This window comes from Shewanella sp. KJ2020 (assembly GCF_024197625.1).
Lineage (GTDB): Bacteria > Pseudomonadota > Gammaproteobacteria > Enterobacterales > Shewanellaceae > Shewanella.
In genome coordinates this window covers 230,687-329,668 of record NZ_JAKUKD010000030.1, presented here as the reverse complement: position 1 = coordinate 329,668, position 98,982 = coordinate 230,687, and the positions used below count along the sequence as shown (strand labels likewise).

Sequence of the window (98,982 nt, the reverse complement as noted above, 5' to 3'; positions counted from 1 at the left end):
ACCTGTTGATGAGTGATTCGTGTTCCCGGCACAGTGAACTCCTCCGTTCTGCTGTACCGAACCTTATCAGATCAACCGGCCAAGATAATTGTCGCTAGACCGGCCACCGTAATTGTCGCTTAATAGGACGGGACAGCTAGGAGAAAAAAGGCAAAAAAAAAAGCCTGCTCAATGAGCAGGCAAAGACATATTTCAAGCGTCCCTTTCGGGGAAGTACATTACCGCGCTAGCGGGAAAAACCTGGCATACCCATGCAAAAACACCGATATGCTACTTGAGTCTAAACACGCCAAAAAAGGCGATACAAAGGTTGATGGATGATGGAAACTCAAACTTTAAGGAGGGTTAGGCCTTAAAGCTCATGGCGAATAAACCGCCACGCAAAACATCAGTGTTAAACCAAGTGTTCTGCCAATAAAAATGGTTGTTGCCTGTATAAGACATAGTCAATACTCCTAAATTAGTTGTGATTAAGTGCTCTAGTGAAGCTTGGCTCGGTTCCTTGGAACTAGAGATTCTCAAATCCGTTGAGACGACTTGTCACTCGGGTCCTTGGAGAAAAATATCCATCCTGGATAGACTAGAGAGGAAAGGCATAGTGCCTAATCCACGAAAGCAATTATATGGTTTTGTAGTTTTATTACAACCTTTATTTGTGTTTTTTTTGATTAAGGCTTTTTAATGTAATTAAATTACGCAATTATAGTGGGGTTAATGGCGATCTGCTTCACATAAAAACAGAAATAACCCTGCAAACATCTAATAAATAAGATATTACAGAATTATTTCTATTTGTTGCGATCCGTTAGCGATTGATCAGGTATTGATACAAGCCCACCAGTGGGCTGGCCGTAGGTTTGCCATACAGCGGATCACCTTCAGTCGCACTGCCGGCAATATCTAAGTGGGTATAAGCTAAGGGAATGGGGGCATTGAGCCCATGGTCAAATAGCCCTGACGCCTTCAGTAAAAACGCCGCAGGATATTGATGCCCACGGGCAGTCACCGATGACGGCGCATTATTTGAGGATAATATTTCAGCAGCGCCAGACACATCGCGGATCTTGGCAAAATCTTCACGGCGCAGGCTCGACACTTCAAAGGGTTCGCCCCATTGGCTCGCCTGCTGTTGTAAAGTGACAGCGCATTGCTGTGCACTCGCGACCGAGTTTTCCACCGCCGCAGGATAACCGCCATAGCAGCGCACAACATGCCCAGTCAGTGTTGCCACCGAAAATAGTTCTGGCTTCACCGCCGACACGGCTTTAATGCGTAAATGACTCAGTAAATCCGCTAGCACTAAGCGCCCTTCGGCATCCGTATTACCAATGCGAACCCGCACACCCGCATGGCTAGTGATAATTTCATCGGTGACGAAGGCTTCGCTGCCTATGCTATTACGCACTAAGCCTAATTCGGCAATCACGCGAATTCCCTTAGGTTTGAGCATGGATAGGGTTTTAAATAACCCCGCCACGGCAGAAGCGCCGCCCTTATCGCGGCTCATACCCGCCATAGCACCGCCCACTTTTAGATCGGCGCCGCCGGTGTCGTAAATCACGCCCTTACCCGCAAACAGGAAAGTGCGAGTCACCTCTCCCTCTGGCAGATACTCTAATTTCACCACGCGGGGCTGATGACGGCCGACGGCAAAAGACGAACGCGCCACGGCGCTGAGCAGCGGATAATCTCGCTCTAAAATATCTCTGTCTTCCACCACAGCGGTTTTGATCACGCTGCCCTTAAAGGATTGCAGACAATAATCGGTAAAAGCTTTAGCCGACATGCGCTCGGGTTCAGTACCACATAAATCCCGCGCTAGTACCCGCCCCGCTTCTAAGGCATTGAGTAAATTGCTGTTATGGGTTGCTAAAGATAATAACCCTATGGCTTCAAATGCAGGTGCGAGATCCGTCGCTTCACGCAGCTCTAAGGTTTGCCACAGTTCTTGACCGCAGGCTAACGCCGCGACTTCAGAGGCAAAACCAAAACGCGCGTCCTTCGATGGCACTACATATAGGAGTGGGCGTTTTGCGCCCGCCTCTTTGGCAATGGCAATCGCCGCCCTTGCGGCATCGGCGTACACTCGCACGTCTACATACTCATCGTTCACTTGGGTGACAGGCGCGATAATCAAGCGCCCTCCCGCAAGACCCGGAGCAAATAGTAATGTCGGGCTCTTACCGACACGCTTATCTACGTGGGCACCGTGCTTGGCCAATAAGCCTATCTCATCAAAACCGATGGCATCCAGATCGGGCGTCACCACCACAATCGCATCCCAACCTTCACCATCAAAAATGGCATTTTCTGCTTTTACATCAACGAAGTTAACTTGAAACATGACCCATCCTTTTTCATTATTGTGTCTGCATTATTCCCGCTCTATCGCCTAATTACCAATCTAAAATCGGCATGAGTTCCATCGAAAACAATCGAACTGGAAACTTTGGCTGCCAGCTCAGCAAAAGCCTGTGACGCTGTGATTATTTGGCTGCCCAGAATGTGCTAGAATGACCGCAAATTTGCCCTATACCCACAAGACCTTATGAGGGACACATCCGTGACAGCGTTAAGTCAGTTATACCCACAGCCTTTATGGCAATGGTTTGAACAAATTTGTGCTATTCCCCACCCTTCCAAACACGAGCAAGCCTTAAGCCAGCACATCCAAGCATGGGCCAAAGATAAGCAACTCGCCGTAGTCGAAGATGCCGTTGGCAACTTAATCATCCGTAAACCTGCTACGCCGGGAATGGAAGATCGTAAAACTGTGGTGATCCAAGCTCACATCGATATGGTGCCACAGAAGAATGCCGATAAAGTCCATGATTTTACGAAAGATCCTATCGAAGCCTATGTAGATGGCGATTGGGTTAAAGCCAAAGGTACAACCTTAGGTTCTGATAACGGTATCGGCATGGCATCGGCGCTGGCCATTTTAGGCTCAGATGATATCAAGCACGGCCCATTAGAAGTGCTGCTGACCATAGATGAAGAAGCGGGCATGACAGGCGCCTTCGGTTTACAGGCGGGCATGTTAGATGCAGAGATCCTCATCAATACCGACTCAGAGCAAGAAGGTGAAATTTACATGGGCTGCGCCGGTGGCGTCGATGCCCAAATCACCCTGCCTATGGTGTGGCAAGCCTCTGAGCAAAGTTACTCGGCCTTTAGTCTGCATTTATCTGGCTTAAAGGGCGGTCACTCTGGGGTAAATATTCACTTAGGTCGCGGCAATGCCAATAAACTATTGGCGCGTTTCCTGTTTGAAAATGCCGATGAGTTAGCGTTAGAGCTGACCCAATTTACTGGCGGTTCACTGCGTAATGCGATCCCACGGGAAGCCAATATCAGCTTTATGTTGCCCGCCGAAAATGTCGATGCGCTTAATGAAAAAGTCAGCGCCTTCGAAGCCTTAGTACGCACAGAACTTGCTATTGTCGATCCCGATATGCGTTTAGTGTTGAGTGAAATCCCAACGCCAAAACGGGTGATGAGTGAGAACAGCCAAAATACCCTGATCGATTTGCTGCATGTGTGCCCAAATGGCGTTATTCGCATGAGCGATGAAGTCGAAGGGGTCACTGAAACCTCACTCAACGTAGGCGTTATCAGCACAGACGATGAGCAAGTCACTATCCTATGCCTTATCCGTTCGCTAATTGATTCTGGTCGCAGTCAAGTCGAAGGCATGTTAACTGCGTTAACTAACTTAGCCGGAGCCGAAATTGATTTAAGCGGCGCTTATCCGGGCTGGAAACCCGATAACAGCTCGCCCGTGATGGCGATAGTGCGTGAAACCTATCAAGACATTTACCACAAAGAGCCAGTGATCATGGTGATCCATGCGGGTCTCGAATGTGGTCTATTCAAGAAACCCTATCCAGAGATGGATATGGTCTCGATTGGCCCCACCATCCGCTATCCCCACGGTCCAGATGAAATGGTCAATATCACCACTGTTGGCCAATACTGGGATCTACTATTAGCCGTGCTAGAACGCATTCCCGCTAAAGGTGAATAGTCGCTAAGCCGACTTAGATTAAAAGGCCGCAGAGGATATACCAATGCGGCTTTTTTATTTCTTCTATTTACGTAATGCGTAAGGCTTGTTATCGCGTCAACTACGTCAGGTTCGATTGGCACTAAAACACAAAATCCAGTTGCTTATTTTCGCGTGCCATTAACGGCTTAAGAGTGTCTTTGCTCTCGGCGAGTCCGACGGAAACCCCTAATAGCCGAATTCCCCGCCCTTCTTGCCTTACCATGGCTTGACTGAGTAATTCATAAAACATCACCACGGAAACCTCATCACTGCGATGCTCGATTGTGGTCTGTTTAAAATCATTAAATTTAAGTTTGATCACCTGCTTATGGATCTGTCTGCCCTTAGCGCTGCGGCTTAAACGTAGGGCTAATTCTTGGATCAATCCCGGCATCACCTGTTGGCACTGCTCTAGGGTATAAATATCCTTCGCCAGCGTGGTTTCAACCCCGACGGATTTACGCTCTTGACCGATAGAAATACCCCGTTCATCGATTCCTTGGGCACGTTCAATCAAGACAGCACCAAACTTACCGAATCGCGCCAATAACTCGGGTTTAGAATAGGCTTGCACATCGCCGCAGGTATTGAGCCCGAGCAAGGAGAGCTTTTCGGCGGTGACTTTGCCGACACCGGGAATTTTACGTAGCGATAGTGTTTTAACAAACTCGGGAAGCGTCTCTGGGGTAATCACATATTGGCCGTTTGGTTTATTCAGATCCGAGGCGACCTTAGCTAAAAACTTCACTGGGGCTATGCCCGCCGAAGCGGTTAACCCTGTTTCGGCTAAAATATCGCGGCGAATGGCCTTAGCAATCAAAGTCGCAGAGCCCTTATATTGTTGGCACTCACTCACATCTAAATAGGCTTCATCTAAGGAAAGCGGTTCAATCAATGGGGTATAGCGGGAGAAAATTTCACGAATTTGCAGGGACACTTCTTTGTAAACCTGCATCCGCCCTGGCACCAAAATAAGATCGGGACACAACTTCAAGGCATAGGCGGTCGCCATCGCCGAACGTACACCGAATTTACGCGCCTCGTAGCTGCAAGTGCTGATCACTCCACGGCGATCGCTGCTGCCACCCACGGCTAACGGCTTGCCACGGTACTCGGGAAAGTCGCGCATTTCCACTGCGGCAAAATAGCAGTCCATATCGATGTGAATAATTTTTCGCACGTTGAATTCCTCCAACGCCAAAATACTGTATATAAAAACAGTAATCAAGTACCCACTAACCGATTTACATGGAATAAGGCGAAAAATAAAAGGAGCCTAGGCTCCTTTTATGGGGGAATAATACGTTAATGCATGGGCGATGTTAGCAAGCCGTCAGCATATTGGTGAACACGCTACCTCACTCAGGTTTAGATCTTGAATTGGCCGATATTGCGGCTGAGTTCACGGGTCATATGTTCAAAACCCTGCAGGCTTAGGGACAAATCCTGGCTCGATAACAGAGACTGATCCGACAGCCCGCGCACATTCTCGACATTTTGCGCCACTTCCTCGGCCACCACAGCTTGCTGACCGATAGCAACGGTAATTTCTACCGTCTGCTGCTGGATAGACATGATCGCCGTGGCAATGTCATTCAACGCCGCTTCAACCTGAGTCGTTAACACTTGACCCGCTTTCGCCTGCTCGACGCCCGACTCCATCACTTGCTCCGCTTGCAGGGCGCTCTGTTGCAGCGTTTGGATAATCCCTTGAATATTGGCGGTAGAATCTTGGGTACGGGACGCCAAAGTACGCACTTCATCGGCCACTACGGCAAAGCCACGGCCCTGCTCCCCCGCCCGCGCCGCTTCAATCGCCGCATTCAATGCGAGTAGATTGGTTTGCTCGGCAATATTACGGATAACACTCAGGACCTCACCGATTTGCTCTGAGCTGCTGCGTAGGTGTTTAATCACTTTCGCCGCTTCAATCACCTGCTGGGATAGGGCCTTCATGCCTTCGGTCGCGCGGGAAACGATTTGCGTACCATCGCTGGCCTGAGTTTGCGCCTTTTCGGCAAAATCATTCGCCCGCTGGGCACTTACCGCCATTTCTTGGCTGGTTTGCGCCATTTGAGTTGCGGCAGTGGCAACCGAATCTATTTGTTGCTTCTGCGATGAGACCGAAGATACGGCTAAGTCACAGATCTGCCGCGCATCGACAACACCCGTCCCCACCTCTTGGGTTAAACTTCGGGTATCCAACAGCATGTGCTGCACTTTCTCAGCGAAGCGATTAAAAGCATCACCCAGCTTACCTAACTCATCTTCCCGCTGCATAAGAATACGTTGGGATAAATCGCTATCTCCTTCGGCAATGTCTTCCATCGCATCGAGCAGCTTAGACAGCTGACGCCTAAAGGGCAGTAACATCAACCAAACCGTCATCCCCACTAAAATCATAATGCCGATGGCAACAAAACAGGCATTCCAAAATGCCGCCGTAACGGGTGCTTCAATCACTTCGTGGGGCAACATAAAGGCTAAGTGCCATTTTTGTTTTGGATAATCGCCACCGACGGACACAAATACTACCCGCTGGGAAATGCCATTGAAGGTGACTTCAGCAAACCCCTCGGGCTCACGCTGCATCTGCTGTCTTAGGGCGGTAAAACCAGTTGTGTCCTTAAATTGACTATCAATTTGATTGGCTAAGGACCCCGGAGGAAAACGCTCGGAGAAACCAGGAAAATACACCAACTTACCTTCATCCGTCATCAAGAAAGCTTGACCGAAATTACGGTATTTGATGGGTGCCAAAAGGTTTTTGCCTATGGTGTCGATCAAGATATCCATACCACCAATACCGATAAGCTCACCATTGGCCCCATAGACAGGGGTTTTAACCGTAGCAGAAATAGAACCATCGTTGGCATCGACTGCGGGATCACCAACAAACAAGCCGCGCTGGTCAATCGCCTCCTGCCACCAAGGGCGTTTATTGGTGTAATAGTTAGCATCGCCATCGAAACGGCCATTTAAATCAAAATATTCAAAGGTATTGGCCGAGCCAAAGAACACCGATTTCACATCGCTATCACGCTCAGAGAACGATTTAAAATAACGAATAATATCTTGGTACTGCGCATCCGTAGCGAGGTTACTGCCGCGGGCATGGTACTGACTAAACTAACTAACTAACCCGGGCTCGGCAAACACTGAATGGATCACTTGCCCCTTGGCAATAAAGTAACCACTGATCTCGTTGGCTTTTAAGGCTACCAGCGCCGAAATATCCGCATCCACTTGCTTACGGGTATTGTTACTTTCTTTATTAACAAGCAAAGCAGCAACTAAAGTGAGGAGTACAGCAAGTGCACCAACGATAGTCACCACCAACTGTAAACTGAGAGAGCGTTTTATATATTCCATTAATCTTCCCGTCTGGCTGAGCTATAACTGACAAAAGGCGTACAAAAACAGTTTCACACGGTAACAATTTTTACCGACTAACAACAGATGAAATGCTCAGAAAATACGTAAACAAGTATTTGTAAAGACACAAGAATAGTCATTTAACACTATTTGCTAAATTTGACATAGATCACAGAGGATGAGTTGGTGAAATACCTATTTGGCAGTCAATTAGGCTATATACTCTAATTAAGCGGGAGCCGTACTCGGCCAAACCTGCTCAAGGCAAGCTTTATCTCTTAAGTGGGCTTGATAACATAAGGCCAGTTAAATGACTTAACTGGCCTTAATTTGAGGTACGACTTTAACTACATTTTCGTTTGCAGATAATTTTGTAAACCAATTCGGTCAATCAGTCCGAGTTGTTTTTCAAGCCAATACATATGGTCAGACTCAGTATCGTCGAGTAATACTTCGAGAATTTCACGGGTCTGGTAATCTTGCTTCTGCTCACACAGGGCGATGACTTTACGCAAATCATCGGCAACCTTGTATTCGTAGGCGAGATCGTTACGCAGCATCTGTTCCACATTTGAGCCGATATTTAATGCCTCACGGGCCGCCACATTAGGCACGCCTTCGAGGAATAAAATACGTTGTACCAGTTTTGCCGCATGACCTTTTTCATCATCCGACTCATGGGCGATCCGCTCATAGAGTTCGTTTAGTCCCCAATCTTCGTACATATGGGCATGGACAAAATACTGATCCATCGCCGAGAGTTCTCCCGTTAGGAGCCGATTTAATGCATCGATAACGTCTTTATCGCCTTTCATATTTCGCTCCTATGACTCACTCATTTGTGATTGCAGATAATTTTGAATGCCCGTTAATGTGATGAGCTCCTGCTGTGACTCGAGCCAATCTAAGTGCTCTTCTTCATCTTCAAGAATATCTTCTAGCAGATCGCGGCTGACATAATCCTGCTCGGCTTCACACAGGCTGATCGCATCGCGCAGCAGTGTTAGCTGCTCTTGCACCATGGCCAGATCGCAGTCGAGCATTTCTTGGCTATGTTCACCAATGCGTAACTTTTCAAGTTGTTGCAGATTCGGCAGTCCTTCCAAAAACAGCACCCGCTCGATAAGCTTATCGGCGTGTTTCATATCTTGAATGGATTTTTTGTATTCGACGTGATTGAGCTTTTCTAGGCCCCAATGTTTAAACATCCGAGCATGGAGAAAATATTGATTGATGGCCGTCAACTCACAGGTAAGCACCCGATTCAGTTGCCCAACCACTTTTGGATGACCTTTCATAAGTTACGATCCTTGTTAAAGGGAAAAAGATTGATCTAAATCAAGCTTCTAGCCTAGTACAATTTATCGACTAACTCAAATTTTCTTTATTTTTCACAAACTTAAACATAAAAAGCATTCTCATTTTCACTTAGATTAGCGCGCTATCTACCTCATATCCCAAGGATAAATTTAAGTGAATCGTCTAGGCTGGTAAGTTTCAGGCAAAAAATAGCCTCCTAGGTAGGAGGCTATTGTCGATTAAGCTGATTTAAATAATTCTGTCTTTGGTTAGCTTCTCACGGCGCGCTTCTTCTGCGGCCATACGACGCTTACGCTTGTCGCAGGGATCATCACAATCGCAGGCTTTTTCAATCCCTAGTACACCCAAACCGCCACAGCTTCCTTCAACGGCTTTGCGCTTAATGAGATAACCTATCGACATCAGCAAAAAGAACAATAACAAAATCACAAATGCCGCGATAAAAGTGCTCATGTTTACTCCAACTACTTAAGGAAAGGCTTGAAGGCGTCACTGTAATAGACTTTAAATCCTTCACCTTGCTTTTCTATTAGCATTATCGCCAAGTGTTCCTTCTTGGCAAGCTCCAATGATGCTTCTGTGCCTAAAACCATCATCGCCGTCGCAAAACCGTCGGCCGTCATGCACTCTTTATGCAGCACGGTCACAGAGGCTAGCTTATGGTTTACAGGTAAACCAGTACGCGGATCGATTATATGGGTAAAACGTTGGCCGTCTTCTTCATAATAATTGCGATAATCCCCTGACGTGGCCATAGCCATAGTGCCCGGCTCAATCACCTGTTGCACCGCCATACCATCATCGGTCGGTTTTTCTATCGCCACGCGCCAGGAACTGCCATCGCCCTTAGTACCTTTAATGCTTAGCTCGCCGCCAATTTCCACTAAGTAACCCGTTGCCTGGTACTTATCTAAAATAGAGGCCACCTTATCGACACCAAAGCCCTTGGCAATTGATGATAAATCCACATACAAATGGGCGTTATGCTTACTTAAACGATTGCCTTCGATAGAAAGTTCGTGGATACCGGTTTTCGCTTTAGCCGCATCAATATCGGCCTGTGACGGCACTTGAGTTGGACGCTTATCAGGCCCAAATCCCCATAGATTCACTAATGGCCCAAGGGTGATATCCAACGCTTTATCGGTAACGTCATAGAGACGTATGCCTTCCTGCACCACTTTTATGGTATCGGCTGAGACTTCAACACTCTGCTCTAATGGCAGTTGGTTAAAACGGGATAATTCTGAATGAGGGCGATACGTCGACATTTGATCATTGACCAGCTCAAGGGCTAAATCAATTTCTGCCTGTAGTAACTGCGCCGTCGGCATCTGTTTATTTGAAACGACTTTGATATGGTAAGTCGTGCCCATAGTGCTACCGGCTAAGGAAATCACTTCATCCGGTTTTGTACAGCCCGAAATAAAAAAGGCCAGCCCAAGGAGGACTAGCCAGTTCACTGAATGCTTTAACATTGAGGTTTTTAACATTGCGGTTTTTAACGCTAAGGTCTTAGACATAATGACCAACAACTCTTTATTGTGCCCTTAAATGCAAAAGTTGCAGATGAGAGATGGTCCTCAACATCTGCAACTTTTTTCATCTCAGGCTAATGAACATTAGCCGCCGAAGTCATCCAGTAGGATGTTTTCATCTTCGACACCAAGATTTTTCAACATACCAATTACGGCAGCGTTCATCATTGGAGGTCCACACATGTAGAACTCGCAATCTTCTGGAGCATCGTGGTTTTTCAGGTAGTTTTCATACAATACGTTATGAATAAAACCTGTGTAACCGTCCCAGTTGTCCTCTGGTTGAGGATCGGACAGCGCCACATGCCATACGAAGTTCTCATTCTCAGCCGCTAAGCCGTCGAAGTCTTCCACGTAGAACATTTCACGCTTAGAACGCGCACCGTACCAGAAACTCATCTTACGCTTAGACTTAAGGCGCTTGAGTTGGTCGAAAATGTGCGAACGCATTGGTGCCATACCCGCACCGCCGCCAATAAATACCATTTCTGCATCGGTATCCTTCGCGAAGAACTCACCGAATGGACCAGAAATCGTCACTTTATCGCCAGCTTTTAAACTCCAAATGTAAGATGACATCTTACCGCAAGGCAGTGTCAAATTACGTGGTGGAGGCGTAGCAATACGCACGTTTAGCATGATGATGCCAAACTCTTCTGGGTAGTTAGCCATGGAGTAGGCACGAATCGTTTCTTCATCAACCTTTGACTCAAGATTGAAGAAACCAAAGTGTTCCCAGTCACCGCGGTATTTTGCAGGCACATCGAAGTCTGCATATTTAACATGGTGAGCTGGCGCTTCAATTTGGATATAACCGCCTGCGCGGAATGGAACTGATTCGCCATCAGGAATTTGTAGCTTCAGTTCTTTAATGAAAGTGGCTTTGTTATCGTTAGAGATAACAGTACATTCCCATTTTTTGATACCGAAGATTTCTTCGTCAAGCTCGATTTCCATATCGTTCTTAACGTTAACCTGACAAGAAAGACGACAACCTTTACGGGCATCACCTTTGCTGATGTGGTCAAGTTCAGTTGGCAGAATATCACCACCACCAGACTTAATCACCACGCGACATTGGCCACATGAGCCACCGCCACCACAGGCACTCGATACGAAGATACCGCTATTGGCTAAAACGCCTAACAGCTTACCGCCCGCACCGGTTGTAATCGCTTTTTCAGGATCGTCGTTGATGCCGATCGTGATGTCACCGCTAGACACTAGCTTAGATTTAGCGAATAAAATCACTAACACTAAGACGAGGACGATAGCAGTAAACATACTCACACCGAGGTAAACCTCGAGCGGAGTAGATTTAAAAATACCAAGAATATCCATTAACTTATCCTTAGAAGGTCCAATTCAAGAAGCCGTTTGGTGTCCCTTACAGCGACACGCCAGAAAACGACATGAAACCTAAGGCCATTAAACCAGCGGTAATAAAGGTAATACCTAAACCACGCAGGCCGTTCGGCACGTCGGCATACTTCAGCTTCTCACGGATACCGGCCATCAATACGATAGCTAATGCCCAACCTACTCCAGAGCCGAAACCAAACACCACACTCTCACCGAGCTTGTAGTCACGCTCAACCATGAATGATACCGCACCGAAAATCGCGCAGTTCACAGTGATCAAAGGTAAGAAGATACCTAAGGCGTTGTACAAAGGTGGAAAGTACTTGTCTAATGCCATTTCCAGAATTTGAACTAAAGCCGCAATCACACCGATAAAGGTAATGAATTTCAAGAAGCTTAAATCGGCTTCAGGTGCGCCAGCCCAAGCGAGAGCACCAGGAGCGAGCAGCCCTTGATAGATAACTTGGTTAGCAGGAACAGAGATAGTTAACACTACAACTACCGCAATCCCTAGGCCCATGGCGGTGGTCACTTTCTTAGACACAGCCAAGAAAGTACACATACCAAGGAAGAAGGCCAGTGCCATGTTTTCAATGAAAACAGAGCGAATTAACAGGCTAATATAATGTTCCATCGCACTTACCCTTTTGCTTCAACTTGCTCTGGCTTATAGGTACGAATAATCCAAATCAGAACACCGATCAGGAAGAACGCACTCGGAGGCAGTAGTAGCAGACCGTTTGGTTGATACCAGCCACCATCAGAGATCTTGTGCAGGATTTCAACACCGAACAGAGAACCGTTACCAAACAGTTCACGTACGAAGCCAACGGCTAACAGAATTGCACCGTAACCTAAACCGTTACCGATACCATCCATAAAGCTCATCATTGGCGGTGTTTTCATCGCGTAGGCTTCGGCGCGTCCCATTACGATACAGTTCGTAATAATAAGGCCGACGAATACCGATAATTGCTTAGAAATCTGATAAGCATAAGCCTGCAGCAATTGGTCAACCACGATTACCAAAGAGGCAATAATGGTCATCTGTACGATAATACGCACACTGCTTGGAATATGATTACGGATCATTGAGATAAACAGGTTCGAAAACGCAGTTACCGCAGTTAATGCCAACGCCATGACCAATGCAGTTTCGAGTTTACTCGTTACCGCTAACGCACTACATACACCAAGAACTTGTAATGCAATCGGGTTGTTGTTGACTATAGGTCCTGTCAGAACCTGTTTCAGTTCTTTAGCGTCAGACATTAGCTGAGACCTCCATTGCGTGCTTTTTCAATGAAACTCGCAAAACCTTCTTTACCTAACCAGAATGTCAGTGAATGTTGTACACCGTTACTGGTCAGTGTCGCACCAGATAATGCGTCTACACCGTATTCAGAGCTAGCCACAGCAGGGTTTTTAGTTACGCTGATAGCAATATTACCTTGCTCATCAAATAACTTTTTGCCATGCCATTTTGCTTTCCACTGGGCATTTTGTACTTCACCACCTAAGCCTGGGGTTTCACCATGCTCGTAGTAAACTAGGCTTTGAATCGTGTTGAGATCAGCATCTAACGCGAGGAAGGCATACATAGTCGACCACAAACCATAACCATGAACGGGCAGGATCACGCTAGTCAATTTACCTTGTTCATCACGAACCAAATAAACCACTGCATCCTCTGCAACACGCTTCACCGAAGCAATGTCGTTCTCAGGGATAAATGAGGTTTTCACATCGCGAGAGGCTTTGCGTTGATCGAAAGTATCAGCATTCACACCCTCAACCCAATCACCGGTTTTCAAGTTAACCAGTTTAGCTTCGATGTGTTTGCCGTAAGTTTCCAAAATTTGCGCTTTGGTCACTTTGCCCGCTTTAGTATCGATAAGACCAGCGGCTTCCAGAATGTACTTTTGCTTATCAAGCAGTTTATTTTCCGCTTGAGTTGGGCGCAGTAACACTGCTGCAGTAGACACAAATATCGCACAAATTAGACATAAGCCAACGACGATAAATAACGTTCTGCCGAACGAATCTTTATTACTAGCCACGGGCAATCCTCCGCTTGATATTTGCCTGAACCACGAAGTGGTCGAACAATGGCGCGAACAGGTTAGCAAACAGAATCGCTAACATCATGCCTTCTGGGAATGCAGGGTTAATCACGCGGATAAACACAGCCATTGCACCGATCAAGATACCGTATGCCCATTTAGCTTGATTCGTAAATGACGCTGACACTGGATCTGTCGCCATAAACATCATGCCAAACGCAAAACCACCTAACACTAAGTGCCAGTACCAAGGCATTGCAAACATTGGGTTAGTGTCACTACCGACAAAGTTAAGCAGCGTAGAAATGGCAATCATACCCACCATCACACCACCAACAATGCGCCATGAAGCAATACGGGTATAGATGATGACCAAACCACCTAACAGAATCGCTAATGTAGACACTTCACCGACTGAACCAGGAATGAAACCGAAGAAGGCATCCCACCAGTTTTGGTTGAACGCATAATCTAAGGTGCCAGATGCCGCTTGGCTCAGTGCAGTAGCACCTGAGTAACCGTCTGCCACAACCCATGAGGTATCACCTGACATGTTCAGCGGATAAGCGAAGAACAGGAAGGCACGACCCGCGAGTGCTGGGTTTAAGAAGTTACGCCCAGTACCACCAAACACTTCTTTCGCCACGACCACACCGAAGGTGATACCCAGCGCCACCATCCATAATGGGATAGTTGCTGGCAGTGTTAAAGCGAACAGGATAGAGGTAACGAAGAAACCTTCGTTGACTTCATGACCGCGGATAGAGGCAAACAGCACTTCCCAGATACCACCGACGGCAAACGTCACCGCGTAGATAGGTAGGAAGAAACAGGCGCCATACCACATTAGCGCTGGCCAGCCGGAGTTTGCCGTCAGTTCGGTACCGAACAGGCTAAACAAGCTCACTTGCCATACGTCAGGGGTAGCAAAACCAGCCACGAGCGCTAATTGAGCTTGTAAACCTACGTTGTACATACCCACGAACATCGCGGGGAAAGCACAGGCCCAAACCGTAATCATCATACGTTTTAGGTCGAGGTTATCGCGAACATGGGTTTTGCCCTTGTTCACTTTACCCGGGGTATAAAAAATGGTGTATGCCGCTTCGAATAGGGCATAAAACTTTTCGTATTTACCGCCTTTTTCAAAGTCGGGTTCAATACGTTCGAAAAAATCTTTCAAGCTCATTAGCCTTCCCTCTCGATCGTATCTAGACAGTCACGCAGGTATGAACCGTAGTCATACTTGCCTGGGCATACGAACGTACACAGTGCGAGATCTTCTTCATCTAACTCTAATGCGCCCAAGGTAGCAGCACCGTCGAAATCACCTGAAATCAGGTCACGCAACAACATAGTAGGAAGAATGTCCAGAGGCATAACACGCTCATAGTTACCAATTGGCACCATAGCGCGGTCTGAACCACCTGTACTGGTCGTCATACTGAACAAACGAGAAGGAGCAAGATGTCCTAAGAATGCACGAGTAATTGAATATTTATTTGAGCCTGGTAATACCCAGCCTAAAAATTCTTTTTCTGTGCCTTCTTCTAACAGACTCACTTGAACATGGTAACGACCTAAATACCCCTGCGGGCCAACGGCGGTACGACCGTTCAGAACAGAACCTGAAACAACACGTACATTACCATCTAAGGCTTCGCCAGCAGTCAATTCAGCCATGCTTGCACCCAATACTGTACGAACCAGTCTTGGTTTCGCCGCTTTAGGGCCGGCAATCGCAACCACACGTTCGGTATTGAGCTCACCCGTCGTAAATAGCTGACCAATGGCTATTACATCTTGGTAACCAATATGCCAAACAGTACGTTTTGCAGAGGCAGACAATAAGAAGTGAATGTGAGTACCGACTAATCCTGCAGGGTGCACACCGGCAAATTCTTCAACTTGGGCGTTTGCGGCAGGGATATCGGCGCCAGGCGCTTTACAAAGGTAGACTTTACCTTCAGTGAGTCTTGCTAAGACTTTAAGACCATTAGCAAAATCTTCTTTATGCTCGCGGATCACCACAACGGGATCGGCAGCATGGGGTTGAGTATCAATCGCGGTTACAAAAATACCAGCGGCAGATGAATCTACAGCAGGAACTTTGCTGAAAGGACGTGTACGCAATGCAGTCCATAAACCTGATTCGATCAGATTGTCACGGACCAGTTGCGAGTCGAGCGTATCGAGTGCAGTGGCGTCATACTTAGCAAAGGTAACGCTTTCGTTGCCTTCCACTTGAATAACGACAGACTGCAGCACACGCTGGGCGCCCCGGTTAATGTCTAATATAGTACCACTGGCTAAAGCCGTATATTTAACGCCTAAATTCTTCTTATCTTCAAAAAGAACCTGACCTTTTTGTACTTTATCGCCCACTTTGATCTTCATCGTAGGACGTAAGCCAATATACTCTTCACCCAAAGTAGCTACATGTTTAATGGCTGGGCCATTATGGATAACTTGCTCTGGTCCGCCTGCTATAGGCAGTTCCAATCCTTTCTTAATTGTAATCATATCCACAAGCACTACGTTTTGAAGGAAAGACAATGCGCCGCGTTCCTGCTAAATACTGAGGTTTTAAACAAAACCTACTGCATTGAGCTAGCGCAGATTTATCACAGAAATGCGATCGCAATCACGCTGGTCGCGCGCATTTTACCCCAATTGACTTGGCATCGCCACGAAAATTATAGGTGTTTTCAAACCTAAAATACGGATTTAAAAGAATCATGCGCTACGGCGTTCACCTTCCAACCTAGTGACGGATCAGAAAGAGAGAATATTACGGTCAGCAAATACTATAACATTAATTTCTAAAGATTTAATTTAGCAAAAAGTAGAGTGTCCCCATAAAACTCCCCAATAGTATTTTTCTTATCGATCACCGAATAAAATTCAAACAATATTTACACTAAGCTTAGAAACGCCATTGGTAACCTAAATAGCTGATCCGTCCATTTTCTGATCGAATTCCGCTATTTGATGCTGTTGTGACCAGTGACTCATCTAAGAGATTTTCGATACGAAAATACAGTTCATGGTGACGGTCAAATTGATAACTGGCCGCTAAATCGACCCGCCATTGACTCGAAACCGTTTGCAGCTCAGAGCCAAATTGCGTTAATTCCCGCTCAGACTGATAAAAGGCATTTAAATTAACACCATATTCGGCATAGTTAACCCCGGCACTGAATTGCAATTGCTGCTCGGGTAACCAAGCCAATTTATCCCCCGCTGAGACACAACCTTGAATAGCTGTACAGGTATTGGTTTGATATTCAGAACTCAGATATTGATAATTCAGCCCCAAAGGTAACTGCACTTCACCGAGTTCCCAGCGATAACCTAGGCTGAGTTCGATACCATAAGTGAGCACATCTGGCACATTTTCTTGGGTTAACAAGCGTGCATCTGAGCACATTGAATAGGCATCACAGCCCACATGCAGATTATCAAACTCTTGAACATAGGCTTTAATATCGGCGCTCATGCCTTCACTGGCGTATTGGGCACTGACCTGATAATGGAGCGAAACCTGCGCTTCTTGTTCACTATTGCCCGCACTTGCCGCACTCCAGGCTCGGCGTATATCAGTGCTAAAACGCCAATCTCCCGCATCGTATAACACCCCTAATTGGGGCATCCAATCACTATCGGAAAACTCCACCGCCTCGAGCCCAGCATAATCTAGGTTAACTTCGCGGCTCACATCCACATGCTCATAAGTAAGTGCTAACTTGATTTGCAGCCCCTGCCAGTTGAACAATGAATCAATGGCGGAAGTGAGAGCGGTCGCATCATCGGTGTAAGCCAAGATATCCGTAGTGGCGCCACCTACAATGCTTCTGTCTGCCAGCCATTGTTCCTGCTGCTCAGCAAAACGCATTTCGGCTTTGTCGGTATGATAACGGGCACTATAAATCACTTGATGCTCACCGTACTGAGTGATCGATTGGGTTTGAGTGCCAAAAGAGCTGTATTCATTATCCTGCATTAGGGCGGTGAGCTCTGCGCCATCGGCTGTAGGCTGTCGATCAAATGCGGCAATAGCTGTAAGGCTCTGGGTATCAATGTCCTGACCATTGAATTGGCTTAATTGATTTAATTGCTGTGAATAGGATTGGTAATAAAAGTCGGTAACCACTTTACTGCTACCTAGGGACACTTGATGTGAAAGCTGGTATTTATGGTGTCGCCCTTGGTGCTTATCCTCTGCGCTCGCAGAGTAAAGCATTAGAGGATCCTTGAGCCAGTCGGTCTCGGTCAATCCCAATTGTGAGCGGTAACTATCATCATCGATAAATTGATAGGTAAATTCTGTCACCTGTGGGCTGCGGGCACCGAGCAGACTAGAGGCATTTATTTTGAAGAGAATATCTGTGGTTCGCCTGTCGGCATCACTGTCATTGAGAAAGTATCCATCACCTTGATTTTGGCTGTAATTTGCCGCCAGAACCATACCATATTCTTTTTGTTTAACGCCCCAGTTCATACCCGCATTAAAATCCGAGTCGGTCGTGCCTTCGACCATTAGACTGGCATTCTGCGCGTTATCAGCAATGGCTAGACTCTGGTAGTTCACCACCCCAAACGCACCTTGTCCGCCAACGGCCATATCCGCAAGAGGGGTAACGGTAACACTCTGTTGCTGCAAAAGATGCGGCAGTAGCTGTAACTGTGGTGCACTGTAGGGTGCAGGAGAGAAATACACCCTGTCTTGCATCACCGCCACGCCTTGGCTGGCCGAACGCATACCGACATTGGCCGTATTACCACTGTGATCGGCGGGCAGTAAGGTTAATGAGTTTAAGTGACTGAGCGTCATCACATCATCACTGCTGTGATAGTTATCATGGAGTTCGCTGAGTTCTAGAGTTTGATAATAAAGCGGGTTAGCAGAGAGAACATTTGAGCAAACGAGCGAAACCGCAGCCGCGGTAAGCGATACTGCAAAATAGCGACTAGACATACCAAGCTCCCAAAAGTGTTTGTTAGCGTACGGTGTTTTTGTTATTAAGTTGTAAAATAGCTGAATTTATTCCAAAAAAAAAGCGACATTGTCGCTTTCTTCTATCTGTAGCTATAACGCTAAACTGCCACTTTCAGTATTAAGAGTGGCGAAGACTTAGAGTTTGCCGAGGATCTCATCGCTTAATTTCAGATCATCGTTGCGATTCACACTCACGCCCGCCGCAATAATATTACGCGCGATATCCTGCGCCTGCTCTAATGAATGCATTTCATAGGTACCACACTGGTATTCGTTCAGCTCAGGGATCTCTGATTGCTCAACGACTTTGAGTACATCTTCCATCGAAGCCAACCATGCATCGGCCACTTGGCGCTCAGTCGGCTCACCAATCAAACTCATATAAAAACCAGTGCGACAACCCATGGGTGAAATATCAATAATTTCAACGTCATTGCCATTTAAGTGATCACGCATAAAGCCTGCAAATAAATGCTCCAGAGTGTGAATACCACGCTCGCTGAGGATCTCTTTATTCGGCGCACAAAAACGCAGATCAAATACCGTAATCGCATCGCCCTTTGGCGTGCTCATATGCTTAGCGACTCGGACTGCGGGTGCATTCATTCGAGTATGGTCAACGGTAAAGCTATCAAGTAATGGCATAGGGATCTCCAAATTCTCAGGGCGACATCAACGCCACTGTCACTGTCTATATAGATTGCCAGCATATCATCAAATGAATTAGGTCGATAACAAGATAAGGTAAGATGAAATCATCTCATATAAATCCGCCGCTAATATGACCATTTAATAACAACGCTGGCGATTATTGTTGCCTTTGTTGGCTGTAGGCATCCTCGGCTATTTTATGATACTGACGTACACCCTGTTCGTAGACGTGGTATGCATCGTAAACTTTACGCATTAAAGGGTCTTGATTAGCTTGTTCTTCAATCACTCTCAAGGAAATCTGCTCAAGTTCTGTTAGCACTTTGGCGGGAAACTCCCTTAACTCAACCCCCTCATCTTTGACTAAGATATCAAGGGCTGTCACATTACGGGTCGTATATTCATCGAGCATATCTTGATTGATCGCCCTAGCCGCGACCTTCACAATGGCCTGCAAATCCTTAGGAAGTGCCTCGAAGGCGGCTTTATTAATTAAAAACTCCATATTAGAACCCGGCTCATGCCAACCGGGGTAATAGTAGTACTTAGCCACCTTATGCAAACCAAAGGCAAGATCGTTTAATGGCCCGACCCATTCAGCCGCATCAATCGACCCCGTTTGCAGCGCGCCATAGAGTTCACGACCCGCCATATTCACGGGGACGGCACCGACTCGTTTTAACACTTCGCCGCCTAAACCCGGCATACGGATCTTCAAACCTTTAAAATCGGCAATAGTGTTTATGGGCTTATTGAACCAGCCGCCCATCTGCATCCCAGTATTACCGCCCGCCAGCGGTATAACCCCAAAGGGGCGATATACTTCTTCCCAAAGCGCCATGCCACCGCCGTAGTGCAGCCAACCATTCATTTCTTGGGCCGTCATACCAAAGGGAATAGAGGAAAAGAACTGCGCCGCGGGTGTCTTACCCTTCCAGTAATAAGAAGCGGCATGGGCCATCTGAATTTTGCCTTGACTGACACCATCAAATACCGCAAAAGCGGGCATTAATTCACCCGCGCCATGGACCTGGATCTTTAAGCGGCCATTGGACATCTCATCGACAAGGCGGGCAAAACGCTCGGGGGCCATACCTAAACCGGGGAAGTTTTTAGGCCAAGAAGTAGCAAGATGCCATTCGATAATTTGAGGGCTAGATGAGAGAGTACTGCCAGGCTCTCCTGATGCATTTCCCGCATTGCCTGCCGGCGGCTTGCAACCGCTAAGCACCACAAGCAACAGAGTCAAAAGCAGGGGCCCAAACCTATACATCTTATACACTCCCTAGTTTCAATCGCCCCTCTTTGTTAAACCTGAGTCAGCGTTCTGTACGAGAAGTATTAAGCACCTTGATACGCGCTAAATACCCACAAAATAGAACATATTGTTAACACATAAAATTCAGCAGGGAAACTAAAGAATGCCCCTATGCGACCTAATACCAATCGTATTAAATATCTGTTCATTCAGCGGGAGTTCAACGCGCTTTAGACAAGGCGAAGGCTTGAAGGCATAGTGGTGCTCTGTCGAAAGCCTTGAACGCAGTATAAAGCGCGTTGAAACCCGCCCTTCGGGAGCCACACAGGCACCCCACTCCCGTGTTGCATTGACTTAAAAGGGAATGACCATTTCTGCGTCAATGCGCCTTGGATTGAGATGCCTGTGAGGCTCTGAACTGATTAGATATTTAATGTGATTGGTATAATAACAAAAAGCCACTTCCGAGGAAGTGGCTTAGTCGTAAATACCCGTTAACGCTTAACCGCGGCAATTGGGGGTACGGGGAACTTCCACAGTCGCATCCCACTCACTTGGGGTAAAAGTATGAATAGAAAGCGCATGCACACCTGTGGCTAACTCATGGGCTAAACAGTTATTGATTAAACGATGACGTGCCAATAGGCGCAGCCCATCGAACTCTTCACTCACTAATACGACTTTAAAATGAGTCTCTGAATTAGGCGGAACATGGTGACGATGGCTTTCGTTGAGAACCTCTAAGTGAATTGGCGAGAAGCTATCCGTTAACTTCTGTGTAATGGTCTCGGTCACTGTAACCTGCGTGTGCATATTGGACATATTCGAATCTCAGAATGGGAAAATCCAGTGGCCGCAGAGTACTGCTTCAAGTTAAAAAGATCAAATTCACTGGGCTAATTTTGTTAATGATGACTCACTCTATTGCAACATTAATCGCAATATCAACGCCATATATTAAGGTAATAATTAACCGTGAAAATTTACTATCAGTTGCCTAAAAGTGTAGTTCCAACGGGGGTCTTTCACCTTTAATCGCTTAGGCACACTGTGCAGCCAATCGCGCTGCATCGGCCAATGCATGATCAGCAAATCACCACTGTGCAAACTGATGCTGTATTTTACTTGGCTATGTTTATGTTTAATCACAAAATCCCGGGTAGCACCAAGGTTGATAGAGGCAATATCACTGCCATGGGCGATTTCTGGCTCATCATCGCTGTGGGCGCCCATACACTCGTGACCATCGGCGTAACGATTCACTAATACACCATTGCTCGCTAAGCCAAAATCCCGGGCAAGTTTTTCCCTCAATTTATAGGCATACTTAGGCCAAGGTAAGGCGCGGATAAAAAGGCCTGAATATAAATAGTCACAGCCCAAATCACCAAACCACACTTGTTGGCGAGGGATAGGATGAAACTGACCGAAGACTTGGATTTCGGGGCGACTCAAGGGATAAGTTTGCGCTTCTTGCAATAAAGCTGCTTGCTGCTCAGCATTAAGATAACTGCGTACTAAGGTAATGGGCGGCTTAATTTCAGCCTCACCCTCTGTATCAAACCCTAACTTACCTTGCTGCATTGACGTCCTCCATGCGAGCCGTCGCACTGAGCCATGAAATCTGCGATAATCTGCGCCTTAAATTTATTGGCGCAGTGTGGCACATGACAACACAATTTTCAGTAGCGGGTGTTGAACTCGAACTTTTACGGTATCCAGCACAGCAGGAATCTAATCTTCAAGCTTGGGATGCCGCCGACGAGCACTTACTCAAGAGCCTTGTTGAGTCAGGACAAGCCGCAGTGCCGACCGCCATTATTAACGACAGCTTTGGCGCCTTAAGCTGTGCGCTATCGAAACGAAATCCAAGTTGGCCGCTATTTGTTGAAACCGATGCCAGAACCAGCTTTTTAGGCACAGAGCAAAATCATGGCCGCAATCAGTTGCCGATGGATAATCTGCAATGGTTTACCAGCCGCGATACTTTGCCAGAAAACTTAGCCTTAGTATTGATGAAGTTGCCTAAGAACTTAAGCTACTTTGCCCACCAGCTAATACGCTTATCGCACGTGTTACCCGCTGGCACTCGTGTATTAGTGGCCGCCAAAGCCAAATCGATCAATAGCGCCCTGCTCGATATCTTTGCAAAACATTTAGGCCCAGCAAGCGCCAGTTTAGCCTGGAAAAACACCCGAGTGATCACCTGTCTTTGCGATGGTAAACCAAGAGCCTTACCTAAAGAGGTGACTTGGGCCGTACCTGAATATCAACTTGAGATCAGCAATTTAAGTAATGTATTCGCCGCCAATAAACTCGATATTGGCGCACGTATCATGCTAGATAATCTGCCCAAAGGGGATTTTAAAACCATTGTCGACCTCGGCTGTGGCAATGGCGTGTTAGGGTTACGCACGGCTCAGTTATTCCCAGAGGCCGATATCCATTTTATCGATGATTCTGAAATGGCAGTCGCTTCGGCCAAGGCAAACTGGGCACGCAATCAGTTGCCCAGAGATAAAGGCCACTTCTATTGGGACGATTGCATGACACATCTACCCGATGATGTGCAGCCGGATCTAGTACTGTGTAATCCGCCGTTCCATCAAGGTGAAGCCATTACCGATCATATAGCCTGGCAGATGTTTTTAGATGCTCGCCGCCGCTTAAAAGACGGTGGGATCTTACATATCGTCGGCAACCGCCATCTGGCTTACCATGTAAAATTACAGCGCTTATTTAAAAACTGCACCACAGCGGCTTCTAACGGTAAATTTGTGATCCTGCAGGCGAAAAAGTAATCCTGCAGGATTAATATGCCTTTGCGCACTAAAAAGCCGCCATCGAATAATCTATGGCGGCTTTTAGGTTTTCACTATGAATGATGGACTAAATACTATTGGCTCACTAATGCCTTATCGAGCGCCTGGGCCACGTCGGCAATAATGTCATCGATATGCTCAATCCCAACTGAGATACGAATAAGATCCTCAGACACGCCCGCCCTCGCCAGTTCATCGGCATCGAGCTGTCTGTGCGTAGTGCTCGCAGGGTGGCAGGCCAAGGATTTCGCATCGCCAATGTTCACTAAACGCAGGATCATCTGCAGTGCATCGATAAAACGTCCACCGGCAAGCTTACCTTCTTCAGGGGTTGCCGCTTTAATCCCAAAGCTGATGATCCCAGAGGCTTTTCCGCCAGTGATCTTGTGGCAATTATCCTGATAAGGGCTGCTCGGCAAGGCGCCGTAGTTCACCCAACTCACCGCCGGATGCAGCACCAGATATTCCGCTAATGCCAAGGCGTTCGAGCAATGGCGCTCCATTCTAAGGCTTAAGGTTTCAAGGCCTTGCAACAGTAAAAATGCACTGTGCGGTGAAAGCGCGGCGCCGGTATTACGCAGCGGTACCACACGGCAACGACCAATAAATGCAGCAGGGCCAAAGGCTTCGGTGTAAACCACGCCGTGGTAGGAAGGATCTGCTTGGTTGAGTAAGGCAAATCTTTCCTTATTCGCCACCCAATCGAACTTGCCAGAATCGATAATCACCCCACCGATTGTCGTGCCGTGGCCACCAATGTATTTAGTTAAAGAATGAATAACGATATCGGCGCCATGCTCAAAGGGGCGGCATAGCACTGGAGTCGCGACCGTATTATCGACAATTAAAGGCACGCCATGCCTATGGGCAATCTCGGCTAAACGCTGTAAATCGACAATATTGCCCGCAGGATTACCAATAGATTCGCAGAACAAGGCCTTGGTTTTATCGTCGATCAGCTCATTTAAGCCTTCAAAATCATCGAAGGCCGCCATGCGCACTTCAACGCCTTGGCGCGGCAGCGTATGAGCAAACAGATTATAGGTGCCGCCATAGAGCTGGCTGGTGCTGACAATATTATCGCCAACTTGAGTCAGGGCTTGAATTGCATAGGTAATCGCCGCCATACCCGATGCTACGGCCAGCGCACCTATGCCACCTTCAATGGCCGCGAGGCGCTGCTCTAGCACGCTAGTGGTAGGATTCATTATCCGCGTATAAATATTGCCAGCGACTTTTAAATCAAATAAATCAGCACCATGCTGGGTATCATCGAAGGTATAAGAGGTCGTTTGATAGATAGGTACCGCGGCCGCCTTAGTGGTCGCCTCTGACTCATAACCGTGGTGTAATGCCAGTGATTCAAGCTTCATTTTGCCTTCCTTATCCGTAGCAGCCCAGTATTCAATCGACATTGAAAATTGCACAGGATTTGTGCATGTTCAACAAAGCTAACAGATAGACATCTAGAAGTCTAAAAAATTTTAATCCCGAATTAAAAACTGCGACCGAGGGCGAAAATGGGCTTTTCCGAAATAATTTTTTGGACTATTCGATATCAGAGGTTAATAAATATCACAAAACTATTTTTCAAAGGATTCAATTATTCAAAGGATTCAATATTTTCAGACTTGCTTTATTTTTTTACTTGGCCTATGGTATGGACAACTTATTTAAAATTGATCATCTAGATATTTAATGATTAATTTTACCTTAATTAAAAATGGAGATGTAACACTATGTTTAGCACTGCATTTTCATCACTATTTTCCCATGTAATAGCTAGCGTATCTAGTGTCATAAGCTTAATTCGCCTCTCGCTCAAATTCCCAGTCTAAGCCGAGCGTCACTCGCGCTCGGCAGAATTATAACTTTTTTGAAATAAGCGCAGATTAAAACTAATACTCTTTTAAACTTCTATGCTTATATTTTAACTTTGTTATTTCAGAGGCGGCAATGGCATATTCATTTTTTAGCGGTCTTTTCCAGAATTTTATTCTAAAAACTGAAATCTATTATTTACAAAACAGTTTTAATGCCTCACTGCGCCCAATGGCATTGGCAGGCGTAATTAGTAAGCTTGAACAGCTAAAGCATGATACTACTAGTGATAAAGTGACTGTGGGACGGGAAATTCACTTAGTTAATCTACAGGATCAGCAAGAGTACCAAATTGAGTTAGTGTATCCACCAAGGCATAAACCCAGTGCAGGACGTTTCTCTGTTATCTCCGATTTGGGCGTCAGCTTACTTGGGCTGTCAAAGGGTGAAATGGCAAAAGTGAGCATTTTAGGTAAACCAGTGCTGTTTATGATTAAAGATGTCCGTTTAGCCCAAAAACAACCGAAGAAAACGAAGTAGTTTAAAAAACAAGCATGTTCAATTCAGTGGCAACATGCTTTTTACTCGCTATTTGCGGCGGCATTTAGCACAGGCAAACCAATATATTGGAGGAAGATATTTTGAAGTTATTTACTGGCCGCGAAATACATTGAAGCAAGTGAACCTAAATTTAACCTTCTTAAAAATTGACTAAAGTATGGCAGCGCTTAACCATAAACTAAGAAGGTTATTTAAAGGACTCGCTCTTCCTATGTAATATCTCAAGATTATTAACTGAAAACTTGAGCTTAGCTATCAGTGAGATCCGCGGCGCTACACTCGATAGCCTCACTTCACTTGGGAGTATTTTCCATGAGTAAAGAAAAAGCGAAAAAAACGCCGATGAAAACCTTAAAAGAGAAACGTCAGGATAAACGGAACCGCCAAAAAGCTTCCGATTAACTCCTGTTATTAAAATCCCTTAAATCCTCTCTTTTACTCACAAATAGGGTACAGCAATTGCTGTACCCTATTTTATGCCAGCTGGCGCCGGTATTGTTCTGGGGAATATTGAGCATATTTTTTAAACATCACTATATAGGGCGATGTCTGGTTGTAGCCTAAGGTCAGCGCAACTTCCTTAATAGATAAGCCTTCACGTAAAAGTTGTAGCGAATAAATAAACTTATATCGCTGTCGTAATTCAGTAAAACTCATTCCAAGGCTATCCTGGCAGCGCCGAGCAAGGGTACGTTCTGTGGTATGCAGTTCACTCGCCCAAATGTTAAGACTCTTGTGGCTGGCGGGATCGAGTTCAAGCTGCTGTAAAATCGGCTGTAACAACTTATCGCGACTCGAAGGTAAAAATTGCGGCTGCGCCTGCCCCAAAACTAACTGGTCGATTAACACCTCCACCAAACGTTTATCCGCATCGCTCTCGGCGACGCTTATCTGCCGCGCCCAGAGATCATTCACTATCGTCTTTGCAATTGGGGTTACTGTGAGTAAACAAGTCTCACGGGGAAAGACAAGCGAGCGACTTGCGGCGATATTCATCGAATAATAATGAATACTGCGGCGGGTGTAGCTCTCATGTTCTATACCTGCGGGTACCCAGATCGCATATTGAGACGGCGCTAACAATCGCTGCCCCGCTGCATGCAACTCCATAATGCCGCCGCTGCTCAACTGCACTTGCCCCCAAGTATGTTGATGCTTAGGCGTAATGGTATTAGGCAGAAAGGCTTCATAGTAAAAGAAAATATCTGCAACTGGCGCTTGTTCAGCCCCTAGAGGATGGTAAACAGGGCGCATCTGTACTCCTATGAATGTATTTCCAAACAATTCTAGGCATAGACATAAGAATTTATTGTCCGCCGGGGAACTGACATTGTCTTTTAAGCGATATTTATATCACAAAAGACCATGGATAATAGCACTTAACCTTTGACACCTGTTTATGCCGCCCGGTATAAGCCCGTCTTCACCTGAATAAAGACTTACCTATGCTGTATTTATTTCCCTTGCTCGCCGTAGTGATCTGGGCGGGCAACGCCATTGTAAACAAGCTTTCTTTCGGGATTATCGCCCCCGAAGCCATTGCCTTTTATCGCTGGTTTTTTGCCATGCTAGTGTTAACGCCTTTTATGCTAAAACCCGTATGGAAAAATCGCCGCACTATCATTCCTCTACTGCCGAAACTCGCCACCTTAGCCGCCTTAGGCATGGTGCTAAACCAAAGCCTTGCCTACTTTGCCGCGGCAACAACAACCGCCACCAATATGGCATTGATCAACTCGCTGGTGCCTATGGTCAGTCTGTTTTTGGCTGTGCCTCTACTCAAACAAAAACTTACGCCCTTAGTCTTTGGCGGCACCTTAATTTCGCTGCTGGGTTTAGTGTTTATGTTAAGTCATGGGGATATGGCCAATTTGGCCATTGGCGTAACCGAGGGTGATTTACTATTACTGATTAGCGCCTTTGTGTACGCGCTTTATGGGGTACTGCTCAAACGCTGGCAGCTACCGATATCGACTTGGGAATCGGTTTATATTCAAGGAATTATTGCCGTGTTGATGTTAACCCCACTACTTTTTAGTGCATCGAGTGTCACCATCAGCACTCAAGCAGCGCCGCTCATTTTGTATGCAGCCGTTGGCGCTTCACTCATCGCCCCTTGGGCTTGGATCAACGGCATAAGCAAACTAGGGGCCGAACGCACTAGCGTCTTTTTTAATCTCATGCCAATTCTTGCGGCGATACTGGCGGCGATTATCCTAGATGAAACCTTAGCGATTTATCATTATCTTGGTGGCTCTATGGTGATTATGGGCGTGATGCTAGTACAGATAAAACCTAAGCCTAAAGCCATCACAACCTTAGCTTGTACCGAATAAATGGCAAAATTGACTCGCCTCATGGGTGAAATAGAGGCGGGTCAAATCTCTTCAATCTGTTAATGTGGCTTCGCAAGCTCCGGGCAAATTCCTAAATAACTACTAAGCTATTTAGTAAGTTATTAATGGAGATGCCCCTATGTTCAGTAGTATTCGAGTTAAATTTTCGCTGATGCTTATCGTTATGGCGATGGCCCTTATTGTGATGGCAATAACCGATGCCATGCAAAGTCGCGCGACGATTAAGCAAATGCAGGAATTTAGTCAGCTCTTTAACCCGGCAATTTCGGCGATACTCAATGCTGATCGCGATCTTTATCAAGCACAGCTTAGTGAAACAGTGCTACTCAGGGAAGGATTGAACAGCGATGAGCGCAATAGCGAGATAAATGATTGGCAGGAAAATGCCGACCAAGCCCGTGATCGTATGGCGGAATTTAAAAAAATTCTCAAGGATCATCTACAAGTGCTGCAATCCACCAACGGCTTTGAAGCCCAATTCTCCCTCTGGTATCAAGCCTCATCCGAGGTGATTAACGCGGTTAAAAATAATGATTTTGAACGAGCTAGACAACTGCATGAAAGTAAATCAAAAAAAGAGTTTAAAGCCTTAAGAAACATCTACAATGCTGCGGGCGAAGCCGCCGATAACCGCGTCAAGGAGCTGGATTTACAGGCATCGGAACAGGCCACCACCCAAACCCAAATATCGGTTAGCATCGCCAGCTTAGTGGCGATTGTCGCCCTGTTGATCGCCTATTTTGGCCCCAAAATCATAGTCGATGCCATTCAAGATATTACTCATAGGATCAATGATATTGTCGATGGTGATGGCAACTTAACCCAGCGGATCCCCATCACCCGTCAGGATGAAATTGGCGAACTCGCCAACGCCTTTAACTTGTTTGTGGCGCAGCTACAACAGATGATTATCGCAATTATTAGTCAAACCAAAGATGTGAGCCAAACCGTTGAAAGTCTTGCGACTAAGTCTGCTACCACAATCAGCATCAGCCATGAACAGGAGCAGTTCGTCGACACCATTGTCACCGCAGTCAATCAAATGAGCGCGGCTGTAAGGGAAGTCGCCAGCAATGCCCTGCACACGGCGAGCGAAATTACTAAGGTGAATGATCAAACTGTGGAAGGTAAAAAAATCCTTACCCAGTCGGTTAATCATATTCAGCAACTATCTGAATCGGTTAAAAATGCCGTCACTGTGATTGAAAAGCTCTCAGTCAACTCGGCCAATATTGCCTCAGTACTCGATGTGATCCGCTCTATTGCTGAACAAACCAACCTGCTCGCACTTAACGCGGCTATTGAAGCGGCGCGGGCGGGCGAACAGGGCCGCGGTTTTGCTGTGGTCGCCGATGAAGTGCGTACGCTGGCGAGCCGCACCGAAACCTCGACCCAAGATATTCAGCGCATGATTGAAGAGTTGCAGCGCGGTGTAAATGATGCGGTAAAGAGTATTGAATCCGGTGCTAGCCTGACTACCTCGACGGTCACCCTCGCCAGTCAGACCCAAGATGCATTAGATGAAATTCTTAACTCCACCTCTAAGGTCAGCGAGATGTCCACGCAAACGGCAACGGCGACCGAAGAACAAACCCATGTAACCGAAGAAATCAATCGTAACTTGACTGAACTGTCTGATAAAACAAGATATTGTAATATGGTTATCCAAGAAACCCAGCAAGTCGTCGTCAACACTAAAGCCATTTGCAGCAATCTACAAAAAGAAGTGGCCCGATTTAAAGTCGCTTAAGCCTGCCCCTATCACAGTCCAAGGGAAACCTTGGACTGTTTTCAATGCAACCACATATAACCCACTCCAATTTCGGCGCGTTGGGAATATATGCATTAATCGTTTGATTTAAAATAATAATGCTAAAAATTGACGGTCAAACTAGGTGCTTTATTACTCACCTGAGCAAATGGAAGTAAAAACATCTAGACGTCTAAATTGACAGAAGAGAGGGGATCAAATATGCTTCGCCACACGTTGCTAGGATATGATGCCGAAGCAGCATGAAATTTAAGCGAGTTTGACTGCCAAGGATCCCGCGGATAAAACTCTAAGTAAAAGAGAGACAACATTGAGTCATTCAGCACAAACATCTTCACAGAGCAGTCCGGCATCCTTCATTGCCCTGTTGCCATTATTGGTTTTTCTAGGTCTATTTATTGGCGCGGGCGTGTATTTCCAAAGCCAGGGCGTCGACTTTGCCTTCTATCAATTACCCAGTGTTATCGCCATTTTACCTGCGATTATTCTGGCGCTGATACTATCAAAACAGAAATTAAATCAATCGATTGATACTTTTATTGGCGGTATCGGTCACAGCAATATTATTGCTATGTGTTTGATTTACTTACTTGCAGGCGCCTTCGCTGCGGTCGCTAAAGCCACTGGAGGTGTCGATGCCACCGTGGCCTTAGGTTTATCCTTGATCCCATCAAACCTGCTGTTGCCCGGCTTCTTCGTGATTGCCGCTTTTATCGCCACGGCCATGGGAACCTCAATGGGCACTATCGCCGCCGTTGCGCCCATTGCTCTAGGTGTTGCCGACCAAGCGCAAATCGATTACGCCCTGATGGCGGGCGCTGTAATGTCGGGCGCCCTCTTTGGTGACAACCTGTCGATTATTTCCGATACCACCATTGCAGCCACTCGTACTCAAGGCTGTGATATGAAAGATAAATTCCGTGAAAACTTAATATTTGCGATTCCCGCTTCTGTACTCACCTTTATCGCCTTTGTCGTTGCTGGCCAAGGTCAAGCCGAGCTAGCACCGCAGAATATCGATCTGATTAAGGTTATTCCTTACCTGACCATTTTGGTTTTAGCGGTTGCTGGTTTAAACGTATTTGTCGTCTTAACCTTAGGCATCTTACTAGCGGGCGCAACAGGCTTGTTGACTATGGATTACGGCGTGATCCAGTTTGGTAAGGATATCTACGCCGGTTTTAGCAATATGCAGGAGATTTTTATCCTGTCTATGTTGGTGGGTGGTTTAGCCGCCCTGATGCAGCAACAAGGTGGTTTAGCCTTTGTGAGTAAGCAGATTGAAAAGCTGATCACTCGCTTCTCAAAGGCCCAAGGTGAAGCCTCATGCCGCGCCGCCGAATTAGGGATGGCGGGGATTGTGGCTGTGACCAATAGCTGCGTTGCTAACAACACAGTTTCTATCGTAGTGACGGGGGAGATTGCGAAGGATTTAGCTGAAAAGCACGGCGTAAGCCCAAAACGTGCGGCCAGCATACTCGATATTTTCGCTTGTATTATCCAAGGGTTAATTCCCTATGGCGCCCAGGCGTTGCTCATCGCATCAACCTTTAGCATCACACCGCTAGCCGCAGTGTCCTATGCTTGGTACTGCATGATCCTCGCTGCCGTGGCGATTGCGATTGTGATTTTCCGCAAGCGTCACTGATTTCTGTAAGCGTCACTAGGTTTTATCGCTATTATTCACAACACTAATATTATTCACATCACTAAGGGAGCAATTAGCTCCCTTAGTTTTTAATCGCTTTTCAGCATATGCCACTATCCTAGACTTGCCATCATTCAGGGATTGAGGCAAGTTACACCCGATTATTCGACCTTGATTCACCCGATAACACTATGAACCCAAGACACCAAGAACCCAGTTATTATGATTTACATCGCCTGATCACTTGGTTGATTGTGGGTGCAGCCTTTCTCAGTGCTGCGGGGGTTAGTATTGCCATATATGCTGAATATCAAACCATTGGCATTCAAGCCCTATCTATGCGGGCAGACTTTTTGGGTGACTATATCAACTCCCCCCTTGCCTATGTTTTTAACCTAGGTTTATTGGCGGCGGGGATTTGTATGTTGATCTCAATGGCAGGGCTTTACTTACTCAAGCTCGATACTTTTAGCCAATATATTGCCCTTACAGGCGTTTGGGTGGGTACTTCGGTGATTTTGATGGGCATTTTCCCGATTAACTTTTTAAGCATGCACAGACTGGTTTCAACAAGTTACCTATTGAGTACATTAAGCTTGCATTTTTTAGTGATTATTGCGGGCATAGTACCTAAACTAATTTGTCCAAGACCGTTGTTTTACCTGAGTTTAATTAGTTTTATAAGCGCTGTTAGCTTAAGCCTACAGTTAGATTGGACTCTATTAGATTTTCCCCCTGCGAGCCCCAAACACACTTTTGCAGTGTTTCAGTCAATATGTGGCTGCAAACCAATCTCAACATTATTTGGTGTTTAAGCCTCGCATTTGCCATGCGCCGCTTATCCAAAATCCTGTATTATCGCGCTCAAATCCATCATTTGTCTTAACTTAATCTATGCGCTTAGCCAAATACCTCGCCCAATGTGGAATTGGCTCACGCCGTGAAGCCTGCCGTTTGATTGAAGCTAGGCGTATTACACTTAATGGCAAGATTGCCAAGCACACAGATCCTATTCGTTTGGACGGCTCATTAAACTGTCTCGACCATATTGAGCTTGATGGCGCACCTATCACTCAAACCGAAACGCTCGCCTATTGGATCTTCAATAAAGCCGCAGGTACGGATTGCCGTTTACTTGAGCAGGATGAAACGAGCCTTATACACCTACTTCCCAAAGCACCAAGACTCTATCCCGTCGGCAGGCTCGATAAGGACTCCCGCGGCCTGTTGCTGTTAACTAACGATGGTGAGTTGACCCATAAACTCATGCACCCCAGTTTTGCCCACAGCAAAACCTACCATGTGCTCCTCGATAGGCCATTCACTGATGATTTTGTTGAACAAATGGCCAGTGGAGTGAATTATAAAGATGTGCAAACCCTGCCCTGCCAAGCCCGCCGTCTCAGTCCGGACAGCTTTGAAATCGTACTGACTCAAGGGCTGAATCGACAAATTCGGCGGATGTCCAGCGCCTTAGGCTATAAGGTGATTGACTTACAGCGCGTCGCATTAATGACATTAACGCTAGAATCCTTAGCCGAAGGAGCGATGCGGCCACTCACCCCACAGGAAGTTGTAGTGCTTAAAGCCGCAGTAACGATTTAGTGGAAGACAAATCGCGAATGCCCTCAAGCAGCTAGCCTCAATTTGAGACAAATGCCTGCGCGAACAATATCTGCCAATAAACTCCAATGAAGATAGAAACGTCTGAGACAAACAATGAGGACAGCCACATCTTTTTGTGTTTTTCAGCACCTTCAACTAGGCTTTAAATTACCCTGATTTTGTCTGTGTGGAGTTTGCTATGACTTCGGCCAGAAGACAGTTAATTGATGCCAATGCGACGCCTTTCTATCATGTGATAAATCGCTGTGTTCGTAGGGCTTTTTTATGTGGTGAAGATAAACTCACAGGTCGCAGTTACGAGCATAGACGTGGCTGGATTGTGGATAAAATCAAAGCATTATCTGCGATTTTCTGTATTGATATCTGTGCCTATGCGGTGATGAACAATCACTATCATCTAGTGCTTAAAATTGATCTCGACAAGGCAAAATCCTTAAGTCAAAAAGATATTATTAGCCGCTGGTGTCAAATCACTAAGGGCCATGCTGTCGCGACTAAGTATATGAATGGTGATGCTTTAATCGACGGTGAAATGATGTTGCTTGATAACTTACTTGCCGAGTGGCATGAGCGCTTATCCAGCATATCTTGGTTTATGCGCTGTTTAAATGAAGAAATTGCCCGTAAGGCTAATCGTGAAGATGAGTGTAAAGGTGCCTTTTGGGAAGGTCGTTTTAAGTCGCAAGCGCTGTTAGATGAACAAGCACTACTGGCCTGCATGATGTATGTGGATTTAAATCCTATTCGAGCAGGTATTGCCGACTCTTTGCAATCCTCTGATTTTACATCGATTCAGGAGCGAATTAACTCGCTATCTCCGCAAGATAACGCTTTCCCCTCAGTTAACACACTGGCTCAATCCGCAAATAAACGACCGCAAACAACACACCAATCCCTCGCTAAATTTGATGGTTCAACACATCTGAATCAGCAAATGGACATTCCGTTTCATTTTGCTGATTATCTTGAGTTGATAGATTGGACTGGCCGAGCGATTCGCCTTGATAAGAAAGGTTATATCGATAATCAGCAACCAAAGCTGCTCAATGAATTAGGCATTGCGCCCGATGCTTGGCTTACTTCTGCTAAAGAGTTTCGCCGTCAATACAGTGGTATAAGTGGTCGATGGGATAGCATGTGCGAGTTTAAGAAGCAGCACAACAGCGGCAAATGGTGTAAAGGTAAAGTCTCAAGCCAAGCGTTACATCCTTAAGCTCATCACTGCTCACAGTCCAGCTACTAGGATTATTTTTGTTTATCCGAAATGCAGATAATGCCGCGCAAAACGCAGCGAGCCTTTGTCCCAAAGCGCGCAGCGTAAGGCTATTAAATCCACAGGTTACGCTAATGCTCAAAAGGTGAGTAATGCCTTGGCACACCTATCAAGACTGCTATCTCAACAGCTATCAACAGCCATTACTTTCACACAAAAAAAGCGATAAACCCAGTGAGTTTATCGCTATTTTATTATCTTGTTATGGCAGCATTCAAAGAGCACTAAGTCACACTTGAATGCTGATAATCCAAATTCACTATGCCACTATAGGCCGCACCATTGCTGGTGCGGCAATAGATTACTTAACGATTTCCATCTCAGCTAATAGGTTGTCGGCATGATCTAAATACTTCATTACCCACAGCATATAACGGCTGTCGACATGAATAGAACGGTTAATCTCGTTATCAAATGCCCAACCGCCGATAATGCTTTCATACACACCGTCGAACAAAAGGCCCACTAATTCAGCGCGGCCGTTTAAGGTCGGTGAGCCAGAATTTCCGCCAGTAGTATCTAAGGTTGATAAAAAGTTTACTGGTACAGAGTCTATTGATTTCATGTAGAAATCACCGTATTGCTTCTGCTTGATCAGCTCTAACTCTTTCTTCGGCGCATCGAATGGATCAACACCCGTGTCCTTTTGCACTATGCCTTCAAGGCGAGTAAATGGCACGGCCACTAAACCGTCTTTTGGCGAATAGCCTTTCACATGGCCGACCGTAACACGCAGGCTAGAGTTCGCATCGGCGTAAACCGGCTTACCTTGCTCTAGGTTGTAGGCAATGATGGCATCCATATACTGTGGGCGCACCTTCATTAGCTCCCCCGCTAATTGTTTTTCTTTCTTTTCTTCTGCCATATCTGTGTCATACATAGCGACGGCGAATTGAATGAAAGGATCTTTAGAGGCTTTGAAATCGGCTACGGATTTATCCATCCATGCCAGGCGTACGTCTTTATTACCTAACTCAGTATTGGCGTACATTTTATCTAAGGTTTTCGAAAGCTTAGCTTCACTAAACTTTTTATCGATCCCAAAGGCTTTATCCAATGCAGGCAGGCGCTGCTCAGCTGGCAATGCGGCGTAGCGTTTTAGCATGTCGAACAACACCGCTTTATCAACGCTTGGTGCATAACGACGATCGATACGCTCCATGCTGGCTTTTAGACGTGTCATATCACGCTCTTGAAAGCCCGGTTCACGCTGCATATCTGGCAGTTGCTTCTCGTTCGCGAGGCGATACAAGCTGCGCGCCGTCGGCAACATAGTCGTACTACCAATGTAGCTTAGGATCATGTCACGCTCTTGATGCGCTTTAGCTTTAGCAATCAAAGCATCTAATTCCGCTAAGGTTTTGCCGTATTTCGCTTCACGGCTGCTGTCTTTGGCGATCCACTCAGCAAGTTTAGCTTCGAGGACTTTACGGTCGGCCAACATAGTGGATTTGCCGTAAAACTCGATCATCGAAGTGAAGTTTTTCGCGTAATTTGCAAGGCCAGCAATTTGGCTCTCATATTTAATACGCTCATCACTGCCCTCGGGCGCGGTTTCTTTAATGATTTCAATAAAGCGCTCACGTAGCATTTTGCCTTCGGGATAAGCCCACTCAAACTCATTTTGAACTTCAGTGGCGGTGCGATATCTGTTGGTGCGACCTGGGTAGCCAGCCACCATCACAAAATCGCCCTCGCTCACACCTTTAGCCGATACTTTTAAGAAGCTCTTTGGCTCATATGGCACGTTATCGCTGCTAAAATCGGCAGGCTTGCCCGCTTTAGAGACATAGGCGCGATAGAAAGAAAAGTCGCCGGTGTGACGCGGCCACATCCAGTTATCGATATCGCCGCCGTATTTACCGACGCTGCCCGCTGGGTTATAGACTAAGCGCACGTCGCGGATTTCCAGTTGTTTGACCAGGTAGTATTCGAGGCCACCGTGGAAGCTATACACTTGACAGCGGTAACCTTCGTCTTTTTCACATTCGGCTACTAGGGCTTTTTCTTGTGCTTCAATGCCTTGATAGAAGTCGCTACCCACTTTTCCGTCGAGCCCAGCTTTAACGCGCTCGGTCACATTGGTCACATCTTCGGTCACATACACTCGTGAGCCCGGTGTCGCTGGCAATTCATCGGCGAAGGTCTTAGCTAAAAAACCATCCTGTAACAGGTTTTTCTCTGGGGTGGAGTTGTATTGAATCGCCCCATAGGCACAGTGATGGTTAGTCACGACTAGGCCCTTTGGCGATACGAATGATGCGGTACAACCGCCGAGGCTTATTACGGCATTCATGGGGAATTCAGTGAGTTTTGAAATCGATTTAGCATCAATTTCTAACCCTTTTGCCTTTAACTCATCGGCCATAGACGGCAGCTGATGGGGCTGCCACATACCTTCGTCAGCCTGAGCACCAAAGCTGGCGGCCACGGCAACTGCGAGTAACCATTTTTTCATTGTGTTAAGTCCATTTGATGTGAATAAAGCCATGCGCAAGCTGGGCTATGTTCTTGTTTTAATCGTTAAGCTTAAATAACAGTGCTAAACCTAGTGCCCACTCGCTTTAAACCCTAAAAAGCAAAAAGTCAGGCACAGGGCCTGACTTTATCACATGGGACACACTCTATAACAGGTTCAGAAAAATTCGCTTACAAAGCAAATACATTTCCCAGAGACTACCCTGCTTCGTTCGCTAAAATAGCGCCATGCAATTACGCATTACAGCGCTACCGCAAGCTGGGCTCCAATAATAATGACACCTAAAACACCCGCGGCAAGTAACGCAATAGAACCGCCAGAGACTTGATATCCTTCCGCTTGTGGTTGTCGTTGGCGCAGAGCCATTGCAATCGGCAAAAATATAATCATCACCACCAAAGGCACAGCCGCGAATCCAAGCACAGCGACAAAGCCTTCCGGCAGATACAAGGCACATAGCAAGGGCGGCACAAAGGTGAGTGCCCAGGTCTGAATGCGGCCAATAACGGTATTTTTCGCGCGAGTGAGTTCGGCAACAAAATCATATAGGCTTAAGGTCACCCCTAGAAATGAAGTCACTAGCGCTAGGTCTGCAAATAACGAGATACATTTGCTGATCCAAGGCGTATGTGCAATCTCCTGCAATGCGGTCACCAGTAATGGTAAAGAACCGTTAAAGCCATTGATCTCAGCCCCACCAACTGTCCCTAAGGTCACCAATAGCCAAAAAATGTAGCACGCCAAAGGAATTGTCGAACCAATCAACAACACCTTACGCAGGGATACCGCATCACCATCGAGGTAACGCACTAAAGTCGCGATACAAACATGGAAACCAAAGGAGGTAAACACCACGGGAATCGCCGCCATCCAACTGCTAGTCATAGACTCGGCAATCGCCCCCGTTGCCATGCTAGCAAGACTGACTTCGGGCAGTAAAAAGAGCACGACAACCACTAACAGTAGGATCATTAACGAAAACAAAAAGCGGGAGACTTTGTCGACCCAAGCCACACCAAGCGCCGCAAACCCGCCGAGCACTAAGGTAAATAACACGACAGCGAGTTGATTATCCAGCACTATATCGAACATGTTCTTGGCTTTAAGCACTAATAATGAAGAGCCGCCGGTAAGATAAGCTGCGGTCAAGGCAAATAATAAACTCAAGAAGGAAGCCCCTTGAATTATTTGGCCTTTTTTACCTAGAAGCTTGCCTGTGATGGCGTGCACATTATCACCCACCCCTGAGCGTAAATTAATTTCGAGCATCAATAGCGAGGTATAGGCAGAAACACCCCAAATGACCACCAGCAGTAAAATTGCCGGGATAATCCCCAAAGCGGCTGTCGCTAAAGGTAAGGCCAACATCCCGGCACCAATTGCAGTTCCGGCAACGATAGCAATCGAGCCTAACATTTTTGAATTCACACAATAGTCCTGTTCAATAATTATTATTTTATTTGAGTAAGATCTGAACCGATAAAGCCTTGCGTCTTAAATAGAAATAAGCGATATCTCACTTAAAGCAGCTTCAAAAAGCATCCAATCGGATCTCCACCTAGCAGATCAATTGGCCCCAATAGCTTTTGAATATTTCAACCCAGTAGCCATTGAGGCTAACTAAATCGACGACTTAAAAACGGCATGACTTTCAATTGTGATTGCCCAAATTAACGTACTGGCTAAATAGATAGTTTGGGACATTAACAGAGCCAAACCCAGTGGGCAAGCCAGTTGTGAACAAAGATGAGTTGCGGGTTGTACGGTAACAACTTAATAGCGCTGTGGTAAACGAAAATACACAAGCGAACAAAGTCACTACCTTAGTCAAAAATACACGGGATGCGGTATTAGACTTGAATCGAAGTAACCGAGGTCTTTTCACCATAGTGAGCGAACAGAATATGGGCTTAAATACCGCCAACATATTTAAGCCCAAACGGCCTTAGGATGCAGGATTCACATCTTCAGGTAGCTTAGCTATACCAATCACAACATATTGAGGATCGGTTAACTCAGCATGTTAATTTACAGCTCAGTCCAGGCCATTGCCCAAGCAGCGCCGACACCCGGCTCAAAACCATTGGCTGAAGCCGACCACTGAATGCAATAGCCACTATAGGGGAATGGCTTACATTGATACACTTTGCCATTTTTAGGCTGTAATACTGTGGTGCCCGCAACATAACCTTTAAGCCCTTCAGGGAATACAAAGTCCGCCTCCGGTGCAGGAGCTTGATCCTTTAAGAAGACGTCAAAGTTCTGCTGAATAACATCACCTTGTTTTGGCTCACCTTTAACCTGCAAGTGATAATGCCCAACTTTAGGGTCAACCACGTCTAACACTAAACTGGCGCTAGTCTTGTTTACCGCTTGGCTAACAAAGCCTGCAGCCGTGCCATTGTGACTAAACAAATAGGCTGACACTAACATATCAGTGTTACTCGTCACATCGAAACGAACCTGAGCTGCACCGTCAATGATTTGATAATCATCGGCAAGTGAGGTGACTTCTAAACTATTACCCGGCGCAGGTGCGAGATCGAATCCCACTTCGACACGTTCAATGCCTGAGTTTTCCGCAGTAAAAATATCGTTCTTACCGTAGACCGGCACTATCTCAGCAGCATTTTTTTGCCCAGCTTTAAGATCTGAGTGTTGTGCATTAATCGCACTCGCTAACAGGAAAGGCCAATTTTGTTTATCGCCTTGAGTCGCATCGCTAATGGTAATGACGGTTTGCTTAGCCGTATGCTCACCATTGGCATCGAACACTCGGGTCAACACTTTATCGCCAGCTTTTAGATCGAGTGACGGATTGATATCCCCCACATCTTGCCATTCACCCGGCACAACAGGACCCGAGCCTAAGTTCACATCGATAGCATTGTAGAAACTATTGGTGGTATCGCCCACTTCCCACACGGCTAGAATCACTTGATAACCGCTACGACCTTCTGGCACATAGCAGTCATGGGTCACTAACTTAGGCGGCTGCACCATACCACCATCAACTACGCAAAAGGGTGCTAAATCAAAGCTCGCTCGGCTTAAAGCTTGGTTTTGATTCCAATCTGGGCGGGTTAAATAATAACGCCAATTGCGGGTGACATGGTTGGCAGTGAACTGCCAACTGAACTTATTCCAGCCCGCTTTAATATCCGTTTTTGACCAACGGCTGGGGCTCTGCTCATCTAAAGGTGAAAATGCACCATTGCTTGCACTCGCCAGTTTGCCATCGGCAGGACCGGATTCAGGAAAACCCGATGGCCCCTCTACGCTTTGCGGCTCCCATTGCACTGCGCCACAATTGGCATTTTTGCCGGTTTTACAGGCATAGGAACGTGACTCAGGCGCTACCACATAGCCGTGTGCCTGTGCAGAGATACTCACAAACGTATTCGCCGCCATCACTGCAACGGCTAATAAACTCAATTTAGAAACAGGGGAAAAAACAGTAGGATTTGCCACTTTAATGCACTCCATTGGCAGCCATATTCACCAGTACTGGCTTAGGCTTAGATATAAAAGTGGTATTTGGGCAAACAACGGCATTAAACAGCAGTCATTTATCTTTCACAGAAATCGCGTTCTGCGGCAACTCCGCTATCTTAGTTCACTAAAAAATCCCTTTACAACCTTAGACCGGAAGCTTTACGTCCTAACTTTTCAATTAGTTTGCCAAATACGGTAGGTGCCATCGAATCACCACAAGTTAACAATATGTAATCGTGCAGCAATGACCGTGCTAAATTAACAACAAAAGACAACGCTGTCAAAAAATATCTTATTTAAATTCAATTGATTATAGAACGATGGGCGGTATTTCTTTGACACCTGTCAAATATTATTCAGCGCCTGCTGCCATAAACTCACGCTTGAAAGCTCGTTGTACTTAGGTATAATGCCCACCTCGCTTCGGGGGAGTAGCTAACGGAATTTCGAGCCATCGTCATTCTGGGTGAATATCAACATACTTGGCCGCATGCCATGGTGTTCACAGCAAATCATCGATTTGCCCGGCAAGACCTGAGCACAATAACCGCACCTAGGGGTGGACGGTATATTGTGCTTATGTCTTAACCACCCCTAAAGGATCACACTTGGAAGCCCTACTAGCCTCAACCTTTACGGTTGCAATTGCCGAAATTGGCGATAAAACTCAATTACTTGCACTGATTCTCGCCGCAAGATTTAAAAATAAAACCGCCATTATTCTCGGTATTTTACTGTCGACGTTATTCAACCATTTTGCCGCTGCTTGGATTGGCCAATGGGCGATTAACTGGGTCAGCCCAGATCTTGCCCGCTATTTAGTTGCCGCGTCCTTCTTCGCGATTGCCCTGTGGGTGTTAATCCCCGATAAAGTCGATGCCGAGGAGAGCCGTTTCTACAAAATGGGCCCCTTTCTCGCCACCTTTATCCTGTTCTTTATTGCCGAAATGGGGGATAAAACCCAGATAGCAACAGTGGTACTCGCCGCAAAATACGATTCGTTGACTATGGTGGTTGCGGGTACGACCTTAGGTATGCTGCTTGCTAACGTGCCCGTGGTAATCGCCGGTCATTTCAGCGCAGACAAACTCCCCATGCACTGGATCCACCGAGGCTGCGCCGTACTGTTCGCTCTGTTAGGTGTGGCAACGCTATTGTTCTAGGGGATTCGATTAATCAATTAGGCCAGCAAATGCATTACTGGCCTTTTATGCTGCCAATGCTTGGCACAAATGTGCCCAGGTTTTAGCGCGATAACCCGCCTTAAAATTAAACGGTTATTTAGTTAGGTTTGGAGAGCAGACTTAGATAGTCAGTATGTGATAGCCAGAGCGAGATCGTAAGAATGAGAGCATCTTGCACTAATTAGCGGGTAGCTCAGGTTCGCGATATAGCTTAACCAGATAATAAGCATCTATGAGTACAATAAAAAAGTTAACTAAGGCAACAGGATAAGCACCAATAGCCATTCCATAGGCCACAAATAAAGCGGCACCGATAAGATTCCACCAGCGCAGTTTTTTGATGTTTGACATCATCAGTGATATTGCGACGACCACAGAGGCTAAATAACCAACCCATTCCCACATTATTGCGCTATCCATATCTAATCCTTGTTAATATATTATTTAAATCAACCAATTGATACGCTTTACACAACAGAAAATCGTTTGGGCTGGTCCGTCACATTTAGCATTTAGCGTTTAGCGTTTAACGACAGCCGCCGTCATCCGTGAAATACAAGTCAGTTCACCGGCGCTGTTATGGATTAAAATTTCCCATACCGAGCTACGTTTTCCTAAATGGATAGGTTTAGCCGTGGCGATTAATACCCCATTACGGGAAGCCCTTAAGTGGTTGGCATTAATCTCTTGCCCTACACAATAGTACTGCTCAAAATCCACCGCAAAATTTGCCGCATAACTGGCAACGGTCTCGGCAAGGGCAACATTCGCACCGCCATGAACTATGCCCAATGGGTTATGCACCGCAGGGCTGGCGGGCATAGTGGCCTTCATATAATCGTCGCCAATCTCACTAATCTCTATCCCTAAGGTCTGCATTAATGTGCCTTTGCAACCCATTCCGGCATCTAAACGTGCACAATCTTCTAAGGTTACAGGTCTAAACCAAATACTCATTTCAACATCCTAGTAATTAAAACCAATAAGCAGTTTACTGGGAACTGGATGAAGTTCAATAGATTAACCAGCACTAAATAAGCTCAAATCCATTTAAGTTAACCACTGTTTGGTGATACTAAAATGACTAAACCAGACGAGAAAAATCCCCCACAGGCTCACGGCACTCGGTAAAATAAGACTGCCAGCTCCTAGGGCAACGGCGGCATTTTGGATACCAAACACATAACCCATTTGCACTAACACTGCGACAAGCGATACCAATAACACTTTATAAGATATGGCTTTTTTCAATATCAACAACAAACAACCTAGCACCCCTGATACCACAGCAAAGCCAAAGACAAATTCGACCCATACTGGCGTAGATTCATAGAGCTTGACTTGCTCAGGACTCATATGAGTCATCGCTTCCGGCGTTATTGTCATTTCCATAACAAACGACAAGAATCCCATGATATTCCACAATAAACTAAAGGTTGCGACAAAATAAAACCACATGGGTGCTTTCACACCCTGAATGGGATAAGCAGCCGTAGCGATCATATATTCCCCCGTCCCCGTTAAGCACAAAGCATAAAAAAGGGATGGTTAACCATCCCTTTGCTCTCAGTTTAGTTCACAAATTTTCTTTGTGATGATCAAACTGCTGAATTAACGGCGACGACGTTGTAAACCAAACAAGGACATCAGTGCTAAGCCTAAATAGCCCAAGGCACCACCATCATCTTTAGGCTTTGGCTCAGGTTTTGGAGGCTCGACTGGCGCTGGGTAGCTTAAAGCGACAATCACAGGATCATGATCTGATGCAGAAAACGCATTTTCAGATTTAGCTAGATCACCAGAGAATTTCTTACCGTATTCAAACAGGTTCGATTCCACTGAGTTGATATGCCAATCTTCAATATCCACTAAGCGTTTAGCTAGGCTAGCATTGGCTAAAGCGTGGTCTAAATTACCTAACTCGCCGTTATAGCTGTAAGAATAAGTACCTGCACCGTGGGCCTTAGTGTTCAAGTTGATCAGGCCATAACCCTTCTCAATCTTGCTGCCTTGGCGTTCAAACACTTTGCCATCGAGTGTCGTCCAAGAGGCGGTCATGATGTCACGATCTGATTTGCTTGCATCGAAGTCGGTTAATACACGGATAGGATCTTCCATACCATAGGCATTCATATCACCGATAACCAGTAAATCACCCTTCACATCTTTTAGCGTTTCACCTAAGACTTTGGCTGCAGATACACGGAAAGCATTACACTTGCCCTGTTGATCGGCTGGATCGACCGACTCTTCGAAGTTAGCCCAATCCTCTAAACAGCCTGAGCCCTTAGATTTCAGATGGTTAACAACAACAGTCAGGGATTCGTCATGGATCTTAAAGGTTTGTGCGAGACTGTGACGTTGGTAAGCATCATTACCTGGGTTAGTTTCCGTCTTGCCATCTTTAGTCCGAGTCACACTACCAGCACTGGCGTGTTGCTCTGGTGTCTCAATCGTCTGAGCAGCGCCCGCTAAGGTCACTTTGCCGCCACGGTATAACATGCCCACAGTAATAGCATCGGAGCCAAAGTATTTGCCGTCATACTTGTCGGCATCGGCGATCTCAACAAAGCTATAGGCGTTTTCAGGGGTTTGCTTCTCGTTCAGTGCATCGACTAAGTTTTTAATCGCGCTCTTTTCACCAAAACCATTGTTAGCGATTTCCATTAAGCCCACGATATCGGCATTCATCGCGGTAATGGCACTGACAATTTTAGTGCGTTGTAACAGCATTTCCTCTTCGGTCAACGCACCACGGTTGCTGCCTGAAGGGTTAGTATCGCCACCAACGACATCGTTGAAGAAGTTCAATACGTTAAAGCTAGCGACCCGTAGATCGCCCTTAGTCGCTACGCTTGGCGCATCGGTTCTATCATCACCACGAATAAAATCACCGGCAGTAATAGTGTTAGTCGCCACTAAACGATAGGCACCGTAGCTATAACCAATCACACCTTGCAGGTTAGTTAGTTGATCGCCCACACGGATATAACCCGTTTCCACATTGAAATCAGGGAAGTATGGAATAACACCATCTGCTGGTTTGTAATCGGATTCGATAAAGAGTTGGTTTTCGAGGTTAAATTTAACTAACGCCATCGCTTCGGCAGAAAGCGCGGGATACAGCTGTGTCGACTTCATTAACGGTTCTTTGTAAGACACCAGCATGTTATTACGACGGCCAGCATAATCATAGCTGAAGGTACGGCTGATCTTAAGATCGCTGCCCGCATCTAAGGCGACATTCATACCTTCATAACGTTCTAACGCTTGGGCTAAGGTTTCGCCATCGGCGACATAGAAAGGCGCGGCAACTGGGACTTCTCCCTTAGTGCCAACATCAATTTTTTTGTCGGTTTTAATATCAATTTGGGTTAAGCCGAAGTATTCCTTCACCTTACCTTGTACGCAGACTTCAACCCCAGGTTGAATCGCTTCGGGCGCCGCTTCACCGAGGAAAACAAACACGCCATCTGAGGTGTAAGGAGAGTTATCCCCTTTAATTTCTTGTAGATAGAAACCTTTAAACAAACTTTCACCACGGGCAGTGACCACACCGCGCACTGTCACTTCGCTTTCAGACTCAAATGCACCTGCAGGAACGAAAGGACTAGACTCACCAGCGCCTTGTACTTGATAAATAGGGACTATTTTAGCGCCGCTGCAGCTAAAGACTGGTACTTCAGGCTCAGCAGGCGTGTCTAACGAACCTAAACCAGAAAAAGTATCCTTAGGCAGTTGTTCCCACTGGGCTGAATTGAAGACAGTGTTTGCCACTAATGAATCGAGTTTACGCTTGAGGGTTACGTCGAGCCCCCAACCCGCAGGAGTTGGCACATCACCGATAATATCGACAACGTTGCCATCTTTAACTAAAGCAACCGCATCGCCACCGTTAAAACTTAATGTGCCAGGGAAACTATCGACACCTTGGGCCAGAGTAATAGCACCACTGGAGTTTACAATAACCTTAGTGGATTTAGGCGCAATGGTTTGGCCATCTAAGACCTGCATATCTGCGGCTTCGGTTGCACCATCTTTATAACGAACCAGTTTATAACCAGCAAGATCAATTACCGTATCACCGCCGTTATATAGTTCAATCGCTTTATTATTTGAGCTACCTTCAACATATTCAGTAATCATCACATCAGCGCTTGCCATCATAGGTAAAGCTGCTGCAACCGCTAAAGAAATAGCCGTTAACTTATTAACATTATCCATATCATCAACCCCATTATTATAATATTGCCGCTAACTTCTATTAACGTGCGGGCGGATTATTTCAGAGTTGTAAGCGTAAAAAAAGAGGGCAAGATCTCACATTGACCATGTAACACATTGATGAGTATATGATTATATACATTTTATTGTTCACCAAGCAGAACAGGCATATAAAACAAAAGTATTAGCCAAATAAAAACAATCAGTAAGACTAATACACATAAACTAGATTAGCCTTCTTCAACGACCAAATAATCGACAATATTTAAATATGATATTTTAATGATATTATTCAGAACGAAGTACCAAATAAAATATAAAAAAAGAGCCCATACAAGGCCCAATTGATTTATTTAAAACTTAACTATGGATTCATTATTTTGCAATAAACAACCCACCCGACAAAATAAAATCTAAAGGTTAAACATATCCGTGTTATCTCAGCCTTGCTGCATCTGCCTTTGCCAAACACATTAAAACAATCGGTATTTTCAAGGCAAAAAAATACCGCTCACTTAGGAGCGGTATTTTCAATGACTGTGTATTACACGTCGCAGCTAACCACTTACTTTTTAGCAGCTTCAGCGGCTGGTGCTGCTGGGGCCTTCTCAACTGATTTCAGCTCAACTTCGAAAATCAATGTCGAGTTAGGTGGAATAGTGCCAGTATCGCGGTCACCGTAAGCTAAGTTTGCAGGAATAACAAACTTATACTTAGCGCCTACAGGCATTAATTGCACGCCTTCGGTCCAACCTGGAATAACACGATTCAGTGGGAACTTAGCAGTTTGACCACGTTTGTATGAACTGTCGAACTCAGTACCGTCGATTAAAGTCCCAACGTAATCCACTTCAACTGTGTCTTCAGCGGCAGGTTTTTCACCAGAACCCGGTGTTAACACTTCGTATTGCAGACCCGATTCAGTGGTGACTACGCCTGGTTTAGCCTTGTTGTCTTCGAGGAACTTTTTACCGTCCTCGATATTTTTCGCAGCAATGACTTTAGCTTGTTCTTGACGTTTGTCGTTTAACTTTTTATCTAAACCTTGAAGAATGGTTTGCATTTCTTCTTCGGTTAATTTCAGCTGATCATTCAGACCGTTAGTAAAGCCGGTAACGATCAGAGTGCGGTCAACTGGCAGGCCTAATTCTTCTTGCTCTTTGATATGGCCAGACATGTAACGACCGATTGAAGCGCCTACACTATATGCTTCTTTTTGAGCTTCTGTCGTTAATTCAACATTTGCGCTTGTGTTTGTTGCTTTTTCTTCTTGATTACAAGCAGATAGGCCAATAACAGCCAATGCAACTAACGATAATTTATAAATCGATTTCATTAAAGCTTCCTCAGCATCCTCAAGCGGTTACAATAACCTAAGCGCGACAACTTTATACTAGTTATCTCAGTTATACCAACTAGATTCTTTATGGGTTAACAGTGATTAATCTCACTCTCTCGAGACTAGAGACACCAACTTTAGGAGCAAGTTCATGAAGAAAAATCTACTGCTGGTAATTTGTACCATTTTTCTGACTGCTTGCCAGCCCAAAGCCGATGATATTAACGTCCTCACCACTGGGCCAAGTTATAGTGCTAGCCTCTCGAGTAATGCCGAATTTGCCTTAGTTGCGACACAAAATGAGGGCGTCCAGTATTGGGACTTAAGCACCCACACTCTTAAATACCAATGGATACATGGCGATATCAATACCGGAGTCACGAGCACCGCTATTTCCCCCAATGGGCTCTTTGCCGCCTCATTAAGCCGGGATTCAGTTGTACTGTGGACAATAACCGACGGTAAATCCATAGGTTGGTGGTCATTACCCTCATCGGGTGAGAGTGTCGCAGTTGCCGATACAGGCGCCCTCTTAATCGGGCTTAATGATGGTACTGTTATGTCGTTAAATGCGGCTAAAACAGCGTTGATCAAATTTCTGGGTCATAAAGAGCGGGTAAATAGCGTCGCCCTTTCAGCCGATGGTCGCATCGCCTTGACAGGATCGAACGATATGCAAGCCATTCTCTGGCAGGCACAAACTGGACAACCCCTGCACACTTGGACCTTAAGTAGTCGGATCACCAAAGTTGCCCTTAATGATAGTGGCAGCCTAAGTTTTACCAATGGTAGCACTAATGAAGCAAAAATCTGGGACAACACTAGCGGTAAGTTACTCAATCAATTAGAGATTAAACGGCGCCAAATGAACTTCTCTGCGGTGCGTTTTATTAAACAAGACAGCCAGTTATTGACCGGCACCCCCGCCAGAGAGGTGATACTCTGGCAACGAGATACGGGGAAACAAATCGGCAAATGGCAGGTAGCACTCACTAAAAACAGCCAAAACCGAGGAGCCGTTGTATACTCTGTGGCAATTCGAGATACCAATAAAGTCGTTAGTATCAGTAGCCAAGGCTTAGTAGAGACTTGGCAGCAATAGAGGTTAGTCATGCAAGGCGTACAAGCACAGATTGAAGAGCTACAAATGAAATTGGCTTTTCAGGAAATCACGGTCGAAGAGCTAAACCAAGAAGTGATAAAACTGAATCGGCTCGTAGCTCATCAGCAGCACCAGATCCAATTATTAGTCGGTAGATTACAGGCAATGGAGCCAAGTAATATGGCAACTCAAGCGGAAGAAACGCCGCCACCACATTACTAATTGCAATTGAATCCGTTAAGACTGTGACCACTAGAAACTAGGTAAATATCCAGGGAATGCGATGTTTAGAGATAAGATGTTAGAAGAAACGCCACTATCATTGACTATTGCCGCCATTGGCAATGCCATCTTAAGGCGCCCTCAAGCATGAAAATGACCTTCAGCAATTCTTTGATAAAATCGGCCATTAGCAGCAGCTTAATTATCGGTTTCGCGTTAAGCGCCAGTGGTTGCGCCTATAACAGTATTTTTATCAATTATCCCTCGCAAATAGCGCCTATTAAACAAGGGCTAAACACTGCAACACCCTTGGCGAGCATAGATAAACTGGCGAGCAATATCCAAGGCAACGATGGCCTACTCTATGCCCAAGAAGCCGGGAGAATTGCTCAAGTTGCCGGCGACTTTGCCAGCAGCAAACAATACTATCAGCAGGCCGTCGCGGCCTATACCGCCTTTGACGATAAAGCCAAAATTAGCGCAAGTGATGTGGGCGCCACCGCCAGTAGTTTAGTGCTAAACGATAATGCGATCCCCTACCGTGGGCCAGGGTATGAACGCATTATGTTACATCAATATCAAGCACTTAATTATTTATTCAGTGGGGATTATCAGGGCGCGCTTGTCGAAGTTCGCCGCAGTAACGAGCTGCAAGGCAGTGAGCAGGAACGCTATCAAAAGTCGCAAAAATCAGTACAAGCTATGGCAAATGGTACTGTCGATGCTGAAGTTAATAAACTCGGGCAAGCCGCCGGCACTGTGACCAGCTCTTTCTTAAATGCCTACAGCTATTACACTACTGGCGTACTGCATGAAGTGCTCGGCGAGCCAAACGATGCCTTTATTGATTACCGCAAAGCGGCACAAATTACCCCTGATAACACCTATCTACAACAGGATTTAGTCCGCCTTGCAAAACAGCTAGGCATGCCCCAATACGATGAATTTAAGCGGCGCTGGGGCGATGCTAAACTGCCCAAATCCGGTGAAGGTCAAGTGATCTTGATGGTCGAGCGTGGCTTTGTCCCAGAGAAGCAAGCGCTGACCGTGCCCTTTACCATACACGGTAACTGGCAGACCGTATCACTGGCGACCTATGGGCCAAATAATGCTTTTGTGCAGCCAGCCCAAGTGCAAGGTTTAGGTACAGTGCTCAAAACTGAACCTATTGCCAATATCGATGCCTTAGCCATCACGGCATTAAAAGAAGACTTGCCCGGCACTTTAGTGCGCCAAGTCGCTAGGGTATACGCCAAATCAGAAATGGCCTACCAGGTCGAAAAAAGCGGTAAGCCCGGCAACAATGCCGCCGATATAGGCAGTATTGCCATGCAGATTTTTAACGTAGTCTCTGAACAGGCGGATCGCCGCAGCTGGCTAACGCTCCCTAAACAGGCGCAGATCGGCAGACGTTATCTCAATCCGGGGGAATATACTCTACAGTTAGATAAAGCTCCGCCAGCCAAAATTGACGTTGCAGCAGGCAAAACCACCTTAGTCTGGGCAATTGATACTGGTAATTACACTCGAATTTATTCAATAATCATCTAGCGGTGAATGTTTGGATAAAACGTGTGTTATTAAGTTTATACAATCACAAAATGGAACTGACTATGAAACAATTTAAACTGATTTTTGTGCTGGCTGCCGTACTGGGTCTGGCTGCATGTCAATCTAAAGTCGAGTATGGTGATGCCACCGAAGTTGAAACCGTCAACGAAAACTTTGGCTCAACGGATCTGCAGGCCATCGCCGCTAAGATGGTGGATAGCATGATGACTTTCCCGCCAATCGTCGCTATGACTGCAAATAATCGTCCAATTTTATTTGTCGATAGCATTAAAAACAAAACCTCAGAGCATATTGATACAGAGTCAGTGACAGACTCTATCAGCAATAAGCTGTTACGTTCTGGCAAGTTCCGTTTTATCGATATGACCAAGGTTGATTCGGTGCGTAAGCAACTGGATTACCAAAATAATACCGGCATGATTGATCCATCAACCGCCATCAAGTTTGGTCGTCAAATTGGTGCCCAATATATGCTCTATGGCAACCTGTCTAGCATAGTAAAACAAGACGGTAGCACTAAGGATGTCTACTACAAGATGACCATGCGTCTAATGGATTTAGAAACCGGTTTGATTGAGTGGTCAGATGAAAAAGAAATCCGTAAGACTAAGTCTAAGTCTTTCTTAGGTATGTAATTATAGCGCTGGGCACCCACAGTGCCCTATCGCCCCGTAGAAGCCAGCATCATTGCTGGCTTTTTTTTACATTTTTAACATTGGTTATCCAAGGTAAATAAGGTAGTGTACTGCCCCAAAATACACTGCAATGATGCCACGATTGGGCGTTGCCCTCCCCTTGGGTAAAGCCAGCACGGTCAGCCAACGGCGAGACGAATGCCAACATCGGCGCAGAAAAGATAACAAATCGTTGAAGGATTTAAGTTGTGAACTTGTTTAAAGCTAGCCTGATCGCCCTAACCTGCTCCGCATTAATGTCATGTGCAACCCAAAGTACGCTCAATACTGGGCCACGGGATGCGAGCCCTTATATCAGCCAATATCAGGCGAGTCTGCGTTCCCAAGTCATTTCCGACGTCCACTATGCACTGGATTTTCAACTGACGGGTGAAGCAGAGTTCACCGCGAGCACTAAGGTGACCTTCAACTTAAGTGAAGTACCAAAACAACTGAGCTTAGATTTAAATAAAGCACAAATAAAACGTTTTATAATCAATGGCACCGCCGTTTACCCTAACTATAATGGCGCCTATATCAGCTTAAATACCCGCTTACTCACCTCGGGCGAGAACACGGTGGAAGTACAATTTACCCGCGCCCACAGCACCAATGGTGAAGGCTTACACCGTTTCCAAGATCCCGTAGATGGCAAAGTGTATCTCTATTCCCACTTCGAACCCGCCGCTGCGCAGCAGATGTTTGCCGTATTTGACCAACCTGATATTAAAGCCAACTACCAAATTACGGTAACGGCCCCAAAGGATTGGCAAGTGATCAGTGCGATGCGTGAAACCAATATCACCGCTGTTGGGGCCTTTAATCGCTGGGAGTTTCCACAAACGCCTAAATTGAGTCCCTATAACTTCTCAATGCATGCGGGGCCTTACCATATGTGGCAGGATAACTCCGGCCGCTATCCAATGCGCTTATTTGCGCGGGAGTCCGTCGCCAGCCAAGTGACACCCCAGGACTGGTTTACCTATACCAAACAAGGTTTAACCTTCTTTGATAACTATTTTGGTATCCCTTATCCCTTTAAAAAGTACGATCAAATTTTGGTGCCTGACTTCCTCTATGGCGCGATGGAAAATGCGGGCGCAGTGACCTTTGCTGAGGATCATTTCCTCCATAAAGCGGCCATGACGGCAGAGCAAAAACAAAGCCTCGCTGGTGTTATTATGCATGAAATGGCACATCAATGGTTTGGCGATCTCGTCACCATGAAATGGTGGAACGGCCTGTGGCTCAATGAAAGCTTTGCTTCTTTTATGGGAACGCTTGCAACCCAAGAAGCCACCGAATTTACCAATGCCTGGCGCAGTTTTTATGCCCAAGGCAAGCAAAGAGCCTATGAACAGGACAGTTTAGTCACCACACACCCGATTGAAGTCCCCGTCGCAACGACACAAAATGCCTTCGATAATATCGATGCTATTACCTATCAAAAGGGAGCCTCGACACTGAAACAACTCCGCCACTTGCTAGGCGATATGGTGTTCCGCCGCGGTGTCAGCAATTACTTAAAACAGTACAGCTATCAAAATGCCGAACTAGACGATTTTATCAATAGTTTGGGCCAAGCGGCTGGGCGCGACTTAAAGGTATGGACTCAGGAATGGCTCTACAGCGCAGGGGTTAATACCATCAAAGCAGAATATCGCTGTGAAGGTAATCGCATCAGCGAGTTTAGCCTATTGCAACTCCCCGCAAGTACAGATCTGCCGACACTGCGCGAACAAAAGGTACAGGTAGCCCTATTCACCCAGGGCCGTTTCGATTTAAGAAATGACATCACAGTCCCTGTGACCTATAAGGGCGAACGCACCGAAGTCAAACAATTAGTTGGCGAGCGTTGCCCGGATTTAGTGTATCCAAACTTTGATGACTGGGGTTTTGTAAAAGTAGAATTAGATGACAAGTCCTTTACGACTGCCAAGCAGCAACTCAGCAATGTGTCAGATCCACTGCTGCGTTCTATGCTGTGGCAAAGCCTGTGGGATAGCGTGCGCGAAGGTAACTTGAGCTTAGATCAATACCTGAGCACAGTGTTTGTCAACGCACCTGCGGAGACGGATTACACTATCGTCGGCCAAATTATCTCAAGCCTGCTGCGCTCAAAGGAATACTTAGCGCAAATTGCCCCTATCCAGCAAAACTATGCCGAGAATGCGGTGAAAGGGCTAGCGCAGATGAGCCTAAGAAAAACCATGGAAAGCAAAGATGATACTGACTTCCAACGTCGTTGGTTTAATGCCTATATACAACTCGCAAGTGATCGCGACAGTCTGCGTCACCTTGCACAGCTTTTAGATGGCACTTCAAAAATCAAAGGCCTAACGCTAGATCAAGACCTACGCTGGAGCATCATTACCCAACTCAACCGTTATGATTTCCCTAATGCGCAGCAACGTTTAACCAAAGAAGTGGCAAAGGATAACTCGGACTCGGGTGAAAAAGCGGCCCTCGCGGCTCAGGTTATTCGCCCAGAAGCCGCGGCTAAACGTCGCTGGTTGAGTAAGGTGCATTCAGACACCCTGCCATTTGCGAAGCAGCGTATTGTGATGGAGCATTTATACCCCGCCGAGCAAAAACTATTGAATGCCGCAACCGCAGAAGAGCGCTTAGCCAGCTTAGTGGATATGGATAAAAAGGGGCCAGTGTTTATGCGTAGCTATAGCAAAAACTTAATCCCAACTGACTGTAACTACACGAGTATTGCCGCACTGGATAAAGTGTTAGATAGTCAAACCGGGCTCTCTAATCTCGGACGCCGTGCCCTGCTCGAAACCCGCCAAGCGGAGCAGCGTTGCGTGTTGATCAAGAATAAAATGACCCATTGATTTTAATATCAAAATCACTTTAAGGGGCTCCTAGGAGCCTCTTTTTACATCCCTTGAAAAGCATCATGCTAAAAAATCACGCCTTTATGTAGCTCCTGCCTTTGTTAATCATTCGAATATAACTTAATGATATTTAGTTCCATTCTTTATGGATATCAAACCGTTATGCAAACGGTAAATAATGAGGTAAACCACTAAATTAATTAAAATAATGATGGCCTCACCCGGTTTTATCGCCAACAGCCGCTATACTAAAATAACTTTAGTGCGCTAACGGAATATAAAGGAATAGATATGCGATCCACTCTCAAAACACGCTTATTATTAAGCAGTCTCATGGCCGTACTTATTACCATTGCGGTTTTGGTCAGCATCTCCAGTTATTTCATCAGAAATAATGCATTAGAAAATACCCAGCATGAAATTGATCAGCTTGCTAATACCTTTGCTCAAGGTATTGGTCTATGGATGCAAGACCGAAAAACCGCCATCACTAGCCTCAAAAAAACCATAGAGGCAGATCCTTCAGTGCAAGTAACCCCGTATTTACTCCAAGCCCACAATACTATGGGCTTTGCTCTAACGTATTTCGGTGATGAACAAGGCAATATGTACCGCCAAGATCCATCCCTCAATACCGCGAACTATGACCCAAGGGTGCGCCCTTGGTATATGGATGCGAAGGCCGCCAATGCGATGATAATGACTGCCCCCTATGTCAGTGCGACCTTAAAAAAACAAGTCGTCACCATAGCAGAACCTGTGATGGTTTCAGGGCAACTCTTTGGGGTTGCTGCGGCAAACTTAACCATAGATCAACTAACCGATGCGGTGCAGCGCCTTCAGGTACCGGGTGAAGGTTATACGTTAATGGTTGATAGGGCGGGTCTTATCATCAGCCACCCCAATAGCCAACTTAATAACCAACAACTCAATAATATTGACAGCAATTTAACTACCAGCTGGCTATCCCAACGCGCTAACGCCAATACCATGGAGGAGCGAGATCTCGATGGTACGACAAAATTAGTCTATGTCGCTGCAGTCCCCTCCACTGACTGGGCGCTCATTTTCGTTATGGATAAACAGGAAATCATGTCCCAAGCGACTAATTTGGCTTGGTGGATGTCCGCCGTTGGTGCCGCGCTGTTGTTCCTCTTTGGTTTGATTCTGGTGGCCATTTTCAAAATCCAATTTAAAGATCTGGAACGCGTTGCCCAAGCGCTCAATGATATTGCCGAGGGAGATGGCGATTTAACAGTACGTATTCATACTGCCAATCAGCACGATGAAATAGGTATGCTGGCCTCTGGTTTTAACCGCTTTGTCGAACGTCTCCACGGTATGATTTCACGGATGCACAAAATTGCAGGCCAGCTCGAATACCAAGCAAAAGGTAGCAGTGCTTCTGCAACCGATAACAGCCAACGTATTGAGGTACAGCAGGATGAAGTGACTATGGTTGCCACTGCGGTTACCGAAATGGCAAGCGCAACTGAGGAAATTGCCAGCAATGCCGAGCACACGGCACAAACGGCACAGAATGCCGTAAGCCTATCAAATCACGGACAAAAGCAAGTTATGCAAAGCCAGCAATCCATTCGTAATTTAGCCAATGAAGTGGAAACCGCTGGCCGTATTATCGGTGAACTTAATGAACACTCGCAGAAGATCAACAGTATCCTGCTGACCATCAGCGGCATTGCCGAGCAAACTAATCTACTGGCCCTCAATGCAGCTATTGAAGCCGCTCGCGCTGGCGAACAGGGTCGAGGCTTTGCGGTCGTTGCCGACGAAGTGCGGGTATTGTCACAACGCACCCATTCATCGACCCAAGAAATTCAAGCCATGATTGAAACCCTACAACAAACGGCAGGCAAAGCGGTTAAATCTATGACCCAGAGTCACGCCATGGCAGAAACCAGTGTGTCCGATGCCAATTCGGCCAGTGAAAGCCTATTGCAAATCAGCAAAGCCATTAATGATATTTCAGATATGGCGAGCCAAATTGCTACCGCAGCTGAGGAGCAAACCTCAGTGACCAGCGAAATCAACCGTAACACTGAGTCCATCCGTGAGGTTTCTGAAAATCTCTCTATCGAAGCCCAAACATCCATGGTGCAGGCTCAAGAACTCGCCCATTTAGCGGCGTCGCTACAGCAAGAGGTCAACCGCTTTAAGCTGTAACTTGTCACACCATATACAGCTCATACGCCATCAATAAAAATGCCCGATAACCAAAGATTATCGGGCATTTTACTCATGCTGAAGTTACATCATTTTTTTAGCATCCATCAGTTGTACTTCGAGGTGAGGTAAAGATTGAACTTGCACGGTTCTTAAACCTTGGTAGCCCATCTCAATCCGATTGCCACCATTCTTTTTCGCCTTATACATAGCGGCATCGGCACAAGAGAGTAGTTGTTTCTCATCCAAGCCATGCTCTGGATACAAGGCAATACCTATGCTAGGTAAAATATGGATCTGTTGATCGGCAAGTTCAAATGGTTGATTTAGCATTTGCAGTATTTTCTGCGCCACTAATAGCGTATTTTGAGCCGAATCCACTCGCTCAAGCAACACCACAAACTCATCGCCACCAAAACGCGCCACAGTATCCGACTCCCGCACACAACTGAGGATACGTTGGGCGGTAATTTGCAATAATAGATCGCCCACACTGTGACCATAGGTATCGTTCACCCATTTGAACTTATCTAAGTCTAAGTAAAGCAAAGAGAAGTAACTTGACTCGCGGTGAGCTCGATTCAATGCTTTCTGAAATCTATCATAAAACAACTCACGATTTGGCAGATGGGTTAATTGATCATACAGAGCGATATGCTCTAAACGAGCCAACATCTGCCGACGCTCAATAGCAAAAGCAATTTGAGTTGAAACAAATTCGGCTAACTCACGATCTTGTTGGGTATAAGAGGCAAACCTAGGATCGCTATGCATCACCAGTGCGCCTATCACCCCTTTTTGTAACTTAAGGGGTACGCCAAGCCAGCTAATATTACAACTATTATGCTCACACTCTGCGGCGCTAGCCTCCCCACTTAACGTGAGAGGACATAACAGTAAAGACTCGGCACTGTGGATCACTTGTTCAGTGAAAACGCTAAAACTTGTGATGTCGACATCCGCATTCTTTTCGGAAAAGACACGGTAAGGGAAGCTTAATTCATTTAAATCTTGATCATAGAGTGCAATAGCAAAATTAGCCGCAGGTAGGAGTTTCGCCATAATTTGATGAATACGACTATAGAGCGCGAGTAAATCCTCGGTGACATGCACGGCCTCGGAGATCTCGTACAGGGCCGACTGCCTACGTTCCGCATTTTTACTCTTAGTGATATCACGGGCGACTGCAACTCGTTGCTGATAGGCCTCTGACCATCGCGCAGACCAGAGAATATCGACCACTGAACCATCTTTACGGACGTATCGATTCTCAAAATCCACTTTATAATGCCCGGCCATGATCTCCTGGGCGGTCGCTAGAGTGCGCTCCCTATCCTCCGGCAGCACGAGATCTAACATCTGCATGCCAATCATTTCTTCTGGGGTATAACCAAAAATTCGCTCGGCACCGGCGCTCACAAATTCAAATCGTCCCGTTTTATCGACGACACAAATCGCATCTAATAACAGCTCGATAAAATGACTTAGGGATGTGTAACCATCATTCTTCACGCGGTTCTCCACTCAAGTTCCATTTCAACAGAAGGTAATGCAAAGCGTACATTAACACACTATTAGAGTAGGATAATTTTCAGAGTCGATCCATCACCAACATTAATGAATAGACGTTTCGAAGCCGTTAATTTATCCATAATAATTGAGTATACAACCGCCCTAACTCAGACAATTGCAACGGATTTGACGCTTCTATAGTGACATAGGCACAATAACGGTCAATTTCTTATTGGGAAAATCATACTGGGATAAACCCACAGTATTGTGAAAGGAATGTTTATTTGAATCCACTCGTACCGCCTTCACACCGTCACGGAAGCCTACGTATTGGGTTAGCCATGTGGTCGCATCAGCATTGGCAAGACAGTGTTTATGGCCGAGAAACCAAGCAGGCCGATCGACTTGCCCGCTATGCCGATATTTTTAATACCGTTGAAGGCAACACCAGTTTCTATGCGACACCGAGCCAACAAACCGTATTGAATTGGCACAGTGCTACCCCAGAGAGTTTTCGATTTACCTTTAAGCTGCCACAGACCATTACCCACCAAAAGCAGCTTTTACTTTGCGGACAAGAACTCAATGATTTTTTTCGGGTAATGACGCCACTGATAGAGAAAACGGGAGTGTGGAAAATACAGTTACCCGCTCACTTTGGGCCGGAACAATTACCTGTACTAAAACAATTTTTAGCGCAAGTCCCCCAAGGGCTCAACTACGGCGTCGAAGTGAGGCACCCCGCTTTTTTTGCTAAGGGTGATGCAGAACGAGCACTCAATCGATTACTCATAGATAAAGGGATCAATCGCATCATTATGGATAGTCGTCCATTATTTGCCCTGCCGCCCAGTAACGCTGCCATCATCGACGCCCAAAAGAAAAAGCCTCGGCTGCCTGTACATCCTATTGCCACAGCAAATACCCCAGTTGTGCGTTTTATTGGACAAACTGATGTAACAGAGCCTGGGTTCACACAGGCAGAAACCGTGGGACTGCCCAAAAATAATGATGCCTTCTTTAACAATTGGCAGAAGCAACTGCCGATTTGGCTAAACGAAGGCCGCGAGCCCTATTTTTTTATCCATACTCCCGATAATCAAACCGCCCCCGAACTCGCTATCCGTCTCTATCAAACGCTGCGAGAGCAGATTGCAGCGCACATTGATCTCCCAGAGCTAAGTCTGCTTGAAAAGAAACCAGAGGAGACAAGTACACAGATGGGACTTTCTTGGTAAAACGGCGCGAATAGCTTTAATTTTTGCCACCATCTCAGCAACACCAGCACCGCTATCCTCAATATTAATCCCTGCTACACCAAGCTCAGCGAGCTGCGCAACACAAGAGCAACCTCATCGGGAGCTTGGCTATGCGAGCATTTCGCTTGAGTATTCTCAGCTAACCCCAAAGTGCATTGGCAAGGATAAACACGCACGCAGAGAGCAACATAGTGATAGGAAGCGTCAGCAGCCAAGCGAGCATGATTTGCTTGATCGTTTGGATCTGAAGCCCTGAACGATTCGCCACCATAGTGCCCGCAACAGCTGAAGATAGAATATGAGTCGTCGATACAGGCATGCCCGTCACACTAGCAATACCAATCGATACGGCCGCAGTGACCTGTGCGGCAATGCCTTGGCTATAAGTCATACTCGATGAACCAATTTTTTCCCCAACGGTATACACAATCCGTCGCCAGCCCACTAACGTACCGCAGCCCAGTGCAGTCGCAATGGCAATAATGACCCAAAGAGGCGCATATTCAGTAGTTAGAGTGAGATCCTTACGCCATTGAGCCAATGAAGTCAGATCTTTCGCGGGAAGGCCTAACTTAGCCACTTGCCGGGCAGTATCATCGATACACAGGAGTAACCGACGCACCTCCCGTCGCTCTTGTACATCCATGTCTTGATAAGTCGAGGCTTTTGCCAAACGGCGATCGAGCAGCGACATCGCCGGTAATACATTCGCGGGTGAACAATGGGCCAGCATATATTCAGGGACGTTTGCCGAAGCATTAAAATCGATGACATCCGCGATAACGGTTTGATTGCGGTCATAAATCGCCATAATGCGCCGATTGGCATCTTGAGTTCGTTCTAAATCATAGGGTTGGCTGCTCATATCCAAGGCAAAATACGCCGGAGCCATACAAATCAGCACTAACATCACTAGGCCGATGCCCTTCTGACCATCGTTCGAACCATGGGCAAAGCTCACCCCCATAGCAGAGACAATTAAACTCGCCCTTGCCCAAAATGGCGGATGTTTTTTGCCATTAATCTGCATCTGTTCATCGGGAGTACGGTGAATTTTATGCTTCTGCCAGACGTATTTCATGATGAGTAAAAAAATCCCTGCCATCACAAAACCTAAGGTTGGCGAAATGATTAAGGACAACATGATCTGCGAGGCTTTGGAGACATTAATGCCCTGCAAGATAGGCTGATGGTTCATCCAAGCGAACGCGCCGCCAACGCCCATTATTGAACCAATCAAGGTATGGGAACTCGATGCAGGAATACCAAAATACCAAGTGCCTAAGTTCCAAATAATTGCCGAAAACAGCAAGGAAAAGACCATCAATAAACCTTGGGTCGAATCCATACTGAGCAAGGAGTCTACAGGCAACAAATGCACTATCGCATAGGCCACACCTAAGCCACCTAATAGCACACCTGCAAAATTAAAGAGCGCAGAGGTAACAACGGCAAAATTGGCTGGCATTGCCTTGGTATAAATGACCGTAGCCACCGCATTGGCAGTGTCGTGGAAACCATTGATGAACTCGTATGCCAATACAAACAGTATCGCAAGCACTAAACCCACAGACCAAGCAAAGCCTAACGTGGTGAACATTTCAAACATAACATACTGACCCATGGCGAGAACGCCCACAGATTACGCCTATATTTAACCTCTTTTACAGTGAAAAATTATTTAGATTGTCAAAAAGTGAATTAGCCCTCAATAACTCAGTAGCATGCTTGCAATTAACACGGGCTTCATTTTGTTCAACTATATGAACAACAGTGCACGGAAAACACCCAAAATATTGATTATACATGTAAAAATATATTTAAAGAGAGTGCTCGTTATCATAAGTCGTAACAGCGCTATACCCCATGATCGCCTAAGCGAAATCGCTGTGGCGTCATCCCAAAACGCTCCTTGAAGGCTTTGATATAGGATGAATCATTTTGATAACCAATTTGGTGGGCCACATTCTGTATTGATAGGTCAGTGGCCAATAATGACAGCGAATAGATCAGCCGCAAATGTTGACGCCATAATACGAATGAAGAACCAAACTCTCTCACAAATAACCTCGACAATGTTCGTTCCGATGCCCCAACCATCTCCCCCCATTTCGCTAAAGAGAAATCTAAAGCTGGCGTTTGGGTTAAATGCTCAAAAATCAATTTTAGACGCCTATCTTGCGGTATCAGTAACTTAAACGTCTGTCCTTCCGCACTATTAATTTGATCGTATAACACCTCAAGCAAACGCAGTATTGGCGCCAGAACCATTGGCTCAACATTCATTGGGATATTAAAAGCACATTGTTTTCTGAGCGTTAGCACTAACTCCCTTAGAAAAGCACTCATAGCGACGGGTTTAATTGTGGCGCCATAATCTCGCCCATACATAGGATTCAAATAGACACCAATAAAGCAGGTATCTGTAATCGCAACAGACTCATGTATCACACCAGCTGGCACAAAAAGCGCTGTGGTATGGGGGACTAAAAACAGTGTCCCATTTGCCTCTGTCTGTAACAGACCTTGGAGCGGAAAAATAAGCTGATGCCAGCAGTGCTGGTGTAAAACATCCACATAACCCTTCTGCATCTCAATCGTTTTTACAAAAGAAGGCATATTAGGCGCTTGCTCAATAATGGCGTTAATCGAATCGAGTTGGCGATTTAGCATCATTACTTGTCCATATGACGTTATTCAGCCAAATACAAAGGATTGTAGCATAGCGTTATCCCATAAAAGACACAGGAAAAATCGATGCGCATTCATTGCATTATCCATGAAAGCTATGAAGGTCCAGGCTATTTTAGCGATTGGGCCGCAAGCAAAAACTACAGTATGAGCTTTAGCAGAGTCTATCTAGGTGAAGCCCTACCCGACAATAGTGATGGTTTTGATCTATTAATTATCCTCGGCGGCCCCCAGTCTCCCGCGACGTGCCAAAGCGATTGCCCATATTTTGATAGCCAAGCAGAACAAAGACTTATCAGACAAGCTATCCAAACAAATAAAGCCGTTGTGGGGGTTTGTCTTGGGGCACAGTTAATCGGTGAGGCATTAGGTGCCCGTTATCAAAAGAGTCCACATGCCGAGATTGGTTACTTCCCCATTGAACTGACAGCGGCAGGAAAAAGTGATATTAACCTTAAGGCATTTTCGACCACTGAAGTGGTCGGCCACTGGCATAATGATATGCCAGGCCTCACTCCCGATTGCGAAGTGCTCGCCACGAGTGAAGCTTGCCCACGGCAAATTGTACGTTACACAAATTTAGTCTTTGGATTCCAATGCCATCTTGAATTTATCAGTAGCCAATTAACACCACTCATTGCCCAAGAAAATGCTTTTTCCAGCCGGCCTAAAATGCCATATATTCAAAGCCCTGAGTTTATCCTGGAGCAATCAACGACTCGAATGAATCAGTTGCTGGGGCATTTTTTAGATAATCTAGTCTTAACCTATCAAGCTGTATAAGAATAGAGCCAAAACAAAAACGCCAGCTAAGTTAGCTGGCGTTTTAGGTTAATGACTCACAAATAGCTTATTGCAGATGACCCGCGTTGTGCAATTCACGATCATCCTTAGCAGGTGGAGTCCACTGATACATCCAAGTCTCAGACAATGGCTGACCATCGACCTCCAAATAGACTCTCAGGTTAATAGGCTCTGTACCGTCTCCGGGTGGCACTACGTCAAACATAGCGCGATAACCATTAATCGACGCTAACGGACGCGCTGATTCAATTTCGACTTTACCTTCAGATGCAGTGATCACCGCTTTAACTTGGGTGTCTTTGCCTATCATAGGCAAAGTGCCGCCCGCGAAATCCACCACAAAACGCTTACTGTAGTATTTGCGTTTTTGGCCAACTACGCCGCCAATCCCGGTGAAGGTATCAACAACCCGAGCACGGGGTGACTGAACCGGTGGAATGCCGCCCCAGTACATGTTGTAGCTGTATAGCAATTCTTGACCTGGCAGGATAGGCTCAGCAGGATTCCAGAAGGCCACTATGTTATCGAAGGTTTCATCTAGGGTTGGAATTTCCACTAGCTGTACCGAACCTTTACCCCAGTTCCCCGTTGGTTCGATCCACAGGCTCGGACGTTTTTCATAGAAAACACCATCATCCTGATAATGATCGAAGTTACGATCCCGCTGCAATAAACCAAAACCCTTTGGATTTTCATCGCTATAGGCGTTGAATCGCAGATTTTCTGGGTTAGCTAGCGGACGCCAAATCCATTCACCGTTGCCCGTGTGCATGGCTAAGCCATCGGTATCATGGATTTCTGGACGCCAGTCGTAACCGGTGCGGCGATCATTTTCACCGACCATATACATACTCGTTAGCGGTGCAACCCCTAAACGCTCTATGGCTTTACGTGGATAAATCGCCACATCCACCTTCATCTTTAAACGCTCACCCGGCTCGATATCGAAGCGATAAGCTCCAGTCACGCTCGGTGAATCAAGCAAGGCATAAACAGTTGCGATGTTAGAACCGGGTTGTGGTTTCTCTAACCAGAAGTGAGTAAACATCGGAAACTCTTCAGGTTTTGGCAATGCCGTATCTACAGCTAAACCACGGGCTGACAGGCCGTACTGCATTTCTTGGCCTACCGCACGGAAATAGCTAGCCCCTAAGAAGGCGACCACGTCCCGTTGCCAATCGGTATTAAACTGCATTCTAAAGCCAGCAAAACCTAGGTCCTTTGGCAACTGACTACCCTTCACTTTAGATTTGCCATAGTCAAACATCGAGGGTGAGTATTCGATAAGCTCCGCCTTTCCCCCATCAAGCTCATAGATGTGGACTGGCGTATCAAAATAGAGGCCTAAGTGAAACAGTTCGGCGCGAAACTCCGAATCATCCTCACGCCACATGGCGGCCTTTTTCTTATAATGGAATTGCTGGTAATCATCCCAGCTCATGCCCTGTAAGCTCTTAGGCAATTCGCCCTTATGGCTGACATAGGGCCCTGATGCTAGCGTATGGGCATAGCCTTTTAGCCAAGCATAGCTAAATGCTTCACCCTCTTGCGGTGTGCTAACCTTACTAGCCGCACAGGCCGAGAGACTCAGTAATACGCTGCAGGTCAGCAATACACTGCCAACCATACGTTGTAGGCGACCGCGGTGAGATTTAGCTTCAACCGATGAGGGTATTAGCCTAGTTCCACGGTTAACATTTCTTTGTTTGGGAAATAAATTGGGTTGCATAAGCAGACTCTGAATTGGTGTAACTTCCTGACACTTCTCTGCAAATTTAAGCGTTATTGCAGTGACTGCCCTGTGGAGAACTGTGGATGACAGTGATAAACATACCTCTATCTCCATCAGTTCGCCAGAATCTAACATAATTTCGATACAATGGAATATGGCTCGACAACAATATTCAATACTGACGCCAGTTTATGAAAATAGTATTAAAAAGGGCTACATAATGTAGCCCCTGATAAACAGTTAATCACAAACTAAATATTACTTCAGATCGACAACCACTTTACGTCTGTTATGGGCAATAATCAGTGCTACGAGGCAGATAACGCCCACCGCAATCCCCACAGGTTGGCTCAAAGATTGAGGTAAACCAAGCCCTATGCCCGCGGTAACGATATAGGAAACCGTCACACAGGTTCCAGCTATTGCAGGTAAACTCACAATCCAATGGAAAGTGCCTCTATCGAATAAATATTTAGTCGCTAGCCACAATACACTGGTCGATAACAACATATTTGAGAAGGCAAAGTAGCGCCAAATCAATGAGAAATCGATCTTTGTCATAAAGTAAGCAATGGTAAGGACCGGGGCTGCGACGAGTAAACGATTACGCATACTCTGTGGAATATTAAATGCGTCAATTATCGTTAAACGTAAGGATCTAAAAGCAGTATCTCCCGAAGTGATAGGGAATACAGCAACAGCAATAATCGCCATCACGCCGCCCAGTACTCCAAGATAGGTTGTCGCCACTTGGTTAACCACTAAGCCAGGACCACCTTGATCCAGCAGGCTCTTCAGTTCAACATATCCTCCAGGGAAAGCGGCAATACCCGCAGTAGCCCAGACACATGCCACAATACCTTCAGCAACCATAGCACCATAATAAACCGGACGAACATATTTCTCGTTGGTTAAACAGCGGGCCATAATTGGTGCTTGAGTCGAATGAAAACCACTAATTGCACCACAAGTAATAGTCACAAACAGCAGTGGCCATACAGGTAACCCATCAGGGTTAGGCTCGAGTAAGTCATTGTTATAATGACTATGGTCAAAATAGGCGAACACATCACCCATTTCTGGTAACTGCGGAGCATGGAGCATTAATGCAACTGCAATTGATGTGGTCATAACGACCATTAACAAACCAAATGCGGGATATAACTTGGTAATGATTTTATCAATCGGCAACATAGTCGCTAAAAAGTAATAAACTAAAATCACTAGTACCCAGAAGGTGTTATTGCCAAAAATGGTGTCTTTAAAGTAATCCAGATTACTCAAAAGTCCCGCTGGGCTCATAATAAACACCACGCCCACAAAAAACAGCAACATAGCAGTAAAGAGCAACATCACGCCTTTAAAGTAAATATTAAAGTAATGCCCTGCAATTTCCGGCAGACTTTTGCCATCTTCCTTAATACTGAGTACACCCGAAAAGTAATCGTGTACAGCACCACCAATAATATTGCCAAGCACAATCCAGACTAAAGCAATAGGACCATAGAGAGCGCCAAGAATAGGACCAAAAATCGGCCCCACACCAGCCACATTGAGGAACTGGATCAAAAACGCTTTGAAGGGGTGAACAGGAACATAATCCACGCCATCTTTAAATCTGGCTTGAGGAGTCAGTGCCTTAGGATCGATACCCGCTTGGCGTTCAACAAATGGACTGTAAAACCGGTATGCAAGCGCTAACAGCGCAAGACAAATGAAGAAAATTAACATTATTTAATTACCCATACTTTAGTGGGAGATGATTAAATGATGAGTTTCATTGAGTTATGCAGTGAGGTCAAGCTACTCAGCATTAGACTAAAGTCGGGTTGATAAATCTAAATTTACGATAAGACTCGCTTATCTAAATAGATTTCTCAAATAATGTGTTCGCTAAAATAAATCAAATCTCCTCGATAAATGTTTAAGCCATTGGCCAAATAGCCTGTTTCAGCATCAGCGCAGCACAAACTCGAACAATGGCGCAGCGTCACCCTCCTCTTGAATTAAACCATCCGTATTTACAAATCCGTGACGTTGCAACACCCGCTGAGATGCGATGTTATGCTTCGCAACATGGGCAAAAAGCGGCCTTGAGGCGACTAAAGGTAAAAAAGCGCTCAAGGTTAACGTCGCCACCCCACGCCCCCAAAATGCGCGGTCAACCCAGTAACCAATCAGCGCCTGTCCATCCACATGCCAATGGCCGATATTTCCCACAAGCAGACCATCCACCTCTATCCCCAGTGCCAGCACAGACGCCTGCCCGAGAATATTTTGCTGCCAATGGGCAAAAAAAGCCTCACGATCCCGCGAGGGGAACTGTGCCAATTGGCAAGCAATCGGATCCCGTTGATGGATAAAGAGTTGCTCAAGGTCGCTTTGCTTGATTGGCCGTAGCGTCACATTCGACACGCTTGTCTGCTTTTCCATCCTAAGTCCCTACTCGATTCAATTTCGTCATAACTAACTACCAACTAAAAAAATGGGCGCATAACCCAAGCAGAGGTTAGCGCCCGAAGAGGTAAAACAAAATCATTAAAGCTGACGAAATTAAATTAAAGTCGAGATGGTTAACGCAAACTCACTAATCACTCACTAAAACTAACTGAAGATCACTGCAAACACCGGAGCGCCTAACACCATAGCAATACCGATAAAAATCATGGTTAAACTGGCGATAACGCCCTCCTGCTGGCCTAACTCGCTGGCTTTGGCGGCGCCTGCCCCATGGGCCGATGCCCCCAGCGCAACACCTTTACCTAGGGAGGTTCGAATGTGCATCAGCTTAAATAAGGGTTCGCACACTAACATACCAATAATCCCCGTGATCAGTACCATCATGGCGGTAAGCTCTGGCACCCCACCAAACGCCCCCGTCGCCTCCATCGCAAAGGGCGTTGAAACCGAGCGTACTAATAGACTCCTTGAAAGCTCAGCGGGAAGTGGCACCCACTTCACTAACAACCAACTCGAGATCATCCCCAAAAATAGCCCTGCCACTACACCCAAAGTGAGAGTCAGTGGATACTGACGGATCAACTGGCGTTCGCGGTAAATCGGCAGCGCAAAGGCGATGGTCGCCGGAGCCAACATGGCCATTAGCCAATGGGTGTATTCAAAATAGGTCGGCAAGGGAATATCTAAGTTAAATACCAATAGAGTGATCACCACTGGGGCGAATACTATCGGTGCTAGCCACCAGACTTTATGGAGTTGATATAAACGTTTAGCGGCAAAATAACTGCATAGGGTCAGCAATAGGCTAAGCAGTGCTAGCCCTGTTTGAGAAAACAATAACGAGGATAAACCCACAGCGCTTAGATCTAGGTTAAACATCCTAAATGGCCTTAGCATGGCGGCGAGCATGCTTCTTAATATTGAGCTGACGTTCGAAACGAAACACTCTGTCTACCACAAATCCCGTTCCCACCATCACACAGATACTACCCATCACCAGCGTAAAAAGGATATTGATGCCATATTGCTCAAATAGTCCTTCATACTTGATAACGGATATCACGGGCGGAATAAAAAACAGCAATAACTCACCGATAAGCCATGCGGCGCCCAATTGCACTGCACTCTCAGGTATAAGTTTAGAACCGAGTAAAATCAATAATATGCCTAAACCAAGCACGCTACCCGGTATGGGTAAATGCGCCCAAATTGCCAGCCAGTGGCAAGCAAAGGACAACAAACAAAACAAACCTATTTGAATAAAGAGCAAAGCCCCATAGCGGCATCGACGTATTGCGGCTGGAAATAACATGACGTTCTCGATTAACTCTCAGTTTCTGTAGTGAACAGTTTCTATAGCGATAGTTTAGGCTTGCCTATTTAATAAAAAAAATGAATATTAAGAATGTAATCCATAATTTTTAAGAATGCATTTAAGGTGAGTAAACATGGATCTGAAAGTGATCCGCTATTTTATTGAAATCGTTGATGCGGGCGGCTTTGGTAAAGCAGGGGAAAAAGTACACCTTACTCAGCCCGCCCTCTCCAAAGCCGTAAGGCAATTAGAGGATGAACTGGAACTGACCTTGCTGGAACGGGGTAAACGCGGCACTCAAGTTAAACTCACCCCCGCAGGAGAAGTCGTCTATCGCCACGGTAAAGAATTGCTCGCGGGAAGACAACGCATGCTAGCCGAACTCGCGGCGCAGCGCAGCTTAACCGCCGGTGAACTCAATCTCGGATTAGCTCCGCTGGGCAGCGCCGAAATTTTTGCCCCAATAATTGCCAAATATCGCCAGCAATACCCACAAATAGAGATGCACTTGCTCGTCCGTGGCGGCGTTGAGCAAACCATTGCTATTCAAAAGGGGGAAATTGAGCTCGCCACAGGGATCATCAACTTCGATGAGGGTTACGATGGCATTCGGGTATTTAACGATCCTATGGTTGTCGTACTACCAAGGGAAAATGCCTTAGCTTCCAGAACTATGCTGTCGATTATCGATCTAAAGGATCAGCCTCAGGTCATGTTTGAAACCGAGTATACCCTCTACCAATTAGTGCTTAAGGCCTGCCAGCTTACGGGATTTACTCCCCAAAATATCACCCGTGTCAGCCAAGCCGATTTTGGTATTGCCTTAGTGGCAGCGGGCACGGGAGTGATGATACTGCCGCGCTCAATCGCACGGCGTTATAGTGTCGCTGGAGTCGTTAATATTCCGCTAGCAAGTGACGAACTGCGTTGGGAGTTGTCACTCTTTTGGCGTAGAGATCAAGTGTTATCCTTCGCGGCCAAGGCCATGATTAACTTGGTCGAGAAGCACTTAGCCCATAAATAATGTCCACTTTTGGCGCTGCTCTTCCGCCTAAACGCAGCCTGAGCACCCCAGACTCTGGGACGCTCAGGACTCTGAAGCTTGAAACTCTGAAACCCTGAAGCTCTGAAGCTTCAAATTCGAGGCTCTGGGACTCAGGGCTACCAAGGCACTACGAGGCTCAAACGCACTAAGGTATCGTTATCCCAAGGTAAAATAGGCAGATAATCGGGTGAATTCACATCGACCTTGGCGTAGTGATCAAGATTGTATTGAGTGTGCTCAATGTCCAATACCCACTGGCTATGCTCAGCCCAGAAATTGGTTTGGTAGGTCAGGTCAAATCGATATTGATCTTCAAGCCATGCGTCACCATCATGCCAAGTTTGCGCTGCAATGTTCATATGTAACTTAGGCGTGATATCCAAACCAAAACGGCCCATCGCAGTGTAGGCGAGCCCATCGTTGCCAAAATCGCCCCTGTCATAACCTCGGGTCCTTGGCACGTCGTCATCAATCTCCATGAAGTAATATCCGGCGCCCGCCTTTAGCTGGGCCAGCATTCGCTGACCTTGGTAATTGGCAGTTAATGCTGGAAATAACTTAATTTGTTTTTCTACCGAGCTAACCGTATTACGTTTGCCCTGTAAGTCGACCTGCCAACCTAGGAAAAAAGCGGGATTAACACGATAGAGTTCACCTATCGCGGCATAATCAGATTTAAACCAGACGGGAATATGATCAGGGTCTAAATCGTCCACATCCACGTCGAGGTAAACGTCGAGCAAAGCGGAAAGCTGAATATCCGACGCGGTTTGGTGCGCGATATACAAGCTCATATTCGCACCAAAGGTGTGGGAGTTTTCCTCATCCACCACAAAATCGTGAATACCTAAGCTGTAATGCCATTGAGTTTGTTCTTCAGCACTCACCGACGTTGATAAATTTAATAAAAAAGCAAGCGACGCTAAACTAAGGTATCTCACATTCTGCTCCAATAGTTGCTATTTAATCCTGACTAAAGATTAGCCTAATTTATGCAAAAAATAACCATAACCCCTTAAAAGGTGTGATTAAAATGCCAATAAAATAATCAATTTGGCCAAGCATTTATCGTAAATGGTGCAAAAATTACATTTTTATTCAACGAATGAATAGAAACTGATTTAAATCATCGCAGCATAAAACGGAGGTTTATCGCCCAACCCCACCAATACACAACAAACTAACTATTTAAAAACAATTCAATATCAAATAAAGCCACAGCAAAAAACGGTTTAAAAATCACCAGTAAGATTTAAACGCTAAAATGAATTTATAATCATTTTTACAGCATAAATATTGACACAATCCATTCATCTGCCTATAGTCGCCGTCAGCACAATTAAATTGATAAGAGAGCCAAAAATGAAAAAATCCATGTTATTAGGCGGCCTGACCTTAACTGCCACCTTGTTGTTAGCTGGATGCGGAAAAAGCGATGAGGTATTAGTGGTGGGCACCAACGCCGCCTTCCCTCCCTTCGAATATGTTGGTGGCCAAAGTGGTGATGAAATCAAAGGCTTTGATATCGATCTGGCAAAGCAGATTGCCAAGGATGCGGGCAAAACGCTCAAAATCGAAAATATGAAATTCGATTCGCTTATCGTTGCGCTCAATTCCGGCAAAATTGACTTTATCGCCTCGGGCATGACAATCACCCCAGAACGCCAAGCCAGCGTTAACTTTTCAGAGCCATACTACGAGGCGACCCAAGTAATACTCGTTAACAAAGATAACGATAGTATTCATACGCTCGAAGATATTAAGGGTAAACACTTTGCAGTGCAGCTCGGCTCAACCGCCGATATGATGGCAAAAAAATATACCGAGCAAGTCACCGCCTTTAACACGGGTTTTGAAGCCATTATGGAACTTAAAAATGCCAAGGTAGATTTAGTGCTATTCGATAGCGAACCCGCCGCTAACTATCTGGCTAAAAATCCTGAATTAAAGATGATTAAACTGGACTTTCCCGCTGAGTTTTATGGTTTTGCCGTATCGAAACAACAGCCTGAACTGCTGGCGAGCATCAACAAAACACTGGCTAACATGAAAGCCGACGGCCAATATCAGACGCTCGTTTCTGCCCATATCAAGTGATACCTATGATAGATGCAATCAATACCTCGCTATTTAGCCCAATAGGCGACGATGGCATGATAGGCATACTGCTGATTTTAAATGGTTTGAAGGTCACGCTTATCGTCACTTTCTTTGCCATGTTATTAGGTGCAGTACTGGGCGTTGGCACCACGCTGATGAAAATGTCATCTAAGTGGTATATCCGCTTTCCCGCCAATCTTTATGTCGGCGTGATCCGTGGTACGCCAGTGGTTGTGCAGTTAGTGATCCTTTACTTCATCGTACTTTCAGCCTTAGATGTCGATAAGATCACCGCCGCTATTATCGCCTTTGGTCTCAATAGCGGCGCCTATATTTCGGAGATCATCCGCGCGGGGATTCAAGCCGTCGACAAAGGGCAAACCGAAGCGGCACGTTCACTTGGCTTATCCCAAGCGATGACCATGAAGTCGATTATTCTGCCCCAAGCGATCAAGAATATTCTGCCCGCCCTTGGTAATGAATTTATCGTGCTCCTCAAGGAAACCGCCGTCATCGGCTTTATCGGTGGCGTTGACCTGATGCGCGCCGGTGAAATCATCCGTAGCCGTACCTTCGAGGACAGTGTGCCCTTATTTACCTGCGCCCTTATTTATCTATTCCTGACCTACAGCTTCACGTTTGTGCTGTCGAAATTTGAAAAGAGGTTGAAACAAAGTGATTAAAATAACCAACCTGCATAAAAACTTCGGCGATAACCAAGTGCTCAAGGGCATTAGCGAGCATATTCGTCAGGGCGAAGTGGTGAGCGTGATCGGTCCAAGCGGCAGTGGCAAGAGTACCTTTTTGCGCTGTATCAATCTGTTAGAACAGCCAAGCCAAGGCGATATCGAGATTGAAGGTCAATTGATCACAGCGCCAAACGCCTGCGTCGATAAACTGCGGCAGAAAGTGGGGATGGTGTTTCAAAACTTTAACCTGTTCCCCCATAAAACCGTCATCCAAAACATCACCTTAGCGCCCATCAGCCTAAAACTAATGACGCAGTCTCAGGCGGAAGAAAAAGCTTTAGCACTACTGGCACAGGTTGGTTTAAGTGACAAAGCTAATGCCTACCCCGCTAGTCTATCGGGCGGCCAAAAACAAAGGGTCGCCATTGCCCGCGCATTAGCGATGGAGCCGGACTTAATGCTGTTCGATGAGCCAACATCGGCGCTCGACCCTGAAATGGTCGGCGATGTGCTCGACGTGATGAAAGACTTAGCGCTAAAGGGCATGACCATGGTGATTGTCACCCACGAAATGGGCTTTGCCCGCGATGTATCCGATCGGGTGATCTTTATGGACGGCGGTTATGTGGTCGAATCTAGCCCACCCGATGAGCTATTCAGCCACCCCAAAGAAGCCCGTACCCAAGCATTTTTAAGCAAGGTACTGCGTTAATCAAACTCAATATTCATTGCTCTAAACAGTTAGTTCAGCGGGCTGACTGTTCCATCAGTTAACGATGGAACAGTTAGCTAACGTCAATATCAGGCAGTGAACGCCAGTAAGCTTCTAATGACTTAAAGAAACATCCGGTTTTATCTACATCCAAATATCGAAGATGTTGATAGCCATGCTGAATAGTATCATCTTAGTCATACCATTACATTCCTGTACGCTTATCGCAGGTATCGAAGTTCTGTGGCGTGCAAAATGTGACAGGTGTGTAGATTATTTCTTCATACTTTTGTTTTGTGACAATACTATGTAGCGTCAAAATTGCCTGCCTTCCCATTTCATAGGGATTTTGTCCCACATTGATATGAGCAAGATTATCTTTCAACATCATTAATTGTTCTGGAGAAGTGTCAGTAATAACGATGATGACCTCTTTGTCATTAATTTTTCCTCGGTATGGGGCAATCATCTCACGGTAGAGTGCATCATTATTTTGCGCCCAACCTCCAACCGCAATAAACGAGTCCGCTTTCACAGGCTTACCTTTCATGACAGACTCCATTTGTTTAACGGCTTGACTAAGTTGATCAAAATTAAATAAAGGTTCTCTCACTTCTGTCCAGCCCAGATCGTTATTAAGTAATTTTCCAGGAGGAGCATCGTATTTTTTTCCCGATAAAGCAGAACGAACCCCCATCAGCCTTAAATTCAAATTGGGGGAATCTGGTCGTCCTGATTGCATAATCAACGTTCCCCCATTAGGCCTAAGTTTTTTTAACTCTTCACCTAATGACTTACCCAGTTCAAAATTGTCAGTGCCTATATACGCCAAGCGAAAATTCTTAGGGTCGTCGTTGATAGATGCATCAAAATCAGAGTCATAGGTAACAATTGGAATTCCGGCTTCTTTGGCTCTTTTTAGGCTATGTTCTACGAGGTATTTAGATTGTGTAACCGCGACAGCAATACCATCGACACCTTCATCAATCAGTTGATTAATCACCTGATCTTGTAATCTAACACTGCTTATGTCTGGTCCTCGATAGATACATTCCACACCTTCTATTTGTGCAGCAGCATCTATACAGCCATTTTTACTTTGGTCAAAAAAAACACTATAAAATTTTGGCACTACAGCAAATTTCAATTCTTTCCCATAGCCAAAAGCTATTGGAAATAGGCTGAATACAATAAACAACATCAGTAATCTCGCCACACTTCCTCCAGAAAAAATGAAATAGTCACTTATGCTTCACAACAAAATGTAGCAAAGGAATAGCGTTAAAGACATAAGAAACAACAGTGTTATAGAGTATCCTTGATCTATATCAGTGATTCTCAATAGTGACTCACAACTATAAAAATACCAATTATAAAACAACAGTATAGAAAGACATCTTCTTATCTCTATCCACAAATGAGTGAGATTACTGTTAAGGTTTAGGATGACATCAGATATCCACTCTTAACACCCAATAAAGTCGTTTTCAGCACTAAGTATTCCCAGTGCTGATCCGACACTGTGTTTCAAAAATATTTTGAAACTGATAACCGTTTTGATCACATTGTTTTTTACGTAAACCCGCTTAAAATGCTGTACTAAATTTGTATTCCTCGATGATATGGAGCAGTTACATGAGTGATTTAAGTTTTCTCGCGAAAAAGCGTTACACCACTAAGGCGTTTGATCCTACTAAGACAATCCCTGCGGATAAAATAGAAGAAATCAAAACCTTATTGCAGTTCAGCCCATCATCGACTAACTCGCAGCCTTGGCACTTTGTGCTGGCCAGTACCGCCGAAGGCAAAGCGTTAGTGGCACAGGCGACCGAGAACTTCGCATTTAATACCCAAAAAATCCTCAATGCTTCCCATGTAGTCGTCCTCTGTACTCGCACCCAATTGGATGAAACACACTTACTGCAAGTGCTAGAGCAAGAAGCAAAGGATGGCCGTTTTGCCAACGAAGAAGCCAAGCAAGGCCAACATAATGGCCGCTCCTTCTTTGCCAATATGCACAAATATGAGCTGAAAGATGTGCAACATTGGATGGAAAAGCAGGTCTACTTAGCACTCGGCACCTTAATGCTAGGCGCGAGCGTGTTAGATATCGATGCCTGCCCGATTGAAGGCTTCGATGCCACTAAACTGAATCAAGTTTTAGGTCTACGGGAAAAGGGCCTATGTGCTTCCGTTGTCGTCGCCCTCGGCTATCGCTCGGAAGAAGATTTCAACGCCCTACTGCCTAAGTCTCGTTTAGCACAGGAAGTGATCTTCACCGAAATCTAAATCGACCTACAAATCGGCCTACAGTACAAATAGAATGCCCTTGATTTAACAGTGTTTAAATTTTTTGCATGAAAATACCGCTTAGCAGGCTCTTAATCATCCCTAAAACCAACAAAAAGATGGAGTGACTCGCGGAACCATTGCCCTAAAATCCATCTTTGCCTACACTTTTGCTCTATGGCATAGTCTCTTTTTACTGCGGTTTTATGGGCGAATGTAAGGCTTTAAAAACCACGGCTAGCCATAACCATTTGTTCGATAAGATAAAGCCTCTTTTCACCACTTAAGCTTTGCAAACCAATAGGATGGGACAGTCAGTATGTTATTTGCCAAACCCTCTCTCACTGAAGAACCTCAATCGATTCGAGTTGCAAACACTAAGGGTGATAACCCACTGATTTGGCCGTTGCTTACGGTTTTACAAGCTTCAAACCACAGTTGGAAAATCCATCATCTTGCGACAGAATTACAAAGCAAAGGGCTTATTCATCCCCTAGATGACAATCCGGGTAACGATCTTTTTAAGCGCAATTTCCTGTTGATGAATGCCCTGTTCGAATTACAAGACATACTGCTACCTAAGCAATGGCTGCAAGTTAAAGCCATGGAAATCCAAATATTTCGCTTAGTCCCATCTAATGTTAACCTGTTGATTATGCAAGATTCAGCCCTGAGGGATTACTACCTTGACTGGAATAATTACGATGCCAGTGAAAATGTCATTCGAGAGTTATTGGAAGCCTTCTGGAGCAGTTATAAGAGTTATATTGGCCTCAATGTAAACTTGATGAACAAGGGCCATGCCCTCAGAGTCTTTGAGTTAGATGAGAGTGCAAGCGCGCGGGATATTCGCAAACAATGGCGCCGTTTAGCCTTAAAATGGCATCCGGATCGGCCAGACGGTGATGCCACGCGGTTCCGCGAAGTCTGTGAGGCTTGGCAATCCCTAAGGGACATTGCTTAAGGCGCATTGCCGCTCACTATTGCAGCTAAATCATCCAGAAAGAAATGTGATCCCCTTTGCAGTACTGTAAATCTCAGGGGAAATAGCTCTTGGGATCACAGATTTAGTCCAATATCTCCTCGGCAATTCAGCGATAATTAAGCCTTTCAATTTACTCTGGAACCCTTTGTGAACACTGGCATCTTGGCAAGCGTCACTTCAAGAAGAAACATTCCCTGTTTGTCTAGCGCCTACTTTGCCGAGCCGTTAACAGATGATCTAAATTCAATCTAACCGACTTTGAGGAACATATGATCAAACCATTAGCCTTGGCTGTAGCCTTAATTGTCACACCGTTAAGCGCGTTTGCCGCCAACTTTGTCGAAGGCACCCATTACACCCAAGTGTCCGATAAGGCCCCGAGCAGCGAGCCCAAACTCACTGAGTTTTACTCCTTTTACTGCCATAACTGCTTCAATATGGAAACAAATTATCTACCTGATATTAAAGCTAATTTAAATAAGCAGATTAGCTTTGATAGCAAGCATGTCGATTTTATGAATAGTGCAATCGGCACTGAGGTGATGCGCTCGCTCGCGGTTATTCAAAACGTTGAGAATAAAGAGGCGATTACCCATGCCATGTTCACCGCTATCCAAGGTGAAGCAGGCGCAAATGGCCATGATCACAGCGCACCTGGTCACCAACATGAGCCGCAAATCAACAGCCGCGATGATATTAAAAAAGTCTTCGCCCAATTCGGCATAGATGCAGCCAAGTATGATGAACTGGCCGATAGCAAAGACACAGATGAAAAACTTGCCCTGTGGCGCGCACAGCAGGAACAGTTCCGAGTTGAGAGCGTTCCCACTTTTATTGTGAATGATAAATACGCGGTTAACTTAAGTAACATCAAAACCTTAGATGAGTTAATCGGCTTAGTGAATTATCTTGCTATCGAAAAAGATGCCAAAGCGCCAGCAAGCTCTGGTGGCAGTTTAGGCTGGTTATTCCTCGTCTTTGCTGCAGTGATAGGCCTAGGTCGTCAACAGCGTCTTTAAATATTGATGCCATAAAAAAACCAGCATCGCTGCTGGTTTTTTTATGATTAAGCTCATCCTCGCTGGAATAAACCCACAAAGCTAGCTTGCCTAGGGGAAATTACGCTCAGTGACCGCTTTTGCAGTAACGGTAATGCCCTGCTCATCGGCATGAATGAAAAACGGTGCGTCCACATCGTCCGCATTATTACTCACATCGGGATCATCATTTTGCGCCAAACAAGTGTAGCCTAGGCTGTAATCCCCAGTAACAACGAAACCAAACTCGTAGCCATGCCCAATTACTTGTCCGTTAGTATCCGTAATATCATTAACCCTTGCGGCGGCAATGGGAGCAATTTCAGTGGCAGTATCGGCCTCGGCACGAAAATCCTTCATCTGCTCTAACCCAGTATTAGCCGGATATAAGTAAACCGTAGGGGCAAATTCTGAACCACCAGCAGCCACTTCACATCCTTCCATTACGGTAGCACCCACAGTTCCCTTAATCGCTCCGACTTCGGATTGATTAAACAACTGAACTGAGGTTGGCTTCAGGGTCCAATAGTCCTTATTCCCATGTGGTCCCTGTAACCCTTTATTTAAATCAAATTCGGCGACAAAGTTATTCACACCCGCCGCGATAGTGAATTTTTGATTAAAAAACAGTCTTCCCGTATCGCTATCTTCCGCGCCAACACCACCACAGGAGCCATTACTGTTGGTAACTAACCCATGTGTGGCATCGTCCATAGTCTGCACAAATGAACTCTCCGCATTCGCCACTGTGCTGTTTTTCATATAGAGACACATTTGGTATTCGCCAACGGGGATGGATTGGCCACTGACTAAGGTTTCTACTGCACTACCTTGAAATTCCAACAAATCAACAAATTTGAGTTCACCATTGGGCATAACATTAAATGAATGGCTGCCAGCCTCATTTTTTAAAACCACTTGTTTAAATGCAATAGTGACTGATTTAGCATCGGCGGGATTGTCGGAGACACCTAGACTAAAGGTCCCCGTCTGTGGGGCGGGATCATCTGAATCTGAGCCGCCACAACCAAACAATAAACCAGTTAAAACAACAGCAAGAGCACTTTTTTGAATGTTCATAGGATACCTCCATTTAGGATTTCAAAATAATTCTCAACGCTTCTATAGGGTTAAACTCATTTCTGCCGGCCAAAAGACACAGATCTTTAGTCGAAAATCCTGAAGAGGCAGAGAGAGTTAAACTTAAAGACGTAGATAGAATTAAGTCTAAGAGTGAATGTATATCTTGTCGATGAACATGGGCTGAACGTTTAACCACGCTCAGCGACAGGCAAGGCATAAATGCTAGGCCACAAACCGACATAAAGGTTCCGAATCATAATGTCCCACAGTTCGCGAGACGCTATATCGGTGTGACCGGCAAAATGCTAAAAATAAATAATCTTAGGATCTATTGACGAATAAATTCAATGATATGAGTTGCTGCCAACACGAGATGAATAATCAAAAAGGCGATAAAGGCTTGGGCAAAAACCTGATGATAAGCGCGCCACTCCATTGCCGCTGCGGTATCTTGGTAGGCAAACCATGCAACACCCGTCAGCCCAGTTGCAACGAGTAATAGCATTCCAATGCCCTCCACTGTGCTAAATAACCCTTTGCCCCCCGCCACGGGGAGCTTACCGCGTGTTATCCCAACCATATCTTGCTTAAGCTGTGCCCAGTCACCCACTAGCCAGCCAAAATACAAGTGCCACTTACCCTGCAAAGTATTGCGAACCAGAAATAACCCACCGAGTAAGGCGCAAAAAAGCCCTAGGTAAACATGGAGATAATCCCAAATACTGGCGTGGCTTCTGAGGCTTCTGCCAATAAAAATCCATGGGCTAGTGCACACTAAGAAAGTACAGCAAATCACAATCCACACATGCAGATGTGCAATAAAAATAGCCAACACTTGCTTGAGCTTAGCGACCAGACTCGGCATTAGATCTCCTTACTCTGCTTGGTGAATTTGCTCGGCAAACTCGGCCACTTTCTGCCAATCCGTATATTCAACATTGGTCACAGGGTCCGTTGGACCTTTAGTTAACCACATAATAAAACGGATAATATTTCTATCTAGAGCGTTATAACCTTGGTAGTTTAAGTTCCCCCCAAAGACCTGTAACAACTTAGGTCGCCAAGTAGTTTTACTTAAAAAGGCCTGCATATAAGGGTTTGTTTCCGGCGTATTTTTCTCCGGTTTACGGGCAACTAAACTCACGGAGAAAAAGCCGCCCATTTTTTGGGTTAACAGAGACTGATGCTTCTGAATAAATTCATATAAAACAGAACTATGCTTACCATGGCGAATACTGGCACCTATGATAATTTTATCGAAGGACTCCATGGCTGGCACCGCTTTAATATCGGCAATAACAACCGAATTGCCTAAGTCTTTAAGCTGCTGCGCCAGCTGATTAGTGATTTTACGGGTCTGGCCGTGGACACTAGAGAAAATGATCAGAATTTTTTTCACTTTAGTCTCGATTTATCTCAATAAAATAAGAAAAAGCGGCCCGAAAGATAATAGGAAGAGGCGGCTTAGATTTATCTCGCAACAGGCAAACTACCTATTACGCTATTGCATACTAGGTGATTTACTCAGTCATTTACATGAAATAGATCACGAGCTTAGCCCCAACTAGTCAAGGGATATGCTGGAGTTATAGCTTGCTCACAAAAATAGATATCAAAAATGCTGGGACTCAAACTGTTACATATTCGGCATATATCAGTATGGCCTGTTATGGCTAATGAATGAAAAAAGCATTAGCATTTGAACACTTATCGCCTGAGTACCCTATATCCATGCAAAACTCTCCAACTAAAGATCCCAAAATATTATTGCTGTGGATGACCTTCGTCATGTCATTAGTGTTTGCTGTGTGGCAAGCCCTACTCAATAATTTTGTGATTGAAAAAGCCCAATTTACCGGTGCTGAAATCGGCATGTTACAAAGTCTAAGGGAAATCCCCGGCTTTCTCGCCTTTACCGCCATCTTTGTACTACTACTGATCCGCGAGCAAGCCTTTGCCCTGCTGTCACTGGCGCTATTGTGTATTGGTGTGGCCATAACTGGCTTTTTCCCGCAGGTGATGGGGCTATACATCACCACGGTATTGATGTCGGTTGGATTTCACTATTTTGAAACCATAAATCAATCCCTTACGCTCCAATGGGTCGATAAAAAAGATGCCGCTGGATTTATGGGTAAAGCACTGGCTTGGCGCTCTGCGGCGGCCCTTGTGGGCTACGCGAGTATCTGGCTGGTGATGACCTGGCTTAAGTTAGACTACTGGCATATGTATCTGATTATTGGGATCTTAGGTCTCATTATGGTGCTGAGTATGGGCCTCTACTATCCAGAGTTTGAAACCAAAGAGGTTCAACATAAAAAGATTATTCTGCGTAAACGCTACTGGCTGTATTACCTGCTAACTTTCTTTTCCGGGGCTAGGAGGCAGATTTTTATGGTCTTCGCGGGCTTTATGATGGTCGAAAAATTCGGCTATAGCGTCAGTGAGATCACGGCTTTATTTTTAATAAACTATGTAGTGAATTTACTCTTTGCCCCCGCTATCGGTCGTATTATTGGCCGCATTGGCGAACGTAATGCACTTGCTGTGGAGTATGTAGGGCTCTTTTTCGTCTTCGTCAGTTACGCGTTAGTCGAGCAAGCCCATATGGCTGCAGCGCTTTATGTTATCGATCATTTGTTGTTTGCCATGGCGATTGCCATGAAGACTTACTTCCAAAAAATCGCCGATAGCAAAGATATTGCAGCCACTATGTCAGTCAGCTTTACCATTAACCATATCGCCGCTGTCATCATTCCCGTACTCCTAGGCTTATTATGGTTAACGGACCCTGCCCTCGTCTTTTATATAGGTGCGGGTTTTGCCGTATGTTCCTTTATTTTAGCGCTCAATGTTCCGCGCCATCCTGAACCCGGTAATGAAACCTTATGGTCTTGGTCAGGCAAAAATGCGAAAACCATCGCCAATATTGTCAAATAAAGCGGCATAATCATTGGATAGGGAATAAGCTAAAGGCGTAACCTAAGGTATGAGAACGCCATGCCCTCCACCATAATGCAGGTTCAAGGATTATTCACCCGATGAAGGATTCAGATATTTTAATGTTGGCAGAAGAAGGCGAATCGACATCCGAGGTCTCAGCCCGTAAAAAAGCCCTGCTTCTCGGCCGCCAATTGGGTTTAGCCAGTGAGCAAGATTATCGCCCAGCAAACGCTTCCATTGCAGAACGAGCGCAACATAGGGCACGTAAGCTGTCGAGCCAATATCAGGCCAATGTGGAAACTATCTTTGCCCTGGCTTTGAGCTACACCCCATCGGATGTAACGGGTGTCGACCTTGATCCCGACTGGAGCCACCAGTTCTTTCTGATGGCGGAGCAAATCCATAACCGCAAGATGCAGGATCTGTGGGCACGTATTTTATCGAGCGAAATTGTTAATCCGGGGAATTTCAGCCTGCGAACCCTTGCGCTCCTTAAGCAATTAACCCACAGGGAAGCCCAAATACTGGAAAAAGCCCTAGGCATGGCGGCTAAGGTGAATAACGAACAGCGGCTAAAACTCATCAGCGGTTATCGGCTATCCGGCGGGATTGGGCAATACTTTAGAAAAACGACCTCGGTCAATTTAGGCTTATCCCAGTTTGGCCTGCCCTATTCCAGCATCTTGACCTTAGTCGATGCGGGTATACTGCACAGTAGCGAATTTGAAACAGGTCTACTAACCAGCAAAACCCCAATCCAATTCACTATGCCAGGGATACAGATGAAGTTAACCCCCAAGAACGGTAACTTACTGTTTAGCTATTATCGCTTAACGCCGATTGGTGATGAACTCGCCCAGCTGGTGCAGCCTAAGGCAGATCAAGAATACCTAAAGGCACTGCAGATCTTATTTGCCAAGGATTTTAAAATCGAATAATGGTGCACTCTTTGCGCCCCATCTCTGCCATAAAAATAGGCGCCACTTGGCGCCTATTTAATTGATTTTAAATTACATTTTTAAGATGCTTTTACCTTATCGGCATTAATCACGCTGATCGCGGTTAAGTAATCGATAAGCGCTCTAACTTGGCTCGCTAGATCGCCTTTACTGGTATCTATGGTTAACTCCGCCGCTAATGGCGCCTCATAGGGCGATGAAATCCCGGTGAAATTGCTGATCTCACCACTGCGCGCTTTAACGTACAACCCCTTAGGATCCCGCTGCTCACACACACTTAATGGCGTAGACACATGCACCTCAATAAACTGCCCTGCCGGGAAACGGGCACGAATGCTATCGCGCTCTTCACGGGTCGGGGAAATAAAGGCCGATAACACCACTAGCCCCGCATCCACCATTAACTTGGCGACTTCACCCACACGGCGTAGATTCTCGTCTCGATCTTCTACGGTAAACCCTAAGTCTTTACACAGACCATGGCGCACATTATCGCCATCGAGCAAATAAGTGTGGAATCCCGCCTCAAATAACGCCCGCTCTAATGCCCCCGCAAGGGTCGACTTGCCCGCGCCAGAAAGTCCCGTAAACCAGAGTAATACTGGATTTTGCCCCTTTTGTTCGGCCCTTGCAGCTTGATCGACAAGATGTTGATGCCACACGATATTGGTCATAAATAATCCTCACTTCCTTCGGCATCCTTGGCGACTTCAATATAAAGGTCCAAGGGCACTCAATTCACTCTAGGGCTAAAACGGAAAGATAATAGGCACCATAAAAATCACTATCAGGGAATACAGCACTGAGAGTGGTAACCCTAAACGCACGAAATCACTGAAATGGTAATTACCCGCATTAAATACCATCAAATTAGTTTGATAGCCGTAGGGCGAAATAAAACTCGCGCTGGCACCAAAGACCACGGCCATAATAAAGGGTCTGGCATCGACACCGTAATTAAGCGCAATCGCATAGGCGATCGGGAAAGCCAGCGCCGCCGCCGCGTTGTTGGTGACCAGTTCAGTCAACAACAAGGTCATCAAATACACACCGACAAAGGCGCCAAACGCTCCATAACCATTGATAACCGAGAGCAACCCTTGGGCTAAACTGTCAGCAAGGCCAGTGCTCATCATCAAGTTGGCGAGGCCTAAGGCGCTCCCCACTATCACCACTAATTCCAATGGGAAACGGCGTTTAAGCTCAGCAAGCGTGACAGCGCCAATGGCAAAATAACTGAGCAGCAAGAGCACTAACCCTTTAGCCAATGGTAATACGCCAGTGACACTCAAGACGATCGTGGCCACAAAACCTAGCAATACAAATTGGCTACGACGGCTATCTAAGCGCACATTTAAATCTAGGCCACTGATAGCGGCAAACTCTGAACTGAGCTTAGTGCTGGTACGAAAACCATCCCCAGGCGTCAGTAGTAACACATCACCGGGTTGCAGAATAATGTCACCAAGCCCGCCCTTTAGTGGGTGATGCCCACGGCGAATCGCCATCACGGCCGCATCGAACTGCTCACGAAAACGCGACTCTTTCAACGAACTGCCGACTAAACTGGATGATGGCGCAAGCACGGCTTCAACCAGATTTTGCCCCTTGGCCTGATGCTTACCAAACCAATCTAAACCGTCGAATTGATGTAATAATTCCACCGACTCGACCGCGCCGCTGAAGCGCAGTACATCGTCCGCTTGCAGCACTAACTGGGGCGGCACAGGGCAAATACAAATGCCGCTGCGTTCTAATTCAACTAGATATAACTTCTTCAATGCCCTGAGCTTGTTATCGACCACACTGCGACCGACTAAGGACGAACCTTTGGCCACATGGGCTTCGAGTAGATAGGGCAAGGTTTCATCCCCCGACTCTTCCCGTCTATCGGGCAAGGTATTGGCCAGTAGGATAAGCAGCAGCATACCTGCGATCACTATCACCACAGCGACTGGTGTAAACTCGAAAAAACCTAAGGCGGGTAAGCCTGCGTTTTCCACAAAGGAGTTCACAATCAAGTTGGTCGAGGTACCGATCAGCGTCAGTGTGCCACCTAAAATCGTCGCATAATTTAGTGGTAACAATAACTTAGCGGGCGCGTGGGCCTGATTGCGACGCACAACGCCAATCAATGATGCTACGACCGCAGTGTTATTGGTAAAGGACGACAGCAAAGCCGTCGAAAACCCAAGCTTTGTCAGTGTCATAGGCAAAGAACTATTGCCTATGACTTGACTCAACTTTCCCAGCAGAGACGTTTTTTCTAACGCCGTTGCCGCCAATACCAATAATACTAATGTGACTAAGCCAATATTTGTAAAGCTTGTTAATGCGGTATCGAGCGCCACCATACCCAACAGATAGCAGAGTAAAAAAGCAAATAAAAACAATGCTGCGGGATTAATACGGCCGCTAATTAAGCCAGTCACCAAGCCAAATAAAATAAGCGCTAATAGCCACAAGTCAGTCACTAATTAAGCTCCAAGCTTTGTAATATCAATGGCTTGCCAATGGGGGAAATGTTTACGCACTAAAGCATTAAACTCAACCTCAAAGGCACTGAATTGTGAAGACACTTGCTTGCTCACATGTTGACCCGATACCACCATCACTGCGGCAACAGTCGCATTACTCAAGCGGTCGATTAAGATCATTCCGCCCGTATCACGCACTAACGAATAGGCATCGAACACTATGTCTTCGGTCAGCTCTAAGGTCACGCGGGCAATGGCGTTTAATCCCAGTGTATCCACCTGGCTGCGTGCTAAGGTGTTAACGTCAACCACATAATCGATAGCAGTCACTGAGGCTTGTGTCTTCTTACCCGCGACTTTGATGTCGTATAACTGGCCGAGTTGTAATGGCTTTTCGTCCATCCAGACGATATCCGCAGTGATCTGATTTGCCACTGCGGGGGCAGAATCTGGCTTGGCCAATAAATCGCCACGGGAAATATCAATTTCATCCTCGAGCGTAATAGTCACAGCTTGGCCCGCAACGGCTTCCTTAAGATCGCCATCGAAGGTGACAATACGGTCAACCTTACTGCGTTTGCCCGATGGTAAAGCGACTAACTCATCGCCAACCTTGATGATGCCAGAGGCTAAAGTGCCCGCAAAACCGCGGAAATCTAAATTAGGACGTGACACATATTGCACCGGGAAACGCACGGGCAATGCACTGAGTTCGCGTTGGGTATCAATAGTTTCTAACAGCTCAAGCAGAGTACCGCCTTGATACCAAGGGCTTTGGGTGCTGCGCTCGACCACGTTGTCACCATTCAGTGCCGATAAGGGTACAAAGTGGATATCGAGGTTACCGAAATCTTTAACGAAATCCGTAAAATCGGCGCGAATACGGTTGAATACTTGCTCGTCAAACCCCAGCAAATCCATCTTGTTGACGGCAACCACGAAGTGACGAATACCCAGTAATGAGGCAATAAACGCATGGCGCTTGGTCTGAGTCTGCACGCCATAGCGGGCATCGACTAAGATCACCGCGAGATCACAGGTCGAAGCGCCCGTGGCCATATTGCGGGTGTACTGCTCATGGCCAGGGGTATCGGCGATGATGAACTTGCGCTTATCACTTGAAAAATAACGGTAGGCCACATCGATAGTGATACCCTGCTCGCGTTCGGCTTGCAGACCATCGACCAGCAAGGCCAAATCAATCGCCTCACCTGTGGTGCCCATCTTAGCGCTGTCGCTCTTTAGGCTCGCTAATTGATCTTCATAGATCTGCGCGCTGTCGTGTAACAGGCGGCCAATTAAGGTACTTTTGCCATCATCGACACTGCCACAGGTTAAAAAGCGCAGCAAACCTTTATGTTGCTGCTGGGCTAAATATTCTTTCACCCCGTGGAGGCTAATTTCCGCCGCCATACGATTGGTTTTGTTGACTGCTTTATCCATCGTTATCTCACTCTTGATCTGCTTGGCTAAAGGTCGCGCTTTGCTTGCGCCACCTTCGCGAAATAGGGTTAACCTTGCCGAGTTTAGAAGTAGCCTTGACGCTTCTTCTGCTCCATGGAGGCACTTTGATCTGAGTCGATCAATCGGCCTTGGCGTTCGCTTGAACGGGTTAACAGCATTTCTTCAATAATCTTCTCTAGGCTATCGGCCTCAGAATGCATGGCCGCCGTGAGTGGGTAACAACCTAAGGTCCTAAAACGTACCACTTCTTCTTTAATCTGCTCGCCTTCGGCTAATTGCATCCGCTCGTCATCGGCTAAGATCAACTGACCACCGCGCTCAACCACGGGGCGTTTAGCGGCAAAGTACAAAGGCACTAACTCAATGTTTTCTTGATAGATATATTGCCAAATATCTAACTCAGTCCAGTTAGATAACGGGAATACGCGAATGCTTTCGCCCTTATTTACCGCGCCGTTATAGGTGCGCCACAGTTCTGGACGTTGATTTTTAGGATCCCATCTGTGGTGACGGTCGCGGAAGGAATACACTCGCTCTTTGGCGCGGGATTTTTCTTCGTCGCGGCGAGCCCCACCGAAGGCCGCATCAAAACCGTATTGGTTCAGTGCTTGCTTTAAACCTTGGGTTTTCATGATGTCAGTGTGTTTCGCACTGCCATGGTCGAAGGGATTAATCCCCTGGGCCAAACCTTCAGGGTTGATGTGGGTCAGTAACTCGAAGCCAAATTTCTTGGCCTGGGCATCACGAAACGCGATCATCTCTTTGAATTTCCAGCCCGTGTCAACATGCAGCAGCGGAAATGGGATCTTGCCCGGATAAAAGGCTTTACGCGCTAAGTGCAACATAACGGAAGAATCTTTCCCGATGGAATACAACATCACAGGATTGTCGAATTCGGCTGCAACTTCACGAATGATCTGGATACTCTCGGCTTCCAGTTGTTGTAAGTGGCTTAATTCACGCCCGGCCATACTATTCTCCGTTTACCTAAAATTTGCTGCATTGACACAGCATGATTGCTTAATTTGTCACTTATTTTGTTAATTTGTCGATACTTTTGTTATCTGAGTCAGCTCATGCTGGCACAGAGCATTGTCTATGGCTTCTGGATTGAACCAATTAAGCGTCGCTGAAAGTGCAACGACTTCCCCTATGATCATCAGGGCTGGCATTTGTAATTCGGGATCGGCGGCAAGCTGTTCAAGCTCACCTAAGCGGCCGATAAAACGACGTTGTTCTTTAGTGGTTGCCTTTGAGACTATCGCCACAGGTGTTTCAGGGTTTCGGCCCGCATCGACTAGACCTTGGCGAATAATGCCCGCGTTAAGTATGCCCATATACACGACTAAGGTATTGTTAGGATTAGCATAACCCTGCCAATCCATAGGGCGGTTTTCTAACTGGCAATGGCCGGTGATAAAAGTGACACCTTGGGCGTGATCTCTGTGGGTCAACGGGATACCCGCATAGGCCGAAGTGCCACTGGCGGCGGTAATGCCGGGGACGACTTCAAACTCAACACCCGCTTCGACTAAGGTTTGCAGCTCTTCGCCGCCGCGACCGAAGATAAAAGGATCACCCCCTTTAAGGCGAACCACATTCTTACGGGTATAGGCTTTAGTGACAAGTAGCTGATTAATCTCATCTTGGGCGGCACTGTGTTTGCCAGCACGCTTACCAACGGCAATCTTCTCGGCTTCTTTGGGAATAAGTTCGAGAATATCTTGGCTGACTAAGGCATCGTATAACACCACATCGGCGGCTTTAAGAATCCGCCATGCCTTTAGTGTTAACAGCTCAACATCTCCGGGGCCTGCGCCAACCAGCCACACTTTGCCTTTGGCCTTTTGGCCCGGTAAAGATAAAACTTCCATCACATTCCCCAAGATCACGTTAGTCCGGTAGAAATATAGCGCCTCTTATATTCCATAATAAATAGATAATTATTAGTTTTTATATCTTTTAGTTATAACACAGTATTTAGTGACAGAAACCAACATAAAAAAGTGCCGAATAGATGCAATAAATCCAAGACAAAAATATAATAACCAATTAAATTTATTAAACTTTTAAATCTAAATGCTAATATCTTTGCTCAATCAGGACATACAAGAACTGCTGTTCTGGCACTATGTTATTGCCAAAAATTCTACTCATCTCCCTGAATGTTTGAGCTAAATCTACATTTAACCGAGTCAAGTCCAACCATAGCTTGGGTATAAGTAACAGTGAATACAATAACTAGTGTTAAGCTGGGAGATTGATTGTAGAAAGCATAAGACTGACAAACACATCAAGGAGGGCCGATGTCCCTATTTCATAAAGGTATCGCATTAATTGGGCTGTTAATTTGTACTGGGCCACTGGCGGAAGAATCTCTAGTTGAAGGGCGTGTACAGGACGAGCTTGCTACCTCAGAACGTCCCTTTGTGATCACACCGCATAAAGTCAATTACATCTTGCCTGTCACCTACAGTCCCGATCCTAATATGGAGCCCTTTACCGAAGATGCGGCCGAAAATGATTACACTTTGGATAATGTTGAAGCTAAGTTCCAGATAAGCTTTAAGTTTCCTATTTGGTACAATGTATTTGGCGACAATGGTCATCTGTTTTTTGCCTATACCAACCAATCCTATTGGCAAGTGTATAACAAAGATATCTCGTCCCCCTTCCGTGAAACTAACCACGAACCCGAAGTCTTTATGCTGTTTAATAACGATTGGAAAATCGGCAGTGTCACTAACTCTTTCTGGGGCTTTGGTGCCGTTCATCAATCTAATGGTAAGTCGGGTAGCCTTTCCCGCAGTTGGAATCGACTCTATGGCACTATGATTTTCGATGCGGGCCCCCTCGCCTTCTCCACTAAGATATGGTGGCGAATTCCAGAAGATGAAAAAACCGACCCCAATCAAGCCCAAGGTGACGACAATCCTGATATTGAAGAGTACATAGGCAGGGCTGAATTTGTCGGTGTCTATGGTATAGATGAACATAGATTCACGCTCACCCTAAAAAATAATCTAAAGGATATCGACAGAGGTTCGGCAGAATTAACCTGGAGTTATCCGATTGCAGGTAATCTACGCTTTTATACTCAATACTTTAATGGATATGGTGAGAGCCTGATCGACTACAACTACCATAACCAACGCATAGGGATCGGAGTCTCACTCAATGATATTCTTTAAGGTGACAGCGGACAAAAATCAGCCATAATTCTATGCCTACTCGACCAGCACTATAGATGAATATGAGTTTTAGCTACCGCAGCATAGTCACATTACTCACTGCCATTATCCTCGCGAGCTTAATTAAGCTCGCGTTTTTTGCTCTGCCTGACGAAACACTTAGCCCTGAATTAAGTGCACAGGATATACGACAAGATCTCTTTGCATTACTCGACCAAATTGAGCAACACTCGGCGTTTTATGCCTTAAATCCACCTAAAAACACCGAACAACTCACCCATATGGCAACGCTCATTGCCGAGCAATACCAAGATCTCACGCCCAATGGCAGATTCGCCGCAGAAATAACTAAGCTACTCAATACCATGAAAGATCCTGGCTCCCAAGTCAGTCACTTTGACGATAATGGTGGTGATCTGCCCCTAACTCTTAGGCCGATAAACGAGCAATGGCTCGCATTAGATGCTAAAAATAGCCCTATTAATCCTGATTTCCCCTTTATTACCCATATCGATGGCCTGCCTTTAAGTAAATGGGTCACGGCGAGCCAAGCCTACCTGCCAGAACCCGCAAAAGAGAGCCAAGAGATGCAATTGCCTTGGCTTAAAAAGCTCAATTTGTTACGGGAAGATTTAGGGCTCAGTCTCAAATCTTATGTGCTGATCACCTTAATTAATGACGAGTTGCAAACCCAGCAGGTGACGATAGCCTTAGCTCAAAAATCACCACGCAATCACGCAGCGATGACGGCTAATACAGAGGCCTCGGAACCTACAGCTAGCGAATTTTTAACTCAACTTTCCGAATTAAAATCGGCAATATTGCCAAAAACGGCTTACCCATTAGAAACCATCAACAACACCACAGTGAGACTAAGGATCGACGATCTCTATGCCTTCGAGCAGGACAAGACACAACAACAAGCCCTGATTGAAGGCATGAAACAGCCGTTACTGGTGGTCGATCTGCGGGAAGCCCATGGCTTTAGCCCTAAATTGCTCAGTATGCTATCCCGCTATCAGGATGCTTCTTCAGATAGTCGACCGCTTCGCCAAATAATGGGATTTGCCCATTACCGCCGCTCCCCAGAATTTAGGAACGATTACCTGCAGCCCCTCAACTTTAAACCTTTAGCGGCGCTCGATTTTAGCTTACCAAAGCTGAAAATGCTGACTCGGCACTTACCTGATATCGATGAGAACAAATTTAGCCCTTGGTATGTCCGAACTAAACCCGATGTTACCCCCGAGGGGAGTAATCGCCTTGCACTACTGGTAAGCCCGCGGTGCCGGCAGGAATGTGAATGGATAGCTTACCGGACTAAAGCCTGGTCTAGGGTAAATTTGATCGGGGAGAAAACCTCGGGGGATTTTGCAAGACAATACCATTTTACTTTACCCAATAGTGGCTTAGAGGTAGGTTTTAGCAGCTCACTTACCTATGATGCCAAGGGACAACTGCTATCGGGAAATGGCACAGAACCCGATATTTTGTTACCTCAAAATAGTGATATTGAATGGCAGGGCCTAGTGAGTTTAGTTAAATCAGCGCCCCCTAAGTCGGTCAGTTCCTTTAGATCACAGCCTAGACTTGCCCAAAACCATTCGCTATAAAAAAGCCCGCAATTTGCGGGCTTTTTTATCACAGACAAGGGCTTACTTGTTATCGCCAGCCTTAGAGTTCATCACTGAGCCGAAGACTAATCCTTGCTTATTAACGTCGAAACTCATTTGAACGCGCATGTTGTAATCCTTCAACATTTGCAATTCCTCGGGGATAGGTTCGCCACTCATTTCTAGCAGTGTCAGCACTGGGGTAAACATTTTGCCGTAATCCGCCGACATGCTATAGAGGCCATTTGCTGCGATTTTTTCATCCGCTAACTTATTGGCCAAGGCTAAACCTTTATCACCACTGTAAACCACTAAGTGTTGGCCTTTAATCGCCAACATTGGTTTGATACCTAACTCTGGTGGCAACATTAATATTGGTGATAAATCCGTTGCGTCACCATTTTCGGCCAATTGCACTTCGGCAAGCATAGGCGCGAAGGGTTTCACCATATTAAATAGCATCGATGGATTATCGGCACTCAGGCTCACTAAGGCATCTAAGCTTTCAAGCTTTGGCTCTTGATCCTGTGAACTCATCTTATAATCGAGTAATGAGACACTCATGCCCTTCACGCCATTTGCCATGCCCGTAAACATGCCAAGCATGGCAGGACTCTGCTGACTCAATTCGGCTTGCAATTCAGCCAGTGGCGCACAGGTTAACTGCGGCTTTTGCAGATCGTCCCAAATCGCCGTGAGTGAAGGCGCGACTTCGTTAACATCGAGGCCTAATCCCATAGAGAAGATAGTGCTATCGATATTGGCTAAGTGAGCCGGAATGAACCCACGCATTTTTTGCAATGCCGTGAGGATTGGCTGATTTTTAGTTTCAACCACAAAAGAGGCCGCCATATGGCTCTCTTTTTCCGTCGCAGAGAAGGCGGTTAATCCGGCAACTGTACGCGGCCAGTTTGCAGCAATGGCAGTCAACTCACTACGGCATTCAGGCGTTCTGATCTCGGCTAAGGGATCGACACCCTCATTCTCATCGGCGAGGAACTTAGTCAGTTGCTTCGACAGCATATTGCTATCGGGGGAGGTCAAGGCCTTAACAATTTCAACATGGTTGATAAAGCTGACGCTATCTTCCATAAAACCATGGGTCTTGATGATCTCTTGCAGTATGCCGGAAGAGGCGAGTGATTGCGGCGCCTTCTTCAAACCGAGCGCCATTTCTAATAATTCAGGCTCAGTCACCGAAGTGCTGAAAGTCACAGTTAAAATACCGTCCTTATGGGCGAATAAAAGATCTGCTTTTTCAGTAGACTCTGCATCGGATAACGCGTAAGCGCGATAATCTACACCGCCAACTTGACGCATTTCATGGGTTACACCACTGTCCTTTTCGGCTTTATCCAGCACAGCCCAAAATGCGGCCACTTGATTCATCTCGATTTTTAAAACAGGCAAAGCACCGAGAGTATAGAAATATGATTTTACTTCATCGGCTAAACCGAAGGTTTTTAGTAATACGGCAGGTTCTTTAATACCTTCCATATATTGCTGATAGATACTCACAAAGAACTTGCCCATCGGACTATCGAGCTCGCTCAATTCAGCGAGGGCATCCGTTGGGTATTGCTGGTAATTACCAGAAATCGACTGTAAATACGCTTTTAACGGAAATGGCTTCAACTGACCAGAAAACACGGGGGTATCGGCAGGCACATAATCGAGTAAAGGATTTGCTGAGGCACTCGAGCTTGTTCCATGCTGTGTGTACCAATACGCACCCGCACCCGCTGCAATTATCGCCGCAGCAATGACCATCTTTTTCATCTAAAAAACTCCATTTTATGACAATTCAATTTTATGAAAACAATACCTGAAGTATTAGTCCTAGGCATTTGAATATTTATCCGCTCTTACATATCCCTTACGCAGATAATGCAAAATCAGAAAACTAAGGTGTAAAATTTGCCCGACAATTTAACATTAAACCGACACAGAAGCGAACAGGATAGGCTTTCAAACCATTATTGCCTATTAAGATTAACATTTACTAAACACATCCCCATTCTAATTTTAACTCGGTAATAAAAATCCCCTAAGTCGCTGGCGAGTAAGCAAGGTATTCAAAGAATAAACTCACTTTACTCAACCGAGCCTTATTCCGCCCCATGGACTTTATTAAGAGTAATATTACCGAGCTGGCGCATTTGCTTACGGATCCAAGCCGAGCGTCGTTCAACATATTGGGATGGCGGTGACACCTTATACCGCCAGGGATTAGGTAATACCGCCGCCAGTAAAGAAGCCTCATAACGGTTAAGTTTGGCCGCACTCTTAGCAAAATAATGTTTAGATGCCGCTTCGGCGCCGTAAATTCCAGGGCCAAATTCGACAATATTTAAATACACCTCAAGAATACGGGACTTATCCCAAATCAGCTCCATTAGCAGCGTAAACCAAGCCTCTATTCCCTTACGTAAAAAACTACGACTCGACCACATAAATAGATTTTTTGCCGCCTGCTGGCTCAACGTACTGGCGCCACGCACTTTATTGCCTTTTTGGTTGTATTCGAGTGCAGAGCTTATTGCGGCAAGATCAAAGCCATTATGGTTAGCAAACTTTTGATCCTCGGCGGCAATCACGGCTAATTGCAACTCGGGGGAGATTTGCTCAAGTCCACGCCACTGGTGCCGCACCTCGGTTATGGGCGCGGGTGGAAATAACGCCCGCTCAATGCGCCAGGTCCATATTGGAGGATCGACAAAACGAAATAACACCACGATCAGAATCGAGCTTAGCCATAAGCCGAATATGATTTTGCCTATCCAAGCGAACAATCGCTTAAGGCCTCGCTTTCCCGATTTAGGCACAGGAGGATTGACCTTGCCAGTAGGGAGACGGTTGACATGATCGCGCATCGCATACAGAGGTGCGCTCATTCATATCTATCCATTGGAATAAGTTCATTATTTTTCTTATTAATCATATGCATTGTGATAGTTATTAAACCATTTATAGCGAGGTATGCGGCCAGTATTTTGTCATAAATTAAGCCATAAACCGAGAAAAAACGGCAATAGGAACAAAAGATTAAATAAGGGATAGAGCAAACATGATTAAAGCGGGCTTAACTCGACCTCGGCAGCTTTGACGACAGCTGACCGAGGCGAAGATGACTGATTAACGAGGGCTAGCAAGTCAATCAAACTGCTTGATACTCGCAGGTGCGAGCGAGGTCCTTTGGAACATTTACTGCCTTCAGTCTCGTTATATCGTTACACAGCAAACTAAGCCCATAAATAACAATATTCAACAACTTAACATCGCAAAACAGCGATTAAATCGAATTTGCGCAGTAAAATCCCTCAAGACTATCTACGGGAACTTCGAAATATAGCTCAAATAGATTTAATGTGCATAACTCTGTGAGTAAAAATGTACAATATTTTTTAAGCAACAGTCACGAATAAGGTAACCATATGAAAATCAACTTTATCTTATTTTAATGACAGCAGAATGACAGCTGAGATTTCGCAGCCATTGACGCGCTTTAAAATCGAGCAATCGCAAAATATTTAGGCCATAAACAAAAACACCCCAAACAAAATTGAGGTGTTTAATATTTAAATCAATAGGATGACTAAATATCGTAGTGCAGGCCACACTCACGTTTTAGGCCATTAAAGCGGGTTTCTTCCTCAGTCATGCCTAATTCGAGTGGTTTACTCGAATGGGTATCACCAACAGAAACATAGCCTTGCTCCCAAAGTGGGTGGTACGGCAGGCCAAATTGCGTCAAATAGAGATGCACATCTTTATTCGACCATTCGATAATCGGCAGCAACTTAAAGCGCGTGCCATGGATAGCTAATATCGGCAGCGCCTCACGGGTGCTGGCTTGGCTGCGCCTCAGCCCTGCAAACCAAGTACCGACCTCAAGCTCGGCCAAGGCGCGTTGCATAGGCTCAACTTTATTTAAACGGTTATATTGCTCTAGCCCGTCTACCCCTTGTTCCCACAACTTGCCAAAGCGCGCCTCCTGCCATGCCGAAGTTATTGGCGCTTGATACACTTTTAAATTCAGCGATAAACGCTCGGTCAGCTCATCGATAAATTGATAGGTCTCAGGGAACAAATAACCCGTATCCGTGAGGATCACCGGAATATTTGCCTCTGCCTGACTCACCATATGCAGCATCACTGCGGCTTGGATCCCAAAGCTTGAGGATAGCGCATGATTACCGGGCAAATAAGCTAGCCCCCAGAGCACTCGCTCCTGCGCGCTCAATCCGGCTAAGAACTGATTGATGCGCTCAAGCACTAGCGCCTGCTCTGCCTTAGGCGCATTCAATAGCGCCTTAAGTTCGGCAACGCTTATCACAGTCGGCACTGTAACAGTGTTTTTTTGCTCAAGATCAGCCATGAAAATCCTTAGCGGCATCGATCACCGCCTTCACTACGCCCACACGGACGGTGAAGTTACCAAAGGTTTCGCCAGCATCACGCTCGACGGCGTAGCGGCCAAACAAGGTATCCAACTCGGCGAGAATTTCCGCCTCTTGGATATTTTCTCTGTGCATCTTATTCAGACGAGTTCCTTCAAAGCTTGCACCAAGGTACAAGTTATAGCGACCCGGCGCCTTACCCACAAGACCAATTTCAGCGGCAAATGGGCGGGCACAACCGTTAGGGCAACCCGTCATTCGCACTACAATCGCTTGCTCGCTGATACCGTGTTTTGCCTGCAGCGCATCGATATGGTCGATAAACTCAGGGAAATAACGCTCGGCTTCCGCCATCGCTAATGGACAGGTCGGCAACGCCACACAGGCAATCGAGTGACCGCGGGTTTGCGTCAACACTTGACCCAGCAGACCGTGTTTACGGGCTAAACCTTCAATGGTGGCTTTATCTTCCGCTGCGACGCCTGCGATGATCATATTTTGATTCGAGGTCATGCGGAAATCGCCCTTGTGGATCTTAGCAATTTCACGCAGCCCCGTTTGCAGGGATTGGCCCGGTAAATCTTTAATACGACCGCTTTCGATAAATAAGGTTAAATGCCACTTACCGTCAACGCCTTCGACCCAACCATAACGGTCGCCGCGATCGCCGATAACAACCTCACGCTTAGGCTCAAATTTTACTCCTGCACGCAGCTCGACTTCGGCTTTAAATTTCTCATAGCCATGGTCGACGATAGTGTATTTAAGGCGTGAACGCTTACGGTTAGAGCGATTACCCCAGTCGCGTTGCACTGTCATCACAGCTTCGGCAAATTTCATCACATCTTCAGTTTTGATAAAACCAAAGTCGTCAGCCAGACGTGGGAAGGTTTCTACTTCGCCATGGGTCGAACCCATGCCACCACCCGCAGTCAGGTTAAAGCCAACCAGCTCGCCATTTTCGGCAACAGCGATAAAGCCTAAATCGTTGGTGTAAACGTCAACATCATTATCAGGAGGAACCGCAACCGCCATTTTAAACTTACGTGGCAAGTAGGTTTTGCCATATACAGGTTCAACGGTTTCATCTTCCGTGGTCAGCAGTTTTTTTTCATCTAACCAGATTTCGGCATAGGCGCGGGTGTGTGGCAGCAGATGATCGGAGAGCTTTTTCGCCACCGCATACGCTTGCTCGTGCAATTTAGATTCTACCGGATTGGGGTTACACATCACGTTACGATTAACATCACCACAGGCGGCAATCGAATCCAGCGCTTCGCGGTCTAAGTCTTGAATAATAGTCTTCAAGTTACGCTTTGGAATACCGTGGTATTGGAAGGTTTGACGGGTAGTCAACCGAATGCTGTTTGAGCTGGTTAAGGTCGAGGCAATTTTGTCCACGCCTAACCATTGCTTAGGTGTACAAATACCGCCTGGCACGCGGGCACGCAACATAAAGCTGTATAAAGGCTCGAGTTTTTGCTCTTTACGTTCGTTACGTAAATCGCGGTCATCTTGCTGATAGAAGCCGTGGAATTTGATCAGTTGCTGATCGCCATCGCTAAAACTGCCGGTCACCGAAGAATCTAACCCCTCTTTAATGGTGCCACGCAGGTAATCGCTGTCGGTTTTTAGGTATTCGTTTAATGCTAACTTTTGCTCACTCATGGCAACGGCCTCTTAAATTCATTTTGCGACTGCACGGGTTATGGCGTGCAGCTTTGGCTATTCTTATGCGTTTCTTATGTGCGTATCCGATTGAAATTAATACACGTCTTTTTGGTAACGCTTATCGCTGCGCAGGGTTTCAAAGTAGGCTTCTGCCGCTTCGCTATTTAAACCACCGACTTCAACGGCCACCTCAATCAAGGCTTGATGAACATCTTTCGCCATCCGCTCAGCATCGCCGCAAATGTAAATATGCGCACCATTTTGCAGCCATTGCCACAGGGCCTGACCTTGCTCTTTAATGCGGTGCTGCACATAGATCTTATGGGCTTGGTCGCGGGAGAACGCCACATCGATACGGCTGAGATCGCCATTTTTCAAATACTGTTGCCACTCGGTTTGATACAGGAAATCCTGCTCAAAGTGTGGATTGCCGAAGAATAACCAGCTATCACCTTGAATACCTTGTGCCACGCGTTCCTGCATAAAGGCTCGGAACGGCGCAACCCCCGTGCCAGGCCCAATCATGATCACCGGCGTTTCTGGGTTTTCGGGTAAACGGAAGTGCTTGTTCGGCTCAACATAAACCTTAACTTGCGTGCCTTCCTGCGCTGAGGCTAAGAAATGTGACGCGCCGCCAAAACGGGCCGCGCCGTGGCGCTCATCTTCCACTAAGGCCACAGTTAAATGGACTTCTGTCTCGACTTCGCTTTGGCTTGAGGCGATAGAGTAGAGTCTTGGGGTTAACGGCCGCAGTAACTCAAGCAGTTTTGCCGCCGTCACAGCCGCAGAGCTTGCTAATGGATATAGGGTAACTAAGTCCGCCAATTGATGCTTAAGGATAAACTGGCGTACTTGTTCTTTATCTTCGCTCAATGCCAACAGATCAGCACTGCCGCTCAGTTCAGCCCAGGCTTTGACTAATCCAGGATACAACTGGGTCAATTCTTTCTTATCGACCAAGGCTTGCTTAAGAGTCAAGGACTCAGTTCCAATAACCACTTGCTCATCACCTGAGAGTGACAGGGCAGTTAAAATCTCTTCAACTAAGGCTTCATCATTACTAAACCACACACCGAGGGCATCACCCGCTTGATAGCTTAACCCTGAGTCACCTAGGTCAATTTCAACATGGCGTACATCCCGGTCTGATCCGCGGCCGGTAATTTTCTGGCTCACTAACACTTCGGCGCTATAGGGGTTTTGTTTAGCAAACTCGTTTTCGCCCAGCGCTTTGGCCGTACCTATAGATACAACAGTCGCAGAAGATGTCTGGATTAAGGGTTTAACGGCCTCTAAGACATCGGCGTGCCACTGGCCAGCGGCAACTTCATAGTCCACATCGCACTCAACTAGAGGTAATAATGATTTGGCCCCCAGTGCCGCGAGGCGGGCATCGAAATCTTTACCGGTTTGGCAGAAGAACTCATAACTAGAATCCCCCAATGCCAGCACTGCGTAATGTAGATTGTCTAACTTAGGGGCGCGTTTCGATGCTAAAAACTTATGTAATTCAATCGCATCATCGGGAGATTCACCTTCACCATGGGTGCTGACCACCAGCAAGAGTAAGGTTTCTTGCTTCAATTGGCGGACATTGTATTCGCCCATAGAGGCCAGATTGACCGCATAACCTTGCGCCTGCGCCTTATCGGCGAGCGCCTTAGCAATGCCACGGCCATTACCGGTTTGGCTGCCATAGAGAATAGTCACAGTCTGCGCGGTTTGAGCGTCAGCCACTGGCGCGAGTTGGCCCGCATTAGCCGTTGCAGCAAGATAGCCACTCACCCAAGCCAACTGTACTGCACTTAACTCTGAAGTGAGTTGTTTTAGCTTATCGACTTGTCCTTGAGACAATGGCGAAGCCAGCGATGAAAGTTCTTTTAACAGCATGAGATGGCCCTATGACAGTGTAATGTCCACAAGCTTATCGCGGTTTAAGAAAAGCAAAAAAGAATAAAATTTGATTTTTAATTCCATTTTGGAATATACAAAGTGCAAAATTTAGGCTACAAAAGTGTGCACTGGTTAAAAGTTTTTGATCCGACCAGTATAGAAACGACCAGCTTGAGCAATATGCGCTTGTGTCAAACCAAAGTATTGCCACAATGGTGAAGAGCCTGCTGTACAGTGACCTTTTGTTGCTCGCAGAGAAGTTTGTTTTAAAAGCACAAATTTCATGCCTAGATTTAATGCGCTAACTTACCGCGATTGAATAGACGAGTTAATTCTTACTGCGACCTAGCCCTACCTAGGTTTAGCTCAGGGGAAGCGCTCAGGCGGAACGATTATACAAACCACCAGGGAGTAATCATGCAAATTGGAATACCGAGAGAGAGTCTCGCCGGTGAGACTCGGGTCGCCGCGACCCCCGCCACCGTCGAGCAGCTTAGAAAACTCGGCTTTGAAGTTGTTATTGAGGCCAATGCAGGTCTACTGTCAAGCTTCGATGATGCAGCCTTTGAGGCGGCGGGCGCGAAGGTGACAACTGACGTTTGGCAAGCGGAGCTGATTTTTAAGGTCAATGCCCCAAGCGATGCAGAAATTGACCAGATTAAAGAGGGCGCTACCTTAGTCAGCTTTATTTGGCCCGCGCAAAACCCTGAGTTGGTTGAGAAACTATCTCAACGCAAGATCAACGTGATGGCGATGGACATGGTGCCACGCATCTCCCGCGCCCAGTCACTCGATGCCCTCTCCTCTATGGCAAATATCGGCGGTTATCGCGCCGTTGTCGAAG

The 98,982-nt window shown here is 46.0% G+C and carries 80 protein-coding genes, 1 pseudogene and 1 riboswitch (1 of these 82 running past the window's edge); of the genes and pseudogenes, 30 read left to right on the top strand and 51 right to left on the bottom strand.

Annotated features, from left to right (window positions below; all coding sequences use genetic code 11):
• Window positions 1-805 precede the first annotated feature (805 nt).
• Window positions 806-2,344: a leucyl aminopeptidase family protein gene (locus MJO46_RS16750; protein ID WP_253990300.1), complete on the bottom strand. Its 1,539-nt coding sequence runs from the start codon at window positions 2,342-2,344 to the stop codon at window positions 806-808.
• A gap of 219 nt (window positions 2,345-2,563) precedes the next feature.
• Between MJO46_RS16750 and MJO46_RS16745 the strand changes: the two genes are divergently transcribed.
• Window positions 2,564-4,027 carry an aminoacyl-histidine dipeptidase gene (locus MJO46_RS16745; RefSeq protein ID WP_253990299.1) on the top strand — a complete coding sequence of 488 codons (1,464 nt, stop codon included), beginning with the start codon at window positions 2,564-2,566 and terminating at the stop codon, window positions 4,025-4,027.
• Window positions 4,028-4,148: 121 nt separating this feature from the next.
• Here the strand turns inward: MJO46_RS16745 and dinB are convergent, their stop codons facing one another.
• From dinB to MJO46_RS16660, 17 genes and pseudogenes are all read right to left on the bottom strand, one after another.
• Complete coding sequence (gene dinB, locus MJO46_RS16740; RefSeq protein WP_253990298.1) at window positions 4,149-5,228, bottom strand: DNA polymerase IV; 1,080 nt, start codon at window positions 5,226-5,228, stop codon at window positions 4,149-4,151.
• Between the two features lie 188 nt (window positions 5,229-5,416).
• Window positions 5,417-7,420, bottom strand: a pseudogene (locus tag MJO46_RS16735) (methyl-accepting chemotaxis protein).
• A gap of 350 nt (window positions 7,421-7,770) precedes the next feature.
• A complete protein-coding gene (bfr, locus tag MJO46_RS16730; protein ID WP_198780839.1) occupies window positions 7,771-8,238 on the bottom strand; it encodes a bacterioferritin in 468 nt (155 codons plus the stop codon).
• 9 nt (window positions 8,239-8,247) lie between these two features.
• Window positions 8,248-8,721 (bottom strand): bacterioferritin, encoded by a 474-nt coding sequence (gene bfr, locus MJO46_RS16725; protein WP_253990297.1) that lies wholly within the window; start codon window positions 8,719-8,721, stop codon window positions 8,248-8,250.
• Between the two features lie 250 nt (window positions 8,722-8,971).
• Entirely contained in the window at window positions 8,972-9,196 is a 225-nt protein-coding gene (gene nqrM, locus MJO46_RS16720; protein WP_007645837.1) for a (Na+)-NQR maturation NqrM, read from the bottom strand.
• Between the two features lie 11 nt (window positions 9,197-9,207).
• Window positions 9,208-10,221, bottom strand: coding sequence for an FAD:protein FMN transferase (locus tag MJO46_RS16715; RefSeq protein WP_253990312.1), 1,014 nt, complete (start codon window positions 10,219-10,221; stop codon window positions 9,208-9,210).
• Window positions 10,222-10,365: 144 nt separating this feature from the next.
• On the bottom strand, window positions 10,366-11,622 hold the full coding sequence (gene nqrF / locus MJO46_RS16710) for an NADH:ubiquinone reductase (Na(+)-transporting) subunit F (protein ID WP_253990296.1): 1,257 nt from the start codon (window positions 11,620-11,622) through the stop codon (window positions 10,366-10,368).
• Between the two features lie 46 nt (window positions 11,623-11,668).
• Complete coding sequence (gene nqrE / locus MJO46_RS16705; RefSeq protein ID WP_006080469.1) at window positions 11,669-12,277, bottom strand: NADH:ubiquinone reductase (Na(+)-transporting) subunit E; 609 nt, start codon at window positions 12,275-12,277, stop codon at window positions 11,669-11,671.
• 5 nt (window positions 12,278-12,282) lie between these two features.
• Entirely contained in the window at window positions 12,283-12,915 is a 633-nt protein-coding gene (locus MJO46_RS16700; RefSeq protein WP_006080467.1) for an NADH:ubiquinone reductase (Na(+)-transporting) subunit D, read from the bottom strand.
• On the bottom strand, window positions 12,915-13,703 hold the full coding sequence (locus MJO46_RS16695) for a Na(+)-translocating NADH-quinone reductase subunit C (RefSeq protein WP_253990295.1): 789 nt from the start codon (window positions 13,701-13,703) through the stop codon (window positions 12,915-12,917). Before MJO46_RS16695 ends, MJO46_RS16700 begins: the two co-directional genes overlap by 1 nt.
• A complete protein-coding gene (locus tag MJO46_RS16690; protein WP_253990294.1) occupies window positions 13,696-14,895 on the bottom strand; it encodes an NADH:ubiquinone reductase (Na(+)-transporting) subunit B in 1,200 nt (399 codons plus the stop codon). Before MJO46_RS16690 ends, MJO46_RS16695 begins: the two co-directional genes overlap by 8 nt.
• Entirely contained in the window at window positions 14,895-16,229 is a 1,335-nt protein-coding gene (locus MJO46_RS16685; RefSeq protein WP_198780844.1) for a Na(+)-translocating NADH-quinone reductase subunit A, read from the bottom strand. Before MJO46_RS16685 ends, MJO46_RS16690 begins: the two co-directional genes overlap by 1 nt.
• A 403-nt stretch (window positions 16,230-16,632) precedes the next feature.
• Entirely contained in the window at window positions 16,633-18,684 is a 2,052-nt protein-coding gene (locus MJO46_RS16680) for a TonB-dependent receptor (protein WP_253990293.1), read from the bottom strand.
• Between the two features lie 156 nt (window positions 18,685-18,840).
• On the bottom strand, window positions 18,841-19,350 hold the full coding sequence (gene luxS / locus MJO46_RS16675; protein ID WP_198780846.1) for an S-ribosylhomocysteine lyase: 510 nt from the start codon (window positions 19,348-19,350) through the stop codon (window positions 18,841-18,843).
• Between the two features lie 163 nt (window positions 19,351-19,513).
• Complete coding sequence (locus MJO46_RS16670; RefSeq protein WP_253990292.1) at window positions 19,514-20,629, bottom strand: TRAP transporter substrate-binding protein; 1,116 nt, start codon at window positions 20,627-20,629, stop codon at window positions 19,514-19,516.
• A gap of 486 nt (window positions 20,630-21,115) precedes the next feature.
• Entirely contained in the window at window positions 21,116-21,436 is a 321-nt protein-coding gene (locus tag MJO46_RS16665) for a BolA family transcriptional regulator (RefSeq protein WP_253990291.1), read from the bottom strand.
• Between the two features lie 147 nt (window positions 21,437-21,583).
• Complete coding sequence (locus MJO46_RS16660) at window positions 21,584-22,198, bottom strand: alpha-ketoglutarate-dependent dioxygenase AlkB (protein WP_253990290.1); 615 nt, start codon at window positions 22,196-22,198, stop codon at window positions 21,584-21,586.
• An 83-nt stretch (window positions 22,199-22,281) separates the two neighbouring features.
• Between MJO46_RS16660 and MJO46_RS16655 the strand changes: the two genes are divergently transcribed.
• Window positions 22,282-23,415 (top strand): methyltransferase, encoded by a 1,134-nt coding sequence (locus MJO46_RS16655; protein WP_253990311.1) that lies wholly within the window; start codon window positions 22,282-22,284, stop codon window positions 23,413-23,415.
• Between the two features lie 95 nt (window positions 23,416-23,510).
• Here the strand turns inward: MJO46_RS16655 and MJO46_RS16650 are convergent, their stop codons facing one another.
• On the bottom strand, window positions 23,511-24,809 hold the full coding sequence (locus MJO46_RS16650; RefSeq protein WP_253990289.1) for an O-acetylhomoserine aminocarboxypropyltransferase/cysteine synthase family protein: 1,299 nt from the start codon (window positions 24,807-24,809) through the stop codon (window positions 23,511-23,513).
• A gap of 583 nt (window positions 24,810-25,392) precedes the next feature.
• On the opposite strand from MJO46_RS16650, the gene MJO46_RS16645 reads away from it, so the two are divergent.
• Window positions 25,393-25,797, top strand: coding sequence for a GreA/GreB family elongation factor (locus MJO46_RS16645; protein ID WP_253990288.1), 405 nt, complete (start codon window positions 25,393-25,395; stop codon window positions 25,795-25,797).
• A 495-nt stretch (window positions 25,798-26,292) separates the two neighbouring features.
• On the opposite strand, the gene MJO46_RS16640 is transcribed toward MJO46_RS16645, so the two are convergent.
• Entirely contained in the window at window positions 26,293-27,072 is a 780-nt protein-coding gene (locus tag MJO46_RS16640; RefSeq protein ID WP_253990287.1) for a helix-turn-helix transcriptional regulator, read from the bottom strand.
• A gap of 191 nt (window positions 27,073-27,263) precedes the next feature.
• Between MJO46_RS16640 and MJO46_RS16635 the strand changes: the two genes are divergently transcribed.
• The 6 genes from MJO46_RS16635 to MJO46_RS16610 all read left to right on the top strand — a co-directional run bounded on the left by MJO46_RS16635 (window position 27,264) and on the right by MJO46_RS16610 (window position 34,433).
• Entirely contained in the window at window positions 27,264-28,154 is an 891-nt protein-coding gene (locus tag MJO46_RS16635) for a DMT family transporter (RefSeq protein WP_253990286.1), read from the top strand.
• 139 nt (window positions 28,155-28,293) lie between these two features.
• Window positions 28,294-29,925, top strand: a complete 1,632-nt coding sequence (locus tag MJO46_RS16630; RefSeq protein ID WP_253990285.1) for a methyl-accepting chemotaxis protein — start codon at window positions 28,294-28,296, stop codon at window positions 29,923-29,925.
• Between the two features lie 331 nt (window positions 29,926-30,256).
• Window positions 30,257-31,594, top strand: coding sequence for a Na+/H+ antiporter NhaC family protein (locus MJO46_RS16625; RefSeq protein WP_198780855.1), 1,338 nt, complete (start codon window positions 30,257-30,259; stop codon window positions 31,592-31,594).
• A gap of 191 nt (window positions 31,595-31,785) precedes the next feature.
• Window positions 31,786-32,409 (top strand): hypothetical protein, encoded by a 624-nt coding sequence (locus MJO46_RS16620; protein ID WP_253990284.1) that lies wholly within the window; start codon window positions 31,786-31,788, stop codon window positions 32,407-32,409.
• Between the two features lie 79 nt (window positions 32,410-32,488).
• On the top strand, window positions 32,489-33,199 hold the full coding sequence (locus tag MJO46_RS16615) for a 23S rRNA pseudouridine(2604) synthase RluF (RefSeq protein ID WP_253990283.1): 711 nt from the start codon (window positions 32,489-32,491) through the stop codon (window positions 33,197-33,199).
• 199 nt (window positions 33,200-33,398) lie between these two features.
• Entirely contained in the window at window positions 33,399-34,433 is a 1,035-nt protein-coding gene (locus tag MJO46_RS16610; RefSeq protein ID WP_253990282.1) for a transposase, read from the top strand.
• Between the two features lie 361 nt (window positions 34,434-34,794).
• Here the strand turns inward: MJO46_RS16610 and MJO46_RS16605 are convergent, their stop codons facing one another.
• The 3 genes from MJO46_RS16605 to gbpA all read right to left on the bottom strand — a co-directional run bounded on the left by MJO46_RS16605 (window position 34,795) and on the right by gbpA (window position 40,443).
• Window positions 34,795-36,951, bottom strand: a complete 2,157-nt coding sequence (locus MJO46_RS16605) for a S46 family peptidase (RefSeq protein WP_253990281.1) — start codon at window positions 36,949-36,951, stop codon at window positions 34,795-34,797.
• Window positions 36,952-37,212: 261 nt separating this feature from the next.
• Complete coding sequence (locus MJO46_RS16600) at window positions 37,213-38,388, bottom strand: aromatic amino acid transport family protein (RefSeq protein ID WP_253990310.1); 1,176 nt, start codon at window positions 38,386-38,388, stop codon at window positions 37,213-37,215.
• 612 nt (window positions 38,389-39,000) lie between these two features.
• Window positions 39,001-40,443, bottom strand: coding sequence for an N-acetylglucosamine-binding protein GbpA (gbpA, locus tag MJO46_RS16595; RefSeq protein WP_253990280.1), 1,443 nt, complete (start codon window positions 40,441-40,443; stop codon window positions 39,001-39,003).
• Window positions 40,444-40,565: 122 nt separating this feature from the next.
• A riboswitch (cyclic di-GMP riboswitch) is annotated at window positions 40,566-40,665 on the bottom strand.
• Window positions 40,666-41,075: 410 nt separating this feature from the next.
• Between gbpA and MJO46_RS16590 the strand changes: the two genes are divergently transcribed.
• A complete protein-coding gene (locus tag MJO46_RS16590) occupies window positions 41,076-41,630 on the top strand; it encodes a TMEM165/GDT1 family protein (protein ID WP_253990279.1) in 555 nt (184 codons plus the stop codon).
• Between the two features lie 198 nt (window positions 41,631-41,828).
• On the opposite strand, the gene MJO46_RS16585 is transcribed toward MJO46_RS16590, so the two are convergent.
• The 5 genes from MJO46_RS16585 to fkpA all read right to left on the bottom strand — a co-directional run bounded on the left by MJO46_RS16585 (window position 41,829) and on the right by fkpA (window position 47,211).
• Window positions 41,829-42,071, bottom strand: a complete 243-nt coding sequence (locus MJO46_RS16585; protein WP_253990278.1) for a hypothetical protein — start codon at window positions 42,069-42,071, stop codon at window positions 41,829-41,831.
• 99 nt (window positions 42,072-42,170) lie between these two features.
• Window positions 42,171-42,608, bottom strand: coding sequence for a PaaI family thioesterase (locus MJO46_RS16580; RefSeq protein WP_253990277.1), 438 nt, complete (start codon window positions 42,606-42,608; stop codon window positions 42,171-42,173).
• A 93-nt stretch (window positions 42,609-42,701) separates the two neighbouring features.
• Window positions 42,702-43,154: a hypothetical protein gene (locus MJO46_RS16575; protein ID WP_253990276.1), complete on the bottom strand. Its 453-nt coding sequence runs from the start codon at window positions 43,152-43,154 to the stop codon at window positions 42,702-42,704.
• Window positions 43,155-43,262: 108 nt separating this feature from the next.
• Entirely contained in the window at window positions 43,263-45,875 is a 2,613-nt protein-coding gene (gene exeM / locus MJO46_RS16570) for an extracellular exonuclease ExeM (protein WP_253990275.1), read from the bottom strand.
• Between the two features lie 565 nt (window positions 45,876-46,440).
• The gene (gene fkpA, locus MJO46_RS16565) at window positions 46,441-47,211 is read right to left on the bottom strand and encodes an FKBP-type peptidyl-prolyl cis-trans isomerase (RefSeq protein ID WP_253990274.1); all 771 of its coding nucleotides are present in this window, start codon (window positions 47,209-47,211) and stop codon (window positions 46,441-46,443) included.
• 154 nt (window positions 47,212-47,365) lie between these two features.
• Between fkpA and MJO46_RS16560 the strand changes: the two genes are divergently transcribed.
• The 6 genes from MJO46_RS16560 (at window position 47,366) to MJO46_RS16535 (ending at window position 55,814) form a co-directional block, all read left to right on the top strand.
• Complete coding sequence (locus tag MJO46_RS16560; protein WP_253990273.1) at window positions 47,366-48,316, top strand: WD40 repeat domain-containing protein; 951 nt, start codon at window positions 47,366-47,368, stop codon at window positions 48,314-48,316.
• 9 nt (window positions 48,317-48,325) lie between these two features.
• Complete coding sequence (locus MJO46_RS16555) at window positions 48,326-48,538, top strand: SlyX family protein (RefSeq protein WP_253990272.1); 213 nt, start codon at window positions 48,326-48,328, stop codon at window positions 48,536-48,538.
• A 147-nt stretch (window positions 48,539-48,685) separates the two neighbouring features.
• The gene (locus MJO46_RS16550; protein WP_253990271.1) at window positions 48,686-50,089 is read left to right on the top strand and encodes a COG3014 family protein; all 1,404 of its coding nucleotides are present in this window, start codon (window positions 48,686-48,688) and stop codon (window positions 50,087-50,089) included.
• A gap of 62 nt (window positions 50,090-50,151) precedes the next feature.
• Window positions 50,152-50,745 carry a penicillin-binding protein activator LpoB gene (lpoB, locus tag MJO46_RS16545; RefSeq protein WP_198780871.1) on the top strand — a complete coding sequence of 198 codons (594 nt, stop codon included), beginning with the start codon at window positions 50,152-50,154 and terminating at the stop codon, window positions 50,743-50,745.
• Between the two features lie 248 nt (window positions 50,746-50,993).
• Window positions 50,994-53,627 (top strand): aminopeptidase N, encoded by a 2,634-nt coding sequence (gene pepN / locus MJO46_RS16540; protein ID WP_253990270.1) that lies wholly within the window; start codon window positions 50,994-50,996, stop codon window positions 53,625-53,627.
• A gap of 294 nt (window positions 53,628-53,921) precedes the next feature.
• On the top strand, window positions 53,922-55,814 hold the full coding sequence (locus MJO46_RS16535) for a methyl-accepting chemotaxis protein (protein ID WP_253990269.1): 1,893 nt from the start codon (window positions 53,922-53,924) through the stop codon (window positions 55,812-55,814).
• An 84-nt stretch (window positions 55,815-55,898) separates the two neighbouring features.
• Here MJO46_RS16535 and MJO46_RS16530 read toward each other — a convergent pair whose 3' ends face one another.
• Complete coding sequence (locus MJO46_RS16530; RefSeq protein WP_253990268.1) at window positions 55,899-57,326, bottom strand: GGDEF domain-containing protein; 1,428 nt, start codon at window positions 57,324-57,326, stop codon at window positions 55,899-55,901.
• A 341-nt stretch (window positions 57,327-57,667) separates the two neighbouring features.
• Between MJO46_RS16530 and MJO46_RS16525 the strand changes: the two genes are divergently transcribed.
• Window positions 57,668-58,564 (top strand): DUF72 domain-containing protein, encoded by an 897-nt coding sequence (locus tag MJO46_RS16525; RefSeq protein ID WP_253990309.1) that lies wholly within the window; start codon window positions 57,668-57,670, stop codon window positions 58,562-58,564.
• A 160-nt stretch (window positions 58,565-58,724) separates the two neighbouring features.
• On the opposite strand, the gene MJO46_RS16520 is transcribed toward MJO46_RS16525, so the two are convergent.
• Together MJO46_RS16520 and MJO46_RS16515 are read right to left on the bottom strand one after the other, a co-directional pair.
• Window positions 58,725-60,194, bottom strand: coding sequence for an inorganic phosphate transporter (locus tag MJO46_RS16520; protein WP_253990308.1), 1,470 nt, complete (start codon window positions 60,192-60,194; stop codon window positions 58,725-58,727).
• A gap of 248 nt (window positions 60,195-60,442) precedes the next feature.
• On the bottom strand, window positions 60,443-61,258 hold the full coding sequence (locus MJO46_RS16515) for a helix-turn-helix domain-containing protein (protein WP_367880937.1): 816 nt from the start codon (window positions 61,256-61,258) through the stop codon (window positions 60,443-60,445).
• A gap of 84 nt (window positions 61,259-61,342) precedes the next feature.
• Between MJO46_RS16515 and MJO46_RS16510 the strand changes: the two genes are divergently transcribed.
• The gene (locus MJO46_RS16510; RefSeq protein ID WP_253990266.1) at window positions 61,343-62,059 is read left to right on the top strand and encodes a type 1 glutamine amidotransferase; all 717 of its coding nucleotides are present in this window, start codon (window positions 61,343-61,345) and stop codon (window positions 62,057-62,059) included.
• 67 nt (window positions 62,060-62,126) lie between these two features.
• On the opposite strand, the gene MJO46_RS16505 is transcribed toward MJO46_RS16510, so the two are convergent.
• The 5 genes from MJO46_RS16505 to MJO46_RS16485 form a co-directional block, all read right to left on the bottom strand.
• Window positions 62,127-63,809, bottom strand: coding sequence for a glucan biosynthesis protein (locus MJO46_RS16505; protein ID WP_253990265.1), 1,683 nt, complete (start codon window positions 63,807-63,809; stop codon window positions 62,127-62,129).
• A gap of 261 nt (window positions 63,810-64,070) precedes the next feature.
• Window positions 64,071-65,543, bottom strand: a complete 1,473-nt coding sequence (locus MJO46_RS16500; RefSeq protein ID WP_253990264.1) for a carbon starvation protein A — start codon at window positions 65,541-65,543, stop codon at window positions 64,071-64,073.
• Between the two features lie 225 nt (window positions 65,544-65,768).
• Window positions 65,769-66,245: a GNAT family N-acetyltransferase gene (locus MJO46_RS16495; RefSeq protein ID WP_253990263.1), complete on the bottom strand. Its 477-nt coding sequence runs from the start codon at window positions 66,243-66,245 to the stop codon at window positions 65,769-65,771.
• A 171-nt stretch (window positions 66,246-66,416) separates the two neighbouring features.
• Window positions 66,417-67,151, bottom strand: a complete 735-nt coding sequence (locus tag MJO46_RS16490) for an LrgB family protein (RefSeq protein ID WP_253990262.1) — start codon at window positions 67,149-67,151, stop codon at window positions 66,417-66,419.
• Window position 67,152: 1 nt separating this feature from the next.
• Window positions 67,153-67,584, bottom strand: a complete 432-nt coding sequence (locus MJO46_RS16485) for a CidA/LrgA family protein (RefSeq protein ID WP_253990261.1) — start codon at window positions 67,582-67,584, stop codon at window positions 67,153-67,155.
• A 136-nt stretch (window positions 67,585-67,720) separates the two neighbouring features.
• Between MJO46_RS16485 and MJO46_RS16480 the strand changes: the two genes are divergently transcribed.
• Window positions 67,721-68,611, top strand: coding sequence for a LysR family transcriptional regulator (locus tag MJO46_RS16480; RefSeq protein ID WP_253990260.1), 891 nt, complete (start codon window positions 67,721-67,723; stop codon window positions 68,609-68,611).
• 137 nt (window positions 68,612-68,748) lie between these two features.
• Here the strand turns inward: MJO46_RS16480 and MJO46_RS16475 are convergent, their stop codons facing one another.
• Window positions 68,749-69,573 carry a hypothetical protein gene (locus MJO46_RS16475; RefSeq protein ID WP_253990259.1) on the bottom strand — a complete coding sequence of 275 codons (825 nt, stop codon included), beginning with the start codon at window positions 69,571-69,573 and terminating at the stop codon, window positions 68,749-68,751.
• A gap of 421 nt (window positions 69,574-69,994) precedes the next feature.
• Between MJO46_RS16475 and MJO46_RS16470 the strand changes: the two genes are divergently transcribed.
• From MJO46_RS16470 to MJO46_RS16460, 3 genes are read left to right on the top strand one after another with little or no spacing between them, the layout of a single operon-like run.
• On the top strand, window positions 69,995-70,729 hold the full coding sequence (locus MJO46_RS16470) for a basic amino acid ABC transporter substrate-binding protein (RefSeq protein ID WP_253990258.1): 735 nt from the start codon (window positions 69,995-69,997) through the stop codon (window positions 70,727-70,729).
• A 5-nt stretch (window positions 70,730-70,734) separates the two neighbouring features.
• Complete coding sequence (locus MJO46_RS16465) at window positions 70,735-71,415, top strand: amino acid ABC transporter permease (protein ID WP_253990257.1); 681 nt, start codon at window positions 70,735-70,737, stop codon at window positions 71,413-71,415.
• The gene (locus MJO46_RS16460) at window positions 71,408-72,133 is read left to right on the top strand and encodes an amino acid ABC transporter ATP-binding protein (protein ID WP_253990256.1); all 726 of its coding nucleotides are present in this window, start codon (window positions 71,408-71,410) and stop codon (window positions 72,131-72,133) included. The genes MJO46_RS16465 and MJO46_RS16460 overlap by 8 nt, the downstream gene beginning before the upstream one ends.
• A gap of 205 nt (window positions 72,134-72,338) precedes the next feature.
• On the opposite strand, the gene MJO46_RS16455 is transcribed toward MJO46_RS16460, so the two are convergent.
• On the bottom strand, window positions 72,339-73,349 hold the full coding sequence (locus MJO46_RS16455; RefSeq protein WP_253990255.1) for a sugar-binding protein: 1,011 nt from the start codon (window positions 73,347-73,349) through the stop codon (window positions 72,339-72,341).
• 419 nt (window positions 73,350-73,768) lie between these two features.
• On the opposite strand from MJO46_RS16455, the gene nfsB reads away from it, so the two are divergent.
• From nfsB to MJO46_RS16440, 3 genes are all read left to right on the top strand, one after another.
• Window positions 73,769-74,422 carry an oxygen-insensitive NAD(P)H nitroreductase gene (nfsB, locus tag MJO46_RS16450; RefSeq protein WP_198780890.1) on the top strand — a complete coding sequence of 218 codons (654 nt, stop codon included), beginning with the start codon at window positions 73,769-73,771 and terminating at the stop codon, window positions 74,420-74,422.
• 319 nt (window positions 74,423-74,741) lie between these two features.
• Window positions 74,742-75,386, top strand: a complete 645-nt coding sequence (locus MJO46_RS16445) for a DNA-J related domain-containing protein (RefSeq protein WP_253990254.1) — start codon at window positions 74,742-74,744, stop codon at window positions 75,384-75,386.
• Between the two features lie 290 nt (window positions 75,387-75,676).
• The gene (locus MJO46_RS16440; protein ID WP_253990253.1) at window positions 75,677-76,426 is read left to right on the top strand and encodes a DsbA family protein; all 750 of its coding nucleotides are present in this window, start codon (window positions 75,677-75,679) and stop codon (window positions 76,424-76,426) included.
• A 90-nt stretch (window positions 76,427-76,516) separates the two neighbouring features.
• On the opposite strand, the gene MJO46_RS16435 is transcribed toward MJO46_RS16440, so the two are convergent.
• The 3 genes from MJO46_RS16435 to hemG all read right to left on the bottom strand — a co-directional run bounded on the left by MJO46_RS16435 (window position 76,517) and on the right by hemG (window position 78,926).
• Window positions 76,517-77,524 (bottom strand): DUF4382 domain-containing protein, encoded by a 1,008-nt coding sequence (locus MJO46_RS16435; RefSeq protein WP_253990252.1) that lies wholly within the window; start codon window positions 77,522-77,524, stop codon window positions 76,517-76,519.
• A 331-nt stretch (window positions 77,525-77,855) separates the two neighbouring features.
• A complete protein-coding gene (locus MJO46_RS16430) occupies window positions 77,856-78,392 on the bottom strand; it encodes a cytochrome b/b6 domain-containing protein (RefSeq protein ID WP_253990251.1) in 537 nt (178 codons plus the stop codon).
• A gap of 9 nt (window positions 78,393-78,401) precedes the next feature.
• Window positions 78,402-78,926 carry a menaquinone-dependent protoporphyrinogen IX dehydrogenase gene (gene hemG, locus MJO46_RS16425; RefSeq protein ID WP_253990250.1) on the bottom strand — a complete coding sequence of 175 codons (525 nt, stop codon included), beginning with the start codon at window positions 78,924-78,926 and terminating at the stop codon, window positions 78,402-78,404.
• Between the two features lie 332 nt (window positions 78,927-79,258).
• On the opposite strand from hemG, the gene MJO46_RS16420 reads away from it, so the two are divergent.
• Window positions 79,259-80,467, top strand: coding sequence for an MFS transporter (locus MJO46_RS16420; RefSeq protein WP_253990307.1), 1,209 nt, complete (start codon window positions 79,259-79,261; stop codon window positions 80,465-80,467).
• A gap of 101 nt (window positions 80,468-80,568) precedes the next feature.
• The gene (locus MJO46_RS16415) at window positions 80,569-81,408 is read left to right on the top strand and encodes a TIGR03899 family protein (protein WP_198780896.1); all 840 of its coding nucleotides are present in this window, start codon (window positions 80,569-80,571) and stop codon (window positions 81,406-81,408) included.
• 80 nt (window positions 81,409-81,488) lie between these two features.
• Here the strand turns inward: MJO46_RS16415 and cysC are convergent, their stop codons facing one another.
• The 5 genes from cysC to cobA form a co-directional block, all read right to left on the bottom strand.
• Complete coding sequence (gene cysC, locus MJO46_RS16410; protein WP_253990249.1) at window positions 81,489-82,103, bottom strand: adenylyl-sulfate kinase; 615 nt, start codon at window positions 82,101-82,103, stop codon at window positions 81,489-81,491.
• 75 nt (window positions 82,104-82,178) lie between these two features.
• On the bottom strand, window positions 82,179-83,903 hold the full coding sequence (locus MJO46_RS16405; protein ID WP_253990248.1) for an SLC13 family permease: 1,725 nt from the start codon (window positions 83,901-83,903) through the stop codon (window positions 82,179-82,181).
• 3 nt (window positions 83,904-83,906) lie between these two features.
• Window positions 83,907-85,349 (bottom strand): sulfate adenylyltransferase subunit CysN, encoded by a 1,443-nt coding sequence (gene cysN / locus MJO46_RS16400; protein WP_253990247.1) that lies wholly within the window; start codon window positions 85,347-85,349, stop codon window positions 83,907-83,909.
• 83 nt (window positions 85,350-85,432) lie between these two features.
• A complete protein-coding gene (gene cysD, locus MJO46_RS16395) occupies window positions 85,433-86,341 on the bottom strand; it encodes a sulfate adenylyltransferase subunit CysD (RefSeq protein ID WP_007645629.1) in 909 nt (302 codons plus the stop codon).
• Window positions 86,342-86,410: 69 nt separating this feature from the next.
• Window positions 86,411-87,244 carry a uroporphyrinogen-III C-methyltransferase gene (cobA, locus tag MJO46_RS16390; RefSeq protein WP_253990246.1) on the bottom strand — a complete coding sequence of 278 codons (834 nt, stop codon included), beginning with the start codon at window positions 87,242-87,244 and terminating at the stop codon, window positions 86,411-86,413.
• A 432-nt stretch (window positions 87,245-87,676) separates the two neighbouring features.
• Between cobA and MJO46_RS16385 the strand changes: the two genes are divergently transcribed.
• Window positions 87,677-88,561: a phospholipase A gene (locus MJO46_RS16385; RefSeq protein ID WP_253990245.1), complete on the top strand. Its 885-nt coding sequence runs from the start codon at window positions 87,677-87,679 to the stop codon at window positions 88,559-88,561.
• 62 nt (window positions 88,562-88,623) lie between these two features.
• Entirely contained in the window at window positions 88,624-90,174 is a 1,551-nt protein-coding gene (locus MJO46_RS16380; protein WP_253990306.1) for a S41 family peptidase, read from the top strand.
• A gap of 42 nt (window positions 90,175-90,216) precedes the next feature.
• Here the strand turns inward: MJO46_RS16380 and MJO46_RS16375 are convergent, their stop codons facing one another.
• The 5 genes from MJO46_RS16375 to MJO46_RS16355 form a co-directional block, all read right to left on the bottom strand.
• Window positions 90,217-91,953, bottom strand: coding sequence for a hypothetical protein (locus MJO46_RS16375; RefSeq protein WP_253990244.1), 1,737 nt, complete (start codon window positions 91,951-91,953; stop codon window positions 90,217-90,219).
• 329 nt (window positions 91,954-92,282) lie between these two features.
• The gene (mtgA, locus tag MJO46_RS16370; RefSeq protein WP_253990243.1) at window positions 92,283-93,068 is read right to left on the bottom strand and encodes a monofunctional biosynthetic peptidoglycan transglycosylase; all 786 of its coding nucleotides are present in this window, start codon (window positions 93,066-93,068) and stop codon (window positions 92,283-92,285) included.
• Window positions 93,069-93,769: 701 nt separating this feature from the next.
• Window positions 93,770-94,552 (bottom strand): phosphoadenylyl-sulfate reductase, encoded by a 783-nt coding sequence (locus MJO46_RS16365; RefSeq protein WP_253990242.1) that lies wholly within the window; start codon window positions 94,550-94,552, stop codon window positions 93,770-93,772.
• Window positions 94,545-96,242, bottom strand: a complete 1,698-nt coding sequence (gene cysI / locus MJO46_RS16360) for an assimilatory sulfite reductase (NADPH) hemoprotein subunit (protein ID WP_253990241.1) — start codon at window positions 96,240-96,242, stop codon at window positions 94,545-94,547. The genes MJO46_RS16365 and cysI overlap by 8 nt, the downstream gene beginning before the upstream one ends.
• 96 nt (window positions 96,243-96,338) lie before the next feature.
• Window positions 96,339-98,135 (bottom strand): assimilatory sulfite reductase (NADPH) flavoprotein subunit, encoded by a 1,797-nt coding sequence (locus MJO46_RS16355; protein WP_253990240.1) that lies wholly within the window; start codon window positions 98,133-98,135, stop codon window positions 96,339-96,341.
• 420 nt (window positions 98,136-98,555) lie between these two features.
• Here MJO46_RS16355 and MJO46_RS16350 point away from each other — a divergent pair, with 420 nt between their 5' ends.
• Window positions 98,556-98,982: the 5' end (the start) of a Re/Si-specific NAD(P)(+) transhydrogenase subunit alpha gene (locus MJO46_RS16350; RefSeq protein ID WP_253990239.1), read on the top strand. The gene runs 1,100 nt beyond the window's last position; the window shows 427 of its 1,527 coding nt (coding positions 1-427); the start codon lies at window positions 98,556-98,558; the stop codon falls past the right edge of the window.

What these genes read in the sequence shown, in the direction of transcription:
- MJO46_RS16750 (WP_253990300.1), bottom strand. Translation starts at nt 2,344, where the DNA reads ATGTTTCAAGTTAACTTCGTTGATGTAAAAGCAGAAAATGCCATTTTT.
- bfr (WP_198780839.1), bottom strand. Translation starts at nt 8,238, where the DNA reads ATGAAAGGCGATAAAGACGTTATCGATGCATTAAATCGGCTCCTAACG.
- bfr (WP_253990297.1), bottom strand. Translation starts at nt 8,721, where the DNA reads ATGAAAGGTCATCCAAAAGTGGTTGGGCAACTGAATCGGGTGCTTACC.
- nqrM (WP_007645837.1), bottom strand. Translation starts at nt 9,196, where the DNA reads ATGAGCACTTTTATCGCGGCATTTGTGATTTTGTTATTGTTCTTTTTG.
- MJO46_RS16715 (WP_253990312.1), bottom strand. Translation starts at nt 10,221, where the DNA reads ATGTTAAAGCATTCAGTGAACTGGCTAGTCCTCCTTGGGCTGGCCTTT.
- nqrF (WP_253990296.1), bottom strand. Translation starts at nt 11,622, where the DNA reads ATGGATATTCTTGGTATTTTTAAATCTACTCCGCTCGAGGTTTACCTC.
- nqrE (WP_006080469.1), bottom strand. Translation starts at nt 12,277, where the DNA reads ATGGAACATTATATTAGCCTGTTAATTCGCTCTGTTTTCATTGAAAAC.
- MJO46_RS16700 (WP_006080467.1), bottom strand. Translation starts at nt 12,915, where the DNA reads ATGTCTGACGCTAAAGAACTGAAACAGGTTCTGACAGGACCTATAGTC.
- MJO46_RS16690 (WP_253990294.1), bottom strand. Translation starts at nt 14,895, where the DNA reads ATGAGCTTGAAAGATTTTTTCGAACGTATTGAACCCGACTTTGAAAAA.
- MJO46_RS16685 (WP_198780844.1), bottom strand. Translation starts at nt 16,229, where the DNA reads ATGATTACAATTAAGAAAGGATTGGAACTGCCTATAGCAGGCGGACCA.
- MJO46_RS16680 (WP_253990293.1), bottom strand. Translation starts at nt 18,684, where the DNA reads ATGTCTAGTCGCTATTTTGCAGTATCGCTTACCGCGGCTGCGGTTTCG.
- luxS (WP_198780846.1), bottom strand. Translation starts at nt 19,350, where the DNA reads ATGCCATTACTTGATAGCTTTACCGTTGACCATACTCGAATGAATGCA.
- MJO46_RS16670 (WP_253990292.1), bottom strand. Translation starts at nt 20,629, where the DNA reads ATGTATAGGTTTGGGCCCCTGCTTTTGACTCTGTTGCTTGTGGTGCTT.
- MJO46_RS16665 (WP_253990291.1), bottom strand. Translation starts at nt 21,436, where the DNA reads ATGTCCAATATGCACACGCAGGTTACAGTGACCGAGACCATTACACAG.
- MJO46_RS16660 (WP_253990290.1), bottom strand. Translation starts at nt 22,198, where the DNA reads ATGCAGCAAGGTAAGTTAGGGTTTGATACAGAGGGTGAGGCTGAAATT.
- MJO46_RS16655 (WP_253990311.1), top strand. Translation starts at nt 22,282, where the DNA reads ATGACAACACAATTTTCAGTAGCGGGTGTTGAACTCGAACTTTTACGG.
- MJO46_RS16650 (WP_253990289.1), bottom strand. Translation starts at nt 24,809, where the DNA reads ATGAAGCTTGAATCACTGGCATTACACCACGGTTATGAGTCAGAGGCG.
- MJO46_RS16645 (WP_253990288.1), top strand. Translation starts at nt 25,393, where the DNA reads ATGGCATATTCATTTTTTAGCGGTCTTTTCCAGAATTTTATTCTAAAA.
- MJO46_RS16640 (WP_253990287.1), bottom strand. Translation starts at nt 27,072, where the DNA reads ATGCGCCCTGTTTACCATCCTCTAGGGGCTGAACAAGCGCCAGTTGCA.
- MJO46_RS16635 (WP_253990286.1), top strand. Translation starts at nt 27,264, where the DNA reads ATGCTGTATTTATTTCCCTTGCTCGCCGTAGTGATCTGGGCGGGCAAC.
- MJO46_RS16630 (WP_253990285.1), top strand. Translation starts at nt 28,294, where the DNA reads ATGTTCAGTAGTATTCGAGTTAAATTTTCGCTGATGCTTATCGTTATG.
- MJO46_RS16620 (WP_253990284.1), top strand. Translation starts at nt 31,786, where the DNA reads ATGAACCCAAGACACCAAGAACCCAGTTATTATGATTTACATCGCCTG.
- MJO46_RS16615 (WP_253990283.1), top strand. Translation starts at nt 32,489, where the DNA reads ATGCGCTTAGCCAAATACCTCGCCCAATGTGGAATTGGCTCACGCCGT.
- MJO46_RS16610 (WP_253990282.1), top strand. Translation starts at nt 33,399, where the DNA reads ATGACTTCGGCCAGAAGACAGTTAATTGATGCCAATGCGACGCCTTTC.
- MJO46_RS16605 (WP_253990281.1), bottom strand. Translation starts at nt 36,951, where the DNA reads ATGAAAAAATGGTTACTCGCAGTTGCCGTGGCCGCCAGCTTTGGTGCT.
- MJO46_RS16600 (WP_253990310.1), bottom strand. Translation starts at nt 38,388, where the DNA reads ATGTTAGGCTCGATTGCTATCGTTGCCGGAACTGCAATTGGTGCCGGG.
- MJO46_RS16585 (WP_253990278.1), bottom strand. Translation starts at nt 42,071, where the DNA reads ATGGATAGCGCAATAATGTGGGAATGGGTTGGTTATTTAGCCTCTGTG.
- MJO46_RS16580 (WP_253990277.1), bottom strand. Translation starts at nt 42,608, where the DNA reads ATGAGTATTTGGTTTAGACCTGTAACCTTAGAAGATTGTGCACGTTTA.
- MJO46_RS16575 (WP_253990276.1), bottom strand. Translation starts at nt 43,154, where the DNA reads ATGATCGCTACGGCTGCTTATCCCATTCAGGGTGTGAAAGCACCCATG.
- exeM (WP_253990275.1), bottom strand. Translation starts at nt 45,875, where the DNA reads ATGGATAATGTTAATAAGTTAACGGCTATTTCTTTAGCGGTTGCAGCA.
- fkpA (WP_253990274.1), bottom strand. Translation starts at nt 47,211, where the DNA reads ATGAAATCGATTTATAAATTATCGTTAGTTGCATTGGCTGTTATTGGC.
- MJO46_RS16560 (WP_253990273.1), top strand. Translation starts at nt 47,366, where the DNA reads ATGAAGAAAAATCTACTGCTGGTAATTTGTACCATTTTTCTGACTGCT.
- MJO46_RS16555 (WP_253990272.1), top strand. Translation starts at nt 48,326, where the DNA reads ATGCAAGGCGTACAAGCACAGATTGAAGAGCTACAAATGAAATTGGCT.
- MJO46_RS16550 (WP_253990271.1), top strand. Translation starts at nt 48,686, where the DNA reads ATGAAAATGACCTTCAGCAATTCTTTGATAAAATCGGCCATTAGCAGC.
- lpoB (WP_198780871.1), top strand. Translation starts at nt 50,152, where the DNA reads ATGAAACAATTTAAACTGATTTTTGTGCTGGCTGCCGTACTGGGTCTG.
- MJO46_RS16535 (WP_253990269.1), top strand. Translation starts at nt 53,922, where the DNA reads ATGCGATCCACTCTCAAAACACGCTTATTATTAAGCAGTCTCATGGCC.
- MJO46_RS16525 (WP_253990309.1), top strand. Translation starts at nt 57,668, where the DNA reads ATGTGGTCGCATCAGCATTGGCAAGACAGTGTTTATGGCCGAGAAACC.
- MJO46_RS16520 (WP_253990308.1), bottom strand. Translation starts at nt 60,194, where the DNA reads ATGTTTGAAATGTTCACCACGTTAGGCTTTGCTTGGTCTGTGGGTTTA.
- MJO46_RS16515 (WP_367880937.1), bottom strand. Translation starts at nt 61,258, where the DNA reads ATGCTAAATCGCCAACTCGATTCGATTAACGCCATTATTGAGCAAGCG.
- MJO46_RS16510 (WP_253990266.1), top strand. Translation starts at nt 61,343, where the DNA reads ATGCGCATTCATTGCATTATCCATGAAAGCTATGAAGGTCCAGGCTAT.
- MJO46_RS16505 (WP_253990265.1), bottom strand. Translation starts at nt 63,809, where the DNA reads ATGCAACCCAATTTATTTCCCAAACAAAGAAATGTTAACCGTGGAACT.
- MJO46_RS16500 (WP_253990264.1), bottom strand. Translation starts at nt 65,543, where the DNA reads ATGTTAATTTTCTTCATTTGTCTTGCGCTGTTAGCGCTTGCATACCGG.
- MJO46_RS16495 (WP_253990263.1), bottom strand. Translation starts at nt 66,245, where the DNA reads ATGGAAAAGCAGACAAGCGTGTCGAATGTGACGCTACGGCCAATCAAG.
- MJO46_RS16490 (WP_253990262.1), bottom strand. Translation starts at nt 67,151, where the DNA reads ATGTTTAACCTAGATCTAAGCGCTGTGGGTTTATCCTCGTTATTGTTT.
- MJO46_RS16485 (WP_253990261.1), bottom strand. Translation starts at nt 67,584, where the DNA reads ATGTTATTTCCAGCCGCAATACGTCGATGCCGCTATGGGGCTTTGCTC.
- MJO46_RS16480 (WP_253990260.1), top strand. Translation starts at nt 67,721, where the DNA reads ATGGATCTGAAAGTGATCCGCTATTTTATTGAAATCGTTGATGCGGGC.
- MJO46_RS16470 (WP_253990258.1), top strand. Translation starts at nt 69,995, where the DNA reads ATGAAAAAATCCATGTTATTAGGCGGCCTGACCTTAACTGCCACCTTG.
- MJO46_RS16465 (WP_253990257.1), top strand. Translation starts at nt 70,735, where the DNA reads ATGATAGATGCAATCAATACCTCGCTATTTAGCCCAATAGGCGACGAT.
- nfsB (WP_198780890.1), top strand. Translation starts at nt 73,769, where the DNA reads ATGAGTGATTTAAGTTTTCTCGCGAAAAAGCGTTACACCACTAAGGCG.
- MJO46_RS16445 (WP_253990254.1), top strand. Translation starts at nt 74,742, where the DNA reads ATGTTATTTGCCAAACCCTCTCTCACTGAAGAACCTCAATCGATTCGA.
- MJO46_RS16440 (WP_253990253.1), top strand. Translation starts at nt 75,677, where the DNA reads ATGATCAAACCATTAGCCTTGGCTGTAGCCTTAATTGTCACACCGTTA.
- MJO46_RS16435 (WP_253990252.1), bottom strand. Translation starts at nt 77,524, where the DNA reads ATGAACATTCAAAAAAGTGCTCTTGCTGTTGTTTTAACTGGTTTATTG.
- MJO46_RS16430 (WP_253990251.1), bottom strand. Translation starts at nt 78,392, where the DNA reads ATGCCGAGTCTGGTCGCTAAGCTCAAGCAAGTGTTGGCTATTTTTATT.
- MJO46_RS16420 (WP_253990307.1), top strand. Translation starts at nt 79,259, where the DNA reads ATGCAAAACTCTCCAACTAAAGATCCCAAAATATTATTGCTGTGGATG.
- MJO46_RS16415 (WP_198780896.1), top strand. Translation starts at nt 80,569, where the DNA reads ATGAAGGATTCAGATATTTTAATGTTGGCAGAAGAAGGCGAATCGACA.
- cysC (WP_253990249.1), bottom strand. Translation starts at nt 82,103, where the DNA reads ATGACCAATATCGTGTGGCATCAACATCTTGTCGATCAAGCTGCAAGG.
- cysN (WP_253990247.1), bottom strand. Translation starts at nt 85,349, where the DNA reads ATGGATAAAGCAGTCAACAAAACCAATCGTATGGCGGCGGAAATTAGC.
- cysD (WP_007645629.1), bottom strand. Translation starts at nt 86,341, where the DNA reads ATGGCCGGGCGTGAATTAAGCCACTTACAACAACTGGAAGCCGAGAGT.
- cobA (WP_253990246.1), bottom strand. Translation starts at nt 87,244, where the DNA reads ATGGAAGTTTTATCTTTACCGGGCCAAAAGGCCAAAGGCAAAGTGTGG.
- MJO46_RS16385 (WP_253990245.1), top strand. Translation starts at nt 87,677, where the DNA reads ATGTCCCTATTTCATAAAGGTATCGCATTAATTGGGCTGTTAATTTGT.
- MJO46_RS16380 (WP_253990306.1), top strand. Translation starts at nt 88,624, where the DNA reads ATGAGTTTTAGCTACCGCAGCATAGTCACATTACTCACTGCCATTATC.
- MJO46_RS16375 (WP_253990244.1), bottom strand. Translation starts at nt 91,953, where the DNA reads ATGAAAAAGATGGTCATTGCTGCGGCGATAATTGCAGCGGGTGCGGGT.
- mtgA (WP_253990243.1), bottom strand. Translation starts at nt 93,068, where the DNA reads ATGAGCGCACCTCTGTATGCGATGCGCGATCATGTCAACCGTCTCCCT.
- MJO46_RS16365 (WP_253990242.1), bottom strand. Translation starts at nt 94,552, where the DNA reads ATGGCTGATCTTGAGCAAAAAAACACTGTTACAGTGCCGACTGTGATA.
- cysI (WP_253990241.1), bottom strand. Translation starts at nt 96,242, where the DNA reads ATGAGTGAGCAAAAGTTAGCATTAAACGAATACCTAAAAACCGACAGC.
- MJO46_RS16355 (WP_253990240.1), bottom strand. Translation starts at nt 98,135, where the DNA reads ATGCTGTTAAAAGAACTTTCATCGCTGGCTTCGCCATTGTCTCAAGGA.